This is a genomic window from Streptomyces sp. NPDC045968 (assembly GCF_056430475.1).
The window spans coordinates 244,274-337,195 of the sequence record NZ_JBWKLF010000003.1 but is presented as its reverse complement, the minus strand read 5'-3'; the positions used below and the strand labels follow the sequence as shown (position 1 = coordinate 337,195).

Genomic DNA, 92,922 nt, shown 5'->3' with positions numbered 1-92,922 from the left:
TTCCCCGGCTACCGCTGGTCCTCGGAGGGATGAACAACTACCCCTCCCCCTCCTCCCCCCCGCAGGAGCCACGGGCGGCCCCGGTCCGGGGGACCCCACCGGCCCGGTCCCGCGGGCCGTTCAGGGGGCCGGCCCGCGTCCCGTCGGGGGTGGCGGGAGCCCGCGCTCCGCTCAGGGAGCCGGCGCTCAGAAGTCGTCGGCGCCGTTGCGGAGTTCAGGGGTCCAGTAGCCGGTCGCCCAGACGGCCGGGTCGACGGCGATGCCACCGGCGCCGGGTGCCTTCACGGTGGCCATGCCGTCGCCGCCCTCCAGCCACACGGCGAAGGCGGTCACCGGCTCGTTCTCCTCGTCGACGCCACCGTCGGACAGCTTCACGACGGCGTACGCGGGGGCGCCGGCCGTCAGGACGACCGGGGCGGCCGGCTTGCTCTTGGCGACAGCGGGCACGTCCTCCTTGTGGCTCTCCAGGAACTGGACCTTGGGGAAGCCCTTGATCGTGCAGCTGTGGCCGGAGGTGTTCTTCGCCGTCAGGACGATGTGCGTGTAGGGCGGGCCGTCCTGGCGGGCGGCGCTGATGGCGACGTCCTTGGTGGTGCAGGTCGGCGCGGCTGCGGCGGCGTCACCGGTGGACTGGTCGGCGGTGTCGGTGCCGGAGCCGGTGCTCTGCGCGGGGGTCGTTTCCTTCGCGGTGCCGGCGTTCTTGGCGGTGCCGGTGTCCTGCGAGGAGCCTTCGGCCGCGGCGGCCGGTGCGGAGCTGCTGTCGGCCGGGCCGGCGGACTTCGTTCCGGTGTCCTCGCCGTTGCAGGCGGTGAGGGCGAGGGCGAGTGCGGCCGTGGTCGCGGCGGCGAGCAGGGCGGAGCGGTGACGGGACGTACGCATGAGAGTTCCCCCGGGTCGGGTGGTGTGGTGTCCGACGCGTCCGGTGGTTCGGTCCGACGGTCGACGGTCTGAGTGGTGCAGCGGTCCCGAGCGGCCCCGCTTGCTGCGGTGAGACGCCCCTGACCTGCTGACATCCATGAGTCTGCCGTCCGGCGGTGACGTTTCGCTGTCGTGCCGCTAACGTCCCGCCGATGTCTGCCGGGGAACCTCGCGCACGCCCCCGTCGACCCGCGGCATCACCCGTCGTCGGAGAGCCTGCGTACCGCCTGCTCGTACCGCCTGCCGTGGTCCGGGTCCGCCGTGACCTGCCACAACGCCCCGAGGGCCCGTACCGCACCCTCGCTGAAGCCGGTGTCTTCCGCCTCCCGGGCGGCCCGGTCCAGCAGCCGGATGCCGTCGCTCTTCGCGCCCAGCGCCAGATGGGCCTCGCCGCAGACGGTCGTGAGCAGCACCCGGCGGGCCGCCTCCTCGTGCTCGGGACCGAGATCGAGGGCGGCACGGGCGGAGTCGAGGGCCTCCTGCGGCCGGTCCGCGGCGAGCTGCATCCGGGCGAGGTGTTGCAGGCCGAGCATCTCGGTGTGCGCGTCGGGCTCCTCGCGGGCCAGCTCGATGGCGCGCGCGCACCCCTCCAGTGCCAGGTCGAGATCGCCCTGCTCGGCCTGCACGATGGCCAGGTTGATCAGCGCGGTCGCTTCGCCGAGCCGGTCGTCCGCCTGCCGGGCGAGACCCGGGGAGCGCTCCAGCAGGGCGACGGCCTCGGCGGTCCTGCCCTCCTCGGTCAGGACCCAGCCCAGCAGCGTGGTCACCCGTGACTCGGCGTACGGATCGCCGAGGGCGCGCGCGGCGGCGAGGGCCGTCTCCAGCATCGGGGTCCAGTTGTCCCGTACCCGCCACACCACCTGGGGCCACTGGAGCAGGATGATCCGCCAGGACCGGTCGTCGAGACCTGCGGTACGGGCGGCGGCGGCCGCCAGGGTCAGGTCCTCACGTTCGCCGGCCAGCCAGTTCATCGCCTCCGCCCGGTCGGCGAAGTCGCGTACGGCGGTGGGGCGGTGGAAGTCGTCCGGCAGGACGAAGCAGGACTCGCCGCCGGGTTCGGCCGTGTCGGCGGCGGCGAGCGCGGTCGCGATGTAGTGGTCGAGGACGCCGGTGAGGGCTTCGCGTCCCGACGCCGGGTCCAGACCTCGGGCGTACAGGCGCACGAGGTCGTGCAGGACCCAGCGGCCGGGCGACGTCTCGGTGACGAGATGGGCGGCGCCGAGACGTTCCAGCGCCGTCGCCGCGGTGACCGGGTCGCTCCCGGCGAGCGCGGCGGCCGTGTACGGGTCGAAGTGACCGCCGGGGTGGTGGCCGAGGCGGGCGAAGTGGTGGACGGCCTCGGGGGGCAGTTGCTGCACGGTCAGGCGCAGCGCCGCGGAGACGCCGGTGTCCTCGCCTTCGAGGTAGGTCAGCCGGCTCTGCTCGTCGGCCAGTTCGGCGGCCGTGCCGGCCAGGGTGCGCTGGGGGCGGCCGGACAGCCGGGCCGCCGTGACCCGCAGGGCGAGCGGCAGCCCGCCGCAGAGCTCGGCGAGGCGACGGGCCGCGACCGGTTCGGCGAGCACCCGCTCCTCGCCGAGTACGCCGGCCAGCAGGGCCACGCCGTCCTGCGGATCGAGGATGTCGAGCGGGACGGGCCGGGCCGCGTCCGAGGCGATGATGCCTTCGAGCCGGTGGCGGCTGGTGACCACGGTGACGCAGTCGGTGCCGCCCGGCAGCAGCGGCCTGAGCTGGGCGGAGTCACGGGCGTTGTCGAGTACGACGAGCAGACTGCGCCGGGCGGTCATGGACCGGAAGAGCGCGGCGGCGGCCGGGACGGATTCGGGGACGCGGCGCGGTGCGACGCCGAGCGCGAGGAGGAATTCGCGCAGGATCTCCAGCGGTTCCGGTTCCCCGGTGTCGCTGAAGCCGCGCAGATCGGCGAAGAGCCGTCCGTCGGGGAAGGCCGCGATGTTGCGGTGCGCCCACTGGAGGGCGAGCGCCGTCTTGCCGATGCCCGTCGGCCCGGTGACCAGGCAGATGGGGGACTCGCCCGCCGCTGCCCGGGAGAGCGAGGCCAGCTCCGGGAGCCGCCCGTGGAAGCCGCGGGGTGCGCGGGGCAGCAGGTCGGCCGTGTGGGGCTCGATGCCGGGGTGCGCCGGGACGAGGGCGCGCGCCGGGGTGAGGGGGGCCGGTACGTCGACGGCGATGGCCGCCGGGCGGAGCCGGGCCGGGCCGGGGGCGTCGTCGGCGTGCCGTGCGGCCTCCGGATCACCGCGCAGGATCAGCGCGTACGCGTCGGCGAGTTCCCGTCCCGGGTCGACGCCCAGCTCGTCGGCGAGCAGCCGCCGGGTGCGGTGGAACCAGTCCAGGGCCTCCGACTGCCGTCCCGACCGGTACAGGGCCGTCATCAGCGCCGCCGCCAGGGACTCCCGCATCGGGTGTGCCACGGCCTCCGCCCGCAGCACCGCGGCGGCCCGGTTGTGCTCCCCCAGGCGGGCGTAGGCACCGGCCAGCTGCTCGACGGTGGCCAGCCGTGACTCCTCCAGCGAGTGCGCGGCGGCCTGGAGCGGCGGGCCGGCGAACACCCCCGTGAGCGGCGGGCCCTGCCAGAGCGCGAGGGCTTCCTTGAGCATCAGCACGGTGTCGGTGGCGCTGCGCTGTTCCCGGGCCAGCATGAGCAGTTCCTCGAACCGCTGCGAGTCGAGCAGCGATTCCGGAACCCGCAGCAGATAGGCGTCACCGAGCGTGGTCAGTTCCACCTCGTACGCCTCGGCGTCGGCCCCCATCAGGAGGGCGCGCAGCCGGGACACATGGCCCTGGATGACGGTACGGGCGTGCAGCGGGGGTTCGTCGTCCCACAGCGCGTCCGTCAACTGGGAGATCGACACAGGCGTGTTGGCGCGCAGCAGCAGGGCGGCGAGCAGGCTGCGGCGTTTGGCGGGCCCCAGGGGGAGGGGACCCGAGAGGGTGTCGATGGAGACGGTGCCGAGCAGCCGGAACTCCACGAGTGCCTCTCAGTGCGGGACGGACGCACCCGGGTCGGGGCGCGCGTACGCCCAAGAATATCGGGGCGCCGGAGCGTCCTGATGCCAGGTCGTCCCAGGTGGGACCGGCCGCCCCGCAAGGGCCTCACGGGTAGCGGCGCTCGTCCTCCGACACGACGGCGGTGGGCGGTACGACCATGCGGCGGCGACGCGCGATGCTCGCGTAGGCGAAGACGCCGATGAGGCCGACGATCATCATGATCCAGCCGACCAGGTCGACGTTGACGGTATCCATTTTCCAGTCGGTGGCGAAGGCGAGAATTGCCCCCGCACCGATGAGGATGATGCACCCTCCGAGTCCCATGGGTCTGCCTCCTCGATGGCCCGGAGGTTCCGGACCGGTGTACGGGTCGCGTACCCGCCCCGGCAACGACCATGCGCCGGGCGGCAGTCGGGAAGAAGCAGGGCACCCCCGGCCGCTGGGGCCGGGGGTGCCCGGTGGTCACACCGCCGCGGTCTGCCCGGTGATCGGGCAGGTGCCGGCTGCCGCCGCCCCGAAGGCGGCGGTCCTGGCGGTCGGTGCGGTTCCGCCGATCTGCTGGAGGATTTCGTCCGAGAGGAGGTCCTCCTCGCCCTTGAGGGCGTCGGCGACCTTGAGGTCGGTGTTGAAGACCATCTCGGCGGCGACGTTGTCCTGGACGATGCGTGCCAGGTTGTCCAGGGCCACGAAGATCGGGTCCGAGGGGGTCTCCACGGTCGGCAGGTCGATCAGGTGGGTGTCCACCTTCACCTGGTTCATGGTGCGACGGATGATGATGGACGCCTGGTTCAGCTCAGCCGTGGTCCAGATCGACAGCACCGTGACGTACAGGTCGCTCCACGCCTTTTCGCCGATCAGCGTGCGCCACCGCTTCATCAGTCCTTCGAGGCCGTTGATCTGGGCGGTGGCGGCGAAGGTCATGTTGACGCGGATGGACGGGTAGACGGTCGCGGCGAACCGGTTGAAGGACACCATGTCGAACGTCTGGTTCTTGACGGAGGTGTCGATGAAGGTGATGGCCTCCCGCAGGATCTTTTCGCAGGACGCTTCCAGGTCGAGCGGGAGGTTCGCGGTGCCCAGCTTGGTGAGCGCCGTGTTCAGCGTGGTCCGGTAGGCGTTCAGCGGGGTGATCCAGCCCTTGTCGCCAGGGGCCTTGAAGACGATCATGTCCAGGTCGTGCGGGTCGATGCGCTCCGCGTTGGCGATGTTGGGGACCTGGTCGCTGAGGTAGGGGGCGATCACCGAGTAGACGCCCAGGGGGATGTGGGCGATGGACTTGGCCAGTTCGAAGTACTCCGGAACCGGGTCGACCGTCTCGATCTGCCGGCCGTCGTTGATGAGGGTGAAGCGTCCGCCGGTGGCGTTGTTCTGGACGACGATGACCGGGCTGAGCTGCTTGATCAGCTCCGTCTTCAGGGACGCGTAGTTCGCGCGCATCCCGGTGTTGACGCTGCGTATCGCGTCCCGTGCCGACTTCTCGTCGGTCGCGGTGATTCCCGCGGCCGGTGCGGCCGTCGCGCTGGTGGCCGACTGTGTTGCGGTGAGTAGCGTGGCCGCCCCTACGGCCGATGCGGTACCCAAGAATCCTCTACGTGTTGCCATGCCCCGTCTTTCCTGGTGAGAGTGGTGCTTCCTTTGCTGTGTGGGGGGAGTTCAGGGGTGGGGGGATTCTGGGGGGAGTGGAGAAACTCAGGGGTGGGGGGAGAGAAGTTCCGCGAGGGGGACGCGGTGGAGCCGCGAAGCCCTGGAGGGAGTGCCTAGCTCAGGGACTTCTGCGACGGAACCACGACTCCGTAGAGGTCCTGGACCGTGGCGAGGGCGGCCTCGTGGACCTGCTGCGCGGGGATGCCGTTCGGCTTGCCGTTCAGCGGCAGCGGCCGGGTCGCGGAGGCGTCCGCGACGACGGTCGGCTTGTTGCCGTTGAGGAACGCGCCCTGGGTGGTGAACAGGGTGCACATGTTCGTCATGAACCCGGCGATGATGACGTTCTCGTTCCCGGCCTTCTTGACCTTCTCGGCGAGATCGGTGCCGTGGAAGCCGTTGGGAACGCTCTTCTCGACGACGGGCTCACCCTTGGCCGGCTTGAGCGCCGGGATGATCGCGCCTGCCTCCGACTTCAGGTCGTAGCCCTTGTCGACGATGTGGATGACGGGTGTGCCCGCCGCACGGGCCCGCTTCAGCAGCGCTTCGGCGTTGTTGACGGCCGGCTTCCATCCGTCGAGTTCCATCACACCCTCGGTGTAGGTGTTCTGGTAGTCGACGAGGATGAGCGTCGCGTCGGCGAGCGTGGCCGGGGTCTCGTCGAACTTGTTGAGCTCCCGCAGCGTCGTCGTGTCCTTCGCGACGTTCTTCTCGGCGGCGGGTGCTGACGGCTTGTCCTCGCGCGGTGCGGCCTCGGAACTAGTGCCGCACGCGGTGGCGGTGGCCGCCAGAACGGTGGCGGCACCCAGCGCGACGACGGAACGCAGCAGCTTCATCAGGAGATCTCCTTCTGTGACGGAACGACGACCCCGTACAGGTCGGCAATGGTGGCGAGGGCGCTGTAGTGCACCTGGCAGGCGTCCAGTTCGGTGCCGGCGACCGGCAGCGCGCGGGTGGCACTGGCATCGGCCACGACGGTGGGCTTGTTGCCGCGCAGGAAGGCGCCCTGAGCGGTGAACGCCACGCACATGTGCGTCATGAACCCGGCGATGACGAGGTCGTTCCTGCCCGCCGCGTCGACGTGCTGGTCCAGGTCGGTACCGACGAAGGCGTTCGGGGCCTGCTTGACGACGACGGGCTCGCCGTCGGCCGGCGCGACGCTCGGGTGGATCTGGCCGATCTCGGCGCGGATGTCGTACGGGGTGCCTTCGCCGCCGTCGTTGATGACGTGGATGACCTTCGCGCCCTCCCGGCGGGCCCGGGCCAGCAGGTCGGCGGCGGCGTCGAGCGCGGCCTGCCAGCCGTCCAGCTCCATCACGCCGGTCGTGTACGTGTTCTGGTAGTCGATGAGGACCAGCGTCGAATCCGCGAGCTTCGCGGGGGTGTCGTCGAAGCCGTTGAGCTGGCGCAGGGTTGTCCGAGGCATGGGGGTACCGCCTGAGGGTGTGGTGTCGGGGAGGGCGGCCCGCCGGTGCGGCGGGCTGCACTCAAGACGCTATGGCCCACCCCTGCGTGTCGGCAATGTCATCTAGCATGCAGATACCGACATCGCAGATACCGACACCGCGGCTACCGACACCGCAGTTGACGACCCCGGGGGCCTCGTGAGCACCGTCGAACGACTGATCGTCATCGTCCTCTTCGGAGGCGTCGACCTGCTCGACGTCACCGGACCACCGGAGGTGTTCTCCCTCGCGCGACGCGAGACGGACGAAGCGGCGGGGTACGACGTGGTCCTCGCCGCCGAGACGATGGACCCGGTCACCACGGCCGCCGGGGTCCGCATCCTCCCCGACATCACCTTCGACGAGCTCTCCACGAGGAGCATCGACACCCTCCTCGTGCCCGGCGCGGTGGAGGTCGACAGCCACGGCCGCGTGCACCCGCTCACCGACCCCGCTGTGGTCCGCCGGGTGGAACAGCTGGCCGGGCGGACCCGAAGGGTCACCTCCGTCTGCGTCGGAGCGCACATCCTCGCCGCGGCCGGACTCCTCGACGGCAAGCGCGCCACCACTCACTGGTCGACCGCGCAACAGCTCGCCGCCGACCATCCCATGGTCGAGGTCGACGCCGATCCGATCTTCATCCGCCAGGGGGACGTGTGGACCGGCGCGGGGATCAGCGCCTGCCTCGATCTGTCGCTCGCCCTCATCGCCGACGATCTCGGCGAGGCCATCGCGCTGCGGGTCGCCCGTCAGCTCGTGATGTACCTGAAGCGGCCAAGTGGCCAGAGCCAGTTCAGTGTTCCGCTGGAACAGGTCTCCACGACCCGGCGCATCGAGGACCTCCGCCACTACATCATGCGCAACATCAGCGAACCGCTCACCGTCGCGGACCTCGCGGCCTGCGGCCACATCAGCGACCGGCAGCTCACCCGGATCTTCAAGAGCGAGCTCGGCACGACCCCGCATGCCTACATCGAGTCGGTCCGTGTCGAGATGGCGCGCAACCAGCTCGAATCCACCGACGCCACCCTCGAACGCGTCGCGTCCGCCTGCGGGTTCGGCACCATCGACACCCTGGTCAGGGCCTTCCGCCGCAGGCTCGACACGACACCCACGGAGTACCGGCGCCGGTTCCGGACCAGCCCGGCATGACGGCGCCCCCCTGCCGTCCCGTCGGCAGGGGGGCCACCGGCGGTGTCAGCCCGCCAGGAACGCCGTGAGCGCGTTCGCCAGCAGATACGGGTCGTCGGCGCCGCACAGTTCACGGGCGCTGTGCATCGACAGGATCGCGACACCGACGTCGACGGTCTGGATGCCGTGACGGGCCGCCGTGATCGGTCCGATCGTCGTGCCGCACGGCATCGCGTTGTTGGAGACGAAGGTCTGCCACGGCACGCCGGCCTTCTCGCACGCCGCCGCGAACACGGCCCGGCCGCTGCCGTCGGTCGCGTACCGCATGTTGACGTTGACCTTGAGGATCGGTCCGCCGTTGGCCACCGGGTGGTGCGTCGGGTCGTGGCGCTCCGCGTAGTTGGGGTGCACCGCGTGCCCCGTGTCGGAGGAGAGGCAGACGGTGCCGGCGAAGGCGCGGGCACGGTCTTCGAGGGTGCCGCCGCGGGCGAACACCGAGCGCTCCAGGACGGTGCCGAGCAGCGGGCCGTCGGCGCCGGTGTCGGACTGCGAGCCGTTCTCCTCGTGGTCGAAGGCGGCGAGCACCGGGATGTACGGAATCTCGTCGTCCGGCTGACCGGCGACGGCGGCGAGCGCGGCGGTCGCCGCGTGCACCGAGAGGAGGTTGTCCATCCGGGGGCCGGCCAGCAGCTCACGGTCGCGGCCCAGGTAGGACGGCGGCTCGATGGCGTGCGGCATGAGGTCCCAGCCGGTCACGTCCCCGGCGTCGACGCCCGCCTCCTCGGCGACGAAGCGGATCAGGTCGCCCTCCTCGACGTCGCCCAGTCCCCAGATCGGCTGCATGTGCTTCTGCCGGTCGAGCTTGAGGCCGTCGGTGTTGGCCGACCGGTCCAGGTGGACGGCCAGCTGCGGTACGCGCAGGAGTGCCCGGTCGATGTTGACCAGCCGGTGCGTGCCGTCCCGCAGCGAGATCCGGCCTGCGAGGCCCAGGTCCCGGTCGAGCCAGGTGTTCAGGAGCGTGCCGCCGTAGATCTCGACGGCGACCTGGCGCCAGCCGTACGAACCGGTGTCGGGCAGCGGCTTCACCCGGAGGTTCGGCGAGTCGGTGTGCGCCCCGGCGATCCGGAACGGGGTGTGCGCCTCGGCGCCCTCCGGCACGTACCAGGCGATGATCGCCCCGCCCCGCAGAACGTACTTCCCGCCGGTGGTGGCGTCCCAGGCCGCGGTTTCCTCGACCTGCCGGAAACCGGCCTTCTCCAGCCGCGCCGCGGCGGAAGCCACCGCGTGGTAGGGGGAGGGGCTGGCCATCAGGAAGGCCATCAGGTCGTCGGTGTGCCCGCGGTCGAAGCGGAGGGGAGAACTCATGTTCTTCACTGTAACGACGGTGGGCCGGGACACTTCACGGTTGCCCCGGGGTGGCACATGCCGGACGCGCGGAGAAGGGTGTTACGCCCGGTTCCTTCCGCCGGGAGGCCGCCGGGTCAGAGCTTCGCGGACGGTTCGTCGCCGTTCTGGGCCTGCTGCGCGCGCTCGGAGAACAGCGCCGCGAGGTCCTTGGTGAGCTCCTTGTCGGGTGCTTCCTCGCTCATCGCGTCCGACCCCAAGAACAGCACCGTGGTGCCGACCCGTATCTGGCCGGTGACTCCGAGGCTGCCGCCGTACAGCCTCCTCAGCCGTGCGTCACGCTGCGCGCCGACCTGTCCGAGGTCGGCCTTCTCCTTGCCGGCGTTACGCGTGGTGTTCTTCCACTGGACGCCGTACGCGGCCTCGGCGGCCTTCTCGTTCTTGTACGCGATCATCCAGAACAGGGCCTTGGTCTTCTTCTTCTCGTTCATGAAGGAGACCGTCCCCATGAACGCGGACTCCTCGCACCCCTTGTTGCCCTTGTTCGCGCAGAGGCTGCTCCGCATGAGGTCGTTCATCGGGGAGGTGGACGGCTTCTCGGTGCGTTCCCAGCCCGGCATCGCGTCCTCGTCCGGCAGCACCGAGGCGACCTGTGCCTCGTCCAGGGCGGCCACCTCGTCCTCGGTGTCCCCGCCGCAGCCCGCGAGCAGCAGCAGAGCCGCCGCTGCCACCACCGCCCCACGCGCCGCCCGGTGTATGCCAGTTGCCCGCATCGAACTCACGATCACATCTCCTTCTCGCGCCGGACGCCGATCATAGAGAAGGCCCGCCCCGGGGAGGGGCGGGCCTGATCCGGACGGAAGGCTTAGAACGCGGCCTCGTCCAGCTCCATCAGCGAGTTGTCGACGGTCTCCGCGAGCGCGCGCTCGGCGCCCACGCCCGGCAGGATGTTCGCGGCGAAGAACTTCGCGGCGGCGATCTTGCCCTGGTAGAAGGCGCGGTCCTTCGCGGAAGCGGTCGGCAGCTTCTCGGCGGCCACGGCCGCGCCCTTGAGCAGCAGGTAACCGACGACGACGTCGCCGGAGGCCATCAGCAGGCGGGTGGTGTTGAGGCCCACCTTGTAGATGTTCTTGACGTCCTCGCCGGTCGCGGTGAGGTCGGTGATCATCGTGCCGACGATCGCCTCCAGGTCCACGGCCGCCTTGGCGAGCGAGTCGACCGAGGCGCTGAGCTCCTCGTTGCCCTGGTGCTCGGCGAGGAACTTCTTGATCTCCTCGGAGAGCGTGTTCAGGGAAGCACCCTGGTCGCGGACGATCTTCCGGAAGAAGAAGTCCTGGCCCTGGATCGCCGTCGTGCCCTCGTACAGGGTGTCGATCTTGGCGTCGCGGATGTACTGCTCGACCGGGTACTCCTGGAGGTAACCGGAGCCACCGAAGGTCTGGAGCGACTGCGCGAGCTGCTCGTACGACTTCTCGGAGCCGTAGCCCTTCACGATCGGGAGCAGCAGGTCGTTGAGGCCGTGCAGCGCCTTCGCGTCCTCGCCCGCGGCCTCCGTCTCCTGGATCGCGTCCTGGACGGAGGCGGTGTACAGCACGAGGGAGCGCATGCCCTCCGCGTACGCCTTCTGCGTCATGAGCGAGCGGCGCACGTCGGGGTGGTGCGTGATGGTGACCTTGGGGGCCGTCTTGTCCATGAACTGCGACAGGTCGGTGCCCTGGACGCGCTCCTTGGCGTACTCCAGCGCGTTCAGGTAACCCGTCGACAGGGTGGCGATGGCCTTCGTGCCGACCATCATGCGGGCGAACTCGATGATGCGGAACATCTGGCGGATGCCGTCGTGCTTGTCACCGACCAGCCAGCCCTTGGCGGGGTGCTGGTCGCCGAACGTCATCTCGCACGTGTTGGACGCCTTGAGGCCCATCTTGTGCTCGACGTTCGTCGCGTACACGCCGTTGCGCTCGCCCAGCTCGCCGGTGGTCCAGTCGAAGTGGAACTTCGGGACCATGTAGAGCGACAGGCCCTTGGTGCCGGGGCCCGCGCCCTCGGGGCGCGCCAGCACGTAGTGGAGGATGTTCTCGGACATGTCGTGCTCGCCCGAGGTGATGAAGCGCTTCACACCCTCGATGTGCCAGGAGCCGTCCTCCTGCTCGACGGCCTTCGTGCGGCCGGCGCCGACGTCCGAACCCGCGTCGGGCTCGGTCAGCACCATCGTCGAGCCCCACTGCTTCTCGACGGCGATCTCCGCGATCTTCTTCTGCGCCTCGTTGCCCTCGTCGAAGAGGATGCCGGCGAAGGCCGGGCCGGAGGAGTACATCCAGACGGCCGGGTTCGAGCCGAGCAGCAGCTCCGCGTAGCCCCAGATCAGGGAGCGCGGCGAGGTGGTGCCGCCGATCTCCTCGGGCAGGCCCAGGCGCCAGTACTCGGAGTCCATGAACGCCTGGTACGACTTCTTGAAGGAGGCCGGGACCGGAGCGGTGTTGGTCTCCGGGTCGAAGACCGGCGGGTTGCGGTCGGCGTCCGCGAAGGAGTCGGCGAGCTCGTTCTCCGCGAGGCGGTTGACCTCGTCGAGGATGGTCTTCGCGGTGTCGACGTCCATCTCGGCGAACGCGCCGGTGCCGTACACCTTGTCGCGCCCGAGGACCTCGAAGAGGTTGAACTCGATGTCGCGGAGATTCGACTTGTAGTGCCCCATGGGAAGGCTCCGTAATCAATAGCAGTGGCGCGCAGCGCCCCGGGGAGGGGTGAGGGTCGGGCGACGAGCTGGCGTGGGTATAACAGCTGACCTCTACGATGATGCTACCCGTCAGTAATAAGACGCAACCCCTCAAGGGGTTGATGTGTCCGATTACTCTTTGCGGCATGTACGGCTATGACCAGACCCCGGGCGCGCAGCAGCAGATGGGTGGCGGCTACGGCGAGCAGCCGCTGTATCCCGAACCCTCGCCGCCGTCCCTGGCGGACGCGGTCCGGGCCTTCACCACGGGCTCCCTGTCGGCGGAGGACTTCCAGCAGATCTTCGCGACCTCGAAGGTCTACTGCCCGCGCGGTGACAACCCGGGTTTCCTGGCCCTCCACAACACCCAGCAGCCGGTGATCCCCATGTTCACCACGCTCAAGGAGCTGCGGCTGTACGCGGGCAAGGAGTCCAAGTACTTCGTGATCACCGGGGCCGAGGTGATCGACCTGCTGCCCACCGGGTACGGCTTCGTCCTCGACATGGAGGGCGATCACCGCATGGTCTTCGACGCCAAGGCCGTGGAGCAGATGGTCGACTTCGCGATGCGTCGCATGTATGGCTGATTCCCGCCTGTCCTGAAGGGCTCGTACCGATGCGGTGCGGGCCCTTTCCGCTGTCCGGGCACGGGCGGGAATGCGTCCGCCCTTGCAGGATGTTCACCATTCAACTAAATTGGAATCAGGACAATCCCGGAGGTGGCTTCCCATGCCCGCAGTGACCGTCGAAAACCCGCTGAGCCTGCCCAAGGTCGCGGCCCAGGGCGACGCGGTGGCCCGCCCCGTGCTCGCTGTCACGACCGCGCCCACCGGGTTCGAGGGGGAGGGCTTCCCGGTGCGCCGCGCGTTCGCGGGCATCAGCTACAAGCACCTCGACCCGTTCATCATGATGGACCAGATGGGTGAGGTGGAGTACGCGGCCGGTGAGCCGAAGGGAACTCCCTGGCACCCGCACCGCGGCTTCGAGACCGTGACCTATCTGATCGACGGAACCTTCGTCCACCAGGACAGCAACGGGGGCGGCGGCACCATCGAGAACGGCGACACCCAGTGGATGACGGCAGGCTCCGGGCTGCTGCACATCGAGGCGCCGCCGGAGTCCCTCGTCATGTCCGGCGGCCTCTTCCACGGCCTCCAGCTCTGGGTGAACCTTCCCAAGGCCGACAAGATGATGGCCCCCCGCTACCAGGACATCCGCGGCGGTCAGGTCCAGCTCCTCGCCTCCCCGGACGGCGGCGCGCTGCTCCGCGTCATCGCCGGTGAGCTCGACGGGCACGAGGGCCCCGGGATCACCCACACCCCGATCACGATGATCCACGCCACCGTCCGCCCCGGCGCCGAGGTGACCCTGCCGTGGCGCGAGGACTTCAACGCACTCGCGTACGTGCTGGCCGGGCGCGGTACGGCCGGTGCGGAGCGGAGGCCCGTCCACCAGGGGCAGACGGCCGTTCTCGGCAGCGGTTCCTCGCTGACCTTCCGCGCGGACGAGGTCCAGGACGGCAACACCCCCGACCTGGAGATCGTCCTGCTCGGCGGCCGTCCGATCCGTGAGCCGATGGCGCACTACGGGCCGTTCGTGATGAACAGTCAGGCCGAGCTGAAGCAGGCGTTCGAAGACTTCCAGGCCGGTCGTCTCGGCACGGTTCCGGCGGTCCACGGAATGTGACGCCCTGCCCGCCCACGGACGGCGGGTGACGGGCCGTCACCCGTACGCCCGCGCGGGCGGGCCACCGCGCCCGCACCGTGGTCGGGTGGGAGAGTGCCTACCCAGAAGCCTCTCCTGCCCGACGGTGCGCGCCGGACAGCCGCCTGGTGCGGCGTCATGCTCCTCGTCGCCGGTGTCGCCGCGGTGGCCATCTGGCTGTGCATCGTGTTCAAGACGGCGGTCACGCCGGTCCTGCTCGCACTGCTCGGTACGGCGCTGCTCGGCCCCGTCCACCGCTGGCTGACCGCCCGCGGGGTGAACAGGTCCCTGGCCGCCGGACTGACCTGCGCCGCGCTCGTCGCCGTGGCCGGCGGTGCCGGGTACATCGTCGTCACCGCGCTCATCGACACCGGCGGCCAGATCGTGGACTCGCTCAAGGACGCCGGCCAGTGGGTCATCGACCACTTCGGCGTCGAGGACGGCGCGAACGTGGACGACCTCGCCGACAACGCCAAGAAACTCTTCGAGAAGTTCGGCGCCAGCGCGGCCGGCGGTCTGCTCAGCGGTATCAGTCTGCTCGGCTCCTTCGTGGCGACCGGCGTGCTGGCCCTGCTGCTCACCTTCTTCTTCCTGCGCGACTCCGACCGGGCCGCGCATCTCGCCCACACCATCGCCCCGCGCGGCACCGGCGACCTGGTGGAGGCCATGGGGCGGCGGGCCTTCGAGGCCGTCGAGGGCTTCATGCGGGGCACCACGTTCATCGCGCTGATCGACGCCCTGTGCATCACCGTGGGCCTGCTGATCCTGGACGTCCCGGGGGCGGTGGGCCTGGGGGCGCTGGTCTTCGTGGGGGCCTACATCCCGTATCTCGGGGCTTTCGTCTCCGGCGCGGTGGCCGTCCTGGTCGCGCTCGCCGACCGGGGGATCGTCATCGCGCTCTGGGCCCTCGGGGTGGTGCTGGCGGTGCAGGTGCTGGAGGGCCACGTTCTCCAGCCGGTGATCCAGAGCCGTACGGTCCAGATGCACCCCGCCATGATCATGATCGCCCTGACCGCGGGTGCCGGCGTCGCGGGTGTCCTGGGCATGCTGCTCGCGGTGCCGTTGTGCGCGGCGGCGTTCGGTGTCCTGGGACAGCTGCGGAAGGACTACGGCGCTCCGGAGTCCGATGGTGGCCCGCCATCGGTCCCGTCCGGGGACGGTGGCCCGCCCGGCGAAGCCGGCTCGTCCCGGGCCTGAGGGGCCGGAGCGACCACGCCCGTGGTCACGGATCCGCCCGCTCCTGCGTCTCCAGCAGATCGAACCAGATCGACTTCCCCTCGCCCCGCGGGTCCACGCCCCACGTGTCGGCCAGCATCTCCATCAGGACGAGGCCCCGCCCGCTGGACGCCATCTCCCCGGGCCGGCGCTTGTGCGGAAGCTCGTCGCTGCCGTCGGCGACCTGCACGCGCAGCCGCCGTTCACCGCGCTCCCCGCTCACCTCCGCGACCATCAGCGCGTCGCCGTCCGTGTGGACGAGCACGTTGGTGGCCATCTCGGAGAGCATCAGCACCGCCGAGTCGATCTGCTCAGGGTCGGCCCAGTCGTGCAGCAGCTCGCGCAGCTGCTGCCGCGCCGCCGCGATCCGTTCGGGTTCGGCCTGGGCGATGGTCATGGCGGTGCGGCGCGGGGGCGCCTGCCGGGTCGTGGTGCCCTCGCGGCGGAGCACCAGGAGGGCGATGTCGTCCTCGCGCCGGTCCGCCAGTGGCCCGGTCGTGTAGTGGGACGTCGGGCCGTGCACGGCCTGTACGAGGGCGTCGGCGAGCTTCTCCAGGTCCTCGGCAGGCTCCTCCAGGACCGGCCGGAGCCGGTTCCAGCCGGTCGCCATGTCGTGCCCGCCGGTCTCGATGAGCCCGTCCGTGCAGAGCATGATCGTCTCGCCCGGTTCCAGGACGACCCTCGTCGTCGGATAGTCCGAGTCGGCCTCGATCCCCAGCGGCAGCCCGCCCGCGGTCTGCCGGATCACCGCGGTGCCGTCGACGCTGATCACCACCGGGTCCGGGTGGCCCGCCCGGGCGATGTCCAGGGTGCCGGTCTCCGGATCGGCCTCCGCGTACAGACAGGTCGCGAAGCGCGGCGCGGCACGCTCGTCGCCGCCCCCCTGCTCCTCGGTGAGGCCGGCGAGGAAGCGCGAGGCCCGGGAGAGCACCGCGTCGGGGCGGTGCCCCTCGGAGGCGTAGGCGCGCAGGGCGATCCGGAGCTGGCCCATGAGCCCGGCGGCCCGGACGTCGTGGCCCTGGACGTCGCCGATGACGAGCGCGATACGGCCGCTGGGAAGCGGGATCATGTCGTACCAGTCGCCGCCGACCTGGAGGCCGCCGCCGGTCGGGATGTAGCGCGCCGCCACCGACATCCCGGGGATGTCCGGTCCGAGGGTCGGCATCATCGAGCGCTGGAGGCCCAGCGACAGCTCGCGTTCGGTCTCGGCGGCCCCCGCGCGGTCCAGGGCCTGGGCGAGCATCCGGGCGACCGTCGTCAGCACGGCACGCTCGTCCGGCGAGAAGGACACGGGATGCCGGAACCCGGCCATCCAGGCGCCCATCGTGTGGCCCGAGGCGACCAGCGGCAGGAAGGCCCAGGAGCGGCGCCCGAAGCGGCGGGCGAGCGGCCAGGTGGCGGAGAAGCGCCGACGGTACTCGTCCGGCGACGGCAGATAGATCGCCCGCCCCGTCCGTACGACCTCGGCGGCCGGATAGTCGGTGTCCAGCGGCATGTCGGCGAAGGGGTCCTCGTCGCCCACGTTGTGGCCGTGGTGCCCGATGATCGTCAGCCGCTCGCCCGCGACGCCGAAGACCGCGAGGCCGTCCGGCGAGAACCCCGGCATGGAGAGTGACGCGGCGACCCGCAGGACCTCCTCGGTCGACCCGGCCTCCGCCAGCGCCCGGCCCGCGTCCAGCAGGAACGCCTCACGGGAGCGGCGCCAGTCCCCGGTGATGGCCGTGTGGGCGGCGGTGGAGTCCGGCTGCGGCTCGGCGACCTCCTGGAGCGTGCCCATCAGTACATAGCTCTCGGGGCCTCCCCCGGGGCGCATGACCGGCCTCGACCGGCTGCGGACGATTCGGAGCACCAGACCCCGCTCGTCCACGATCCGCAGCCTGGCCTCGGCCAGGGTGCCCTCCGCGACAGCGAGATTCACGACCCCGTAGATCTCGTTCCAGTCGACCGGGTGGAACCGGGAGCGCACCAGGGACTCCCTGTAGTCGCCGGGCTCGGCGGGCAGGCCGAGAAGCCGGGCCGCCTCCGCGTCGAGCGTGACCGTCCCGGCTTCGTTGTCCCAGCGCCACAGACCGGTCGCGATCGCGGCCAGGACTTCCTCGGTGCGCATTGCCCCACTTTATGAAGATGTGAGCGCAGGTCGCCACCGAGGGAACGGGGCGCTGGACAGCAGCAATGCTGCGGTGCGCGTACGGGCGGTAGCCTGGGGAGGCTCAATCCACCCCGAATCGCTAAGACTGGATGAACGACGATGCATCGGTACAGGTCCCACACCTGCGGCGAGCTCCGCGCCTCTGACGTCGGCACCGACGTCCGGCTGAGCGGCTGGCTGCACAATCGCCGAGACCTGGGTGGCATCCTCTTCATCGATCTGCGCGACCACTACGGTCTGGTGCAGCTCGTCGCCCGCCCCGGCACCCCCGGGAACGACGCCCTGTCGAAGCTGACGAAGGAGACCGTCGTCCGCATCGACGGCAAGGTCTCCGCGCGCGGTGCCGACAACGTCAACCCGGAGCTCCCGACCGGTGACATCGAGATCGAGGTCACCGAGGTGGAGGTCCTGGGCGAGGCCGCCCCGCTGCCCTTCACGATCAACGCCGAGGACGGGGTCAACGAGGAGCGGCGCCTGGAGTACCGCTTCCTCGACCTGCGCCGCGAGCGCATGCACCGCAACATCATGCTGCGCTCGTCCGTCATCGCTTCCATCCGCTCCAAGATGGTGGCCCTCGGCTTCAACGAGATGGCGACCCCGATCCTCGCCGCGACGTCCCCCGAGGGCGCCCGCGACTTCGTGGTCCCCTCCCGGCTGAACCCGGGCAAGTTCTACGCGCTGCCGCAGGCCCCGCAGCAGTTCAAGCAGCTGCTGATGATCTCCGGCTTCGACCGTTACTTCCAGATCGCGCCGTGCTTCCGCGACGAGGACGCCCGTGCGGACCGTTCGCCCGGCGAGTTCTACCAGCTCGACGTCGAGATGTCCTTCGTCGAGCAGGAGGACGTCTTCCAGCCGATCGAGAAGCTCATGACCGAGCTCTTCGAGGAGTACGGCAACGGCCGCCACGTCACCTCGCCGTTCCCGCGCATCCCGTTCCGCGAGTCGATGCTGAAGTACGGCAACGACAAGCCGGACCTGCGGGCCCAGCTGGAGCTCGTCGACATCTCCGACATCTTCGCGGACTCGGAGTTCAAGGCGTTCGCCGGCAAGCACGTCCGCGCGCTGCCGGTCCCGGACACCGCGGGCCAGTCCCGGAAGTTCTTCGACGGCCTCGGCGCGTACGCGGTCGAGCACGGCGCCAAGGGCCTCGCCTGGGTGCGCGTGGGCGAGGACGGCACGCTGGCGGGTCCGATCGCCAAGTTCCTCACCGAAGCGGACATCAAGACGCTCACCGAGCGGCTCTCCCTCGTTCCCGGCCACGCCGTCTTCTTCGGCGCGGGCGAGTTCGACGAGGTCTCCAAGATCATGTCCGTCGTCCGCGTCGAGGCCGCCAAGCGTTCCGGCCACTTCGAGGAGGGCGTCTTCCGCTTCTGCTGGATCGTCGACTTCCCGATGTACGAGAAGGACGAGGAGACCGGGAAGATCGACTTCTCCCACAACCCGTTCTCCATGCCCCAGGGCGGCATGAAGGACCTGGAGGAGAAGGACCCGCTGGACATCCTGGCGTGGCAGTACGACATCGTCTGCAACGGTATCGAGCTGTCCTCCGGCGCCATCCGTAACCACGAGCCCGACGTCATGATCAAGGCGTTCGAGATCGCCGGCTACGAGGCCGAGACCGTCGAGCGCGAGTTCGCGGGCATGCTGCGCGCGTTCCGCCTCGGCGCCCCGCCGCACGGTGGCATCGCCCCGGGCGTCGACCGCATCGTGATGCTGCTCGCCGACGAGCCCAACATCCGCGAGACGATCGCCTTCCCGCTCAACGGCAACGCCCAGGACCTGATGATGGGCGCACCGTCCGAGCTGGACGAGTCCCGTCTGCGCGAGCTGAACATCCAGCTCCGCAAGCCGGTCGCCTCGGCGAAGGACAAGACGGAGAAGTAGCCCGTCGTTTCACGTGAAACAGCCCCCGGTCGTCAGGCCGGGGGCTCTTTCACGTGCGGAACGGGTGTCTGACCCGGCAGGGGTATGACGTGTACGGCCGGATGGCGTGGCTGAGAGCGCGTCAGGGGCGGGCCCGGCGAAGAATGCCACCTGAGACTGCGTCAGCCGACCCACTCAGGAGCCCTCGCCGTGTCCGCTTCCCGCCGTCCGTACGTCCTCCTCACCACCCTCCTCGCCGTACTCCTCCTCCCCCTCGCCGCCTGTACCACGGAAGCGGCCGCACCCCCCGACGCCCGCGGTGCGCCGGGCCCCCAGTCCATGCCCACGGCCGGGCGCACCAAGGCGCCCAGGCCCCCCGCGGAGATCCCGGCGCTCGGCCCGGGGACCCGGGCCGCGATCCCCGCCACCGCGCGGCAGGCGGTCGTGGTCACCGGCGATGCCCGCGACTCCAACCAGTCCACCGTCGTCCTCTACGCCCGCGACGACCCCGCCAAGGGCTGGCGGGCGGAGGCGGGCCCCTGGCCCGCGCACAACGGTATGGAGGGCTGGACGGACTTCCATGTGGCGGGCGACCTCAAGTCGCCGGTCGGAATCTTCACCCTCTCCGACGCGGGCGGGCGGCTCCCCGACCCGGGGACCCGGCTCCCTTACGACGAGCATCCGCGGTTCGCGACGAGCGGTGAGGGGTTCTTCGGAGAGTCGCTCGAAGGGTCCTTCGACTACGTCGTCGCCATCGACTACAACCGCACCCCCGGTGTCACCCCCCTCGACCGGGAGCGTCCGCTCGGCGAGGACCGGGGCGGCGGCATCTGGCTCCATGTGGACCACGGCGGCCCGACCCAGGGCTGCGTCTCGCTTCCCGAGGCCCGGATGAAGGACCTTCTGCGTGCCCTCGACCCCGCTAGGAACCCGGTGGTCGTGATGGGGGACGGGGAGACGCTGCGGCGGTGAGACGCCGGACGGCAGACGAGAGGGCCGGGACCGCGTCACGCGGTCCCGGCCCTCTGTCGTCGTCGGGAGACGGCTACGCCGGCTTCTCCTCCAGGCGCGGGAAGAGCACCGCACCCTTCGTCACCGTCGCACCCGCGCTCAGCCGGCCCCAGGTGCCCGCGTCCTGCACCCGCTGGTCCGCCAGCGCGCCCAGGGACTCCTCGGCGCCCAGGGACTCCCACAGCTTCTGCGAGGTCTCCGGCATCACCGGGTTCAGCAGCACGGCCACACCGCGCAGCGCGTCGGCGGCGGTGTACAGGATCGTCGCGAGGCGGGCCTGACCCTCGGGCGACGTGTCCTTGGCGACCTTCCAGGGCTCCTGCTCCGTGATGTACCCGTTGACCTGCTTCACGAAGTCGAAGATCGCCAGGATGCCGGCCTGGAAGTCGAGGTCGTCACCGATCTTCCGGTCGGCGGTGGCGACGGCCTTCGCCAGGCCCTCCTGCACCGCCTGCTCGGCGTCACCGGCGGCCGTGGCCTCCGGGAGCGCCCCGCCGAAGTACTTGCCGACCATGGCGGCGAGGCGCGAGGCCAGGTTGCCGTAGTCGTTGGCGAGCTCGGAGGTGTAGCGGGCGGCGAAGTCCTCCCAGGAGAACGAGCCGTCGTTGCCGTACGCGATCGCACGCAGGAAGTACCAGCGGTACGCGTCCACGCCGAAGTGCGAGGTCAGGTCCTGCGGCTTGATGCCGGTCAGGTTCGACTTGGACATCTTCTCGCCGCCGACCATCAGCCAGCCGTTGGCGACGACCTTGCCGGGCAGCGGCAGCCCCTGCGCCATCAGCATCGCGGGCCAGATCACCGAGTGGAAGCGCAGGATGTCCTTGCCGATGAGGTGCACGTCGGCGGGGAAGGTGGCCTCGAACTTCTCCTGGTTGGCGCCGTAGCCGACCGCCGTCGCGTAGTTGAGCAGCGCGTCGACCCACACGTAGATCACGTGCTTCTCGTCCCACGGCACCGGGACGCCCCAGTCGAAGGTCGAGCGCGAGATCGACAGGTCCTGGAGGCCCTGCTTGACGAAGTTCAGCACCTCGTTGCGGGCGGACTCGGGCTGGATGAAGCCGGGGTTGGCCGCGTAGAACTCCAGCAGCTTGGGACCGTACTCACTCAGCTTGAAGAAGTAGTTCTCCTCCTTGAGGAGCTCCACCGGCTTCTTGTGCACGGGGCACAGCTTGGTGCCGTCCTCGGCCTCGATGAGGTCGCCGGGGAGCTTGTACTCCTCGCAGCCCACGCAGTACGGGCCTTCGTACCCGCCCTTGTAGATCTGGTCCTTGTCGTACAGGTCCTGCACGAACTCCTGCACACGGTCGGTGTGCCGCTTCTCCGTCGTACGGATGAAGTCGTCGTTCGTGATGTTCAGGTGCTCCCAGAGGGGCTTCCACGCCTCCTCGACGAGCTTGTCGCACCAAGCCTGCGGGGTGACGTTGTTCGCTTCCGCCGTGCGCATGATCTTCTGACCGTGCTCGTCCGTGCCGGTGAGGAACCACACCTTCTCGCCGCGCTGACGGTGCCAGCGCGTGAGCACGTCGCCTGCGACGGTCGTGTAGGCGTGGCCCAGGTGAGGAGCGTCGTTGACGTAGTAAATGGGGGTCGATACGTAGAAGGCCTTCACGCCTTCGCTCGATCCCTGCTTCTCGGTTCCAGTGGCCGCCATGGTCGAAATCCTAACGGCCCTCGGCAGAACCACTTGCACGGATAAGTGCTCACGGGGGGTGGCGGAACGGCGACGGCGGTGCCCGGCCACTGGGGCGGGCACCGCCGTGACGGTGATGGCGCAGGTGGAGCGGGTGCGGATCAGCTGCCGGCGACGTCCTCGCGCGCGGCGGTCCAGGCGGGGAGCGCGGACAGGATCTCCCGGTAGAACGTGGCGTCCGGGACCTCGCGCGGCGCCGGGCCCGCGTGGAAGAACGCGGCGTTCTCGACGTCGAGCCTGCGCAGGAAGTCGAAGCCCTTGGCGTCCTCGTCACCGAAGGCGACGAACTGGAAGAACAGCGGCAGCCGCGCCGCCTCGGCCAGGGCCTGCCTGGCGGCCTGCTTGGCGTCCGGCGGGCCGTCCGTCTGGAAGATCACGAGGGCGGGGCCAGTGGCCTTCGACGTCTCGTAGTGGGCGACGACCTCCTCGACGGCCCGGTGGTAGTTGGTACGTCCCAGGCGGCCGAGCCCCGCGTGCAGCTCGTCGATCCGGCCCTCGTGGGCGGTGAGGTCGACCGTGCCGGTGCCGTCGATGTCGGTCGAGAAGAAGACGACGGGCACGGTGGCGTTCTCGTCCAGGTGCGCGGCGAGGGCCAGGGTGCGGTCGCCCAGGTGCTGGGCGCTGCCGTCCTTGTAGAACGGGCGCATGGACCCGGACCGGTCGAGCACCAGGTACACGGTGGCGCGGAGGCCGGTCAGCCCGTGCGCCTTGAGCCCGGCCTGCGCGGCCTTGTACGAGTCGACGAGCTGGGGCGCGCGGGCCTTGACCCGGGCGAGGGCTACGGCGGGCTTGGCCGCGACGGGCTCGGGCTGGGGCGTGGCCGCCGCAGGCTCGGCGACGGGCTCGGCGACGGGCTCGGGGGCGGACTCTGCGACGGGCTCGGCGACGGGCTCGGGGGCGGACTCTGCGACGGGCTCGGCCACCGGCTCGGGGGCGGACTCTGCGACGGGCTCGGCCACCGGCTCGGCGGCTGCCTCAGGGGTCGGCTCGGCGGCCGGTTCCGGGGCGGGTTCCGCCTCGGCGGCCGGGGCCGCGGTGGGCTCCGGTTCCGGGTCCAGGTCGATGCTGATCGGTTCCGGAGCCGGGGCCGGAGCCGGCTCCGCCTGGGCCTCGGGCTCGCTCGCGGCGGCGGCCGGCTCGGCCGCCACCTCGGGCGCGGCTTCCGCTTCGGCGGCCGGCTCGGGGGTTGCCTCTGGGGCCGGCTCGGCGGCCGGCTTCTCGTCGGGCGCCGAGCCCTGGGCCGGGACCGTGGGGGCGGACGACGAGGTGGCGGCCGCCTTGTCGAAGGCAGCCGCCACCAGGTCCGAGGCCAGTCCGCTCTCCCGCTCGGCGGACCGGGCGGGCGGTGTGGTCGCCGAGGAGGAGGCGGAGGGAGAGGTCGTGGGGGAGGTGGAGGGAGAGGAGGAGGCCGGGGCGGGCACCGACGCCTTCACGGCCGGTGCGGGCTCGGCCGCCGAAGTCGTCTCCGGCTCCGGCTCCGTGGGCTGGGTGCGCTCGGCCTGGGGCGGGACGGTGGCCGTGGCCGACTCGTCCTGCTCCGTGCGGCCGAACACCTTGCGCAGCAAGCTCCGAATGCCCATGGGCCAAGCCTTTCGCATGAGTTGGGTGCGGTATATGTCCGCCCTGCGGAAATTGATCCCTGGCCAGGGCGGATACGTAAGGTTAGCGGCCAGATCCGGCCGTTCGGCGGCACGGCCCGCCCCGGGGACAACTGAGCCTCAACCGAGCCCCAACCGAGGCATTACCGAATTCCGGCCACACGGGGCGAACAGCGGTGGCCCTGACTTCACCCCCCGTTCACCGGGAGTCCCTCGTACCGCGTGAATGCGCACCTACCGTCACGCAGGACACACAGATGGAGGGAACCACGTGCGCAATCTGCTGCCGCTCATCAGCTCGCACCCGGGCGGGCGCTCTGGGCTGACCTGCCGCTACCGCTGCGGTGACGCCTGCTTCCAGGAGATACCGAACACCAGCGACAACGAGTACGCCGGCGATGTCATCGCCGGTGCCCTGTCGCGCCGGTCGATGATGCGCGCCGCCGCCGTGGTGACCGTTGCCGCTGCCGCCGGGACCGCCGCCCTCGCCGGTCCGGCCGCTCCGCAGGCCGGGGCCGCCGCCCTCGCCGGGTCGGGCCGTCCGTCGAAGTACCCGCACAAGCCCGGCGTTTCGGGCGCACGCGGCCTGCGCTTCTCGCCCGTGGCTCCCAACAAGGCCGACAAGGTCACCGTCCCGGACGGTTACGACCAGAACATCGTGATCCGCTGGGGCGAGCCGATTCTGCGCGGCGCCCCCGCCTTCGACCCGGACCGCCAGACGGCCAAGGCGCAGGCGGGCCAGTTCGGTTACAACGTCGACTTCCTCTCGCTGCTCCCGCTCCAGGGTGAGCACGGCCGTCAGGTCCTGGTCGCCAATCATGAGTACACGGACGAGAACCTCATGTTCCGTGGCTACGATCCGGCCAACCCGACCCGTGAGCAGGTCGAGATCGCCTGGGCGGCGCACGGACTCTCCGTCGTCGTGGTCCAGGAGGAGCACCGCACCGGCAAGCTCGGTGCCGTCGGCCGCCACCCGCTGAACCGCCGCCTCACCGCGACCAGCGAGTTCCGTGTCACCGGCCCGGCCGCGGGCAGCCCCCTGCTGCGTACGTCCGCCGACCCGTCCGGCCGCAAGGTCCTGGGCACGCTGAACAACTGCGCGGGCGGCACCACGCCGTGGGGCACCACGCTGCACGGCGAGGAGAACTTCAACCAGTACTTCGCCAACGGTTCGAGCGCCACCGACAAGCGGTACGGCATCGGTTCGAGCACCACCGAGCGCAAGTGGGAGCGGTTCGACAAGCGCTTCGACGTGGCACAGGAGCCCAACGAGCCGCACCGCCACGGCTGGGTCGTCGAACTCGACCCGTTCGACCCGGACTCCACCCCCCGTAAGCGGACCGCGCTGGGCCGCTTCAAGCACGAGGCGGCGCAGCCCCGGCTGACCGCCGACGGACGCCCGGTCGTCTACATGGGAGACGACGAACGCTTCGACTACTTCTACAAGTTCGTCTCCAGCAAGCAGATGAAGAAGGGGAACTCGCGGGCCGCCCGCGAGCACAACCTGACCCTGCTGGACGAGGGCACGCTGTACGTTGCCAAGCTGACCGGTGACTCGCCGGCCGCCGAGGTCGACGGCACCGGAAAGCTGCCGTCCGACGGCGCGTTCGACGGCAGCGGTGTGTGGATTCCGCTGGCGACGGGCACCACCTCGCACGTGCCCGGCATGACGGCCGAAGAGGTGTACGTCTTCACGCGCCTGGCCGGTGACAAGGTCGGCGCCACGAAGATGGACCGCCCCGAGGACGTCGAGCCGTCGCCGCGCACCGGCCGCGTCTACATCGCGCTCACCAACAACACCGACCGCGGCAAGGCCGGCAAGGCCGGGGCGGACGAGGCGAACCCGCGCAACCTCAACAAGCACGGCCAGGTCCTGGAGCTGGCGGAGCACTGGGACGACCCGGCGGGCGACGGTTTCGCGTGGCGGCTCTTCCTCGTCGCGGGCGACCCGAACGACCCCTCGACGTACTTCTCCGGCTTCCCCAAGGAGAAGGTCAGCCCCATCTCCTGCCCGGACAACGTGGCCTTCGACGCCCACGGCAACCTGTGGATCTCCACGGACGGCAACCAGCTCGGCTCCCACGACGGCCTGTTCGGTGTCGCGACGCAGGGCGAGCGGCGCGGTGAGCTGAAGCAGTTCCTCACCGTCCCGACCGGCGCCGAGACCTGTGGCCCGGTCATCCAGGACCGGCGCGTCCTGGTCGCCGTGCAGCACCCGGGCGAGATCGACGGCGCGACCGTCGACAAGCCGGCGAGCAGCTGGCCGGACGGCCCGGGGAAGATGGTCCGCCCGTCCGTCGTCGCGGTGTGGCGCCGGGACGGCGGGGACATCGGCGTCTGACCGACGGTGTGCTGAGCGGGCGCCGTACGGGCGGACGGAAAGTCCGCTTGTACGGCGCCCGCGCGCGTGCGCCGCATTAGAGTCGGTCCCATGGTTTCCGGTGAGGCACCGCAGGCGGCGGGCAGCGTCCGTGTCGACGTCTGGATCTGGTCGGTCCGGCTGACGAAGACCCGGTCGCAGGCTGCGGCGGCCTGCCGGGCAGGACATGTGCGGGTCAACGGCGAGCGGGCCAAGCCCGCACAGGCGCTGCACACCGGCGACGAGGTACGGCTGCGGCACGACGGCCGGGACCGGATCGTGGTCGTCTCGAGGCTCGTGAAGAAGCGGGTCGGCCCTCCGGTGGCGGCCGAGTGCTTCGTCGACAACAGCCCGCCTCCGCCGCCGCGCGAGATCGCCCTCCAGGTCCCGGTCCGCGACCGCGGCGCGGGCCGCCCCACCAAGCGCGACCGTCGCGAGATGGAGCGCCTTCAGGAGCGGGGCCCCGGGCCGGGCCGGTGACCGGTCACTCTGCGTGTTTCACGTGAAACACGCTGCCCGGCCGCGGACGCCCTACGGCTGGGGCGAGGCGATCGCCCTGGCCGCCGCCACTTCCTGCCGCAACGGTGCCAGCACGCTGTCCTCGTCACCCGGCAGCTCGGCCCGCACCTCCACCAGCTCCTCGCTCGACCGCACGCCCTCCGCGAGCTCCCTCAGCTGCTGCTCGATCGCGGCCACCTCACCGGGCAGCGGCGCCGCGGCACCGTGGTTGACCCGGACCCGGGCCGCCGTCGTCGCGTCCACGATCCGTTCGACGGCGACGACCAGCGGCCACCAGGCGGCGGCGCGCGCCCCGACCGGAGGCGGTTCCGTCAGGGCCCGCTGGAACTCGGACCGTACGGCGGACAGGTCGCGGTAGAGCCGGCGCCGGGTCCGTACCCGTTCCGCCTGGTCGGCTTCGAGGCCGTCGAAGGCGCACGCCACATAGTCGGCGATGTCCGTCACCGCGTCCGCCAGCCGGGAGCCGATCCGGGTGTGCCAGCTCTCCGGCCAGAGCAGATAGCCCGCGACGAGCACGATGGCGCAGCCGATCAGACTGTCCAGGAGCCGTGGCTGGACCAGATCGATGCCCTGGTGGTTCAGCAGGTCGGACAGCAGCAGGATGACCGGGGTGATGGCCGCGGTCTGGAAGGCGTATCCCTTCGCCGTGAGCGCCGGGATGAGCGCGGCGAGCACCACCATGACCGGCACGTCCCACCACCCGATGGGCACCTCGGCCAGCACCGGGGCCGCGATGACCAGCCCTGCGGCCGTGCCCACCGCGCGCAGTACGGCCCGGGAGAAGACCGAGCCGAAGTCCGGCTTGAGGACGAAGGTGACGGTCAGCGCGACCCAGTAGGAGCGCTCCACGGCGATCAGCGAGGTGAGCGCCTGCGCCAGCCCGATGCAGAGGGCGAGGCGCAGCCCGTACCGCCAGGACGTCTCGGAGAACAGCACACTGCGGGCCGCCCGCCGGACGCGTACGCCGAGCGCGGCGGGCCGTCCCAGCCGGTCGTCCACGTTGTAGGGATCGGGCTCGGCCTTGTGGACGACGGCCGCCGCATGCCGCAGGGCACTGTCCACCGCGCGCGTGGCGGGGTATTCGGGGTCCGGCAGTTCGAGGACCGGGGCCCCGCTGCGGCTCTGCTCCACGTCGTCCGCCAGGGAGCGCACCGCCGCCGGAATCAGCTCGGGCAGCGGGCGCCGGGTCAAATGGACGGCGGGCGCGGCCTCGACGAGCGGGATGGCGACGTTGAGCTGGGACAGCAGCCGCACCATGGACGCGCTGCGCCCGTGGTAGCGCGTGCGACGGGCGAGGACGAGGTCGTAGGAGGCGTTCAGTGACTGGGTGACGGCTTGGCGCCGCTCCTCGTACGCGGGTGTTCCGGCGGCGGCCAGCAGCTCGGCGACGGTCCGGTAGGTGTCGGCCACGGCGGCCCGTTCGGGGAGCTTTCCGCGCAGCGGCCAGGCCAGCAGCGACAGGACGAGCACCACGAGGCCGCCGAACGTCAGCAGCAAGGGGGCCACCCACCAGGGGTTCGGCATCGGAAGCCCGGCGCCGACCACCGAGTTGAGCAGGAGCAGCAGGCCGGACACCGAGGCAACGGCGCCGATCGTCGACATCATCCCGGAGACCAGGGCGACGACGGTCAGTACGGCGACGGCCGCCCAGCCGGTATCGAAGACCAGGGTGCCGAGCATCACGCCGATCGCGCCGAAGAGCTGCGGTACGGCGATGTTGAGGATGCGCATCCGGTAGGCGTCGGCGGTGTCACCGATGACACCGGACAGCGCGCCCATCGAGACGAGCGCACCATACGTCGGCCGGTCGACGGCGAAGCCGACGGCGAGAGGCGCGGCCAGCGCCACGGAGGCGCGTGCGACGGCGGCCCAGGGGATGGGGGCGGACTGCGGGAGCAGCCCGCTCAGCAGCCAGGGCGGCGGTGCCGCGCGCTTCCGTCCGGCGTCGGCCCCGGCCACTGCGTGCCCCCTCCGTACGTCCCACTGCCGCCCTGCGGCCCTGTGCCGCCGGCCCGTGGCGCTCAGTCAGCTCTCGTAGTTCTCGACCTCCTCGGCCGGCCGGACCTTCGCCGTTGACGGGTCCTCACCGAATTCGCTGAGGGCACGGCGGCGGCGCAGAAGGTCCCAGCACTGGTCGAGCTGGACCTCCACCGTACGCAACCGGGCCTTCTCCTCGGTGGAGAGGCCCATCTTCTCGGTGGAACGGTCGCGCAGGGCCCGTTCCTCGGTAATCAGCTCGTCGATGTTGTCGAAGATGTCCTGGTCGCCCATGACGCCTCTCTCGGGTGCGGGGAGTGTGGTCAGTGCTTGGCCGGGGATGCGGTCAGAGCACGAAGAGGGTCTTGCCGCGCGCACCGCCCGCACGGTTCTCGGCGAGCGCCTGCGGGGCCTTCTCCAGCGGGAGTTCGATGTCGATCGGCACGCTCAGCGCGCCGCTCGCGGCCGCCTTCGCGAGGGTGGCGAGCAGGGTGGCCGTCGGGGCCAGCCGGAAGTCGGCGCACCTGGTCCCGGCGGGGCAGCCCGCGGAACCGGAGGCGCCCCGCGTACTCAGGGCGACGCCGCCCGCGCGTACCAGCGCGGCGTGCGGGGCGAAGGAGTCAGGGTCGGCGGAGGCGAGGTCGACGAGCGCGTCGACACCGTCCGGGCAGACCTCGCGCACCGCCGCTTCGAGTGCCCCGGCCGCGGCCGTCGTGTCGATGGTGAGGGCGGCCCCCAACGCGCCCATCCGGGTCCGCTCGTCGCCGCGTACCGCCGCGAGAACACGCACGTCACGGGCGCCGGCGAGCTGGGTCAGACAGCTGCCCACGCCGCCTGCCGCACCGATGACGAGCAGGCGCCCGCCGGGGCGTACGGCCGCCGCCTCCAGGAGCTGCGCGGCTGCCATCCCGGCCGAGGGGAGCGCCGCGGCGATCCGCAGCGGCAGGTCGTGCGGGGCCGGGACGATCACGGAGTCCTGCGGTACGGACACGTACTCGCAGTACGTTCCCGTACCCGGAGGCGTCGTCGGGACCCGGCCGATGACCGGGTCGCCCACCCGGAAACGGTTGTCGCCGCTGCCGATCATGTCGACCCTGCCCGCGAAGTCCACGCCGATGACCAGGGGGAACACCTGCTGGGCCGGACCGGCCCCGGCGCCGTCGGCGGTCTGCCAGTCGTGCGGGTTGAGCGCCGCGTACTCGATCTTCACCCGCACCTCGCCCGCCGCAGGCTCCGGTTTGGGGATCTCGACGAGGCCGGGTTCCGCGCGGAACGCGCTGACGGCGATGGCTCGCATGCGGAAGACCTCTCAGTCGCCCCCGACATCACGATTCCCACTGTCGCCCGGCCCGTGCGGGAGCGCACGTCGGGCTCCGGCGTGCTCCCGGCCGCGCACGGAACCGGCGGGCAGGGCTACCGGGGCCGGGGCCTCCGGCGCGCCAGCATCACCCGCGCCACCACCGCGCCGGCCGCCAGCACGGCCCCGGTCAGGAGCACGATCCACACCGTCGTCCGCAGCGAGGCGGTCAGCGCGTCGAACACCGCGGCCGCCCCGTCCCGGTCACTGCCCGGCACCTCTTCCAGCACCCGGTCGCGGCCGACCGCCATCAGCACCCGCAGCACGAGCGCGCCGAGCACCAGACCCGCGCCCGCGACCGAGGCGGCGAACAGGGCGCCCCGCAGCCCGCGCCGCACCGCGGCCATGCCCACCACCAGGACGAGCAGCACCAGCGTGCCGATCGCGGGCCAGACGCTGCAGTACCGCAGCCATCCGATGCTGCCGCGCAGCTCGTCCGCGCGGTCCGCCGAGAGCAGGGTGATGTCGGTGTGCTGGACGGGAATCTGGTCCGCGAACGGCACCCCGTCGTCGACCAGCCCCTGCTTGACCTGCTGGATCACCGGTGCCAGGTCGATGGTCACGGCCTCCCCGCTCTCCCCGTCCAGCGCCTCGGTCATCGACGTGTGGGAGGTCCGGTTGGCGAGGTCCCAGGCGTTCTGGAACGCCTCCGTCGTCGTGAACGACTGCACGGCGCCACGCAGCAGCTCCTCGACGGCCCCCTGGAGCGGCCCCACATCCAGCCGCTTCATCGCCTCGTCGGTGATCAGGCCGGCCACGGTGCTCTGTACGGCGGGGTCGGAGGCCAGCGGGGAGAGCGCGGCGACGTACCGGTCGGTGTCGTCGATCTCCAGGTCGACCCAGGCCGCCAGTGCGCTCAGGGGCACCAGAACGGCGAGCAGGACGAGCATGACTGCTGACAGGGCCACGGAGAGATAGGTGCGCACACGCTCAGGGAATCCCGCGCGGGCCCGGGGCGCCCCGGGCCGTACGCCATTCGAGTTGCCGGGCGGCGCGGGCGGGTGTGCTCTGGAGAAACGGGGGCGACGGAAGGAGCTCTCCGCCATGACCACACACGCAGCCATGCCGTCCCGCGGGTCCCACGGGTCCCGCACGCGGACGACGGCCCGGCACCACGGTCCGCTCGCCTGGGCGGTGCCCGTGGCACTGGGTGTGATCTTCGGCTTCTACGCGGCGTTCATCGACCGGGACGGCGGCCCGGTCACCGGTGGCCAGGTCGTGCTCGGGCTGGTCTCCGGGGTGGTCTTCGCCGCGCTCTGCTTCCTGCTGGGGCGCTACCGGAACGCCCTGCCCCGTGAACTGCGGGCGGCGGCGTTCGGTGCCCTGACGGCCTGCGCGATCGGATTCCTGACGAGTCTCACCGATACCAGCGTGCTGCGGTCCGCCGTCATGGGAGCGGTGGTGGGAGCCGGCGTGTTCTGTGTCGCCTTCTACGTCTTCTACACGCGGGAGAACTGAGCCCGGGGAGGCGGTGAGCGCGGCGGACCTGCTCAACCTCCTGGAGGACGCGGCGGACCGCGCCTCGGCGGCGGTGCGCGACGCGGTGGCGATGGGCGCCGCGCCGGCCGAGTCGGGGACCACGCTCACCGCGATGATGTGGACCGCGGTGGTCGACGAGGCGGCGCTGACCCGGTCGGTCATCCTCGCGGACGGCCCGGAAGCGGCCGTCCGGGACCTCGCCGCGCTGGTCGCGTCCGCGGGCGCCCCCGACAACCTGTCCTGCGTCGTCGCCGACGTCGTCGCGCTGTGACAGCGGCGGAGCGGGTACGGGTCGCACACCGCCGGGGGCGGGCACAGACTTGAAGGGGCGGGGTTCTCGGGTGTGCGCACGGCCGACCGGCTCTGGAGGAGTCATGACGGCAACCACACGGACGGATACGCCTGTCGCCATCGAGGGCGACGGCGTGGAACTGCGGATGCGGGACGTCGGGGGAGACATGACCGTCGCCTTCGTCCGGTTCCCGAAGGGCACGGACATGGCACCGGCTCTCAAGGGCCAGCCCGATGACCTGTGCCAGTGCCCCCACTGGGGCTACCTGCTCAAGGGCCGGCTGAAGATGCGGACCAAGGCGGGGGACGAGGTCTACGAGGCGGGTCAGGCGTTCTACTGGGCGCCGGGCCATGCCCCCGAGGCGCTGGAGGACTGCGAGTACGTGGACTTCTCGCCCACGAAGGAGTTCACCGAGGTGATCGACCACGTGAAGGCGCAGTCGGCCTGACGTGCGGAACAGGCTCACGGATACAAGAGGAGGGGGGGGGGGGGGGACACGGGGGGGGCCTCCCCCCCCCCCCCCCTCCCCCCCCCTCCTCCGCCGTCTCCGTCAGTCGCGTACGACCGTCACCGGGCACGCCGCGTGCTGGGTGACGTGGAGGCTGACCGAGCCGAGCAGCGTCGCCTTGAAGCCGCTGTGACCGCGAGCGCCGACGACCAGCAGATTCGCCCCCTTCGACCGTTCCAGGAGCGACTGCGCCGGGTTGCCGATCACGACGATCTTGCTGATCGCGGCCGCCCCCTCCGCGCCGAGGGCCTCCTCCAGCGCCTCGTTGAGCGAGACGGTCGCCAGGGCCTGTGGGTCGAAGTCCTCCGGCAGGCCCGGCATCATCGACGCCCAGCTGGTCGCCGGGTACTCCCAGCTGTTCACGGCCTCGACGGAATCGCCGGTCAGCTCGGCCTGGCGTACGGCCCAGTGCAGTGCCTTGATCGATGCATCGGAGCCGTCCACGCCCACGACGATCCTGCCCATGTCTGCCTCCAGCTCGGTTCAGCCTGATTCAGCTGCTTCAGCGTGACTCGACGTTCGGCCCAACTCTAATCAAACCGGACATCTCGCCATTCGACGGGCCGGGCCGGGTCGTTCGGGCGGCCGGCCGGTCGGTCGTCCAGCCGGTCGTCAGTCCAGCCGGAGGTCGGCGAGCTGCTGCTCGAACGGCACGATCGCGTCCTCGCCGTCGTCCAGTCCGAGCGCCCTCGACGCCCCGGAGACCGTCCGCCCCAGGACCGCCGACGCGAGCTCGCCGCCGGCCCGCCGGATGCGGGACGGCAGGCCCTCGGTGTACTCGTCGCCCGACGAGCCCCAGTCCTCCGACGCCGCGTACACGGACGTCGGCAGGGCCACGGCCCGCAGATAGGCGAAGAGCGGGCGCAGCGCGTGTTCGAGGACCAGCGAGTGCCGGGCCGTACCGCCCGTCGCGGCGATCACGACGGGCTTGCCGGTCAGCGCGGTGGGGTCGATCAGGTCGAAGAACGACTTGAACAGTCCGCTGTACGAGGCGGTGAAGACCGGCGTCACGGCGATCAGGCCGTCCGCCTCCGTCACCGCTTCGATCGCCTCCTTCAGGCCGCGCGGCGGGAAGCCGGTGACCAGGTTGTTCGCGATGTCGACGGCCAGGTCGCGCAGCTCGATGACCTGCACGTCGACCCTGCGGTCCTGGTCGGCCTCCAGCCGCTCACGGGCGGCCCCGGCCAGCCGGTCGGCCAGCAGCCGGGTGGACGAGGGGCTGCTCAGCCCGGCCGAGACGGCGACGATCTTCAGGGGTGCGGTGGCGAACACGGTACTCAGACCTCCTTGGCGGCAGCGGCGGCCGTACGGGCGGCGGTGACCGCCGGGTGGACCGGGGTCTCCGGCACACCGGCCGGCCGCAGCCTGGCGAATTCCTTGCGCAGCACCGGCACGACCTCTTCGCCGAGGATGTCGAGCTGCTCCAGGACCGTCTTCAGCGGCAGTCCCGCGTGGTCCATCAGGAACAGCTGGCGCTGGTAGTCGCCGACGGAGTCACGGAAGGACAGGGTCCGCTCGATGACCTCCTGCGGGGAGCCGACGGTCAGCGGGGTCTGCTCGGTGAAGTCCTCCAGCGAGGGCCCGTGGCCGTAGACCAGTGCGTTGTCGAAGTACGGGCGGAACTCCCGTACCGCGTCCTGCGAGTTCTTCCGCATGAACACCTGGCCGCCGAGGCCCACGATGGCCTGCTCCTCGGTGCCGTGCCCGTAGTGGGCGTAGCGGCTGCGGTAGAGCCTCACCATCTTCTCGGTGTGCTCCATGGGCCAGAAGATGTTGTTGTGGAAGAAGCCGTCGCCGTAGTACGCGGCCTGCTCGGCGATCTCCGGGGAGCGGATGGAGCCGTGCCAGACGAACGGCGGGACGCCGTCCAGCGGGCGCGGGGTCGCGGTGAACGACTGGAGCGGCGTGCGGAACTTGCCCTCCCAGTCGACGACGTCCTCCCGCCACAGCTTGTGCAGCAGGGCGTAGTTCTCGATCGCCATCGGGATGCCCTGGCGGATGTCCTTGCCGAACCAGGGGTAGACCGGTCCGGTGTTGCCCCGGCCCATCATCAGGTCGACGCGGCCGTCCGCGAGGTGCTGGAGGGTGGCGTAGTCCTCGGCGATCTTCACCGGGTCGTTGGTGGTGATCAGCGTGGTGGAGGTGGAGAGGATCAGCCTCTCGGTGCGGGCGGCGATGTAGCCGAGCGTGGTCGTCGGCGAGGACGGGACGAACGGCGGGTTGTGGTGCTCCCCGGTCGCGAACACGTCCAGGCCCACTTCCTCGGCCTTGAGCGCGATCTCGACGGTCGCCTTGATCCGCTCGTGCTCGCTCGGCGTCCGGCCGGTCGTGGGGTCGGTGGTGACGTCTCCGACGGTGAAGATCCCGAACTGCATGACGCCCGCCTCCAGGTGCTCGATGGTTTGTTGAATGTTGAACTACATCAACGCACCCTACAACCCGGCACCCGCGCGACCTATTCCGTACCCCCGGATGAGCCGTGGTCCCCGTCCGGCGCAGCCCTCGCCGGTGACGCCCAGTGCCGGGTGACCGCCCGGCCCGGCGGTCACCCGGCGCCGCCCTACTTCAGCGCGGCCAGACCCTTCTTCAGGTCTTCGCCGTTCATCACCGGCTGGATCTCGATCCGCGCGCCGAGCTCGTCGAGAAGCGGCTCCGCGATGCTGGGCAGCCGGGAACTGTCCTCCATGTCGAAGACGAACGTGGTGCACCGCCCGCCCTCGCTGGGGCCGAAGTAGGCCGCCTCGGGCTTGAGGTCTTCCATCATCTTCTGCACGATCTTCTGCAGCGTGCCGTTCTTGACGGCCTTGTTCGAGACCTGGGTGTCCAGGTGCGCCCTCAGCATGACTCTCATCGCAATTCCGCTCCTTACGCCCACCACGACCGGCGCGGTGTGGTCCGCGCTCGCTGAGACCTGGTGACGTCCCGCTCAGGCTCTCCCCGGGTGATCGGGGCGGCAACATCTCGGCCACCGTCCGTGCCGCTCCCGGGCGCGTGACGGCGCGTTTCCCCGGTCGGCCGCGGCCTTCGCCGGTAGAATCGCCCCATGACCTCCGTACCGTGCCGGAACTGGTGGCGCTCCTCCTAGGAGCGGCCACCTCATCTGCACGGAACCAGGGCCGTTCGACATGGACGGCCCTTTTCGCTGCCCCCGGGCGGCGCGGATCCCCGGTTCGGCGGGCCGTCCTCCACGCATCAGCGCACGCACTCGCGAGGAGAGACCACCCATGACCGTCACCACGTCCGAGACCACGATCACGCCCGCACAGCGCCGCAGCGCGGAGCTGGAGCAGCAGCTCGCGCAGACCCCCGAGCGCTTCCGGGTCCTGACCGGCGACCGGCCCACCGGGGCGCTCCACCTCGGGCACTACTTCGGCACCCTCCACAACCGGGTCCGGCTCCAGGACCTCGGCGTGGAGATCTTCGTGATCGTCGCCGACTACCAGGTGCTCACCGACCGGGACGTCGCCGATCGGCTCACCGAGTACGTGGACGGGCTGCTGCTCGACCACCTGGCGATCGGGATCGACCCCGCCCGCACGACGATCTTCAACCACAGTGCCGTGCCCGCCCTCAACCAGCTCCTGCTGCCGTTCCTGAGCCTGGTCTCCGTCGCCGAGCTGGGCCGCAACCCCACGGTCAAGGACGAGATCGCGCACTCCCGGCAGTCCTCGGTCAGCGGGCTCATGTTCACCTACCCCGTCCACCAGGCCGCCGACATCCTCTTCTGCAAGGGCAACGTGGTGCCGGTGGGTCAGGACCAGCTGCCGCACCTCGAAGTGACCCGGGCCGTCGCCCGGCGCTTCAACGAACGGTACGGACCCGTCTTCCCCGAACCCGACGCACTGCTCTCCGCCGCGCCGCTCCTGCTCGGCACCGACGGCACCAAGATGAGCAAGAGTCGCGCCAACTCGGTCGCGCTCTCCGCCGATGCCGACGAGACGGCGCGGCTCATCAAGGGCGCGAAGACGGACGCCGAGCGTCACATCACGTACGACCCGGAGCGCAGGCCCGGGGTGTCGAGTCTCGTACTGCTCGCCGCGCTCTGCCTCGACCGTGACCCGCACCAGGTCGCCGAGGAGATCGGGGACGGCGGCGCCGCCGTCCTCAAGCGGACGGTGACCGACGCGGTCAACACGCGCCTGGCGCCGATCCGGGCCCGGCGGGCGGAGTACGCGCAGGACATGGCGTACGTACGCTCGGTGCTGCGCGCGGGCAACGAGCGGGCCAACGAGATCGCCGAACGGACCCTGGACGAGGTGCGGGACGTGATGGGCGGCCTGCGGTAGTTCCCGGGAGGCCGCTCACCGGCGGGTCATCGACCGCTGCCCGCGCAGGAGTTCCGCCAGTCCTCGGCGGGTGGCGGCGATCACCACACGGTCCTCGGGGCGCAGTACGTACCCGGGGTGCAGGTCCCAGACCAGGCCCTGCGGCTGTCCCGTCGCACCGGCGGCCGTCAGGTCCGGCCGGCGGTCGGCGGGCGGGGTGGCGTCCAGGGCCAGGACGCGCCAGGCGCCCGCGCGGAACGCCTGCTCGACCGTGCGGCCCTCCAGCTGGGGATGGCCTGCCACCCCCAGCGCGGCGAACAGCATGACCTTCCGCTCGACCGGGATCGCCCCCAGGATCTGGCGGCCCATCATGGCGCCGGCGAACGACGGGGCGGCGAGATGGGAGACGGAGCGGGAGCGGGTCAGGGCCTGGGGGTGGGCGGTACGCAGGGTGCGGTAGACGGCGGTGGCGAACTCGTCGTCGTACAGCCGCAGCGCCACCCGCAGGTCCGGCTTGACCGAGCGTGCGTACAGCGCGGCCTCCAGATTCGTGGTGTCCACGCTGGTCAGAGCCAGAAGCGAACCGGCACGGTGGATCTTCGCCGCTTCCAGGACGCCTTCCTGGGTGACGTCACCGATGACCGTCGGGACGCGCATGCTCCGGGCCAGCGGGATGCCGCGAGCCTCCGGGTCCTCCTCCACGACGACCACGGGGATGTTCAGTTCGCGCAGGCGCACCAGGACGCGCGTACCGATCTTGCCGAGGCCCAGCAGGACGACGTGTCCGGCCAGCCCGCGCGGCGGGCGGCGCAGCGACGACGTGGTGCGCAGTGAGCCGAACGTCTCCAGCACGGCGGCCACCAGCAGCGGCAGCAGCATCAGTCCGGCCAGGCCGGAGAGCAGCTGGATGATCTGGCGGCCCGGCGGGTCGTCGACCGCCGGATCGCCCATCGCGAACAGGTCGAGCAGCGTCAGATAGGCGGCGTGCAGGGGGTGGTAGCCGCTGGTCAGCACCGAGGCGACGGCCAGAGCGACCACGGCCGTCGCGACGCCCGCCGCCGACCAGCGCAGCCGTCGGGAGAAGACCTCGCTCAGGGGCGCGCCCCGCCCGCCCATCCGGGTCGCGGGGCGGGCCGGGTCCGCCTGGCTGATGTTCTCCAGGACGACGGTCCCGCGCCCGGCCGCGGCCGCCACCGAGTCGGCGTCCGGCAGGAGCTGGGGGCCTTCGTCCCCACTGCTGTCGGACCCTTCGGCGCCCGCCGGGTCGTGCGTGGTGGAGGAGAGCAGCGCGAGCGTGCACAGGCCCGGGTCGGCCGCCTCGCCGTGGCGCGGCGGCGGCCGCTCGGCGGCCCGCAAAAGCAGTCCTTCGGCCTGGATGACCTTGCTGCTGCCCGTGAGGACGGTGGCGGCGAGGGCGGGAGCCGCCGTGTCCGCGTCGGAGAGGACCGTGGTGGAGGCGTCGAGGGCGGCCTGGTCGAGTCCGGGCATGGCCAGCACCGCCGCCTGGTCGAGCAGGGTCTCAAGGTGCTGGCCGAGCTTGCGGTTGTAGAGCCGGATGACCAGGCGCAGCCTCGGATTGAGGCGGCGGGCGGTCAGGGCGGCGCGGATGTTGCGTTCGTCGTCGTCGTAGACGAGCGCGAGGGCTGCGGCCCGGTCGATCCCCGCCTCTTCGAGTACGTCGTCGGAGGGCTCCGGCGCCTCCATGATGCGGACCGCCTCGACCCCGGCGTTCGTGTCGCCGTCCGTGGTGCCGGCCGCGCCGCCGTTGCGGTTCATCGCCGCCGACATCCGCCCGAACAGGGCCGCCGCGCGTCCGCGCTGGGTCATCTGCTGCTCGGGGTGCCCGGGCTCACGGCCCGGCGGGAGGAGCAGGGTGACCCGCTCGCCGTAGACGTAACGGAGCTCCACGGCGAGGCGCCTGGCCAGCGTGTCGTCACCACAGACGACCATGTGTCCGCCGGACGGGGCGCGTTGGGGCTGCTGAGGAAGTGGGGGCACGAAACCCAGCATGCCTTGCTCCCTCCGGTCCGCTCCGGAGAGGGGCCGGCTGTCGCGGCGCCGCGAACGGCTCCCCGCGACAGCCGGGCTGTCCCCCGTATCCCCCGTGCGTTCCCCCGTGTGGTGCTGACCAGATGGTGTCAGCCCGGACGCCACCACCGCACTGCCGGAATCCGGCAGTCTTCACGCGTCGCTGATGCCGGGCACTGGCAGCCGCCCGGAGGCGTTGAGGATGCGTTGGAACCGCATCAGGACCGGAAGGTGAAGGGGGAGGGGTACACGTGCCGGAGCCGGAGATTCCCGCAGAGTTTCTGGGGGACTACGCCCGCATAGTGAGGGAAGTCGCGGCCACGGGACGCAGGTTGACCCGCGAGGAGCTGGAGGCCCGCGGGGTCCTCGGCCGCGAGGGCGCCGAGGCCGGACATCAACTGCGCGCCCTGGTGGGCATGCATCTGGCCGAGACCCGCACCGCCTGGCCCCAGGAGGCGGCAACGACGCCCGCGACGGCCGATTCCGTCCTGGCCGCCGTGGAACAGGCGGTCGACGCCTTCGCCGAGGGCTTCGAGCGCGCCCAGCGCCTCACCGTACGGCGCGAGGAAGCGGCGCGACGGGAGTTCATCGACGACCTGCTGTACGGGCGCAGCGACCTGGGCCGCCTCGCCGAGCGGGCCACCCGTTTCGGGCTGAGGCTCTCGCGTGCCCATGCGGTGGCGGTGGCCTCGGGCCCGGACGCGTACACCGAGACGGACGCGGTGCCGCGGCGGGTGGAGGCGGCGCTGCTGGCCCGCTTCGGCAGCCGGAAGATCCTGCTGACGACGAAGGACGGGCGGTTGGTCTGTATCGCCCCCGGCAGCCAGCCGGACGTCCTGCGGTACTTCGCCAAGCAGGCCCACGCGGCCACGGACGGCGGCCAGGTCGCGGTGGGCCGCCCGCACCAGGGGCCGGGCGGCGTCGTCCACTCGTACGACGAAGCGCTCGACGCCCTCGATCTGGCGCGGCGGATGGGACTCGACGAGCCGGTGCTGTACGCGAGTGACCTGCTGGTCTATCCGGTGCTGACCCGCGACCGCGAGGCGATGGCCGACCTGGTGCGCAGTGAGCTGGGCCCGCTCCAGAAGGCCAGGGGCGGCGCGGAACCGCTGCTGAAGACGCTCTCGGTGTACTTCGACGCGGGCTGCGTCTCGGCCGAGACGGCCCGCCGACTGGCGTTGAGCGTGCGCGCCCTGACGTACCGGCTGGAGCGCATCCGCCAGCTGACCGGCTCCGACCCGTCCGACCCGGTGCACCGCTACACCCTCCAGACCGCGGTGATCGGCGCCCGCCTCCTGGACTGGCCGGCCAAGGAACTCTGAGGCCTCGGCCCGGCCCCGCCGCCCGTCGCCGCCCCGGACACACCCGTGCCCGGCCGGAGAACTCCTCGGCCGGGCACGGGTGGTGGTGGATGAGACCCCGGTCAGTCGGTGATCTCGATCTTCTTGGCGTTGCTCGCGGTGGCCGGCGCCTGGGCCGGGACCTCCGGGGTGGCCGCTGTCGTGCGGTTCTTCAGGTTTTCCAGGAGGGCGCCCAAGTCCACGCCCGTCGTGGAGTTGAGCAGTTCGATGCCCTGGGTCACGTTGTCCGTCACCGTGCGGGCGAGCTGGCTGGCGCCGTCCGTGGAGATGACCGTCAGTTTGTCGATCGCGCTCAGCGGCTCGGAGGCCTTCGCCACCACCGTCGGCAGGACCTCGACCAGCATCTGGAGCACCGCCGCGTCCCCGTACCGGGCGAACGCGTCGGCCTTCTTCTGCATGGCCTCGGCCTCGGCCGAGCCCTTGGCCGCGATCGCCGCGGCCTCCGCCTCGCCCTCGATGCGTACCGCATCGGCCAGTGCCGAGCGGTGCAGCTTCTCGCCCTGGCCGGTCAGGCGCGAGCGCTCCGCGTCCGCTTCGGCCTCCTTGACCTGGGCGATGCGGCGGGCCTCCGCCTCCTGCTCGGCCTGGTAGCGGGCCGCGTCGGCGGGCTTACGGACCTTCGTGTCCAGCTCGCGGTCGGTCAGGGCCGCCTGGCGCTCGGCGACCTTCTCCTGCTCCTGGAGCACTTCCTGCTGGCGGGCGGCCTCGGCCAGCGGGCCGGCCGCGTTGGCCTTGGCGGCCGCCGCTTCCGTCTCCGCCTTGATCTCGGCCTGCTTGAGGTAGAACGTCCGCTCCGCGATCGCGATCTCCTCGGCCGCCTTCAGCCGGGCCTGCTCCGACGCACGGCGGGCGATGGCCTCCGCGATGTCGGCCTCCTGCTTGGCGCGCGCCGCCTCGGGCCGACCGAGGTCTTCGAGGTACGAGCCCTCGGTGGTGATGTCCTGGATCTGGAACGCGTCCAGGATCAGGCCCTGCCCGGACAGGCTTGCCTCGGCCTCCTCGGCGACCTGGCTCGCGAACGCGGCACGGTCGCGGATGATGTCCTCGACCGACATCCGGCCCACGATGGCGCGCAGCGCGCCCGACAGCACTTCCTGCGTGAAGCCGACGATGCCGTCCTGCTGCTGGAGGAAACGCTGGGCCGCGGCCCGGATCGCGTCCTCGTTGCCGCCGACCTTGACGATCGCGACGCCTTCCAGGTTCGCCTTCACGCCGCGCAGGGTGACGGCTCCGCGCACGGAGATCGGGATGTGCCGGCTGGACAGGTCCAGGGTGAACTTCTGCTGGACGAACGGCACCACGAAGACGCCGCCACCGACCACGACCTTCTGGCCGCTGTTGTCGATGCTGGTGCGACCCGTGACCGGATCGGTCGACTTCTTGCCGCGTCGGCCGGTGATGATGAACGCCTCGCTGGGCCCGGCCACCTTGTAGCGAGTGATCACTACGAGGCCGAGGAGCACGACGAGTACGACGATGCCGATGACGGCCATCAGAACTGGGCTCATGAGAAAGGTCCCCCCTGCCTCCCGACAAGGCGGACGGCAGATCGTTTTCAGTCAGACAGTGTGTCGAACAGTCAGGTGGTGGTCAGCGCTCCACCGGGCGGACCTGGACCGAGGTGGTCGACAGTGCGGCCTCCACCCAGATCTCGGCGCCGCGTTCGACGGGCACGGGGCTCTTCGCCGAGAACTTGACCGTCTGGCCCGCGAGCCGCAGCAGCACCTCGCCGTAGCCGTCGGCCGGAATGGGCGTGACGACGGACCCGGAGGTGCCGATGAGATCGTCCCCGCGCGGTGTCGCGGTCGTCTGGTCCCGCATGAGAGCCCGGCTGAACCTCCAGGTCAGCCACGCCGCGACGAGGCCGGCGACGACTCCGGTGACGGTGGCCGCGACCGTGCCGACGCCCGTCGCGCCCAGCATGATCGCGCCGCCGAAGCCGAGCATCGAGAGGAATCCCGCGATGACCGGCAGCGAGAGAAGGCCGTCGAACAGGCCGTCCAGTACGCCGCCCAAAAGCCCTTCGAGGATTCCGTCGAAGATCAGGGAGAGGACGAGAAGAACAATTCCCGCAATGCCGAGACCCAGAAAAAAGGTCACGTGATCACTCCCCCGGTTTTCCGACGTCCCCCGACATTTCCGTCGAACTGGCTGGATGATCCCATACGCCGGGGGAACGTGGTACTGCCGGGTTCCGGCAGTCTTTACGCGACTTTGATGCCGGACAGGTGCTCCGCGAGCGTGTCCAGCGACTGGAACGTGGCACCGAACAACGCCACGTGCTTCCACCGCAGCACACCGTCCGGCCCGACCAGGAAGATCGCGCGCCGGACCCCGATTCCGGGCGCGGAAACCCCGTAAGCCCTGGCGATCTCCCGCCCCTCGTCGGCGAGCAGCGGCATCCGCAGCCCGTGTGTCCGGGCGAACGCCTCGTGGCTGTCCACACCCTGTGGACTGATTCCCCAGACCGCGGCGTCCAGCCCCTCGAAGGTCTCGAACCCGGAAGAGTAGGAACAGAGCTGCTTGGTGCAGACAGGGGTGTTGTCGCCCGGATAGAAAGCGAGGACGACGGACCGCCCACGCGCCTCCGAGAGCGTGTGATCGCGCCGCTCGAAAGCGTCGTCGGTGAGAACTCCGCCGGGCAGGGTGAAGTCCTGGACCAGCTCTCCGAGTTGAGGCCCTGATGCCATGATGGCTCCCTTGATCGCCGTACGTGGACGGGTGCGTGCCCCGTACCGTGAACGTATGGCACACCATCCCCCCTCGGCTGCGGTACTCCTCCTGCACGGTGGCCGTGAGGCAGGGACCGGGCCGCCGCCGTTCGGTCCGCTGAACCTCCCCGCGCTCCGGATGCGCCCGTTCCGGCGGGCCGTCTCCAAGGCCGCGCTCCCGGCCGACGTACTGATCCGCGGCGTCCGCTACACCTGCCGGGGCTGGAACGGCACCCGCGAAGACCCCCTCCACGATGCCGAACGCGCCCTCGACGCGCTCCAGCGTGAGGCCGGAGACGTCCCCGTCGTCCTCGTCGGCCACTCCATGGGAGCCCGCGCCTCCCTCCGCGACGCCGGGCATCCCCTGGTACGCGCGGTCGTCGGCCTCGCCCCGTGGTGCCCGGCCGACGACCCTGTCGGCCAACTCGCGGACCGCGATGTCGTCCTGATCCACAGCACCCACGACCGCGTCACGAGCCCCCGCGCCAGCCGGGACCTGGCCGACCGGGCCCGCCGCGAGGGCGCCCGGACCTGCCTGGTCACGGTCGAGGGCAGCGACCACGCGATGCTGCGCCGCGCCGCCCTCTGGCACGAGCTGACGACCGCCCTGGTCACCGGCCTGCTCGGTCAGAACGCTCTGCCGGACGCCGTCTCGGCTGCGCTCCGGCTGCCCCGGGACGGGGACTCCGCGCACGGCACGGTGAGCATCGACGCGCTGCCGCGTCCGTATGTCGTGGCGCGCGCGGGGGCTCGTTCATAACACTCGAACCACACCGTCTTCCCGCCCGCGCGCGGCACCACCCCCCACCCGTGGGCCACCTCCGCGACCAGGAACAGGCCCCGTCCGCCCTCGGCCCACGGGTCCCCGCCACCCATCTCGGGCAGGGCGGGACAGTTGTCGCTCACCTCCACCCGTACGCCCTCCGGCGCCTACGAACCGCATTCTGAAACGATCAGTTAAGGCTCATGCGGCTCGCCGCGCGTGCGGGCCGAGAGGCGGGCCCCGCCGTCGAGTTGACGGTTCGGGGCGTAATGGCTCAAGAACATGTCGACGCCGCCCGTGATCAGACGATCCGTGGCGGCGTCGTCGATGGCGGTCCCGTACGAGCTGAAGACGAGGTGCGGGAAGACGAGCAGGGCGTAGAGCTGCACGATCGCCGTCTCCAGGTCGGGGATGTCCAGCCGGCCCCGCTCGGTGAGCGTGCGCAGGGCGTCGGCGACCGCCGGGTGGTGGCCCTCGGGGCCGTGGCCCTGCCAGGCGCCCCCCAGTTCGGGGAATCGGTGCTGCTCGGCGGCGACCAGGTTGCGCAGGGCCGCCACGTCCGAGTTGCCCCGCACCGCCGCCACCCAGGCGCGGGCCGCGTCGACGAAGGCCGTACGGAGGTCGTCGGCGTCGGCCAGTCCGGCGAGCGCTGCCGTGGGCGCGCCGCCCAGCGGTTCGTCCAGGGCGCCCGTGATGACGGCCGTGAACAGCGCTTCCTTGCTGCCGAAGTGGTTGTAGACCGTCACCTTCGACACGCCCGCCTCGGCGGCGATGACGTCCATGCCCACGCCGAAACCCTCGCGGAGGAACGCGGTGCGGGCGGCTCCCACGATGGCCAGGCGCTTCGCTTCGGCGCGGGGTCCGGCGGGGGGCTGCTTCGCGTTCATGGGAACAGGCTAACAGCGACCTGAACTGTACGGTTGAGTTCAACTGAACTGAACCGTACAGTTGAGTTCATGAGCCGTTCCGAGGTCCATCAGGTCCATCCGCATGCCCATCCGCACTCCGGCCCCGGCGTCGATCCACGGCGCTGGGCCGTCCTGGCGCTGATCTGCGTCGGCCAGTTCATGCTGGTGCTCGACGTGACCGTGGTGAATGTCGCGCTGCCCGGCATGGCGACCGATCTGCGTCTCGACCGCACCACGCTGACCTGGGTCGTCACCGCGTACACCCTCTGCTTCGGCGGTCTGATGCTGCTGGGCGGGCGGCTCGCCGACGCGCTCGGCGCGCGCCGCGTCCTGCTCGCCGGGCTGGCCGTCTTCACTGCCGCGTCCCTGGTCAGCGGGCTCGCCGACAGTGCCGCCCTGCTCATCGGCGGCCGTATCGCGCAGGGGGTGGGGGCGGCGATGCTCTCGCCCGCCGCCCTCTCCCTGGTCACCATCACGTTCCACGGCGAGGAGCGGAACAAGGCGCTCGGCGTCTGGGCCATGATCGGCGGCACCGGCTCGGCGATCGGGGTGCTGCTCGGCGGTGCGCTGACCGCGGGGCCGGGCTGGCCGTGGGTGTTCTACGTCAACGTCCCCGTCGGCCTCGCGCTCCTGGTGGCCGTACCCCTCCTGGTCCCCGCCCGCGCACCGCAGCCCGCCCGGCTCGACGTGCCCGGCGCGCTGCTGGTCACGGCGGGGACGGGGTCGCTGATCTACGGGCTGGTCGAGGCGGGGGACTCCGGCTGGGGCTCGGCGGCGACGCTGGTGCCGATCGCGGCGGCCGTGCTGCTGTACGCGGTGTTCGCGGGTGTCGAACGCACCGCGAGGGCGCCGCTGATGGACCTGCGGATGTTCACGCGGCGGCCGGTGCTGGCGGGGGCGTTCCTGATGCTGGTCGCCACCGCGCTGCTGATCGCGTTCTTCTTCCTCGGCTCGGTGTACCTCCAGCACGGACGCGGCTTCGGGCCGATGAGGACCGGTCTGGTCTTCCTGCCCGTCGCGCTCGCCGTGGGGATCGGCGCGCATCTCGGGTCGCGGCTCGTCGGGCGGATCGGCAGCCGTACGACGGCCGTGGGCGCCATGGTGGTCGCCGCCGCCGGGTGCGTACCGCTCACGGGGCTTTCGGCGGACGGCAGTGTGTACGGCGGGCTGCTCCCCGGGCTCGTCGTGGCCTCGTTCGGGCTGGGTGCGGTGTTCGTGACGGCGACGACGACGGCGCTGGCCATGGTGGACCACCGGGAGGCGGGGCTCGCCTCGGGTGTCGTCAACACCTTCCACGAGGTGGGCGGTTCGATCGGGGTGGCGGTCGTCTCCACGGTCGCGGCGGCGGGGATCGCGGGTGGGAGCGCCGGCATCGGGGCTTTCGGGGACGCGTTCACGGTCTGTGCGGTGGCCGCCGGAGTGAGCGCGGTCCTGGCGCTCGCGCTCGTACCGCAGGGAAAACCCCAGCTGTCGGGGCCGCACGCGCACTGATCGAGCGGTGGCACACCGCCCTGGCCCGTTCGGCAGGCGCGGAGATGCGGGGCCGGGCGGGGCGGACCACGATGAGGGGCCGGGCTGCAGGCGGTGCACCCACCCCGTCTGCCGCCCGGGCACTGACGGACCGCCCGTGCCCGACCCAGGAGGCTCCCTTGCCGCCCGAAGAGCACGCAGACCCGCCGACGCCTTTCGACCCGGCGTTGCCTGCCGCCCTGCTCGGCGGTGCCATGGCGGGCGTGGCCGTGCTCGACACCGAACTGCGCTACCTCTACGTCAACGCGGCACTCGAACGGATCAACGGGGTCTCGGCCGCGGGCCACCTGGGCCGCCCCATCGCCGAGGTGCTGCCGCAGATCGAGGCGCGCGAGGAAGTCCTGCGCAAGGTGCTGGCCGACGGGCGGCCCCGCGAGATCATCTACACGGGCCAGACGTGGGCGGTGTCCGATCTGGAGGAGCGCTACTGGCACGGGGCGTACCACCGGCTGGAGGACGAGCACGGAAAGATCATCGGGCTCGTCGCCATCGTCCTGGACGTCAGTGAGTCCGAGATCCGGCACGAGGAGCTGAAGCGGGCCAGACGCCATCTGGCGCTGCTGGACACGGCGGCGGTCAGCATCGGTACGACGCTCGACATGGACACCACCTGTCAGGAGCTCGCCGACTTCGTCGTGCCCGCGCTGGCGAACGTGGCCGCCGTGGACGTCTTCCCGCCGGACGTGGGGCACGAGGTGCGGCACGCGCCGCCGGGCGTGCTGCGGCTGCGGCGTGCCGCGCTGGCGGCCGTCCCCCCGCTCCACGACGTGGTGGAGCAGTTCAGCCGGCCGGGTGACTACATCGACTACCACGACGACGCGGCCGTACCCCGCTGCCTGGCATCGAACGCCCCGGTGTGCGTGGACTTCAGCAGCGACGACGATTTCAGCTCCTGGGAGGTCGCCCCCGAACGCGCCGCCGCCTACGAGGCCCTCGGCATCCACTCGGCGCTCGTCGTGCCGCTCACGGCGCGCGGGCTTCCGCAGGGTGCCCTCAGTCTCGTACGGGTCGATGGCTCGCCCCCGTTCACGGACGAGGACGTGCTCGTCGCGCGCGAGCTGGCGGGACGCGCCGCCGTGGACCTGGATCACGCCCGCAGGTACGCCCACGAACACTCCATCGCCCGCGAACTCCAGCGCTCCCTGCTCTCCGAACCGCGCGGTCCGCATCCGCACGTCGAGATCGCCAGCCGGTATCTGCCCGCCGAGGAAGGGGTGTTGGTGGGCGGCGACTGGTTCGACGTCATCCCGCTGCGGGACGGGCGGCACCTCAAGGCGATGGGCGATGTGATGGGGCACGGGGTGGAGGCGTCCGTCGCGATGAGCCACTACCGCTCGCTGCTGCGGCTCCTGGCCTACGACGATCTGCCGCCGCACGAGATCCTGGAGCACCTCGACCAGATGGTCGAGCGCTCCGGGATCGACCGGGCCGCGACCTGTCTGATCGCGGTGGTCGACCGTGCCGTCGGGGTCTGCGAGATGGCCAGTGCGGGTCATCTGCCGCCGGTGTTCATCGACCCGGGGTCGACCGGCCGGGTCACGGCGGTATCGGTGGGACCGCCGCTCGGTACGGGGTTCGGCGGCTACCGGTCGACGAAGGTGCCGTGCGGTCCGGGCACGGTGCTGTTCATGTACACCGACGGGCTGGTGGAGCGCAGGGGCGAGGACATCGACGTGTCGGTGGGGCGGCTGTCGGGCCTCGCCCTGCCGGCGAGCGGCAGGCTCGACGACCTGCTGGACGAGGTGCTGGACCGCTTCGGGCAGGACGCGGAGGACGACATCGCGGTCATGGCCTCGCGGACCTCGCGCTGACCGGCGGGCGGGGCCGGTCGCGGGGGCGGTCGGCGGCGCGGGTGCGCGGGCTCGGCGGGCGGTGGTTGTCAGTGGGCGGTGGGAGGATCAGGCCATGGAACCCCTCCTCCTCGCCGATCTCGAAGCCGCCATCAGAAGCAGCTGGGACGCCGACACGACCACCCCCGTTCACCGTCCGCACTGGAATCCGGACAATCCCGCGCGGGACCAGTGCGGAGTCACCGCCATGGTGGTCAACGACCTGCTCGGCGGCGAGCTGATCCGCGGCGAGGTGCGGGTGGACGGCGTCCGGACGGACTACCACTGGTGGAACCGGCTGGGCATGGGCATCGAGATCGACCTCACCCGCGAGCAGTTCGGACCGGAGGAGATCGTGACGGGCGGCACGGTGGTCCCGCGCCCGGCGGAGATCGTGAGGCTCCGCGAGGAGTACGAGCTGCTGCGCGGGCGGGTGCTCGAGCGACTGCGCGGACAGGTGCGCGGGAGGGCGCGGGTCAGGGTGTGACGCCCGGAGCTCGGTCCTCCAGCCCCTCACCCTCCCGTCCTCACCCGCCGCCTCGTGCCCGGACGAGACGAGGGCCCGGACGATCTCCGTCCCGGTGAACCCGGCTCCGCCGGTGACCGGTACTCGGATGAACGCCCCCCCGGACAAGGGTGTAGCCCTTCACGACGGGGGAGGCGTGAAGGGCTACACCAGCATTATGGTCCCAGGTCAGGCGCGTATCCAACTGACCAACTGGTCAGTCGGATACACGTGCCGACCGCGCCGTGTGGCCTCCCGCACGGAAATCTGTGACGGTCGCGACAGATATGAAGTTCTCGCACACGCAGGGTTTCTCGCGCAGGCGCGTCAAACAGGCGGTGCGCCTGGGCGCGAGCGGCGCCGGGACTCCTGCGTGCGGTCGGCGAGGCCCGTCTCATCACGCCCCTGCGGTCCGAGAGCGGTCACCGGCGCTGCTCCCGCTACCAGCTGCGCATAGCCGCCCGGGTCCGTGACCAGCTCGAAGAAGCCCTGCGTCTCCACGAGGAGCTGCGGCGTCCCGAGGCCGGCCGCTGAATATCTGTTTTGGCCGACATAGAAAATTGCACAATGGGCAACAGCAGTTTTATGCCCGCGACCCGAGTGATATGGCGTACAGCCCCGATCCCGGCGAATCGTGCTACGGTTGATCTCAGTTGCAGTTGTGGTTCCCAAAACTTCAAGTGCTCTCGCCGGTTCTACATCGGTGGGCGCGCTTTTGTATTTCCGGTCTTTTCCGGAAGGGGCAATCATTTGCGGCGACGTAGGACTCGCACAGTGCGAGTCCACGGGCACTGCCCCGAAGGAGATATGACATGGCTACTGGCACCGTGAAGTGGTTCAACGCGGAAAAGGGTTTCGGCTTCATCGAGCAGGAGGGTGGCGGCGCTGACGTCTTCGCCCACTACTCGAACATCGCCTCTTCCGGCTTCCGCGAGCTGCAGGAAGGCCAGAAGGTGAACTTCGACGTCACGCAGGGCCAGAAGGGCCCGCAGGCGGAGAACATCACCCCCGCCTAGTCCACATAGGCGTATGGCGCAGCTGGGGCCCGCACCTTGGGGTGCGGGCCCCGGCTTGCTGCTGTTTTCGGGGTGCGAGGGCGTGACGTGACACAGGTCCGCCCGGGCAGTCGGCACCGTACCGGCGGCGAGCCCCCGGCAGGACACGCACCACGTACCACCGCACGTCCCACATCTTGACCGATCCATGACCGACACCGTGAGCGACTCCCCGGCGACGTATTCCGGATGCATGTCGGTCATGTCGAAGCAGTCATTTCGAAGCGCCGGATACGGCTTATTCCCAGCGGCCGGGCTTCATATTCGTATTTCATCGGCACGTTCTTGCGATTCTTGGCGCCGCTCAGGCTGCTGCTGCCCGATAAAGAATCCCTCGATACGCGCCATATCGAGGAAGGTTCTGCATGAACCGCGATCGCACAGCTCGTACGAACGACCGATTCTCCCGGACCCGCTCGGGAGGCGCCCCCTCCGGTAGCCGCACCGCCAACGGATTCCGTGGCGCCGCGTCGAGCCGCCAGGGTGGACCCGGCTCCCAGGGCCGTTCCGGCGGCGGCTCCGGCCGCTCCGGTGGCTACGGCCGCCGTCCCTCAGCGGTGAAGGGCGAGTTCGCCCTCCCCGTGACCATCACCCCGGCCCTCCCCGCGGTGGAGGCCTTCGGTGACCTGGAGATGCCCGCTCCGCTGATGGCGGCGCTCGTCTCCGAGGGCATGTCGGTGCCGTTCCCGATCCAGGCGGCGACCCTGCCGAACTCGCTCGCCGGGCGTGACGTCCTGGGCCGTGGCCGCACCGGCTCCGGCAAGACGCTCGCCTTCGGTCTGGCCCTGCTGGCCCGTACCGAGGGCCGCCGCGCCGACGCCCGCCGTCCGCTGGCCCTGGTCCTCGTCCCCACCCGGGAACTGGCCCAGCAGGTCACCGACGCGCTCACCCCTTACGCCCGGTCGCTGAAGCTGCGCATCGCCACCGTCGTCGGCGGCATGTCGATCGGCCGCCAGGCCAGCGCCCTGCGCGGCGGCGCCGAAGTCGTCGTGGCCACCCCGGGCCGGCTGAAGGACCTCATCGAGCGCGGCGACTGCCGCCTCGACCGCGTCACCATCACCGTCCTCGACGAGGCCGACCAGATGGCCGACATGGGCTTCATGCCCCAGGTCACCGAGCTGCTCGACCAGGTGAACCCCGAGGGCCAGCGGATGCTGTTCTCGGCCACCCTCGACCGCAACGTCGACCTGCTGGTCCGTCGCTACCTGAACGACCCGGTCGTCCACTCGGTCGACCCCGCGGCCGGTGCGGTGACGACGATGGAGCACCACGTGCTCTACGTCCAGGGCGCCGACAAGTACGCCACGACCACCGAGATCGCGGCCCGCGAGGGCCGGGTGATCATGTTCCTGGACACCAAGCACGCCGTGGACAAGCTCACCGACCACCTGCTGGCCAGCGGTGTACGGGCAGCGGCCCTGCACGGCGGCAAGTCGCAGCCGCAGCGCACCCGGACCCTGGACCGGTTCAAGACCGGCCATGTCACGGTGCTCGTCGCCACCAACGTCGCCGCCCGCGGTATCCACGTCGACAACCTCGACCTCGTCGTCAACGTCGACCCGCCGAGCGACCACAAGGACTACCTGCACCGCGGCGGCCGTACCGCCCGTGCCGGTGAGTCCGGCAGCGTCGTCACGCTGGTGCTGCCCAACCAGCGCCGCGAGATGACCCGTCTGATGGTGGACGCCGGGATCACCCCGCAGATCGCCCAGGTGCGTTCCGGTGAGGCCGAGCTGAACCGGATCACCGGGGCGCAGGCCCCGTCGGGTGTCCCGGTCACCATCAGCTCGCCGCCGTCCGAGCGGTCCAAGAGCGGTGGTTTCGCCGGCCGTGGCCGCAGCCGCCGCCCCGCTCAGGGCCGCCGACCGGGCGTGCCCACGCCGGAAGCGCGTGCCGCGGCGTCGCAGCGCCGCTCCAACCGGGCCGCGTAGCCCGTACCGGTAAGTCCCCGTCCGGCTTTCCCCTCCACCTTGTTGAGGCACTATGCGCTGCGTCATCGCCCGCTTCCCCTTCGATCTGTTCAAGAACGAAGTCGAGGATTCGATGAAGGGCATCAAGCCCGAACCCGTCACCGGTGACGCGGTGGTCATCAGCCGCCGGGTCTACCCCGTCAAGCAGGTCGGCGAAGTGATCACCCGGCAGGACCGCCGCGACTTCTCGTCCGCCGAAGTGACCCGGGCGCTGACGCGCCTCGGTTTCACCTGCCGTTCGGCCGAGGTGCCCGCCCCCGCGGTGCCCCTCACCCCGATGGAGAACGCGTCGGCGCTGCTCGGCACGCCGGACCCGGTCTGAACCCGTAGTCCGTAAAACCACCGCACCCCTGTGCCCGTCGTCCGGGCACAGGGGTGCGGTGCGTTCTCCGTAACGGTCGCTCCGCCATGCGGGTGATCACCGGCGTGTCCCTCTCCGGCGGAGGGGGAGGATGGCCCGGCCGACTGGACCGAGCAGGCAGGGAACCGACATGAGCAAGCGCAAGCTGACCGTACTCGGCGCGACGGTACTGGCGTCCGTGCTGCCTGCCGGGTTCGCGTACGCCGACGAGACGCACACCGACGCGCACAACGGTCCGCAGGTGGCGCTGATCGCGACCGGTCAGATCGACGACCCGCTGGAGGACGTCCTGGAGCACGCCACGGTGCTCGGCAGGACGTCCGTCACCGGCTGAGGTAGGTCAGGGTGCCGGTTCGGGCTTCGGCTTCAGGGCCCACTTCATCCGTGGCTCCACCACGAACCGGAACACCCGCCGTACCGGCGAGGTGCACAGGAGCGTGACCATCACCGCGGCGGCCAGCGTCACCGCGACCCTGCCGAGCGGTGTCTCCAGGAACGCGTGGTCGTAGAAGTCCTTGTACGTGGCGGTCCTGATGACGAAGCCGTGCAGCAGATAGCCGTAGATCGTGCCCGCGCCGAGCGCGCTCATCCACAGCTTCCGCCTCGGCACCCAGGCGAGGAAGCACGCGCTGAGCACCACGGCGGCGGTGAACAGCAGGAGCGTCATCGCCGCGCCCGCCCAGACCGGCGAGGCCAGTTCCTCGGCGCTCTGGCGCCGGAAGAACCACCTGGTCGAGATGCGCGGCACGGCCCAGTAGGCGACGAGCAGGGCCATCGCGCAGACCGGCAGGGAGAGAATCCGCGCCATGGGACGGCGCACCAGGTCGAAGTGGTGCGGGCGCAGGCGCAGACCGAGCACGTAGAACGGCAGGAACTGCAGCACGCGCTGGAGCTGGAGGTCGCCGCCGATGCCGTTCATCATCGACGCCATGGCCGCGATGGCCACGGACACGGCCACGGGCTGGCGGATCACCTGCCAGATCGGGGTGGTGAGCCGCCAGATGAACAGGGCGGGCAGGAACCAGAGCAGCCAGTACGGGTCGACGATGGTCAGCGGCTGCGAGGGGTCTCGCACCACGCGCTCGAAGACGGTGTACGCCACCTCGAAGATGACGTACGGCACCAGGAGCTGGGTGACCAGCTTCCACACCCTCTCCGGCCGCAGGTCGAAGCTGCGGGAGAAGTAGCCGGCGATGACGATGAAGACCGGCATGTGGAAGGTGTAGACGAAGGTGTAGAGCGTCTCGACCACGCGTCCGCTGTCGGGCAACGGCTCCCAGGCGTGGCCCATCGCCACCAGGACGATCGCCAGGTATTTCGCGTTGTCGAAGAACGGGTCGCGCCCGCTGCGGGCACCGGCCGCCGCCGCCCCCGCTCCGGCGGGGGCGTGGCTCGGTGTCTGCGAGGTCAAGGAGGTCACGCCGACACCTTAGTGACCGGCGCAAGCGAGGTGCCCGGCGCGTCGGGCCGGGCGGGGCCGCCGACGCTCTCGTGGTGGGTCGTTTTGTGCGTTTTCTTGCTATACGCAAGCGGTGGAGTATGAGGGGACCAGGACGATCTTGCCGACCGTGCGGCGGGCGAGCAGGTCCTCGTGGGCGCGGCGGGCCTCCGCGAGCGGGTAGCTTCCTCCGGCCACCGGCTTGAGGCGACCCTGGGCCACCAGGCCGAAGAGTTCCTTGAGGGGGCCGCTGACCGCGCCCGGCGCCGCGAGTGCGGGCCGCAGCCAGAAGCCGACGACCGCCGCGTTGAGCCGGTTCAGCCGGGCCGGGTCGACTGGGGTGAACCCGGAACGCGCGGCGTTGCCGTAGGTCACCAGCCGGCCGAAGGACGCCAGGGACCCCAGGGCCTGGTCGAAGAGCTCCCCGCCCACCGCGTCCAGGACCACGTCCGCCTTCTCCTCGTGGGGGTACGTGATCACCGCGTCCGCCCCGAGGTCCAGGGCGAGGCGCTCCTTGGCGGGGGTCGAGACCTGGGCGAGCACCCGCCCGGCGCCGAACTCCCTGGCCAGCTGGACGGCGAGACTGCCCACACCGCCGGCCGCCGAGTGGACGGTCACCGTCTCGCCCTCGCGCAGCCGGGCCGCCGAGCGCAGCAGATGCCAGGCGGTCAGCCCCTGCATCATCAGGGCGAGCGCCTCGGCGGCGCCCAGCTCCTCGGGGATCTCCTGGGCGGCGGACTCCTTGGCGACCACCTGCTCCGCGTATCCCCCGGAAACCCGGGCCAGCACCCTGGTGCCGTCGGGGGTGCGGCCCACGACCTCGCTGCCGGGGACGAAGGGCAGCGCGTCGGCGGTCAGATAGGACCCGTCCACCTGATGGGTGTCCGCGAAGTTCACCCCGGCCGCCTCGACGGTCAGGAGCACCTCTCCGGGGCCCGGTACGGGGGCGGCCAGTTCAACGGGTGCGAGGACTTCAGGACCACCGAAGTGGTCGAACTGGATAGCGAGCATGCCGCACGGTACCGCGCGGCTTCCCGGGTCGGGGCCAGGAGAGAATTTCGGCCAGATATACAGAACACCCTCCGAAACCATACGGCCGGTTTGTTAGCGTGTGGGCTCCGCCGCCTGCCCGTGGACACGGGCCGACGGCCCCTGGACCGACCGACCGACCTCAGTCGTCGACCACGCCCGGAGCGTCAGGATGGCCAAGCAGGACCGTGCGGTGCGCACGCGCGAGCAGTTGATCCGTTCGGCCGCCGAGGCCTTCGACCGGAGCGGGTTCGGACTCGCCTCGCTCTCCGACATCAGCGCCCGCGCCGGAGTCAGCAGCGGCGCGCTGCACTTCCACTTCCGCAGCAAAAGGGAGTTGGGGGACGCGGTCGAGGCCGCGGCCGGACAGACGCTGCGCGAGATCATCGCCCCGTGCCCGCCCGGTCACCCCGATCCGCTGCGCCTCCTGGTCGACACCTCCCATCTGCTGGCCCAACGGCTCACGCAGGACGTGGTGTTGAGGGCCGGACTCGGCCTCGGCAACGACGCCACCTGGCAGCAGGACACCAAACTCTGGCTGGAGTGGCGCAGTTGGGTCGCGGCGACGCTGGCCCTGGCCGGTGAGCAGGGAGCCCTGGCGGCCGACGTGCTGCCGGAGGCCGCGGTCTCCGCCGTCACGGCGGCCGTGGTGGGATCGGAGATCCTGGGACGCGCGGACGCGGAGTGGTCCTCGTGCCGGGCGGTCACCCAGTTCTGGTCGCTGATGCTGCCGCGGCTCGCGGTGCGCACGGACGGGGCGGGGCTGCCCGAGCCCGTACAGACGAGGCGGGGCCTGCCGGAGCCCGTAGGGAACGGTCCTGCGACACTGCGCCCATGAGCAACGATCTCCTCTCAGACAAAGTCGTCCTCATCACGGGGGCGAGCAGTGGTATTGGCGCGGCGGCGGCCCGGGTGTTCGCCCAGGAGGGCGCGAAGGTGGTGCTGGCCGCCCGCCGGGAAGAGCGGCTGGCCACGCTGGTGGGCGAGCTGCGGGACAAGGGCGCGGAAGCGGCCTACGTCGTCGCCGACGTCTCCGTGGCGGACGACGTCTCCCGCGCGGTGGACTTCGCGGTGTCGACGTACGGACGCCTGGACTCGGCCTTCAACAACGCGGGTCTCGGCGGCGACCGTACGCCGATGCACCTGATGGGTGACGACATCTACGACACCCTCATGGACACCAACGTACGAAGCGTGTGGAACTGCCTTCGGTACGAGATAGCGGCGATGCTCACCACGGGCGGGGGCACGATCGTCAACAACAGCAGCGTGGCCGGGCTGGTGGCGATACCCGCGGCCGCTCCCTACGTAGCGTCCAAGCACGCCGTGGTCGGTCTGACGCGGGCCGCTGCCGACGAGTACGCCAAGCAGGGCATCAGGGTGAACGCCGTCGCTCCCGGTACGACGCGCAGCGAGATCACCGCCGACTGGTTCGGGCGCAACCCCGGCCTGGAGGAGATGGTCAACTCCCTTACGCCGCAGGGCCGTACGGCGGAGCCCGAGGAGATCGCGGCGGCCGCCGCGTGGCTGCTCAGCGACCGCTGCCCCTTCCTCACGGGCACGGTCATGCCGGTGGACGGCGGTTTCGTCAATCAGTGACCGCGGGTACGGCGTGGGGCCGGCCGGACTCCGCCGGCCGGCCCCGTCCACCGCGCCCTCGTTACCGGACGGGACCGCTCAGCTCGACGTGGAACGCGGGCTGTCCGTCCTGTGTACCGGTGATCCTCACCGCGGTCTGACCGGCGCCGGGGGACGGCAGCCGCTCCGCCTCGACCCAGCAGGGCCGGTCGAACTCGACGTACCGCTCGTAACTGCTGGCGATGCCCGTGGGCTCGAAGGCCGCCGGGGAGAGCAGGGCCTGAGCGGCCTGGTAGCCGGCCTCCATCAGCGCCAGTCCGGGGACGTGGTCGACGGGGTGGTCGAAGAGCAGGAGGTTGTCGGCGTCGTTGCGCAGCTGCCAGCGGTGGGGCTGGTCGGTGGCGGCCAGGACCACGTCCGACGCCGTGAGCCGGCCGACGGTGCGCGGGGCGACAGGAGCGGGAAGCGGCCATTCGTTCCAGCTGCGGGAGAGGTGCTCACCGCGCAGCCGGCGGTAGGCGGCCGGCGAGATCCAGCCGAACTCCGAATTCGCGATGGCCACAGTGGTGTTGGCTTGGGACACGTGCACATCCATGCCGAGTCCGCTGACGTTCTTCCCGCGGCGGGTCGGCTCCGAAACCCTTATCCCGATGTCCAGGGACGAGGGGTGGTCGGAAGGCACCCGGAAACCGGGCCGAACGGTGAAGTTGAAGTCATGGAGCAGTGTCTGATGGCTGAGGGGTACGTCGTACGCCGCGTGGGCGATGACCAGGCCGCTCTGCCGGATGGTCTGGGTGAGCACCCTGGGGTCGTAGGCGTGACCGACCTCCGTGGCGGGCCAGCGGGCGGTGAGCGCGAATTCGCCGGGGGCCAGACATTTCCAGTCGGTGATGAACACGGACGCCTCACGGCGGAGATGCACGATCTCCTTGGGCACCATGGTCAAGTTGTGGTCGATCACAGGAACTTCGGACACGATCCCCCCCGGACGTGGCGCAATAAGATAATGCTCGCACTGATATGATACCGGCTCACCCGTTTGTTTTGAAGTGAGCGCAAACACGAGGTCAAGGGAGCGCGAGTTGGCCAGACAGCAACGGGCGATCCGCACGCGCAGGATCTTCCTGGAAGCGGCAGCCGAGGTCTTTGACGAACACGGTTACGACGCCGCCACCATCGCATCGATCCTGGAACGGGCCGGGCTCACCCGAGGTGCACTGTACTTCCACTTCACGTCGAAGGAAGAGCTTGCGCGAGGAGTTCTCGAAGAGGCGGTGACCGCCGAAGGGCTCATGCCGCAGGCGTTCAAGCTCCAGGAGTGGGTGGACATAGCCCTGCTGCTGGCGTATCGGCTGCCCCGTGAGCCGATGCTCAGCGCCTCGATCCGGCTGTCCGTCGACCCGCGCGCCCGGGGCCTGTTCGGCACGCGCTGGCCCGACTGGATCGCCATGGGCACGGAGATCCTCACCGAGGCCAAGGAGCGTGGGGAGCTGCTCCCGCACGTCGACCCGGAGGCCACCTCACGGCTCTTCGTCGGGGCGTGGACCGGGGTCCAGCTGGTCGCCGAGTCGATGGCCGAGCCGCCGGACCTGGTCTCCGAGATCTCGGCCCTCTTCGAACTCATCCTCCCCAACAACGCCGTCCCCGGCGTGCTGTCGAGGCTGGACACGTCTCCGCACCGCGCCGAACGGCTCCTCAAGGAGAGCAGGGAAGCGGAAGCGGAATCGGAAGTGGAATCGGAAGCGGTCGCGTCCTGACCGATCGCGCGATTGGCTGAAATGGTGCGGATGCCCCCTAAGTGGCAGCCTCGGTATGTTTTTCCGAGTCCGCCTCCGGGTAACGCCGGATCCGCCTCCGCGTAACGAGCGTGTCCGCTTTTTTTGAGCCATTTCCCGGCCCCGGCGCCGCCGCCTCACTCGGTTGCCCGGCACCACTGCGGGACGGCCGAACTGGGCGCAGGGTGGTCGTATGCCCATGTGGTCGCGTCGGCTCGTCCTGTGCGCCGTGTTCATGCCGCTGGCCTTCCTGGTCCTGCGGGATGCCCCGGAACGGTTCGCCGCGCCCGCACCCCTGCCCCTGCCCCAGGCCCCGCCCGGGGCGCCCCAGCCCGACATCGTCCCCCGGTCGTCCTGGCGGGCCGACGAGGGCATGGTCAAGCACGCGGCGACGTACACGAACCGGGTGAGCGCCGCCTTCATCCACCACACGGGGCACCCCAACGACTACGACTGCGCCGAAGCCCCGGAGCTGCTGCGGGGCATCCAGGCGGACCACATCAAAGAGGGCGGGTGGGACGACATCGGGTACAACTTCGTCGTCGACCGCTGCGGGACCATCTACGAGGGCCGGGCCGGCGGCGTCACACGGCCGGTGCGCGGCGCCCACACCAAGGGGTTCAACGCCCACACGGTCGGGATCGCGGCGATCGGCACCTTCGGGGCCGACGTGCCCGTACCCAAGGCGGTCGTGGAGGCGATCGCGCGGGTGATCGCGTGGAAGCTGCGTCCCGGCGTCGATCCGCGCGGCTCGGTACGGCTGGTCTCCACGAACGACGAGAGCCGGTTCCCCAGGGGCCAGGCGGTCAGCCTGCACGTCATCTCGGGGCACCGGGACAGCTATCTCACCGGCTGCCCCGGCGACGCGCTCTATGCCCAGCTGCCCGCCATCCGTGAGGCAGTGGCGGCCCTCCGTGAACGCCGAAGGTGATCTGCCGAGGGTGACTACTGGGGCTTGTGCTGCGGGTGCTTCGTCTCCGCCAGGTACGAGGCGCAGTCGGGGTTCTGGCAGGGGCCCGGCCCCCAGGTGGGCACGAAGATGCCGAGCGTCTTGTGCCGGTGGATCTCCGTGGCTACGGACTGCTTGCAGACCGCACAGACGAACGCGGTCTGCGACGAGGTCTCACGCTCTTTGCTGGACATTCTTCAACGGTAGACCCGCGCGATAAATGTGGAAAGTTTTCCCTTCGCTTTACTGGCGCATTGCCCGGGTTTTCGCAGCTGGGGTGGTCATTTCTCCCGGCGTCGCAGGCTCAGCACCACGGATGCCCCCAGGATGACGACGATGACGGCCAGACTCACCGGCGAAGGTATTTCCGGGATGGCGTCGCTGATCAACTTGTGGGATGCCTGGAGGATGAGCTTGAGGCCGATGAAGGCGAGAATGACCGCCACGCCATGGCTCAGGTAGTGGAAGGTGTCCAGCATTCCCGCCAGCAGAAAGAACAGGGCTCGCAGACCCAGAATGGCGAAGGCGTTGCTGGTGTAGACGATGAAGGCGTCGTCGCTGACCGCGAGGACGGCCGGCACGCTGTCGACGGCGAAGACCAGGTCGGCCGTCTCGACCGCGGCGACGACCGCCAGCAGAGGGGTCGCGATCCTTTTGCCCGCCTCTTTGATGATGAATTTCGTGCCGTGGTACTCGTCGCTGACCGGTATGAACGTGCGCAGCAGTCGCACGGCGATGCTCTTGCCGGGGTCGAAGGTCTCCTCCTTCCCGCTGAGGATCTTGTACGAGCTGTAGAAGAGGACTGCCGCGAAGGCGAAGAGCACGGCGGTGAAACGGCTGACCACGGCTACGCCGAGGCCCAGGAAGATCCCGCGGAAGACCAGAGCGCCGATGACGCCGAAGAAGAGGACGCGGTGCTGGTAGGCGCGGGGCACCTTGAAGTACGCGAAAATCAGCGCGAAGACGAACAGATTGTCGACCGAGAGGCTCTTCTCCAGCAGCCATGCCGTGGTGTATTCGGTTCCTGCGGTCGTTCCGAGTACCAGGAAGACGATCCCGCCGAATATGAGCGCGAGGCTCACCCAGAACCCGCTCCAGAGAGCCGCTTCCTTGAATCCGATGACATGCGCGGAGCGGTGGGCCAGGAGGTCGATCAGCAGCGACACGACGACGATCGTGGCGAATGTCCCCCAGAGCCACACCGGTACGTCGAGCATGCGGGAGACCTCGAAACGACCTCGGAACGACCTCGAAATGACGCGCGCGACGGTCCGCGCAGACGAACGATCCCTTGGCTACGAGTGTGCATCCCCCGCCCATGTGCTGCGAGGCGGGTGGAACGGGCGCAGTCTGGTAGGAGAGGACTTCGGGAGGTGTTCGTCATGCTGAAGACCGCTGTCGGATGGCACGTGGAGCTCGAATTCGAGGAGGACAGCAACCGCACCCGCGCGGCTGCCATGGTGCGGCTCCCGGACGGGACCGAGATGCGCGCGCACGGGTACGCCAGCCGCCACCCCAGTGACTCGGAGCAGCCGAGGGTGGGGGAGGAGATCGCGGGTGGCAGAGCCCTCAACGAACTGGCGATGAAGCTGCTGACCAAGGCGCACGACGAGATCGACGAGGCGTCGGGGCGTACGTCGTACCCGTTGACGTGAGTGTGCCCGGCCGCGAGCGTGCCGGCACCGGGGTGAGCGTCACCGTTCCCCCGTCACCAGGTGCCTGGTGAACCAGTCGCGTGCCAGGTCGGCGGCCGTGTCCAGGGCGCCGCGTTCCTCGAAGAGGTGCGTGGCGCCCGGCACGATCTCCAGCCGGTTCTCGCAGCGCAGTTCGTCCCGCGCCTGCTGGTTGAGGGCGATCACCTGTTCGTCGTGGCCGCCCACGATGAGCAGCGTGGGTGCCCGTACGTCCGCGAGCTGCCCGGCCAGGTCGGGGCGCCCGCCGCGCGAGACCACCGCGCCGACGTCCGCGTCCGGGGCGGCCGCGGCCCGCAGCGCGGCGGCGGCGCCGGTGCTGGCCCCGAAGTAGCCGATCGGCACGTCCACCCGCTCGCGCAGCCAGCCGGTGGCCCGCGTCAGCCGCCGGGCCAGGGTCCCGATGTCGAAGACGTACGCGCGGTCGCCCTCCTCCGCCGGTACGAGCAGGTCGAACAGGAGGGTGCCGAGGCCCGCCCGGTTCAGGGCCGCCGCCACCGCACGGTTACGGGGGCTGTGGCGGCTGCTCCCGGAGCCGTGGGCGAACACCACGACCGCCCCGGTGCCTTCCGGGAGGGCGAGTTCCCCGGCCAGCGCGAGGCCGTCGGCGGCCACCTCGACCTCGGTCGTACGGACGGACCGGGGCGGTACGCCGGGGTGCGTGGCGCGGGCCAGCAGGGCGACGACCTCCTCGTCCGGGGTCTGGGAGAAGTCGCGGTACCACTCGCCGACGGCGGAGAACAGGGCCGGCTCCGACAGACACACCACGTCGTCCGCCCTGGCACGGAGCCGGACGACCGCGCTCGGCGGAGCCACAGGAACCGCGAGCACTACCCGGGCCGCTCCCTGGGCCCGTACGACTTCGCACGCGGCCTCGGCCGTGGCGCCGGTCGCGATCCCGTCGTCGACGACGACCACCGTCCGGCCCGCCAGCGGCACCCGGGGCCGGTCGGCGCGGAACGCCCGCGCCCGGCGGGCGAGTTCCTCCTGCTCGGCGCGCTCGACGAACGCGAGGTCCTCCTCCGTGACCCCGGCCCTGCGGACGATCTCCTCGCTGATGACCCGTACCCCGTCCTCGCCGATCGCGCCGAACCCCAGCTCGGGGTGGTACGGAACGCCGAGTTTGCGGACGACGATCACATCGAGGGGGGCACCGAGCGCCTGCGCCACTTCGAAGGCCACCGGGACTCCGCCGCGCGGCAGGCCCAGGACGACGGGGCGCTCCTTCTCAAGGTGCCGGAGCGCTGCGGCTAGCTGCTGCCCCGCGTCGGTTCGGTCGGTGAAGAGCACGCCGGTTCACCCCCAGACCGGGGAGACGGGAACCACGTACACACCTACTTCGAACCAACCCCATGTGCGCCGGTCCGGCAAGTCGGGGGCGGCGGCCCGTCAGCCCGTCATCCGCCGGCGCAGCCCGTAGACGGCGGCGCCGGCCAGCAGGACCGAGCCGCCGATGAGGACCGAGGGGAGGGGCAGGGTGACGGCGAGCGCGAGACAGCCGGCCAGGCCGAGCAGGGGCACGGGCACGGGCGGGCGCCCCTCGTCGGGGGTGAGGGTGCGGGCGGCGGCGTTGGCGATGGCGTAGTAGACCAGCACGCCGAAGGAGGAGAAGCCGATGGCGTCCCGGACGTCGATCGTCGCGGCGAGCACGGCGACGACGGCGCCGACGGCGAGTTCGGCGTGGTGGGGGACGCCGAAGCGGGGGTGGACGGCGGCCAGCGTACGGGGGAGGTGGTGGTCGCGGGCCATGGCGAGCGTGGTCCGGGAGACGCCGAGGATCAGTGCGAGCAGGGAGCCGAGTGCGGCGACGGCCGCACCCACGCGCACCACGGGGGCCAGGGCCGGGGCGCCCGCCGCGTGCACGGCGTCGGTGAGCGGGGCGGCCGCGTGGGCGAGCCGGTCCGGGCCGAGGACGGCCAGGACGGCCACGGCGACCGCGGCGTAGACGACGAGGGCGATGCCGAGGGCGAGGGGAATGGCCCGGGGGATGGTGCGCCGGGGATCGCGGACCTCTTCGCCGAGCGTCGCGATGCGGGCGTACCCGGCGAAGGCGAAGAACAGCAGACCTGCGGCCTGGAGCACTCCGCCCGCCGTGATGTCGCCGCCCGGGCCCAGGCGGGAGACCTCGGCCGTGCCGCTGGTCAGGAGGGCGGTGACGACGGCGGCCAGGACGGCCAGGACGACGGCGACGACGCCCCGGGTCAGCCAGGCCGCCTTCTGCACGCCGGTGTAGTTCAGGGCGGTCAGCGCCACGACGGCGGCCACGGCCACCGCGTGCGCGTGCCCCGGCCAGGCGTAGGCGCCGACGGTGAGGGCCATGGCGGCGCACGAGGCCGTCTTGCCGACGACGAATCCCCAGCCTGCCAGGTAGCCCCAGAAGTGGCCCAGGCGTTCGCGGCCGTAGACGTAGGTGCCGCCGGACTGCGGATAGCGGGCGGCGAGCCGGGCGGACGACGTCGCGTTGCAGTACGCCACCACGGCGGCGAGGGCCAGGCTGATCAGCAGCCCGGAACCGGCGGCCCCGGCGGCGGGGCCGAGCGCGGAGAAGACACCTGCCCCGATCATGGACCCCAGCCCGATGACCACGGCGTCGCGCACTCCGAGCCGCCGTCGCAGCTCGCCCGTCCCTGCCTGGCTCATGGACCGGTCCCTCCCGCGCGCACGGGCGTACGGCCCGGCTGTCGGCGCACGGTAGCGCAGCGAGGTGACCGGACGGGTGAACGGGACCGGACGGCTCTGTGAGCGGGACCACAGGGGAACGCTTTGCTTTCCCTTTACCCTTGAGCGCGGGGCACACCCTGCCCCGGCCCTCACACGACCGCCGTCCGAACCGAAAAGGAGCTCCGGTCCCGCAATGGGTGAGCCTCCCAGTACGAGCCGTGCCGTTCCCGCCCCGCCGCGTCGCAGGGCGGCGGTGGCACGGTGAGTGAAGTCCTCCTTCTCCTCCTCGCGCTCGCGCTCACGCTGGCATGCGCGGTCTTCGTCGCAGCCGAGTTCTCCCTGACCACGATCGAGCGCGGTGAGCTGGAGCGCGCCGCCCGGGCCGGCGAGCGCGGCGCCGAGAGCGCCCTGAAGGCCGCCAAGCGCCTCACGTTCCAGCTCTCCGGCGCCCAGCTCGGCATCACCGTCACCTCGCTGGTCATCGGCATGCTCGCCGAACCCTCGCTGGCCGTGCTCCTGCGCGGCCCCCTGGAAGCGGTCGGCCTGCCCCCGGGCGCCGTCCCGGCCGTCGCCACGCTGCTCGGCGTCGCGCTCTCCACCGTGGTGCTGATGGTGATCGGGGAGCTCGTACCGAAGAACTGGGCGATCTCCAGCCCGCTGGCCGTCGCCAAGGTCGTGGCCGGCCCGCAGCGCGCGTTCACAGCCTGCTTCGCCCCGCTGATCCGGCACCTGAACAACACCGCGAACCGTGTCGTACGCCGCTTCGGCCTGGAACCCGCCGAGGAGCTGGCCTCCGCCCGTACGCCGGAGGAGCTCGTCGCCCTCGTCCGGCACTCCGCCCGTGAGGGCGCGATCGAGCAGGACTCCGCCGAGCTGTTCGTCCGCACCCTGCACCTCGCCGACCTGACCGCCGAGAACGTCATGACGCCGCGTGTGGACGTCCGGGCCCTCGAAGCCGGGGCCACCGCGGCGGACGCGGCCGAACTGACCCTGGCCACTGGCCTGTCCCGGTTCCCCGTCTACCGCGACAGCCTCGACGAGGTCATCGGGACCGTCCACATCCGCGACGTACTCGCCCTGGACGAGCCGCTGCGCCACCGCACCCCGGTCACCGAGCTGGCCACGGCCCCGCTCCTCGTACCCGACTCGCTGCCCGTGGACACACTCCTGGGCCGGCTGCGGCAGAGCCGCACGATGGCCGTCGTCATCGACGAGTACGGCGGCACGGCGGGCGTCGCGACCGTCGAGGACATCGTCGAGGAGGTCGTCGGCGAGGTCCGCGACGAGCACGACCCGCACGAGCGCCCCGACCTGGCGCCGGGCGGGCCGTCCCCGGACGGGCGCGCGGTCTGGGACGCGGACGGCAGCATCCGGCTCGACCAGCTGGAATCCATCGGCTTCGAGGTGCCGGAAGGCCCGTACGAGACCCTCGCCGGTCTGGTCGCGACCCGTCTGGAACGCATCCCCGTACCCACCGACCGGGTCTCGGTGGAGGGCTGGCACCTGACCGTCCTCCACGTCGAACACCACCGTGCCGACCGGGTGCGCGTCACCGCGCCCGCGCCGGCGCCCGCGTCGCTCGTCGAGGAGGGCTCCCGATGACCTTGCTTCAGCTCGCCATCGGCGTGTTCACCCTCGTCACCAACGCGTTCTTCGTCGGCGCGGAGTTCGCCCTGATCTCCGTACGGCGCAGTCAGATCGAACCCCGGGCCGTCAAGGGCGACGCCCGCGCCCGGAGCACCCTGTGGGGGCTCGAACACCTGTCGGCGGTCATGGCCACCGCGCAGCTCGGCATCACCATCTCCTCCCTGGTGCTGGGCGCCGTGGCCGAACCGGCCATCGCCCACCTCCTGGAACCGCCCTTCGAGACGGTCGGTGTGCCCGAAGCGCTGGTGCACCCCATCGCCTTCGTGATCGCGCTGGCCCTCGCCACGTATCTGCACATGCTGGTCGGCGAGATGATCCCGAAGAACATCGCGCTGGCCGCCCCCGCCGAGACGGCGCTCGCACTGGCCCCGCCGCTGGTGGCGCTGACCCGGGCCCTGCGCCCGGTCGTCTTCGGCATCAACGCCTTCGCCAACGTCCTGCTGCGGCTGCTGAAGGTGGAGCCGAAGGACGAGGTCACGTCCGTCTACACCGACGACGAACTCGTCCGGCTGGTGAAGGACTCCAGCGAGGCCGGACTGCTCGCCCCGGCCGACGGCGAACGCCTGCGCGACGCACTGGAGTTGGGCACCCGTCCCGCCGGCGAGGTGATGGTCCCGCTCAACAGGACCGTCACCGTCGGCCACGACATCACCCCGCAGCGGCTGGAGCGCGCCGCCGCCACCTCGGGCTTCTCCCGGCTCCCGGTCACCGGACCGGGGGACGAGATTCTGGGATACCTGCACATCAAGGACGCCCTCGGCGTCGCCCAGCGGACCCAGCCGCTCCCGAGGAGCGCCTTCCACCCCGTCATCCGCGTCGAGATCGACACCCCGCTCGACGACACCATGACCGCGATGCGGGCCGCCGGCACGCACCTGGCGGCCGTGACCGGCGACAAGGGAACCGTCATCGGCTTCGTCACGATGGAAGACGTCCTGGAAGAGCTCGTCGGCCCCGCCGCTACCGGCCGGGCCTGAGCGGCTTCGTGCGCCTTCGCGGCAACCTTCCGCTCCCCGGCGGCGACTGACGAGTGCCCCCATCCCCCCACGGAGTGGAAACGGACGCATCTCGTGACGGATACACGCAGCACATCCCGGCACCGCAGGCGCAAGCCGGCGCCCGCGGTCGGTATCACCCTGGCGCTGACCGCGGCCGTCGCCATGGCCTACGGCTCCGACTTCGGCCTGTTCGGTGAGGGCGGCCGGCCCAAGGCGTCGGCGGCAACCGCCGTACCGGCCTCGGTCCTTGACGCCGCCGACGGCTTCGCCTCTGTCGAGGCGCTCGGCCAGAACGGTACGTATGGCGGGCGCGGCGGCACGGTCGTCACCGTGAAGACGCTCGCCGACCTGGAGAAGTACGCGACCGCCCCGGAGCCGTACGTGATCGTCGTGGCCGCCACGATCACCATGAACCCGGTCGGCAAGGAGATCAAGGTCGCGTCGGACAAGACGATCGTGGGCGCGGGGACCTCGGGCCACATCGTCGGTGGCGGTTTCCTCCTCGGCCAGGGCGTGCACAACGTCATCATCCGGAACCTGACGATCCGGGATGCGTACCAGGGCGTCTGGAACGACAAGGACCACGACTTCGACGCGATCCAGATGGATGGCGCGCACCATGTGTGGGTCGATCACAACGACCTCCGGCACATGGCCGACGGCCTCATCGACGTCCGTAAGGACAGCACGTACGTCACGGTGTCCTGGAACAGGCTGAGCGACAACAACAAGACGTTCGGCATCGGCTGGACCGAGAACGTCACCTCCGACCTCACGATCCACCACAACTGGTTCCGCGAGACCGAGCAGCGCAACCCGTCCACGGACAACGTCGCGCACGCCCACCTCTACAACAACTACCTCCAGGACGTGGCGGGGACGGACATCACGACGTCCTACGGCAACTACGCGCGCGGCCGTACGAAGATGGTCCTGGAGAACTCCTACTTCGAGGGCCTCGCGAACCCCGTCACCCGGGACAGCACGGCCGTCGTCGTCCAGCGCGGGAACGTCTTCAAGGGGACCAGCGGGCGCAACGAGAGCGGGGGCGGCACGGCGTTCGACCCGAAGACGTACTACGGCTACACCCTCGACCGCGCCGCCGACATCCCGGCGCTGCTCAAGGCGGGCACCGGGCCGCGCGGCACGATCGGCACGGGGAGCACGACGGCCGCGGAGGGTACGGGGAGTGCGGCGGCCGCGACCCTCACCGTCGCCAAGGACGGCAGCGGCCAGTACACGAGCGTGCAGAAGGCCGTCGACGCGGTCCCGGCGGGCAACGGCTCACGGGTGGTGATCTCGGTCGCGCCCGGCACGTACCGGGAGACCGTCAAGGTCCCCGCGAACAAGCCGCACGTCACCCTCCAGGGCTCGGGCACCAGCCGCAAGGACACGGTCATCGTCTACGGGAACGCGGCGGGCACGCCCAGGCCCGACGGCTCGGGTACGTACGGCACGAGCGGCAGCGCTACCGTCGCCGTCGAGGCGGACGACTTCCAGGCCCGCAACCTGTCCATCACCAACAGCTTCGACGAACGCGCGAACCAGGGCCTCAGCGGTCACCAGGCCGTCGCCCTGCGCACCGCGGCCGACAAGGTCCTCCTCGACGGTGTCATCGTCGACGGCGACCAGGACACCCTGCTGCTGGACACCGCGGCCAAGGACAGGCTCGGCCGGGTGTACGTCACCAACTCCTACATAGCCGGGAACGTCGACTTCGTCTTCGGCCGCGCCAGCGCGGTGATCGACCGGTCCGTACTGACCCTGAAGAAGCGCTGGGACGGCACGTCCGCCGGCTACCTCACCGCGCCCAGCACCCCCGCGGACCGCAAGGGCTTCCTGATCACGCGGTCCGTCGTGAACGGCGACGTGACCGCGGGCAGCTACTTCCTGGGCCGTAACTGGCACGCGGGCGGCGACGCGACCCTCGACCCGCAGACCACCGTCCGCGACACCACGCTGAGCGCGGCGGTCAAGGCGACGCCGTGGGCCGACATGGGCGGGTTCCCGTGGAAGGACGACCGGTTCGCCGAGTACAGGAACACCGGTCCCGGCGCGGGCACGGCGAGCGGTGACCGCCCGCAGCTGACCGACAGCCAGGCCGCGGGGCAGGAGACCGCGGACTGGCTGGGCGGCTGGACACCGACGGCGTCCTGACGCTTTCGCGTGGCCGGGGTACGGGGGCGTACCTCTCCGCGTACGCCCCGCGTACCTCTGTACGGGATCAGCCCCGCGTACCTCGGTACGGCCGCCCCCCGTACCTCCGTACGGCCCCGGTCAGTGAAGGGCCGACAGCATCTCCGCGCCGAACGGCGTGATCTCGTCGGTGCGCCCGCGCAGCGTCTTCGCCGCCCACTCGGGGTCGGCGATCAGCGCACGGCCGACGGCGACCATGTCGAACTCGTCGCGCTCCAGGCGCTCCAGCAGCTGCTCGACGCCTGTGACGCCGGAGCCCTTCCCCTGGAACGCGCCGAAGAAGTCACCGTCCAGGCCGACCGAGCCGACGGTGATCGTCGGCCTGCCGCTGATCTTCTTCACCCAGCCTGCGAGGTTCAGGTCGGAGTCGTCGAACTCCGGCAGCCAGTAGCGGCGGGTGGACGCGTGGAAGACGTCGACACCGGCCTCGGCCAGCGGCGTCAGCAGTGCGTCCAGCTCCTCGGGCGTCTCGGCGAGCTTCGCCTCGTACGCGTCCATCTTCCACTGGGACATCCGGAAGAAGAGGGGGAACGCGTCGGACACGGCCGCGCGGCAGGCCGCCACGATCTCGGCCGCGAAGCGGGTCCGCGCGACGAGGTCGCCGCCGTAGGCGTCCGTACGCCGGTTGGTGCCCGACCAGAGGAACTGGTCGATCAAGTAGCCGTGGGCGCCGTGCAGTTCGATGCCGTCGAAACCGGCGCGCTCGGCGGCTGCCGCCGCGTCCGCGAAGGCGCCGACGATGTCGTCGAGGTCCTTCCGCGTCATGGCGCGCCCCTTGGGGTCACCCGCCAGGGATATGCCCGACGGGCTGACCGGCTCCGCGTCCGCCACGGGCGGGGCGCCCTCGGTGCGGGTGACACCGACGTGCCACAGCTGCGGAATGATCGCGCCGCCCGCGCGGTGCACGGAGTCCGCGACGGCCGCCCAGCCCGCGAGCGCGTCCGCACCGTGGAACCGCGGGACGCGGTCGCTGGTGCCCGCCGAGTGGTGGTCGATGTAGGTGCCCTCGGTGATGATCAGCCCCACGTCACCGGCGGCCCGCCGCGCGTAGTAGTCCGCCACGTCCTGGCCGGGGACGCCGTTCGGGGAGAACTGCCGCGTCATGGGGGCCATGGCGATGCGGTTGCGCGAGGTGAGGCCGCGGACCGCGAACGGGCGCGAGAGGATGTCTGCGGCGCGGCCGCCAAGTACGTCTGTCACGTCAGGTCCTGTTCAGTCGCTGGGGTGCCCTGCTGTGGTGTCCTCGGGTGCCAACATCCCGGTACGGCACGGGCATCCCCCCGCGCGGACGATGTGGTCAAGGTCTCCCAGCCGGGGGGTACACGAGGGGCCGACCCCGGAGGACGCCCAAAAGGCCCTCAACGAGGTGCTCGCCCACGGCCTCGTACGCCGGAGCGTGGGCCAGGGTCACGCGGGGGAAGCATCACCCGTCACCCCGCCCACCGGCCCGCCGGACCTGCGCACACACGCGCAAGTGCGCAGGTCAACCGGCTGCGAACGTCGTAGAACGGGCTGCTCAGACGGCGGGCTCGTCCGCCGTGACCGCGGTGCGGCGGTATTCGGCGTTGATCCGTTGCGCTTCCTCGAGCTGGTCCTCAAGGATCACGATGCGACAGGCGGCCTCGATCGGCGTGCCCTGGTCGACGAGTTCCCTGGCGCGGGCCGCGATCCGCAGCTGATACCGGGAGTAGCGCCTGTGGCCGCCCTCGGAACGGAGCGGGGTGATCAGGCGGGCATCTCCGAGAGCACGGAGGAAGCCGGCGTTCGTGCCGAGCATCTCGGCCGCCCGCCCCATGGTGTACGCGGGGTAGTCATCGTCGTCGAGTCTGCCGCCGAGCGCATTATCCGCTGTCATCTGCACCTCTTCTTGGGAACGCGTCGAGGGGCCTTGGTGCCGTACGGCACCAAGGCCCCGAAGGAAATTCAACACCATCTGTCGGCCTCAGTGCTGCGCCGACCTTCTGTTTCCGCAGCCTCGCCCTGAAGGAGGGCGGGAGTGCGGGGATCGCGGTTGCTTGACCGGGGACCACCTTCCGTTCCGGGGCCTTGCGGTACCCGGGCCGAATCCCTCTCGCCCGGGCGATCCTGATGGCGCCTGCATCCTCCGTTCGTTCCCTCTGGATCAACACTTTCTTCCGGTGGCGGCCCCTGATCACCGCGGGCCACCCGGTGCGGTCGTCAGCCCCGTCGCCGTCCTGCGAAAACCCTGGCTTCGACGCTCCACCACCGCACCGCACTGCGTGTACTACTGCCCGGCAGTTCGTCTCTGCCGGGCGCTTGAACCTTGGCTACGAGAGAAACCATAGTCACGCGGTCGCCCAATGTCTACCTTCGCCGACATAGATTTACGCGTGTTCGACGGCGAGGTAATCGGCCTCGAACAGCCGGGGTGCGAAACGGGCGGTACCTGCCCCGTACTGCCCGCCCGGCCCGGCGAATAGACTCGGCTTCCATGTCGAAGACTGACGAACTGCTCGTGGACATCGCCGCCCTGGTGGAGTCCGGGCAAAGCAATCAGATGTCCCTGACCGTGGTCACCGGTGGCACTGTCATCACCGGCCGACTGGCTCCCGAAGCCGTGTGGAGGCGGCGTGTGTCGGAGGTCCTGACGGATTCAGCCCGCCTGGGCGAGTTCTCCGGGATCTTCACCGCCTCCACCGCGAAGGACGACCCGCCCACCCATCTGCACTTCCACGTGGCCCGCATCCTCCAGGGCACCGTCGGAATCCCGGAGACGGGCGGGATGTACCGGGTCTCGATCGAGGACGTCAGCGCCTGGACGGTGGGCGACTTCAGCTACGACTGAGCCGCCGCCGCCGGACGCACGCACCGAAAGAAGGCCCAGGTCACCGACCTGGGCCTTCTTTCGGGACTCAAGGGTTCGGCTACGGAGCCACCCGGTTGCCGCCGAACGTCACGGCGAGGCGGCCGTCCGCCGTGTAGGACCAGGCCAGGGCGCCTGCGTACGAGGCGCACCGGGATCCGTTCGTACCGGACCAGAACTGGTTCGTACCGTCGGCGTCGCCCACCGTCTTGTCGTTGGTGCCGCTGCCGCTGCGGCACGAGACGTTGTTCCGGAACACCGAAGTGCCGCCGTCGAAGGAGAAGTTGCGCTCGGAGTTGTCGATGCTGATGTTGTCCGAGACCGCCATCGTGCCGAGGTTCCTGTTGTACGTGAACCCGTGCTTGCCGTTGTCGTAGGCGATGCTGCGCCGGACGACGTGGTTCACCTTGATGTCCTCGCCGCCCAGCTTGTAGCCGTTGCGGTCACCGCTCGAGTTCTGGCTGCCGTCGCTCAGCGTGCCGTTCTCGTAGGCGAGGGAGTCCTCGATGGTCACCGGGCCGATGGGGCCGGTGTCGGTCTTGGTGTAGAGGTCCCAGCCGTCGTCGATGTTGTTGTGGGCCACGGCGTAGCGGAAGGCGTTGCCGGAGCCGACGGTGAGTTTCGCGGCGAAACCGTCGGCGTCCTCGCCGTCGGAGTCGGCGTTGTCGTGCGACTCCGCGCTGAGCACGAGGTTGTTGGACGGCCACTGTTCGCGCGGGGTGGTGGAGGCGATCCGCGAGAGCTGGAGGCCGGTGTCGCGGTTGAAGCGCGTCACCGTGCGCTCGATGGTGTTGTTGCTGCCACCGACGAAGATGCCGTTGTCACCGGCGTGTTCCACGACGAGGCCGTTGATGTGCCAGTACGAGCCGTTCACGGCGAGTCCGCGGTTGGCGGGGTCCTCGGCCATGGCGGAGAAGTTCAGCACCGGGGCCTCACCCGGGTAGGCGGACAGCACCTTGGGGGCACCGGCGGCGCCGTTGTTGCCGGGCGCGATGGTGACGGTCTGTGCGAGCGGGTACTTCCCGCCGCGCAGGTAGATCTTCCCGCCGGACGAGACGCGGGTGATCGCCGAGGCGAGCGTCGTCGGCGCCGACTCCGTCCCGGCCGCGCTGTCGCTGCCGTTCGGCGCCACGTACAGCGCGGAGCCGGTCGGTGGCGGCGTGGTGCCGGCCGCCTCGACATCGGCGTAGTCGATGTTGGGCAGCCCGTTGGCGGTGGTCGGGCTGAACTGGATCGTGTTGCTGCCCGCCCGCACCGGCACGGTGAGCGTCTTGGTCACCCAGGTCCCCCAGGCCCCGGTGCCCTCGAAGGACACGGACGCGGCCGCCGAGCCGTTGACCGTGACATTCGCGGGCCGCGCGGCGGTGGTCCCGTTGGCGAAGCGCACCTGGACCGTCGCGGTGCCCGCGGCGGTGGCATCCGCGGTGAACTGCGCGGAGGCGCCGACGGCATTGCTGGCATTGCAGAAGCCGCTGCCGGAGTAGCCGGCCCAGTCGGCGTCGATGGTGCCGCTGCAGACGGCCGGCGAGCGCTCGGCCTCGTAACGGACGGCCGCGGCCTGTGCCGCGTTGCCGGACAACGCGACGAGCGTGCCGGCCAGCAGGCCGGCGCATGCGATGACGGGTCTCAGGTGCATCGTTCGTCTCCAGGGGGGGGGTTGGTTCGTCCGATGGGGGGCGGTGAACGCGGCCTTCGATCGAGCGGGTACGGCTCGCAACCGGGCCCGGCCGACCCCTTTCTGCCGCGGCTCCGGGTGTGGGACGGTGGCGACGGGTCGTTCTGATGCGTGAACGGTCCTTGCGATCGGGGCCGCCCAATGGCGGTCCGCAAGCGCTTTCTTCGGACACTAAGTGTGTGTCATGCCCGCGTCAATGTTCTGGTACATGATTTCTATTCATGAGCATGAACATGCAGAGATCGGCCGCGGCCCGTGGAGGCGGCGCGCCCCCGCCGACTACGGCGTGCGGGTGAAGGACCGGCGGTAGGAGCGGGGCGGGACTCCCCGACGCCGTACGAACTGTGCGCGGAGGACGGCCGCGCTGCCGAAGCCGACGAGGCGGGCGATCTCCTCGACAGGGAGGTCCGTGGTCTCCAGGAGCTCCTCGGCGCGGCTGAGCCGGAGGCTGAGCAGCCAGGCGTGCGGGGTGGTGCCGGTCGAGGCGGCGAAGCGACGGGCGAAGGAACGCCGGCTCATGAGGGACCGGCGGGCCAACTCCGCCACCGGGAGCGGCTCGTGGAGATTCTCGCGGGCCCAGGCGAGTACGTCGGCCAGCCTGTCGTCCTGGCAGTCCTCGGGGACCGGAGTGGCCAGGTACTGCGCCTGCCCTCCGTCGCGGTGGGACGGCAGGACCAGGTCCCGCGCGATGGCGTTGGCCGTCGAGGCGCCGTGCTCACGCCGCAGGAGGTGCAGGCACACGTCGAAGCCGGCGGCGGCCCCCGCGCCCGTGGTGATCCGTCCTTCGTCGACGTACAGGGCGTCGGGTTCGACGGTGACGTCCGGGTAGCGGTCGGCCAGCAGGCCGGTGAACCGCCAGTGGGTGGTGGCGCGCCGCCCGTCGAGCAGGCCGGCCGCGGCGAGCGCGAAGGCGCCGACGCAATGTCCCGCGACCAGCGCGCCCCGCTCGTGTGCGGCGGTCAGCGCATCGAGCACGGCGGGCGTCGGCGGCGTACGGAAGTCCGCCCAGGGCAGGGCGATCACCAGGTCGGCGGAGGCCAGCCGGTCCAGACCGTGCTCGACCACGACCGGCAGCCCGACATCGGTACGGACCCGCCCGGGCCGCTCGGTGCAGAGGGCGAAGTCGAAGCGGGGCAGGTCCTGGCCGCGGGCGTCGAACACTTCGGAGACGATGCCGGCCCCGAGCATGCCGACACCGGGTGACGCGTAGGCGGCGACATTCACGAAGGGTGGCATGCGGGGGAGTGTGGCACGATTCCTGCGATCAGTGGCAGCACGGCCACTCGTGAAGGGGCGCTCCACACCGAAGACTTGGGGCCATGACAGACGCACCGGTCGGCCGCAGCGCCACCTACACGATCCTGACCACCGGCTACACCCTCTCCACCGGGCCGGGAGTAGCCGCCACCGTCTCGTACATCAGTGACGGGGAACGCCACGTGATCGTCGACCCGGGCATGGTGGCCGGCCGCGATCGGATACTCGGCCCGCTCGCGGAGTCGGGAATCGGCCCCGACGACATCACCGATGTGGTGCTCAGCCACCACCATCCGGACAACACCATGAACGTCGGCCTCTTCGGCCGGGCTCGCGTCCACGACCACAAGGCGATCTACCAGAACGACCAGTGGACCGACCGCGACGCCGAGGGCTACGAACTGACCCCCTCCCTGCGCCTGATCCGCACCCCCGGACACAGCCGCGAGGACATCACCCTGCTGGCAGGCACGGCCGACGGCGTCGTGGCCTTCGTGGGCGACCTGTGGTGGCGCCCCAACGGCCCGGTCGACGACCCGGTGGCCCCGGACCACGAACTGCTGCTGTCATCCCGCCTCCGGGTGCTCACCGCAGCAGACGTGATCGTTCCCGGCCACGGCCCCGCCTTCCCAGCCGACGACACCGCACCGCGCTAGGAGCTGGCCCTGCGACGCGGGCGGCCCAGGCCCGTCCGCGGCCTCGGGCGAGGCGGCGCGACCGTTCACCCCTGGTGCCGCTCCGGCTCGGACCATCCGCTCACCGGGCCGGTGGGTTGAGCTTGCGGAAGTACGTCCAGCTGGTCTCGTTCGGCTCGCTCCACTTCTCCGGCGCCCGGGCGAACTCCGGCTGGTGGTCGGCGATGTACGCACGGGTGCGCGCGGGAACCTCGGCGTACGAGCCGAGCTTGCGGCCCCGGCAGTGGAAGGTGAGACCGCCGGGCGCTTGGCCACGGGCCATCCACGGGAGCCACGGGGACATCCGGGTCCACGACATGGAGGCCGAAACGCTCGGTGACGGGCCGGACAGGTCGGCGCGATCGGCGAAGAACTGGAAGAGCTCCAGGGCCTTGTAGGTGTCGCCGGCCGAGTGCACGGGGTACTGGGCCACCGGCAGCGGCGAGGGGTAGGCCAGCGGGATCTCCAGGCTGAAGCAGACCTGCCCGCCGAGCTCGGTCGTCGGGATCGGGAAGGGGCGCCACTTCTGGTTGGCCGGGTCGTTCCAGACGTGCACCACCGGCAGGTCCTGCCAGGTCTCCAGGATCTCGCGGGTGACCGGGTCCAGGTAGAAGGCGGCCTCGCGGGTGAGTAGTTGGTAGGCGTCCGGGCCGGCTTCGGCGTCCTGGACCAGGCGGGCGACGTTGAGCCCTTCGAAGCCGAAGACGCGCTGGTAGGGCGCGTCGGGAGCCCAGGAGTACACGTCCCCGGACCACCAGTACGTGACCTCCTCGCCGGCCAGCGATGCCCGCGTGCGGGCGAAGGAGCGGAGCAGCTCAGCGGGTGTCGTCATACGGAGTACTCTGCGCGACGCCCGCCCCGGCCGGGCGGGAAACATCCCGGCCGGGACGGAAGCGGCCGAAAGAAGCCACTCCCGGGCCGACGGGTACGGCGGGTCCCGAAAGGACGGCTGCCGCGCCCCTCGTCTGTTGCGGGATTCCTGGGTTTGTCGCCGGCCCCCTGTGGGTTCGTCATTGATCGGTAACAGAGGCAGCCTGAACGGGCGTTCGTCTGTCTACATGGGTGCACGGCATCGGCGGGGACGGCAAAGGGGCGGGCGGACATGGCAAGGCATAAGGGAAAGGGATGGAACGGCCGGCTCTTCGCGGCGGCGCTCGGGGTGACGATGCTGGCCGCCGCGACCTCGGTGTGGAGCGCTCAGGCCGACCCCGTCGGAGGGCGGCAGCCGCAAGCGCGCGTCGCCCCGCCCGTGGCCAAGGTGGCGGCGGACATCGCGCACGCCTCGGACCGTGGCGCCCGTGGCGTCAACATCACCATCGACGACGGACCGGACCCGGCCTGGACGCCACAGGTGCTCCAACTGCTCAAGGAGAACGGCGTGAAGGCGACGTTCTGCATGGTGGGGACGCAGGCCCGGGCGTACCCGGACCTGGTCAAGGCGGTCGTGGCAGACGGGCACCGGCTGTGCAACCACACGGTCTCGCACGACACCACCATGGACACCAAGTCCGAGGCGTACCAGTCCCAGCAGATCCTGGATGCCGAACGCATGATCATCAAGGCGTCCGGAGGTGTCCGGTCGCAGTATTACCGGGCCCCGGGCGGTGCGTTCACCCCGTACAGCCGACAGCTCGCCGCGTCCCGGGGGATGCGGCCGCTGGGCTGGAACGTCGACACCAAGGACTTCGAGCATCCCGGCGCGGACACCATGGTCGCCACCGTCAAGAGCGAGATCTCCAACGGGCCCACGATCCTCTTCCATGACGCGGGAGGAGATCGCTCCCAGACCGTGGCCGCTCTGCGCGAGGTGCTGCCCTGGCTGAAGCAGCAGGGGTACTCCTTCGGCTTCCCCGTGCGATGAGCGAAGCTCACCTTCCCGGCCTCCCGTACGCGCCGTACGAGGCCGGGCGGTAGGTGGTCGCATCGACCGGCGTGCCGACGGGCGTTGGCCGGCAAGGGCGGGTCGGAGCGGGTCAGGGCGGGCCAGAGCCGATCAGAGCCGGAACAGCACTCCGCGCCAGGTCCAGCCGGCGTCGAGGACCGCCTGGCGCAGGGGGTCCTTCATCTCCCGGGTCTCGAAGCGGAACGTCTCGACCCTGCGCTCGCGCCCGTTGGGCCCCAACTCCTTCCCCCACACCCGGTACACCGCGTTCGCCGGCCCGCGGGAGCGCTGCCCGCCGCCGTGCTCGGTCAGCGAGCCCTCCCACTGCTCGTCGACGGCCCGCACCTCGCGCTTCGTCGCGTCGAAACGCATCCGGGTCCGAAGTCTCACGCGCAGGGCGGGGAGTTGGCACTCGGCCACCAGGTCGCCCTCCTTCGAGGTTCCGTTGCGTACGGTGTACGGGACGCCCGGCCCGTTGAGCGCCAGCAACGCCGACCGGACCTCCGGGGGCGTACGCGGTGCGATACCCTCGTCGGGGTGCCGGGTACCGAAGTAGTTGTCCAGAAGGCCCACCGCTGCACTCCCGTTCCCGTGTCCGTGCGAACCGTGCGCACGAAGTCCTGCAAGTCCCCGAGGACCTCTTCGCACCGGGCCGCTGTGGCGGTCAGGGCCATCCGGACCACCGAGCGCCTGCGCAGGTCCGGTTCGTGGTCCCTGCTTCTTCAGGAACGTACATGCCGAACAGGCGGGCCACCGCTTCCGCCGCATAGCCGGAAACGTTGCCCGCAAGACGCGGCCCTACGCGGCTCGTAGTTCCTCCGTCGCGTTCCTGGACAGGCTGACCCGTACGAGGGCGGCTGCCAGCCGGGCTAGGTCCTCCGGCGGTACCCGCTTCGCCAGGCCGTCGGGGCTGTGCGGAAGCCCGAGCACGGCGGCGGTGGCGAGGGAGCGTTCGTCGAAGAACGGGCGCAGCTCCGGCCAGACGGCCTGGACCTCCCGGCAGAAGATGTCGGCGCCCACCGGTCCGATGCGGGGCACCTCCTGCAACAGGGCACGCAGTTCACCGGTGTCGCCGCCGGCCTGCTCGCGGAGCTCTCGCAGGTCGCCGTGGAAGCGGTCGAGCAGCAGCTCCGCGCCGTCGCCCAGTGCGGTCGCGGTGCTCTCGTCGTAGCGGACGTAGTGCCCGCGCCCGAGGGCGTCCACGCGTTCCTGCCAGCTGGAGTCCGCCATGGACCTGGGCGTCCGAAGTCCTGCGGCGAACAGTTCGTGGGCGGCTGCGGCGGCCGTACCGGCCCTGATGCGAATCGAGCACAGGACCGTGAGGACCAGCAGTTGGTACAGCGGGGACGGCTTGTCCCGCAGAGTGATGCCGGCTTCGTCGGCGTAGGTCCGTCCGTGCTCGCGCAGCAGCCGGGTGATCACATCGGCGGTTGTCATCGTCGTACTCCTCCTCCCACCACCCGAGGAAGCGCTCAGATCCTGCCGTGAACCCGCAGCGCCGCTCTCCCTCGTTACTCCTTCTCGCTACTTCCTTGGACTCCCTTCCGAGCGTAGACCCGCGGATGCCCGTCACGCAGGCCACCGGCACCTGCGGCGGATCGCTCCCCGCCGCGTGAACGCGCGGTTCTCCTTACGCTGGGAACAGAGGTGAGGAGGGCCGAGGGGTGTCTGCCGTCACCGTGCACAGAGCGGTCCTGGCCGACGGGCTGACCGTCCCGTACGCCGAGGCGGGGTACCGGGCGGGAGCACCGATCGTCCTGGTCCACGGCTATGTGGACTCGTGGTGGACGTTCGAGCCGCTGCTACGGAGCCTGCCGTCCTCGTTGCACGGATACGCCCCCACACAGCGAGGCCACGCGGACGCCGACAAGCCTCCGGACGGCTACCTTCCCGAGAACCTGGCCGAGGACCTCGTGGCCTTCATGGACAGCGTCGGGACGGATCGGGCCGTGCTCGTCGGGGGTTCCAGTGGAGGGGTGCAGGCCCGCATCGTCGCCGGCCGCTACCCCGATCGGGTGGCGGGGCTCGTGCTCCTCGGCGTGCCCGCCGTCCTCGCCGACAAGCCGGCTGCCGTCGAGCTGTGGAAGGTCGTACAAGGGCTGGAGGACCCGGTGGACCGTGCCTTCGCGGAGCGCTTCGCGCGGGGCATGACCTCCAAGCCTGTCGGTCGCGGCTTCCTGGCGACCGTCGTCGAGGAGAACCTGAAGGCACCCGCGCGCGTGTGGCGGGAGACGATGCGCGGTCTGCTGGAAACCGATCTGCGGGCGACGCTGGCCGGGATCCTGGTGCCCACGCTGGTCGTCTGGGGCGACCAGGACCCCCTTCTCACGCGCGAGGACCAACAGACGATCCTCGACGCCGTTCCCGGCGCCCGGCTGATCGTCTACGAGGGAACGGGGCACGCCTTGTACTGGGAGCGCCCTGAGCGGGTGGCGCGGGACATCGCCGACTTCGCGGCGGGCCTCGCCCACTAGGACCTGTCGTCACATGTCAGGCCCGCATGAGGACGAAGTGGCCCGCATGATCCGCGAACCCGAGCCCACCGACCGCCGCCAGTTCCGGGAGGTCTACCTGCTGGCGCGCAAGGGGCGCGGCGCGTCGTCAGGGCCGGCCGATGCAGAGGGGTGATCCGGCGAGATCGGCCGTGGTGGCTGGGCCCGTTTCACCTTCCGGTAGGTTTCCGCCGACGTGACGGCAACCGAACCGTGGCGTATCGACAGGGGTGGGAGAAGGCGATGGTCTCTTCGCAGATACTGATCGGCGGCGACGGTGCCGAGACCGTTCTCGATGACAGTGGTCTCCGGTTGGTCGACAGCCGCACCCGAACGGAGATTCCTCTCACGGTGGTCCAGGAAGCCCGTACCGACGGCGGACGCCACATCGAGATCGTGCTCAGCGACGGTGCCGTGCACCGTGTGGACGCCGGTAACCCGACGGCCGCCACCACCTTCGTCGCCACCTTGACCGCCGCACTCCCCGAACAGCGAGACCCCGCCGGTAGCGCCCGCGTCACGGTCACTCCGCTGGCGTCACCAGAGGAACCGGAGGAGCCGGAACGCCGCCCGAAGTACCGGCAGCTGGTGATCCTGATCGCTCTCCTCGCCGTCTACGTCGGCTACGTGATCTGGGTGGGCGTCGCTCTGGGGGCAAAGGTGATCGCCCCCATCGTCGCGACCGTCCCCGTCGCCTTCGGTGTGGGCCTCCTGCTTGTCGGGGTCCAGAGGACGCTGATCCACTTCGCCCTCAAGCGGCGCGGGGTCACCGTGCCCGCCACTTTGGACTTCAGGACCACGGACGGGGCGGCCTGGTACAAGTTCACGGATGCCGACGGCGTCGAGCGGAGTGCGCGGGGCAAGTACAGCGGACCGGTGGCCCGCGTCTCCTACGACCCGGAGGCCCCCGACGGGTATTCCGCCGAGATATCAGGAGCGAGGCACCTGCTCCGGGCCGGGGTCTGGATCCTCGGTTCGCTGCCGCCGCTGGGCGGCGGTATCGCCCTGGCCCTGACTCCGTTTCTGATCGACTGAGGGTTACGGACTCCTGGCCACGCGCGGGTGAAGGCGCGGTGCTGCGGAGGCTGTGCAGTGCTCGGGCCGACCAGGTCCGCAACCGAGCCCGGCGGGGCAGCCGCGGAGGCCGCCCGCCGGTCTTCGACCGTGAGGCATACAAGCACCGCAACGTCGTGGAACGGTGCTTCAACCGCCTGAAGCAGTGGCGTGGGATTGCCACCCGCTACGACAAGACCAGCGAGTCCTACGAAGCAGCCGTCACGCTCGCATCACGGTGGCCCGATAGCCGCTCGGGTCGGCGGCCAGCTCAGGTGCGTGGGCCCGCGCCATGCAGCAGGGTGTCGATGATGCGGGCGGCGAGGGTGTCGGTGTCGACGCCGGTGTCCTCCGGGCTTCCACGCAGGGACTCCCCGAGGAGCGAGTAGTAGACCCGCCGTACCCAGTGGAGGTCGGCTGCCTCGTCGATGAGCTTGTCCGCCTGGGCCCGTTCCAGCACTGTGATGCAACGTCGGCCGATGTCCTCGTGGAGGACGGCCGCTTCGCTGTCGGGATCGGCCGGCAGTTCCAGGGCGAATGCCCAGGCGCCCTTCACCTCGAGCACATTGGCCGTGATCCGGTGCAACGCCACCAGGGGCGGGGCGGTGTCCGGCCGACCGTCCTCCACGGCTTGGACGAGCTGGCGGGCGGCCGACGAAGCCAGGGCGTCGATCAGTGCCTGCCGATGCGCGAACCGCCGGTGGATCGTTGTCCTGGCCACCCCCGCCGCAGTCGCGATCTGCTCCATCGACGCGCCGGGGTCCATGGAGAGCACGCGTTCGGCTGCCTCCAGAATCGCGCGCACACTGCGCTCCGCGTCCGCCCGCAACGGCCGTGCCGCTGGTTCACTCATGGCGCCTCCCGCTCATCTGCTTGACCTTCTAAACGATACACCGCTGGGCCATCTGCGCCTTAAATGCATCAAGCCTGTTGCGGTTAGATGCAAAGTGCGTACTCTTCAGTCGTAGTTCATCGTCGAGTGAAGGAGATTTCCCGTGCACAGTGCAGCGCTCATCACCGGTGCCTCATCCGGACTCGGGGCGGAGTTCGCCGCACAGCTCGCCGCCCGCGGACACGATCTGATCCTGGTGGCGCGTTCCGAGGGCAGGCTCACCGCCCTCGCCGAGCGCCTCGCCGCGGAGCACGGCATCCGCGCCCACGTCCTGGTCCAGGACCTCTCCGAGCCCGATGCGGCCCGGCAGATCGCCGACCGTCTCGCCGCCCGCGGCCTGAGCGTCGACCTGCTGGTCAACAACGCCGGATTCGGCACGTGCGGTCGCTTCGAGGACATCGCCGCGGACCGTGACCACGACCAGCTGATGGTCAACGTCGTCGCGCTCGTCGACCTCACCCACGCATTGCTCCCCGGCATGCTGGAGCGCGGCACGGGCGCAGTCGTGAACGTCGCTTCCACCGCGGGCTTCCAGCCCTCCCCGTACTTCGCCGTCTACAGCGCGGCCAAGGGCTTCGTGCTGAACTTCGGCCTCGCCCTGCGCCAGGAGTACCGCGGGCGCGGCATTCGCGTACTCACTCTGTGCCCCGGCCCGGTCGACACCCCGTTCTTCGAGGCCATCGGCACCCGCAAGGCGGCCGTCAACGGCTCGATGACCACACCGGAGCCGGTTGTACGCGCCGCTCTGCGCGCACTCGACCGCGACCGCGGCTACGTCACCCCCGGACTCGGCAATGCCCTGGCCGCGCATCTGCTGCCGCGCCGGCCGCGCACTCTGGTCGCCGCCATCGCCGAGCGTGTCACCCGTAAGGTCCTCAGCCCCGCGGGCACCGTCCCACAGCCGAAGGAGTACGCGGCATGAGTTCCTCCACCGTTCCGGCCGCAGGTGCCGCCGCCGCGATGCTGCTCGTCGGCACCTCGACGGCCGTCTCCGCGACGATTGCCGACTACCCCGTCCTCAGTGGTCAGGCCCTGCGCTACGCGCTTGCCGCGGCGATCCTCCTCGCCGTGGTACGCCACCGCCGTTTACCTCGCGCCGGCCTGACCCCCCGTGACTTCCTGCTCCTTCTGGCGCTGGCCGTCACCGGCCTGGCGGGCTTCAACATCTTCCTGGTCGAAGCCACCCGGCACGCGAGCCCCGCCATGATCGGCACTGTGGTCGGAGCGATCCCCATCGTCCTCGCACTCGTCGGGCCGTTGACGGAACGCCGCCGGCCGGCCGCGCGCACCGTCGGCGCCGCGGCTGTCGTGACCCTGGGCGCCGCCGTCGCCGCAGGGCTCGGCGGCGGCAGCCTGCACGGTGTGCTGCTGTCTCTGGGAGCGCTCGTCGGAGAGGTCGCCTTCTCGCTGCTCGCTCTTCCCCTGCTGCCCAAACTCGGCCCCATGAGAGTCGCCGCCTATCCCGCGGCGCTTGCCGTGCCCATGCTGCTGGCCGCGAGCATCGCCCTGGACGGTACGAGCTCTCTTCGCCTGCCCACCTCCACCGAAGCGGCCGCCTTCGGCTACCTCGGTGTACTCGTCACAGCCACTGCCTTCTTCCTCTGGTACGACGCGCTGCGCCGACTGGGCGCCGCACGCGCCGGACTCTTCGCCGGACTCGTCCCGGTGGGTGCACTGGTCACCACAGTCGCACTCGGGCTTGGCGAGGCGGGCCTTGCAGATGTTGCCGGCGCCCTGCTCGTCGCCGCAGGTGTCCTGATCGGCCTGCGGCAACCCGCGCCGACCGGCGTTGCCGGGCGGGCCGGCCGTCCTGTCCGGCGCGTTAGTGGCGCAGGCTGAGTAACCAGGTGCTCGGCACTGAAACCCGTCGGCGTCGCACGGTGAGGTGTCCATTGCAAGCGGGCTCAGGAGCAGGGACGTCGAGTACGGCGGGAACGCCCGTGTGAGATCTCAGCGAAGAAGCCCCCAGCCGCCGGCCTGGGGCTTCTTCATGGAGCGCGTGACGAGAATCGAACTCGCGCTCTGAGCTCAGCAATCCCCGGCGCTTTCCCGCTCCACTGGACCTGCTGCCCTTGCTGGACCTGCTGGACCTGCTGGACGGGACGCTACGCAGGCCGAACCGTCAGGCTGACGACCCACTGTCGACGACCAGGTCGGTGCCGACCACCGCGCCGGCCATGGGCGAGGCGAGGTAGAGCACCGCGGCCGCCACTTCTTCGGCCTCCGCGACCCGGCCGAGGGGGTTCTCCGACTTCACCCGCTCGGTCCGGTCGGCCTCGGTCTCGCCGGGCCGTAGCGACATGGGAGCGGCGGAGGCGCCCGGACTGACCGCGTTGATGCGAATGCCCTGGTGGATGTGGTCGAGAGCGGCGGCGCGGGTCAGCGCGGAGACCGCTGCCTTGGAGGTGATGTACGCGGCGGCGTTCGGGATACGCAGGTGTGCCCCGAGGTTGGAGGAGATATTGACGATGACCCCGCCGCCGTTCTCCTTCATGTGTGCGATCTCGTGCTTCATGGCCAGCCAGACGCCGGTGACATTGGTCCGCAGCACCGCGTCCCAGTCCTCCTCGCTCACCTCTCCGGCAGGGACCGTGCCGCGGAGTATCCCGGCGTTGTTGACCGCGATGTCGAGCCCGCCGAAGCGAGTGACACTCTCGTGTACGAGGTCCCGGAGCCGGTCCGAGTCGGTGACGTCGACGGTGATGGCGGCAGCCGTGCCGCCGGCCGCCTCGATGAGGCCGACCGTCTCCTCCAGGGAGGACGCGGTGCGGCCCGCGGCGATCACGGATGCGCCCTCGGCGGCGAAGGCGAGCGCGATCGCGCGGCCGAGACCGGAGCCTGCGCCCGTGACGAGCACGGTTTTGCCAGTGAAGCCGTTCATTTCACAACTCCTGTGCTTGATGGATTACTTGGTTCGGTGGTTCAGGAGGGCGACGACGGCAAGGGCGGCCCCCGTCGCGGCCAGGGACCAGGCGTCGCTGCCGAGCGTGAGCAGGACGGCGAACAGGACGGTCGGGCCGAGTTCCATCGCGCTGTTCAGCACACCGCCCGCGAGCCCGGTCTGCTGCTGCGGTACGCCTTCGGTGGCGAGCACGGCGGCTCCCCCGAAGGAGGCCGCGGTGCCGGCCGACAGCAGCACGAGGCCCGGCAGCAGCCCGTACGCGTACGGGGTGTGCGCATCGAGCCCGGCGAAGGCGAGGAAGGCGAGCCCGGCCGCGCCGGTGCCCAGCCCGGCGGTCGTGATGGCTCGGGCCCCGTACCGGCGAATGAGTGGCCCTGCCGTCCGGCCCGAGGCGATCAGCGCAATGGCGAACGGCACGAAGGCGGCCGAGGTCTGCAACGGTGACCAGTCGCGTGTCTGCTGGAGGTGGAGCGAGAGGACCACGAAGGTCATCGCGGTACCGCAGGCGCTCAGTGCGATGGCCGTGAGAGCGAGCGCTCGCCGCTGGTCGAGCAGGAAGCGCGTCGGCAGCAGCGGGTCGCGGACGCGACGCTCGGCGCACAGGAACGCGGCAAGTAGTGCGGTCCCGCCGAGTAGCGGTACGAGCACGCCGGCCGACGACCAGGGGTGGGTGTCGGTGACGACGAGTCCGTAACTGGCGAGGGTGATCCCGGCGGTGGCGAGCAGAGCACCCGGCAGGTCGAGGGTCCTGCCCCGGTTCGGAGCGGTGTGCGGCAGTAGCCGGGACGTGAGAGCGAGGGCGGCGACCGCGACCACGAGTGGTACGGCGAAGGTCCAACGCCACGAAAGCCACGACAGGATGACGCCGGACAGCAGATTGCCGGCGGTCGCGCCGAGTACGGAGAGTCCGCCCCAGGTAGCCATTGCCCTGCCGTACGCGGTGGGGGAGGGGAAGACGATGCGCAGCACCGACATGGCGGCGGGCGCGACAAGGGCCGCACCGGCGCCCTGTACGAGGCGGGCCGCGAGCAGCGCCCCGATGCCGGGAGCGAACGGGGCAGCGGCCGAGGCGGCGGCGAAGAGGAGGAGGCCGACGGCGAGGGTACGCCGCCCGCCGTAGCGGTCGGCGAGGCGCCCACCGAAGAGCAGCAGTCCGGCGAAGGTCAGTCCGTATGAGGCACTGAGCAGGATCAAGTCGGGCCGTTGTAGGCCGAATTCCTGCCCGATGAGAGGCAGCGGCACAGCGATCGCGGCGAGCGTGAAGATCAGCGTGATCTGCACGCTCCCGAGAAGGGCGAAGGCGTATCGGTGCTGCACGTCGACGACATGGGTGGCTCCCCCGGCGGTCATACCCCTCCTCATATTTGATCGATCGGTCCATTATTTGGGCATGGGAGAGAGGGCTCGGTGGTTCCGGCGCGTGTGATTCAGTCCAGCAGGGTCAGCGCCTGCTCGGCCGCATCCCGCACCCGGGCGGGATCGCTGGACGCCTTGCCGACGACCCGTACGCCCTGGAGCAGGACGAGCAGCATGCGGGCCAGCGTGCGCGGATCACGATCCTCCGGCAGCTCGCCCTGGGCTCGCGCTCGCACGAGCGCGGACTGCAGCAGCGTCTCGAAGTGCTCCCAACTGATCTCGACCCGTCGGGTCGCCGCAGGGTCGTGCGGGGCCAGTTCGGCCGCCGTGTTGGTGATGAGACAGCCATTCAGCCGACGCTCTGGAGAGGCGGCCTCCGAGGCGAACCGGCGTACCACCGCCCGCACCCCGGGCAGTGCCGGCCCCGGCTGGGACAGCTCGGCGAGGAGGAGGGGATCATGCCCCTCGGAATACCGGTCCAGGGCCTTCAGGTACAGCTCGTGCTTATTGCCGAAGGTGGCGTAGATGCTGGCACGACCGATGCCGAGGTGCTCGACGAGGTCGGCGATCGACGTCGCTTCGTATCCGCGCTGCCAGAACAGCTCAAGGGCCGACTGCAGCGCGGCGTCCGGATCGAATTCCTTGGTCCTGGCCACGTCGGAGACCATAGGCCAATACAGAACGACCGGTCAATAATGTTTCCCTGCAGACGAGTTGCTGAGGGCGACCTGCTTCCCGCCCGTTCCAGGCATGCACGTACGCCCTGCCGGAACCGGGTCACGCAAGCGACGCAGCCCGGCGGGCCTGGGCGGCAAAGAAGCCCCGGGCCGTTGGCCTGGAGCTTTCATGTGGAGCGGGTGACGAGAGTCGAACTCGCGCTCTGAGCTTGGGAATCAACGGTTCTTGAACAGTCGTGTTGGCGCCGACCTGCATGCTTGTCCGGAGTGGTTACCGGGCGCTGTACGTGACCGCTGCTGTCCGCTCCGCTGGGCACAGCTGGGGCACAGGTGGCGACAGTGCAACAGAACCTGCCGAGGTGCGTGCTCCGGGCGGGCTGGAGGCTCAGAGAGGGATGATGCGGACCTGGCTGCCGCAGAGCTTGGCCATGTCGTCGCTGTCGGACGTCAGCAGGGCGACCGGTTTCGGCTGGCGGAGCGCGACCTCGGCGACCGTGGCGTCGATGGCGTACTTGTGTCCGTGCAGCCCGGCGCCTTTGAGGAGCTCCGCTGCCGTTTTGGCAGCTTGCTCCGTGACCGGCTCCACCTTGATCCGGGACAGGGTCCAGTTCAGGCGGGACATGTTGGTGCGGGAGTGGCTGACTTCCACGATGGTGTTCGCCCCGATCACGAGGTCGGCTCCCATGTCGTGGAAGACCTTCAACATCGCGAGGAACTTGCGATCCTGCGCGATCCAGGCGGAGAGCCCTTCCGAGTCCAGGACAACGGTCTCGATGCGCTCGCTCACGCGGCGTCCGCGCCCTTGGAGGAGCCGGCGGCGCCAAAGATCTTCGCGTGGGCCTCGGCGAGCTCCTCGTCGCTGAAGCCTCCGTGCTCTTCCTCGTGCCGGCGAAGGTCGTCGCCCAGAAGCTGGTGCCGGATCTGGCGGGCCACGGCTTCCGCTACATAGCCGGAGACGTTGTCCGTGAGCTTGCGAAGCTCCGCCACCTGATCACTGGGGAGCGTGACGGTGATGCGAGTCGTTGAGGACATACGGCAAGCATATCGGAGTATGCGGGATGTCGCTGTGCGGTGCTTCAGCTCCTGCTCGCGGGGGTAAGCGTCGGTTTTCTGGTGGGTAAGCGAAAGGGTTTCATAGCTACTTCGAAGTCACGACTCCGGCCACCTGGCAGGAGGAAATGTGTATCGGTCCTGAGCCGACGCAGCGCGACGGCCCTTGGCGAGGGGGCAGGCGCAACCCCCTGGCAGCTCGAATTTCAGCACTGACCTCGTGCTCACTCCACCACCGGTAACCTCTCGGCAGCGTTCAGTGTCGAGGAGGGGGTGGGTCGTGACTGAGCAAGCATTCGGGATCGACAAGATTCAGCTGGTCAAACTGCTGCGGCGGGTGGCCGAGGGCGAAGCACAGCTACCGGAGTTCCAGCGCGGCTGGGTGTGGCCGGAACACAACATCATCGGCCTGCTCGCCTCGATCTCTCGTGGATACCCGGTCGGCACCCTCATGTTGTTGCAGACCGGTGGTGACGTCCGTTTCAAGCGTCGCCCGGTTGAGGGCGCCACTCCGCCCCCGGGCACCGAACCGGACACCCTGATTCTCGACGGCCAGCAGCGGATGACCTCGCTCTTCCAGTCGCTCATGCTCGGCAAGCCGGTCGAGACGCAGAACCAGCGTAAGCAGCGGATCACCGGCTGGTTCTACGTCGACATGGTCAAGGCTCTCGACCCTCACGCGGACCGTGAAGACGCCATCCGCCTTCTGCCGGCGGACCGCGTGGTCCGCAGCTTCCGTGGCGATCTCATCGAGGACTACTCGACCCCGGAGAAGGAATACGCGGCCCGGCTCTTCCCACTCTCCCAGCTCTTTTGCAACCGCGATTGGAGCTACGGTTACGAGGACTACTGGAAGGATCAGGGGCAGGACGGCCGCAAGTGGTGGCGGGACTTCGAGGAGGCATTCGTCCGCCCCTTCGAGCTCTACCAGGTGCCGGTAATCGAACTAGGGAAGCAGACCGAGAGGCAGGCTGTCTGCCAGGTCTTCGAAAAGGTCAACACCGGCGGCGTCACCCTCACAGTCTTCGAGCTACTCACCGCCACATATGCCGCCGAAGAGTTCGACCTGCGCGACCACTGGAACAATGTGGTCCGGGCCGCGTGGAAGGCGCCGGAGTACCGCGTCCTCAAAGAGGTTGCCAACACCGACTTCCTGCAGGCCGTCACCCTCATGGCAACGGCCGCCCGGCGCGCCGATGCCGCTACCGTCGGGATTGACGAAGAGCGTCTGCCACGAATCGGCTGCAAGCGCAAGGACATGCTGGAACTGGGTCTGGACGAGTACCGCCGCTACGCACCACTGGTCGTCAAAGGCTTCAAGGACGCGGCCAAGTTCCTCCGCCAGCAGTATCTCTTCGACACCAAGTTCCTCCCCTACGGAACCCAGCTGATCCCTCTCGCCGCGATCCTCAGCACGCTCGGCGAACAGGCCGAACCGGCCGGTGCACAGCAGAAGTTGGCCCGTTGGTACTGGTGCGGTGTGTTCGGCGAGCTGTACGGCGGCTCGACGGAGACAAGGTTCAGCCACGACCTCCCCGAAACCGTGGGCTGGGTGCGTGGCACCGGGGCCGAACCTCGCACCATCCGCGACGCCCGGTTCAGTGAGAGCCGCCTGCTGACATTGCGCACCCGCAACAGCGCCGCCTACAAGGGGATCTACGCACTTCTGATGAAGGAAGGCGCCGTCGACTGGCGGACTGGCGAGAAGACCGAGATCACCGAGTACTTCGCGGAGGCCGTGGACATCCACCACATCTTCCCGCAGGCGTGGTGTGAGCGGGAGAACATCGCCCGGGGCACTTACAACTCAATCGTCAACAAGACCCCGCTGACCGGACGCACCAACCGCATCATCGGCGGGACAGCGCCCTCTGCTTACCTCCCCAGGCTCGCGAAGAACGCCGAGGTGGACGCAGACACCGTGGCCAACCACATTTGTACCCATCTGGTTGATCCCGCGCTGCTCGCCAAGGATGACTTTGCTGGCTTTTTCGAAGCACGGCAGCATGCTCTGGTCGAGGCCATTGAGACGGCCACTGGCAAGGCGGTCGTCGCTGAAGACGGATATCCCGCAACCGGTGTGGTGGACGAGGGCGACGAAGACGAAGACTGAATATCCGCCGGGGCCCGTGGCGGCCCCTCTGCCCAGCCTGTCGACTACTCGTCGATCGGGCTCCTTGCCTTCAGTCGCAGCCGACGCACGGACGGAGCCGGCCACGGACAAGAGGCAAGAGACCGAAGTCCGGTAAGCGCGTGGCGTGCTGCCGAAGTTCCTGCGGAAGGACCTTTAGCGGCACATGAGCCGGTACGCCGAGAAGGGGCGGACGGCCTGCTGTTCGTCGGGGTGAGTGGCAAGCCGTTCCGTCCGTCCGTCCGCCGTCGGGCGCAAGTGGCGCAAGGTACGGATCACGCTCGGCCTGCCGGAGAACTTCCGTTTCTACGACCTCCGGCACACCGGGCACACCCTTTCGACGCGGTCGGGGGCCACGCTCAAGGACACGATGGTGCGCGCCGGCCAGTCCACGGAGAAGGCGGCCCTGATCTATCAGCACTCCGACCACGGGCGGCAAAAGGGGCCTGGACCGGATGGTGCGAGCTGTTCGCGAGAAGGCGCGCGAGGAGCGCGAGAAGGGGTCAGGTGGTGCGGAGGTGGCGCAAGGCGCTTAGGGGGGTCTAGGCAGCGACGAACCCCCAGGCCGATGACCTGGGGGTTCGTGGAAGAGCGGGTGACGAGAATCGAACTCGCGCTCTGAGCTTGGGAAGCTCATGTTCTACCATTAAACTACACCCGCGAAGCGCGCCGATGATCGGCAGTGCATCGTCGCACACTGTACCTCATGGCAGGCCCCCGGCGTAGGCGCCGCGGGGTCTGCGGGGCGTTGGGGTGGGGTGTGGTGGTGTCGACGCGGGTGTGGTGGGCGGGAGTTGAAGGCGTAGCGTGGGGGGTCGGAGTGCCGCCTGGAGTGGCGTCCTGTTCATCCCCTAATGTGGCTTTCTCGTCCAAGGCTTGGTTGGGGAAGGGGCTTGATGGAGTCGATGGAGCGCACCGTCGTCCGTTGTGCCGAAGGGCACGTTTTTGCTACCTCGTCGTTCCCGATGCAGCAGCTCGGGCCCGGCCGGATCGGTCCCGGGCGGCTCATTCGCTGTCCGCGCTGTGCCCGGTTGAGGCAGGCGGTTCCCGTGGTGTTCGAGCAGCGGTAGGGCGCTCGGCCGGGGTAGCGGGCGCGGTCGAGGGGCCCGGAAGGAAATGGCAGGCAGGCGCGCGAGGGCGGTCCGGTTGGGGCGGGCTCGCGCGTTCTGCGTATCCTCGGGACGTGCTTCTCTCAGACAAGGACATCCGGGCCGAGATCGACGCCGGACGGGTACGCATTGACCCGTTCGACGCGTCGATGGTGCAGCCCTCGAGCATCGATGTGCGGCTCGACCGCTACTTCCGGGTGTTCGAGAACCACCGCTATCCGCATATCGACCCTGCCGTCGAGCAGGCAGACCTGACCCGCATGGTCGAACCGGAGGGCGACGAGGCGTTCATCCTCCACCCCGGTGAGTTCGTGCTCGCCTCGACGTACGAGGTCATCTCGCTGCCCGACGATCTCGCGTCGCGGCTGGAGGGGAAGAGCTCGCTCGGGCGGCTGGGGCTGGTGACGCACTCGACGGCCGGGTTCATCGACCCCGGGTTCTCCGGGCACGTGACCCTGGAGCTGTCGAACGTCGCGACGCTGCCGATCAAGCTCTGGCCGGGGATGAAGATCGGGCAGCTGTGCATGTTCAAGCTCAGCTCGCCCTCCGAGTTCCCGTACGGTTCCGAGCGGTACGGCTCGCGGTACCAGGGGCAGCGCGGGCCGACGGCCTCGCGTTCGTTCATGAACTTCCATCGGACGCAGGTGTGATGCCGGATGAGCGGTGACGTGCGGGAAAATCTGACGTACGAAGGCTTCGGAACCGCTGTGCGCGAGCTCGCGCAGGCCGTGGCCGACGACGGGTACGAGCCGGACGTGGTGCTCAGCATCGCGCGCGGCGGGGTCTTCGTCGCGGGCGGACTGGCGTACGCGCTGGACTGCAAGAACATCCACCTGGTCAACGTGGAGTTCTACACGGGTGTGGGGACCACTTTGGAAATGCCCGTCATGCTGGCGCCGGTCCCCAACGCGATCGACTTCTCGCGCAAGAAGGTCCTCATCGCCGACGACGTGGCCGACACCGGCAAGACGCTGAAGCTGGTGCGGGACTTCTGTATCGATCACGTGGCCGAGGTGCGCAGCGCGGTCATCTACGAGAAGTCCCACTCGCTCGTGAAGTGCGAGTACGTGTGGAAGAAGACCGATCAGTGGATCAACTTCCCGTGGAGCGTGGAGAAGCCCGTCGTGCGTCGTGAGGGACAGGTCCTCGACTCGTAGGGCGGGGCAAGGACCTGCCCCTCACGACGACGGGTGAGGGCGGGCGAGTGCGGTGACGAAGGATCGCGAAGGGCCCCCGGCGTGTGCCGGGGGCCCTTCGCGTGTCCGTACGGGTTGCTCAGATCGTGCCGAGCTTGATGATCGAGAGCAGGGCGATCAGCTGGATCGCGGATGCGCCCAGCGCCTTGGGCCACGGCAGGTCGTGCGACTTGCTCACCATGGACGTGAACAGCGCGCCGGCGGCCAGCCAGGTCATCCAGCCGAGCACCTGGACCAGGGAGTTCTCGCCGCCCAGGAAGACCGCGAACAGCAGGCGGGGGGCGTCCGTGATCGACATGATCAGCATGGAGAAGCCCACGGTCGGCTGCCAGGAGCCGTTGCCGCCGAGCTGGCGGGCCAGGGTGTGGGTGACCGCGCCGAGGACCAGCCCGCCGATCACGAAACCGATGCCGGTGACGACGACGTACGGGACGGCGGTGGAGATCGTCGCGTTGATCGCCTCGTCGCGGGCCTGGTCGAAGCCGAAGAGCGCGAGCAGGCCGTAGAGGAACGTGATGACGAGCGCGGGGCCCCAGACCGGGTAGTCGCGCATCTGCCAGAACGTCGGGCCCGGTCGCATCACGATGCCCTTGAGCAGGTCCTTCCAGGGCAGGCGCGGGCCTGCGGGCTGGGCGGGAGCCTGGCCGGCGCGGTAGGTGTTGCCGTCGCCGTACGGGTCCTCGTTGATGCTGAACGCCTGCGTGTGACCCGGGGTGTTGGCGTACGGGTCGTGCGGCGGGGCCTGCTGATACGGGTCGCCGAAGTACTCGGGCTCCCCGTGTCTGCCGTCGTTCCGCCCGCCGGCGCGAGGCCCGGCCTGGTGCCCGCCTGCGCGAGGGCCGCCGTGGTGCCCGCCGCCGTTGTACGGAGCTCCGGTGCCTCCTGCCGGCGGCCACGACTGCCCGCCGTACGGCGGCGGTGGTGCCTGCGTGCCGTACGGCTGCTGCTGCGGGTGTTGTTGCGGTGTGCGGTTGTCCCGGCCGCGTCCGATCCTGAATCCAGCCACGAATCGAACGTACCTGGTCCGCGTGTGTGTGGTGGGTGAGCCGGGGGAACCCGCCCGCCTTTGCGGCCGAGCTGTGACATCCCCTAGGGGGCGTACTCAGGGCACTCGGCGCGCTCAGGACACTCAGCGCAGGAACAGCGCCGTGCTGAAGGTGAGGCGCGGGCGGTCCGGCGTCGTCGACGGGTACAGGGCGATCAGGTCCGTCCTCTCGCCGCGGTAGGTGCGGACCACGGTCTCGGGTTTCCTGTCGCCGTCGAAGTCCGCGTACCGGAGCAGAGACGTCTCCGTGGGGCCCGAGCCGGTGCGGATCGGAGCCGTCGGGATGCCGTGCGCCGGGGCCTTGACGCGGTACGTGCCGCCGGGGCGGGCCGGGCCGTTCGCGGAGCCGAGCAGCAGGGTGGCCGTGGCGGGGGCGCCCGGCCGGAGGGGCTTGGCGGAGTGGGCGAGGTCGTCGTAGCCGTCGCCGTTCGTGTCGGCGCGGGGCTCGGGAGCGGTGAGGTACGGGCCGCCGCCCGGGAGCGACGCGGCCGCGCGCGGGGCCGCGCCGCGGGTGAACGGGCCGCGGAGGTAACTGATCCGGCCCGCGCCCGCCGTGACGGCGAGGTCGGTCCGGTCGTCGCCGTCGAAGTCGCCGCAGACCGGGTGGTCGGGCCACTCGTTGCCGAACCGGGCTCCGTCGGGGATGCGGAGGGTGACGGCCTTGCCGGTGAGGCCCTCGGGGGAGCCGAAGAGGATCTGGAGCGGTACCGGCGGGCGGCCGACGCCGTTGTACGGCGGGTCCGTGGCCACCACGAGGTCGGTGAAGCCGTCGGCGTCGAGGTCGCAGGCCGCCTCGGCGTCGAACGCGACCGGGAGCGTGTCGCCGACCTTGGCCGCGTGGGTCCTCGCGCTCAGCAGCTGACGTGCCGCAGGGTCGAGGCCTCCGTCGGCGGAGCCGTAGACGACGCCGATGCCGACGTCGTCGCCGTGACTGTCCTCCGGGGCCTTCACCAGGTCGTCGATGACGAGATCGCGGTGGCCGTCGCCGTTGAAGTCGTCCCCGGTACGGCTGCCCTTGCCGCGCGGGACCGGCACACGGGGGACGTCGGCCTGGCCGGCGAGCGCCTCGGGAGGGGTGTCGCCGTTCTTGCCCGAGGCGGCGGTGGACGCGGACGAGGGGGCGTTGGCCGATGAGGGGCCGCCGCAGGCCGTCAGGAGGAGCAGGCAGGTGAGCGCCGCGGTGGCGGTCGCGGTGGACCTGGCGGTGGCTCTTGCCGTGGCTCTCGCCGGGGCCGGTGTGATGGGTGTCCGCACGGGAGGTCCCTCATCCGTCGTGGTGCGCAGTGGTGCGTCGTGATGCGTGGAGATCCTGCCCGGGCCGGTGGGTCCGGTGGGGCGGGGCGGGCCGACGCGTTCGAAGGTGTTCGGCCCACATGATGCTCCAGATGTTCCGGCGCGTACATGCCCCACATCACACACAGAAGCGGGGGGGGGGGGGGTGGGGGGGGGGGGGGTGGGGGTGGTTGGGGGGGGGGGGGGGGGGGGGGGGGGTGGGTTTGGCTTTTTTTTTTTCCTTTTTCTTTCCCCTTCCTCTCTCCTCTCC

At 70.5% G+C, this 92,922-nt stretch carries 86 protein-coding genes, 1 tRNA gene and 3 pseudogenes; 42 read left to right on the top strand and 48 right to left on the bottom strand.

From position 1 onward, the window contains the following. Positions 1 to 186: 186 nt before the first annotated feature. From AC07FA_RS10985 to AC07FA_RS10960, 6 genes are all read right to left on the bottom strand, one after another. The gene (locus AC07FA_RS10985; RefSeq protein ID WP_479074659.1) at positions 187 to 879 is read right to left on the bottom strand and encodes a DUF4232 domain-containing protein; all 693 of its coding nucleotides are present in this window, start codon (positions 877 to 879) and stop codon (positions 187 to 189) included. A gap of 236 nt (positions 880 to 1,115) precedes the next feature. Continuing rightward, positions 1,116 to 3,902, bottom strand: coding sequence for an AfsR/SARP family transcriptional regulator (locus AC07FA_RS10980; RefSeq protein WP_479074657.1), 2,787 nt, complete (start codon positions 3,900 to 3,902; stop codon positions 1,116 to 1,118). A gap of 124 nt (positions 3,903 to 4,026) precedes the next feature. After that, on the bottom strand, positions 4,027 to 4,245 hold the full coding sequence (locus tag AC07FA_RS10975; protein ID WP_479074656.1) for a DUF6458 family protein: 219 nt from the start codon (positions 4,243 to 4,245) through the stop codon (positions 4,027 to 4,029). 138 nt (positions 4,246 to 4,383) lie between these two features. Continuing rightward, entirely contained in the window at positions 4,384 to 5,502 is a 1,119-nt protein-coding gene (locus AC07FA_RS10970; protein WP_479074655.1) for a hypothetical protein, read from the bottom strand. A 176-nt stretch (positions 5,503 to 5,678) separates the two neighbouring features. After that, complete coding sequence (locus tag AC07FA_RS10965; RefSeq protein ID WP_479074654.1) at positions 5,679 to 6,398, bottom strand: cysteine hydrolase family protein; 720 nt, start codon at positions 6,396 to 6,398, stop codon at positions 5,679 to 5,681. Further along, positions 6,398 to 6,988, bottom strand: coding sequence for a cysteine hydrolase family protein (locus AC07FA_RS10960; protein ID WP_479074652.1), 591 nt, complete (start codon positions 6,986 to 6,988; stop codon positions 6,398 to 6,400). Before AC07FA_RS10960 ends, AC07FA_RS10965 begins: the two co-directional genes overlap by 1 nt. A gap of 178 nt (positions 6,989 to 7,166) precedes the next feature. Here AC07FA_RS10960 and AC07FA_RS10955 point away from each other — a divergent pair, with 178 nt between their 5' ends. Then, positions 7,167 to 8,159, top strand: a complete 993-nt coding sequence (locus AC07FA_RS10955) for a GlxA family transcriptional regulator (RefSeq protein WP_479074651.1) — start codon at positions 7,167 to 7,169, stop codon at positions 8,157 to 8,159. 45 nt (positions 8,160 to 8,204) lie between these two features. Here the strand turns inward: AC07FA_RS10955 and AC07FA_RS10950 are convergent, their stop codons facing one another. From AC07FA_RS10950 to AC07FA_RS10940, 3 genes are all read right to left on the bottom strand, one after another. After that, a complete protein-coding gene (locus tag AC07FA_RS10950; RefSeq protein WP_479074650.1) occupies positions 8,205 to 9,503 on the bottom strand; it encodes a M18 family aminopeptidase in 1,299 nt (432 codons plus the stop codon). A gap of 116 nt (positions 9,504 to 9,619) precedes the next feature. Further along, positions 9,620 to 10,264 (bottom strand): hypothetical protein, encoded by a 645-nt coding sequence (locus AC07FA_RS10945; protein ID WP_479074648.1) that lies wholly within the window; start codon positions 10,262 to 10,264, stop codon positions 9,620 to 9,622. An 83-nt stretch (positions 10,265 to 10,347) separates the two neighbouring features. After that, positions 10,348 to 12,174 carry an acyl-CoA dehydrogenase gene (locus AC07FA_RS10940; RefSeq protein WP_479074647.1) on the bottom strand — a complete coding sequence of 609 codons (1,827 nt, stop codon included), beginning with the start codon at positions 12,172 to 12,174 and terminating at the stop codon, positions 10,348 to 10,350. Positions 12,175 to 12,341: 167 nt separating this feature from the next. Here AC07FA_RS10940 and AC07FA_RS10935 point away from each other — a divergent pair, with 167 nt between their 5' ends. The 3 genes from AC07FA_RS10935 to AC07FA_RS10925 all read left to right on the top strand — a co-directional run bounded on the left by AC07FA_RS10935 (position 12,342) and on the right by AC07FA_RS10925 (position 15,096). Then, positions 12,342 to 12,782: an SseB family protein gene (locus AC07FA_RS10935; RefSeq protein ID WP_382726114.1), complete on the top strand. Its 441-nt coding sequence runs from the start codon at positions 12,342 to 12,344 to the stop codon at positions 12,780 to 12,782. A gap of 142 nt (positions 12,783 to 12,924) precedes the next feature. Next, positions 12,925 to 13,881: a pirin family protein gene (locus tag AC07FA_RS10930; protein ID WP_479074646.1), complete on the top strand. Its 957-nt coding sequence runs from the start codon at positions 12,925 to 12,927 to the stop codon at positions 13,879 to 13,881. A gap of 93 nt (positions 13,882 to 13,974) precedes the next feature. Further along, positions 13,975 to 15,096, top strand: a complete 1,122-nt coding sequence (locus AC07FA_RS10925) for an AI-2E family transporter (RefSeq protein ID WP_479074644.1) — start codon at positions 13,975 to 13,977, stop codon at positions 15,094 to 15,096. 25 nt (positions 15,097 to 15,121) lie between these two features. Here AC07FA_RS10925 and AC07FA_RS10920 read toward each other — a convergent pair whose 3' ends face one another. Continuing rightward, positions 15,122 to 17,221: an ATP-binding SpoIIE family protein phosphatase gene (locus AC07FA_RS10920; protein WP_479074643.1), complete on the bottom strand. Its 2,100-nt coding sequence runs from the start codon at positions 17,219 to 17,221 to the stop codon at positions 15,122 to 15,124. A 141-nt stretch (positions 17,222 to 17,362) separates the two neighbouring features. Between AC07FA_RS10920 and aspS the strand changes: the two genes are divergently transcribed. Further along, complete coding sequence (gene aspS, locus AC07FA_RS10915) at positions 17,363 to 19,147, top strand: aspartate--tRNA ligase (RefSeq protein ID WP_479074641.1); 1,785 nt, start codon at positions 17,363 to 17,365, stop codon at positions 19,145 to 19,147. 189 nt (positions 19,148 to 19,336) lie between these two features. Then, positions 19,337 to 20,098: a L,D-transpeptidase family protein gene (locus tag AC07FA_RS10910; RefSeq protein WP_479074640.1), complete on the top strand. Its 762-nt coding sequence runs from the start codon at positions 19,337 to 19,339 to the stop codon at positions 20,096 to 20,098. 73 nt (positions 20,099 to 20,171) lie between these two features. Here AC07FA_RS10910 and metG read toward each other — a convergent pair whose 3' ends face one another. Then, entirely contained in the window at positions 20,172 to 21,788 is a 1,617-nt protein-coding gene (gene metG / locus AC07FA_RS10905) for a methionine--tRNA ligase (RefSeq protein ID WP_479074639.1), read from the bottom strand. A 140-nt stretch (positions 21,789 to 21,928) separates the two neighbouring features. Further along, positions 21,929 to 23,407, bottom strand: a complete 1,479-nt coding sequence (locus AC07FA_RS10900) for a VWA domain-containing protein (protein WP_479074637.1) — start codon at positions 23,405 to 23,407, stop codon at positions 21,929 to 21,931. 289 nt (positions 23,408 to 23,696) lie between these two features. Here AC07FA_RS10900 and AC07FA_RS10895 point away from each other — a divergent pair, with 289 nt between their 5' ends. Both AC07FA_RS10895 and AC07FA_RS10890 read left to right on the top strand, forming a co-directional pair. Further along, a complete protein-coding gene (locus AC07FA_RS10895) occupies positions 23,697 to 25,766 on the top strand; it encodes a PhoX family protein (RefSeq protein WP_479074635.1) in 2,070 nt (689 codons plus the stop codon). A gap of 90 nt (positions 25,767 to 25,856) precedes the next feature. Continuing rightward, complete coding sequence (locus AC07FA_RS10890; RefSeq protein WP_479074633.1) at positions 25,857 to 26,264, top strand: RNA-binding S4 domain-containing protein; 408 nt, start codon at positions 25,857 to 25,859, stop codon at positions 26,262 to 26,264. A gap of 51 nt (positions 26,265 to 26,315) precedes the next feature. On the opposite strand, the gene AC07FA_RS10885 is transcribed toward AC07FA_RS10890, so the two are convergent. The 4 genes from AC07FA_RS10885 to AC07FA_RS10870 all read right to left on the bottom strand — a co-directional run bounded on the left by AC07FA_RS10885 (position 26,316) and on the right by AC07FA_RS10870 (position 30,527). Then, complete coding sequence (locus AC07FA_RS10885; protein ID WP_479074632.1) at positions 26,316 to 28,262, bottom strand: FUSC family protein; 1,947 nt, start codon at positions 28,260 to 28,262, stop codon at positions 26,316 to 26,318. 66 nt (positions 28,263 to 28,328) lie between these two features. Then, complete coding sequence (locus tag AC07FA_RS10880; protein WP_479074630.1) at positions 28,329 to 28,574, bottom strand: DUF2630 family protein; 246 nt, start codon at positions 28,572 to 28,574, stop codon at positions 28,329 to 28,331. Between the two features lie 52 nt (positions 28,575 to 28,626). Next, positions 28,627 to 29,577: an NADP-dependent oxidoreductase gene (locus AC07FA_RS10875; protein ID WP_479074629.1), complete on the bottom strand. Its 951-nt coding sequence runs from the start codon at positions 29,575 to 29,577 to the stop codon at positions 28,627 to 28,629. A gap of 116 nt (positions 29,578 to 29,693) precedes the next feature. Further along, on the bottom strand, positions 29,694 to 30,527 hold the full coding sequence (locus AC07FA_RS10870) for a hypothetical protein (protein ID WP_479075167.1): 834 nt from the start codon (positions 30,525 to 30,527) through the stop codon (positions 29,694 to 29,696). A gap of 154 nt (positions 30,528 to 30,681) precedes the next feature. Between AC07FA_RS10870 and AC07FA_RS10865 the strand changes: the two genes are divergently transcribed. From AC07FA_RS10865 to AC07FA_RS10855, 3 genes and pseudogenes are all read left to right on the top strand, one after another. Then, the gene (locus AC07FA_RS10865) at positions 30,682 to 31,095 is read left to right on the top strand and encodes a hypothetical protein (RefSeq protein WP_479074627.1); all 414 of its coding nucleotides are present in this window, start codon (positions 30,682 to 30,684) and stop codon (positions 31,093 to 31,095) included. A gap of 10 nt (positions 31,096 to 31,105) precedes the next feature. Beyond that, positions 31,106 to 31,387, top strand: a pseudogene (locus AC07FA_RS10860) (hypothetical protein); the annotation flags it as partial. A 103-nt stretch (positions 31,388 to 31,490) separates the two neighbouring features. Next, positions 31,491 to 31,856 (top strand): cupin domain-containing protein, encoded by a 366-nt coding sequence (locus tag AC07FA_RS10855; protein WP_479074625.1) that lies wholly within the window; start codon positions 31,491 to 31,493, stop codon positions 31,854 to 31,856. 102 nt (positions 31,857 to 31,958) lie between these two features. On the opposite strand, the gene AC07FA_RS10850 is transcribed toward AC07FA_RS10855, so the two are convergent. The 4 genes from AC07FA_RS10850 to AC07FA_RS10835 all read right to left on the bottom strand — a co-directional run bounded on the left by AC07FA_RS10850 (position 31,959) and on the right by AC07FA_RS10835 (position 34,767). After that, positions 31,959 to 32,381: a universal stress protein gene (locus tag AC07FA_RS10850; RefSeq protein WP_479074624.1), complete on the bottom strand. Its 423-nt coding sequence runs from the start codon at positions 32,379 to 32,381 to the stop codon at positions 31,959 to 31,961. A 147-nt stretch (positions 32,382 to 32,528) separates the two neighbouring features. Beyond that, positions 32,529 to 33,188 carry an FMN reductase gene (locus tag AC07FA_RS10845; RefSeq protein ID WP_479074623.1) on the bottom strand — a complete coding sequence of 220 codons (660 nt, stop codon included), beginning with the start codon at positions 33,186 to 33,188 and terminating at the stop codon, positions 32,529 to 32,531. A gap of 5 nt (positions 33,189 to 33,193) precedes the next feature. Continuing rightward, positions 33,194 to 34,291 (bottom strand): LLM class flavin-dependent oxidoreductase, encoded by a 1,098-nt coding sequence (locus tag AC07FA_RS10840; RefSeq protein WP_479074622.1) that lies wholly within the window; start codon positions 34,289 to 34,291, stop codon positions 33,194 to 33,196. Between the two features lie 185 nt (positions 34,292 to 34,476). Continuing rightward, on the bottom strand, positions 34,477 to 34,767 hold the full coding sequence (locus AC07FA_RS10835) for a hypothetical protein (protein ID WP_479074621.1): 291 nt from the start codon (positions 34,765 to 34,767) through the stop codon (positions 34,477 to 34,479). A gap of 373 nt (positions 34,768 to 35,140) precedes the next feature. Here AC07FA_RS10835 and trpS point away from each other — a divergent pair, with 373 nt between their 5' ends. After that, on the top strand, positions 35,141 to 36,202 hold the full coding sequence (gene trpS / locus AC07FA_RS10830; RefSeq protein ID WP_479074620.1) for a tryptophan--tRNA ligase: 1,062 nt from the start codon (positions 35,141 to 35,143) through the stop codon (positions 36,200 to 36,202). A 15-nt stretch (positions 36,203 to 36,217) separates the two neighbouring features. On the opposite strand, the gene AC07FA_RS10825 is transcribed toward trpS, so the two are convergent. After that, positions 36,218 to 38,191, bottom strand: a complete 1,974-nt coding sequence (locus tag AC07FA_RS10825) for an NAD-binding protein (RefSeq protein ID WP_479074619.1) — start codon at positions 38,189 to 38,191, stop codon at positions 36,218 to 36,220. A 269-nt stretch (positions 38,192 to 38,460) separates the two neighbouring features. Between AC07FA_RS10825 and AC07FA_RS10820 the strand changes: the two genes are divergently transcribed. Further along, positions 38,461 to 39,531, top strand: coding sequence for a PucR family transcriptional regulator (locus AC07FA_RS10820; RefSeq protein WP_479074618.1), 1,071 nt, complete (start codon positions 38,461 to 38,463; stop codon positions 39,529 to 39,531). Between the two features lie 101 nt (positions 39,532 to 39,632). Here the strand turns inward: AC07FA_RS10820 and AC07FA_RS10815 are convergent, their stop codons facing one another. From AC07FA_RS10815 to AC07FA_RS10805, 3 genes are all read right to left on the bottom strand, one after another. Continuing rightward, a complete protein-coding gene (locus tag AC07FA_RS10815) occupies positions 39,633 to 41,078 on the bottom strand; it encodes a flotillin family protein (RefSeq protein WP_479074616.1) in 1,446 nt (481 codons plus the stop codon). Between the two features lie 82 nt (positions 41,079 to 41,160). Continuing rightward, positions 41,161 to 41,670: a hypothetical protein gene (locus tag AC07FA_RS10810; protein WP_479074615.1), complete on the bottom strand. Its 510-nt coding sequence runs from the start codon at positions 41,668 to 41,670 to the stop codon at positions 41,161 to 41,163. 104 nt (positions 41,671 to 41,774) lie between these two features. After that, the gene (locus tag AC07FA_RS10805) at positions 41,775 to 42,260 is read right to left on the bottom strand and encodes a peroxiredoxin (protein ID WP_479074613.1); all 486 of its coding nucleotides are present in this window, start codon (positions 42,258 to 42,260) and stop codon (positions 41,775 to 41,777) included. Between the two features lie 55 nt (positions 42,261 to 42,315). Between AC07FA_RS10805 and AC07FA_RS10800 the strand changes: the two genes are divergently transcribed. Further along, positions 42,316 to 43,041 (top strand): alpha/beta hydrolase, encoded by a 726-nt coding sequence (locus tag AC07FA_RS10800; protein WP_479074612.1) that lies wholly within the window; start codon positions 42,316 to 42,318, stop codon positions 43,039 to 43,041. Positions 43,042 to 43,238: 197 nt separating this feature from the next. On the opposite strand, the gene AC07FA_RS10795 is transcribed toward AC07FA_RS10800, so the two are convergent. Next, entirely contained in the window at positions 43,239 to 43,931 is a 693-nt protein-coding gene (locus AC07FA_RS10795; protein ID WP_479074611.1) for a TetR/AcrR family transcriptional regulator, read from the bottom strand. A 69-nt stretch (positions 43,932 to 44,000) separates the two neighbouring features. Here AC07FA_RS10795 and AC07FA_RS10790 point away from each other — a divergent pair, with 69 nt between their 5' ends. From AC07FA_RS10790 to AC07FA_RS10755, 8 genes and pseudogenes are all read left to right on the top strand, one after another. Further along, on the top strand, positions 44,001 to 45,443 hold the full coding sequence (locus AC07FA_RS10790) for an MFS transporter (RefSeq protein WP_479074610.1): 1,443 nt from the start codon (positions 44,001 to 44,003) through the stop codon (positions 45,441 to 45,443). Between the two features lie 158 nt (positions 45,444 to 45,601). Continuing rightward, positions 45,602 to 47,293 (top strand): SpoIIE family protein phosphatase, encoded by a 1,692-nt coding sequence (locus AC07FA_RS10785; protein ID WP_479074609.1) that lies wholly within the window; start codon positions 45,602 to 45,604, stop codon positions 47,291 to 47,293. A 94-nt stretch (positions 47,294 to 47,387) separates the two neighbouring features. Continuing rightward, on the top strand, positions 47,388 to 47,798 hold the full coding sequence (locus AC07FA_RS10780; protein WP_479074607.1) for a YunG family protein: 411 nt from the start codon (positions 47,388 to 47,390) through the stop codon (positions 47,796 to 47,798). Between the two features lie 372 nt (positions 47,799 to 48,170). Next, positions 48,171 to 48,350, top strand: a pseudogene (locus tag AC07FA_RS10775) (MerR family transcriptional regulator); the annotation flags it as partial. A 278-nt stretch (positions 48,351 to 48,628) separates the two neighbouring features. Further along, positions 48,629 to 48,832 (top strand): cold-shock protein, encoded by a 204-nt coding sequence (locus AC07FA_RS10770; RefSeq protein WP_151476148.1) that lies wholly within the window; start codon positions 48,629 to 48,631, stop codon positions 48,830 to 48,832. 404 nt (positions 48,833 to 49,236) lie between these two features. Then, entirely contained in the window at positions 49,237 to 50,802 is a 1,566-nt protein-coding gene (locus tag AC07FA_RS10765; protein ID WP_479074605.1) for a DEAD/DEAH box helicase, read from the top strand. A gap of 52 nt (positions 50,803 to 50,854) precedes the next feature. Further along, a complete protein-coding gene (locus AC07FA_RS10760; RefSeq protein WP_382726236.1) occupies positions 50,855 to 51,163 on the top strand; it encodes an SCO5918 family protein in 309 nt (102 codons plus the stop codon). A 169-nt stretch (positions 51,164 to 51,332) separates the two neighbouring features. After that, positions 51,333 to 51,536 carry a hypothetical protein gene (locus AC07FA_RS10755; RefSeq protein WP_479074604.1) on the top strand — a complete coding sequence of 68 codons (204 nt, stop codon included), beginning with the start codon at positions 51,333 to 51,335 and terminating at the stop codon, positions 51,534 to 51,536. Between the two features lie 6 nt (positions 51,537 to 51,542). On the opposite strand, the gene AC07FA_RS10750 is transcribed toward AC07FA_RS10755, so the two are convergent. After that, the gene (locus AC07FA_RS10750) at positions 51,543 to 52,622 is read right to left on the bottom strand and encodes an acyltransferase family protein (RefSeq protein WP_479074602.1); all 1,080 of its coding nucleotides are present in this window, start codon (positions 52,620 to 52,622) and stop codon (positions 51,543 to 51,545) included. 99 nt (positions 52,623 to 52,721) lie between these two features. Next, on the bottom strand, positions 52,722 to 53,651 hold the full coding sequence (locus AC07FA_RS10745; RefSeq protein ID WP_479074601.1) for a quinone oxidoreductase family protein: 930 nt from the start codon (positions 53,649 to 53,651) through the stop codon (positions 52,722 to 52,724). A 190-nt stretch (positions 53,652 to 53,841) separates the two neighbouring features. Here AC07FA_RS10745 and AC07FA_RS10740 point away from each other — a divergent pair, with 190 nt between their 5' ends. Both AC07FA_RS10740 and AC07FA_RS10735 read left to right on the top strand, forming a co-directional pair. After that, positions 53,842 to 54,507, top strand: a complete 666-nt coding sequence (locus tag AC07FA_RS10740; RefSeq protein ID WP_479074600.1) for a ScbR family autoregulator-binding transcription factor — start codon at positions 53,842 to 53,844, stop codon at positions 54,505 to 54,507. After that, positions 54,504 to 55,268 carry a glucose 1-dehydrogenase gene (locus AC07FA_RS10735; protein WP_479074599.1) on the top strand — a complete coding sequence of 255 codons (765 nt, stop codon included), beginning with the start codon at positions 54,504 to 54,506 and terminating at the stop codon, positions 55,266 to 55,268. The genes AC07FA_RS10740 and AC07FA_RS10735 overlap by 4 nt, the downstream gene beginning before the upstream one ends. Before the next feature lie 61 nt (positions 55,269 to 55,329). Here AC07FA_RS10735 and AC07FA_RS10730 read toward each other — a convergent pair whose 3' ends face one another. Further along, positions 55,330 to 56,223, bottom strand: a complete 894-nt coding sequence (locus tag AC07FA_RS10730) for a ScbA/BarX family gamma-butyrolactone biosynthesis protein (RefSeq protein ID WP_479074597.1) — start codon at positions 56,221 to 56,223, stop codon at positions 55,330 to 55,332. Between the two features lie 106 nt (positions 56,224 to 56,329). Between AC07FA_RS10730 and AC07FA_RS10725 the strand changes: the two genes are divergently transcribed. Together AC07FA_RS10725 and AC07FA_RS10720 are read left to right on the top strand one after the other, a co-directional pair. Further along, positions 56,330 to 57,004, top strand: coding sequence for a ScbR family autoregulator-binding transcription factor (locus tag AC07FA_RS10725; RefSeq protein WP_479074596.1), 675 nt, complete (start codon positions 56,330 to 56,332; stop codon positions 57,002 to 57,004). A 217-nt stretch (positions 57,005 to 57,221) separates the two neighbouring features. Then, complete coding sequence (locus AC07FA_RS10720; RefSeq protein WP_479075166.1) at positions 57,222 to 57,953, top strand: peptidoglycan recognition protein family protein; 732 nt, start codon at positions 57,222 to 57,224, stop codon at positions 57,951 to 57,953. A gap of 14 nt (positions 57,954 to 57,967) precedes the next feature. On the opposite strand, the gene AC07FA_RS10715 is transcribed toward AC07FA_RS10720, so the two are convergent. Then, positions 57,968 to 58,165 carry a hypothetical protein gene (locus tag AC07FA_RS10715; protein ID WP_479074595.1) on the bottom strand — a complete coding sequence of 66 codons (198 nt, stop codon included), beginning with the start codon at positions 58,163 to 58,165 and terminating at the stop codon, positions 57,968 to 57,970. 87 nt (positions 58,166 to 58,252) lie between these two features. Further along, positions 58,253 to 59,188, bottom strand: coding sequence for a TerC family protein (locus tag AC07FA_RS10710; protein WP_479074593.1), 936 nt, complete (start codon positions 59,186 to 59,188; stop codon positions 58,253 to 58,255). 165 nt (positions 59,189 to 59,353) lie between these two features. Here AC07FA_RS10710 and AC07FA_RS10705 point away from each other — a divergent pair, with 165 nt between their 5' ends. Further along, complete coding sequence (locus AC07FA_RS10705) at positions 59,354 to 59,626, top strand: DUF1876 domain-containing protein (protein ID WP_479074591.1); 273 nt, start codon at positions 59,354 to 59,356, stop codon at positions 59,624 to 59,626. A gap of 39 nt (positions 59,627 to 59,665) precedes the next feature. Here the strand turns inward: AC07FA_RS10705 and AC07FA_RS10700 are convergent, their stop codons facing one another. Both AC07FA_RS10700 and AC07FA_RS10695 read right to left on the bottom strand, forming a co-directional pair. Beyond that, the gene (locus tag AC07FA_RS10700; RefSeq protein WP_479074590.1) at positions 59,666 to 60,952 is read right to left on the bottom strand and encodes a phosphoribosyltransferase family protein; all 1,287 of its coding nucleotides are present in this window, start codon (positions 60,950 to 60,952) and stop codon (positions 59,666 to 59,668) included. 99 nt (positions 60,953 to 61,051) lie between these two features. Beyond that, positions 61,052 to 62,302 carry an APC family permease gene (locus AC07FA_RS10695; RefSeq protein ID WP_479074588.1) on the bottom strand — a complete coding sequence of 417 codons (1,251 nt, stop codon included), beginning with the start codon at positions 62,300 to 62,302 and terminating at the stop codon, positions 61,052 to 61,054. 282 nt (positions 62,303 to 62,584) lie between these two features. Between AC07FA_RS10695 and AC07FA_RS10690 the strand changes: the two genes are divergently transcribed. The 3 genes from AC07FA_RS10690 (at position 62,585) to AC07FA_RS10680 (ending at position 67,125) form a co-directional block, all read left to right on the top strand. Continuing rightward, complete coding sequence (locus AC07FA_RS10690) at positions 62,585 to 63,925, top strand: hemolysin family protein (protein ID WP_479074587.1); 1,341 nt, start codon at positions 62,585 to 62,587, stop codon at positions 63,923 to 63,925. Continuing rightward, positions 63,922 to 64,947 carry a hemolysin family protein gene (locus tag AC07FA_RS10685; RefSeq protein WP_479074586.1) on the top strand — a complete coding sequence of 342 codons (1,026 nt, stop codon included), beginning with the start codon at positions 63,922 to 63,924 and terminating at the stop codon, positions 64,945 to 64,947. Before AC07FA_RS10690 ends, AC07FA_RS10685 begins: the two co-directional genes overlap by 4 nt. Positions 64,948 to 65,040: 93 nt before the next feature. Then, positions 65,041 to 67,125 (top strand): pectinesterase family protein, encoded by a 2,085-nt coding sequence (locus tag AC07FA_RS10680; protein ID WP_479074584.1) that lies wholly within the window; start codon positions 65,041 to 65,043, stop codon positions 67,123 to 67,125. A gap of 120 nt (positions 67,126 to 67,245) precedes the next feature. On the opposite strand, the gene AC07FA_RS10675 is transcribed toward AC07FA_RS10680, so the two are convergent. Further along, positions 67,246 to 68,364, bottom strand: a complete 1,119-nt coding sequence (locus AC07FA_RS10675; protein WP_479074583.1) for an NADH:flavin oxidoreductase — start codon at positions 68,362 to 68,364, stop codon at positions 67,246 to 67,248. A gap of 316 nt (positions 68,365 to 68,680) precedes the next feature. After that, entirely contained in the window at positions 68,681 to 69,019 is a 339-nt protein-coding gene (locus tag AC07FA_RS10670; protein WP_479074581.1) for a MerR family transcriptional regulator, read from the bottom strand. Between the two features lie 597 nt (positions 69,020 to 69,616). On the opposite strand from AC07FA_RS10670, the gene AC07FA_RS10665 reads away from it, so the two are divergent. After that, the gene (locus AC07FA_RS10665) at positions 69,617 to 69,970 is read left to right on the top strand and encodes a hypothetical protein (protein WP_479074580.1); all 354 of its coding nucleotides are present in this window, start codon (positions 69,617 to 69,619) and stop codon (positions 69,968 to 69,970) included. 79 nt (positions 69,971 to 70,049) lie between these two features. Here the strand turns inward: AC07FA_RS10665 and AC07FA_RS10660 are convergent, their stop codons facing one another. Together AC07FA_RS10660 and AC07FA_RS10655 are read right to left on the bottom strand one after the other, a co-directional pair. Then, the gene (locus AC07FA_RS10660) at positions 70,050 to 71,624 is read right to left on the bottom strand and encodes a carbohydrate-binding protein (protein ID WP_479074579.1); all 1,575 of its coding nucleotides are present in this window, start codon (positions 71,622 to 71,624) and stop codon (positions 70,050 to 70,052) included. A 318-nt stretch (positions 71,625 to 71,942) separates the two neighbouring features. Continuing rightward, complete coding sequence (locus AC07FA_RS10655; protein ID WP_479074578.1) at positions 71,943 to 72,899, bottom strand: GlxA family transcriptional regulator; 957 nt, start codon at positions 72,897 to 72,899, stop codon at positions 71,943 to 71,945. 83 nt (positions 72,900 to 72,982) lie between these two features. On the opposite strand from AC07FA_RS10655, the gene AC07FA_RS10650 reads away from it, so the two are divergent. After that, positions 72,983 to 73,576, top strand: a complete 594-nt coding sequence (locus tag AC07FA_RS10650) for an MBL fold metallo-hydrolase (RefSeq protein ID WP_479074576.1) — start codon at positions 72,983 to 72,985, stop codon at positions 73,574 to 73,576. Between the two features lie 100 nt (positions 73,577 to 73,676). Here AC07FA_RS10650 and AC07FA_RS10645 read toward each other — a convergent pair whose 3' ends face one another. Continuing rightward, on the bottom strand, positions 73,677 to 74,426 hold the full coding sequence (locus AC07FA_RS10645; RefSeq protein WP_479074575.1) for a DUF1838 family protein: 750 nt from the start codon (positions 74,424 to 74,426) through the stop codon (positions 73,677 to 73,679). A 270-nt stretch (positions 74,427 to 74,696) separates the two neighbouring features. Here AC07FA_RS10645 and AC07FA_RS10640 point away from each other — a divergent pair, with 270 nt between their 5' ends. Then, positions 74,697 to 75,455, top strand: coding sequence for a polysaccharide deacetylase family protein (locus tag AC07FA_RS10640; RefSeq protein ID WP_479074573.1), 759 nt, complete (start codon positions 74,697 to 74,699; stop codon positions 75,453 to 75,455). 132 nt (positions 75,456 to 75,587) lie between these two features. On the opposite strand, the gene AC07FA_RS10635 is transcribed toward AC07FA_RS10640, so the two are convergent. Together AC07FA_RS10635 and AC07FA_RS10630 are read right to left on the bottom strand one after the other, a co-directional pair. Then, positions 75,588 to 76,049: a hypothetical protein gene (locus AC07FA_RS10635; RefSeq protein ID WP_479074572.1), complete on the bottom strand. Its 462-nt coding sequence runs from the start codon at positions 76,047 to 76,049 to the stop codon at positions 75,588 to 75,590. A gap of 225 nt (positions 76,050 to 76,274) precedes the next feature. Next, positions 76,275 to 76,913, bottom strand: a complete 639-nt coding sequence (locus AC07FA_RS10630) for an endonuclease (RefSeq protein ID WP_479074571.1) — start codon at positions 76,911 to 76,913, stop codon at positions 76,275 to 76,277. Positions 76,914 to 77,140: 227 nt separating this feature from the next. Here AC07FA_RS10630 and AC07FA_RS10625 point away from each other — a divergent pair, with 227 nt between their 5' ends. The 3 genes from AC07FA_RS10625 to AC07FA_RS10615 all read left to right on the top strand — a co-directional run bounded on the left by AC07FA_RS10625 (position 77,141) and on the right by AC07FA_RS10615 (position 79,003). Then, complete coding sequence (locus AC07FA_RS10625) at positions 77,141 to 77,950, top strand: alpha/beta fold hydrolase (protein WP_479074570.1); 810 nt, start codon at positions 77,141 to 77,143, stop codon at positions 77,948 to 77,950. 13 nt (positions 77,951 to 77,963) lie between these two features. After that, on the top strand, positions 77,964 to 78,104 hold the full coding sequence (locus AC07FA_RS10620) for a hypothetical protein (protein WP_479075194.1): 141 nt from the start codon (positions 77,964 to 77,966) through the stop codon (positions 78,102 to 78,104). 107 nt (positions 78,105 to 78,211) lie between these two features. Beyond that, positions 78,212 to 79,003 carry a DUF3592 domain-containing protein gene (locus tag AC07FA_RS10615; protein ID WP_479074568.1) on the top strand — a complete coding sequence of 264 codons (792 nt, stop codon included), beginning with the start codon at positions 78,212 to 78,214 and terminating at the stop codon, positions 79,001 to 79,003. A 289-nt stretch (positions 79,004 to 79,292) separates the two neighbouring features. On the opposite strand, the gene AC07FA_RS10610 is transcribed toward AC07FA_RS10615, so the two are convergent. Next, a complete protein-coding gene (locus AC07FA_RS10610; protein ID WP_479074567.1) occupies positions 79,293 to 79,874 on the bottom strand; it encodes a TetR/AcrR family transcriptional regulator in 582 nt (193 codons plus the stop codon). A 142-nt stretch (positions 79,875 to 80,016) separates the two neighbouring features. On the opposite strand from AC07FA_RS10610, the gene AC07FA_RS10605 reads away from it, so the two are divergent. Together AC07FA_RS10605 and AC07FA_RS10600 are read left to right on the top strand one after the other, a co-directional pair. Further along, the gene (locus AC07FA_RS10605; RefSeq protein WP_479074566.1) at positions 80,017 to 80,835 is read left to right on the top strand and encodes an SDR family NAD(P)-dependent oxidoreductase; all 819 of its coding nucleotides are present in this window, start codon (positions 80,017 to 80,019) and stop codon (positions 80,833 to 80,835) included. After that, positions 80,832 to 81,752, top strand: a complete 921-nt coding sequence (locus tag AC07FA_RS10600; protein ID WP_479074565.1) for a DMT family transporter — start codon at positions 80,832 to 80,834, stop codon at positions 81,750 to 81,752. Before AC07FA_RS10605 ends, AC07FA_RS10600 begins: the two co-directional genes overlap by 4 nt. A gap of 283 nt (positions 81,753 to 82,035) precedes the next feature. On the opposite strand, the gene AC07FA_RS10595 is transcribed toward AC07FA_RS10600, so the two are convergent. From AC07FA_RS10595 to AC07FA_RS10575, 5 genes are all read right to left on the bottom strand, one after another. Further along, complete coding sequence (locus tag AC07FA_RS10595) at positions 82,036 to 82,794, bottom strand: SDR family NAD(P)-dependent oxidoreductase (protein ID WP_479074563.1); 759 nt, start codon at positions 82,792 to 82,794, stop codon at positions 82,036 to 82,038. Positions 82,795 to 82,818: 24 nt separating this feature from the next. Continuing rightward, positions 82,819 to 84,165: an MFS transporter gene (locus AC07FA_RS10590; protein ID WP_479074562.1), complete on the bottom strand. Its 1,347-nt coding sequence runs from the start codon at positions 84,163 to 84,165 to the stop codon at positions 82,819 to 82,821. A gap of 77 nt (positions 84,166 to 84,242) precedes the next feature. Then, positions 84,243 to 84,827 carry a TetR/AcrR family transcriptional regulator gene (locus AC07FA_RS10585; RefSeq protein WP_479074560.1) on the bottom strand — a complete coding sequence of 195 codons (585 nt, stop codon included), beginning with the start codon at positions 84,825 to 84,827 and terminating at the stop codon, positions 84,243 to 84,245. A 406-nt stretch (positions 84,828 to 85,233) separates the two neighbouring features. After that, the gene (locus AC07FA_RS10580) at positions 85,234 to 85,635 is read right to left on the bottom strand and encodes a PIN domain-containing protein (protein WP_479074559.1); all 402 of its coding nucleotides are present in this window, start codon (positions 85,633 to 85,635) and stop codon (positions 85,234 to 85,236) included. Beyond that, positions 85,632 to 85,880 (bottom strand): type II toxin-antitoxin system CcdA family antitoxin, encoded by a 249-nt coding sequence (locus AC07FA_RS10575; RefSeq protein ID WP_479074557.1) that lies wholly within the window; start codon positions 85,878 to 85,880, stop codon positions 85,632 to 85,634. Before AC07FA_RS10575 ends, AC07FA_RS10580 begins: the two co-directional genes overlap by 4 nt. Before the next feature lie 298 nt (positions 85,881 to 86,178). Between AC07FA_RS10575 and AC07FA_RS10570 the strand changes: the two genes are divergently transcribed. Beyond that, on the top strand, positions 86,179 to 88,011 hold the full coding sequence (locus tag AC07FA_RS10570) for a GmrSD restriction endonuclease domain-containing protein (RefSeq protein WP_479074555.1): 1,833 nt from the start codon (positions 86,179 to 86,181) through the stop codon (positions 88,009 to 88,011). A gap of 145 nt (positions 88,012 to 88,156) precedes the next feature. Then, a pseudogene (locus tag AC07FA_RS10565) lies at positions 88,157 to 88,565 on the top strand (tyrosine-type recombinase/integrase); the annotation flags it as partial. A gap of 54 nt (positions 88,566 to 88,619) precedes the next feature. Here AC07FA_RS10565 and AC07FA_RS10560 read toward each other — a convergent pair. Next, a tRNA-Gly gene (locus AC07FA_RS10560) sits at positions 88,620 to 88,690 on the bottom strand. Between the two features lie 522 nt (positions 88,691 to 89,212). On the opposite strand from AC07FA_RS10560, the gene dcd reads away from it, so the two are divergent. Together dcd and AC07FA_RS10550 are read left to right on the top strand one after the other, a co-directional pair. Then, on the top strand, positions 89,213 to 89,788 hold the full coding sequence (dcd, locus tag AC07FA_RS10555; RefSeq protein ID WP_453525755.1) for a dCTP deaminase: 576 nt from the start codon (positions 89,213 to 89,215) through the stop codon (positions 89,786 to 89,788). A 6-nt stretch (positions 89,789 to 89,794) separates the two neighbouring features. Further along, a complete protein-coding gene (locus AC07FA_RS10550; RefSeq protein ID WP_479074553.1) occupies positions 89,795 to 90,295 on the top strand; it encodes a phosphoribosyltransferase in 501 nt (166 codons plus the stop codon). A 118-nt stretch (positions 90,296 to 90,413) separates the two neighbouring features. On the opposite strand, the gene AC07FA_RS10545 is transcribed toward AC07FA_RS10550, so the two are convergent. Both AC07FA_RS10545 and AC07FA_RS10540 read right to left on the bottom strand, forming a co-directional pair. Beyond that, positions 90,414 to 91,340 carry a Yip1 family protein gene (locus tag AC07FA_RS10545; protein WP_479074551.1) on the bottom strand — a complete coding sequence of 309 codons (927 nt, stop codon included), beginning with the start codon at positions 91,338 to 91,340 and terminating at the stop codon, positions 90,414 to 90,416. Positions 91,341 to 91,463: 123 nt separating this feature from the next. Next, a complete protein-coding gene (locus tag AC07FA_RS10540) occupies positions 91,464 to 92,633 on the bottom strand; it encodes an FG-GAP repeat domain-containing protein (protein ID WP_479074550.1) in 1,170 nt (389 codons plus the stop codon). Between the last annotated feature and the right edge of the window lie 289 nt (positions 92,634 to 92,922).

What these genes read in the sequence shown, in the direction of transcription:
- AC07FA_RS10740 (WP_479074600.1), top strand. Translation starts at nt 53,842, where the DNA reads ATGGCCAAGCAGGACCGTGCGGTGCGCACGCGCGAGCAGTTGATCCGT.
- AC07FA_RS10630 (WP_479074571.1), bottom strand. Translation starts at nt 76,913, where the DNA reads ATGACAACCGCCGATGTGATCACCCGGCTGCTGCGCGAGCACGGACGG.
- AC07FA_RS10745 (WP_479074601.1), bottom strand. Translation starts at nt 53,651, where the DNA reads ATGCTCGCTATCCAGTTCGACCACTTCGGTGGTCCTGAAGTCCTCGCA.
- AC07FA_RS10940 (WP_479074647.1), bottom strand. Translation starts at nt 12,174, where the DNA reads ATGGGGCACTACAAGTCGAATCTCCGCGACATCGAGTTCAACCTCTTC.
- AC07FA_RS10890 (WP_479074633.1), top strand. Translation starts at nt 25,857, where the DNA reads ATGGTTTCCGGTGAGGCACCGCAGGCGGCGGGCAGCGTCCGTGTCGAC.
- AC07FA_RS10825 (WP_479074619.1), bottom strand. Translation starts at nt 38,191, where the DNA reads ATGCTGGGTTTCGTGCCCCCACTTCCTCAGCAGCCCCAACGCGCCCCG.
- AC07FA_RS10855 (WP_479074625.1), top strand. Translation starts at nt 31,491, where the DNA reads ATGACGGCAACCACACGGACGGATACGCCTGTCGCCATCGAGGGCGAC.
- AC07FA_RS10595 (WP_479074563.1), bottom strand. Translation starts at nt 82,794, where the DNA reads ATGAACGGCTTCACTGGCAAAACCGTGCTCGTCACGGGCGCAGGCTCC.
- AC07FA_RS10575 (WP_479074557.1), bottom strand. Translation starts at nt 85,880, where the DNA reads ATGTCCTCAACGACTCGCATCACCGTCACGCTCCCCAGTGATCAGGTG.
- AC07FA_RS10865 (WP_479074627.1), top strand. Translation starts at nt 30,682, where the DNA reads ATGACCACACACGCAGCCATGCCGTCCCGCGGGTCCCACGGGTCCCGC.
- AC07FA_RS10790 (WP_479074610.1), top strand. Translation starts at nt 44,001, where the DNA reads ATGAGCCGTTCCGAGGTCCATCAGGTCCATCCGCATGCCCATCCGCAC.
- AC07FA_RS10835 (WP_479074621.1), bottom strand. Translation starts at nt 34,767, where the DNA reads ATGAGAGTCATGCTGAGGGCGCACCTGGACACCCAGGTCTCGAACAAG.
- AC07FA_RS10950 (WP_479074650.1), bottom strand. Translation starts at nt 9,503, where the DNA reads ATGAGTTCTCCCCTCCGCTTCGACCGCGGGCACACCGACGACCTGATG.
- AC07FA_RS10975 (WP_479074656.1), bottom strand. Translation starts at nt 4,245, where the DNA reads ATGGGACTCGGAGGGTGCATCATCCTCATCGGTGCGGGGGCAATTCTC.
- AC07FA_RS10930 (WP_479074646.1), top strand. Translation starts at nt 12,925, where the DNA reads ATGCCCGCAGTGACCGTCGAAAACCCGCTGAGCCTGCCCAAGGTCGCG.
- AC07FA_RS10660 (WP_479074579.1), bottom strand. Translation starts at nt 71,624, where the DNA reads ATGCACCTGAGACCCGTCATCGCATGCGCCGGCCTGCTGGCCGGCACG.
- AC07FA_RS10870 (WP_479075167.1), bottom strand. Translation starts at nt 30,527, where the DNA reads ATGCTCGTCCTGCTCGCCGTTCTGGTGCCCCTGAGCGCACTGGCGGCC.
- trpS (WP_479074620.1), top strand. Translation starts at nt 35,141, where the DNA reads ATGACCGTCACCACGTCCGAGACCACGATCACGCCCGCACAGCGCCGC.
- AC07FA_RS10640 (WP_479074573.1), top strand. Translation starts at nt 74,697, where the DNA reads ATGGCAAGGCATAAGGGAAAGGGATGGAACGGCCGGCTCTTCGCGGCG.
- AC07FA_RS10670 (WP_479074581.1), bottom strand. Translation starts at nt 69,019, where the DNA reads ATGACAGCGGATAATGCGCTCGGCGGCAGACTCGACGACGATGACTAC.
- AC07FA_RS10815 (WP_479074616.1), bottom strand. Translation starts at nt 41,078, where the DNA reads ATGAGCCCAGTTCTGATGGCCGTCATCGGCATCGTCGTACTCGTCGTG.
- AC07FA_RS10655 (WP_479074578.1), bottom strand. Translation starts at nt 72,899, where the DNA reads ATGCCACCCTTCGTGAATGTCGCCGCCTACGCGTCACCCGGTGTCGGC.
- AC07FA_RS10765 (WP_479074605.1), top strand. Translation starts at nt 49,237, where the DNA reads ATGAACCGCGATCGCACAGCTCGTACGAACGACCGATTCTCCCGGACC.
- AC07FA_RS10795 (WP_479074611.1), bottom strand. Translation starts at nt 43,931, where the DNA reads ATGAACGCGAAGCAGCCCCCCGCCGGACCCCGCGCCGAAGCGAAGCGC.
- AC07FA_RS10900 (WP_479074637.1), bottom strand. Translation starts at nt 23,407, where the DNA reads ATGGGCATTCGGAGCTTGCTGCGCAAGGTGTTCGGCCGCACGGAGCAG.
- AC07FA_RS10840 (WP_479074622.1), bottom strand. Translation starts at nt 34,291, where the DNA reads ATGCAGTTCGGGATCTTCACCGTCGGAGACGTCACCACCGACCCCACG.
- AC07FA_RS10875 (WP_479074629.1), bottom strand. Translation starts at nt 29,577, where the DNA reads ATGCGAGCCATCGCCGTCAGCGCGTTCCGCGCGGAACCCGGCCTCGTC.
- AC07FA_RS10965 (WP_479074654.1), bottom strand. Translation starts at nt 6,398, where the DNA reads ATGAAGCTGCTGCGTTCCGTCGTCGCGCTGGGTGCCGCCACCGTTCTG.
- AC07FA_RS10720 (WP_479075166.1), top strand. Translation starts at nt 57,222, where the DNA reads ATGTGGTCGCGTCGGCTCGTCCTGTGCGCCGTGTTCATGCCGCTGGCC.
- AC07FA_RS10615 (WP_479074568.1), top strand. Translation starts at nt 78,212, where the DNA reads ATGGTCTCTTCGCAGATACTGATCGGCGGCGACGGTGCCGAGACCGTT.
- AC07FA_RS10800 (WP_479074612.1), top strand. Translation starts at nt 42,316, where the DNA reads ATGGCACACCATCCCCCCTCGGCTGCGGTACTCCTCCTGCACGGTGGC.
- AC07FA_RS10770 (WP_151476148.1), top strand. Translation starts at nt 48,629, where the DNA reads ATGGCTACTGGCACCGTGAAGTGGTTCAACGCGGAAAAGGGTTTCGGC.
- AC07FA_RS10620 (WP_479075194.1), top strand. Translation starts at nt 77,964, where the DNA reads ATGTCAGGCCCGCATGAGGACGAAGTGGCCCGCATGATCCGCGAACCC.
- AC07FA_RS10850 (WP_479074624.1), bottom strand. Translation starts at nt 32,381, where the DNA reads ATGGGCAGGATCGTCGTGGGCGTGGACGGCTCCGATGCATCGATCAAG.
- AC07FA_RS10960 (WP_479074652.1), bottom strand. Translation starts at nt 6,988, where the DNA reads ATGCCTCGGACAACCCTGCGCCAGCTCAACGGCTTCGACGACACCCCC.
- AC07FA_RS10985 (WP_479074659.1), bottom strand. Translation starts at nt 879, where the DNA reads ATGCGTACGTCCCGTCACCGCTCCGCCCTGCTCGCCGCCGCGACCACG.
- AC07FA_RS10715 (WP_479074595.1), bottom strand. Translation starts at nt 58,165, where the DNA reads ATGTCCAGCAAAGAGCGTGAGACCTCGTCGCAGACCGCGTTCGTCTGT.
- AC07FA_RS10760 (WP_382726236.1), top strand. Translation starts at nt 50,855, where the DNA reads ATGCGCTGCGTCATCGCCCGCTTCCCCTTCGATCTGTTCAAGAACGAA.
- AC07FA_RS10665 (WP_479074580.1), top strand. Translation starts at nt 69,617, where the DNA reads ATGTCGAAGACTGACGAACTGCTCGTGGACATCGCCGCCCTGGTGGAG.
- AC07FA_RS10935 (WP_382726114.1), top strand. Translation starts at nt 12,342, where the DNA reads ATGTACGGCTATGACCAGACCCCGGGCGCGCAGCAGCAGATGGGTGGC.
- AC07FA_RS10705 (WP_479074591.1), top strand. Translation starts at nt 59,354, where the DNA reads ATGCTGAAGACCGCTGTCGGATGGCACGTGGAGCTCGAATTCGAGGAG.
- AC07FA_RS10685 (WP_479074586.1), top strand. Translation starts at nt 63,922, where the DNA reads ATGACCTTGCTTCAGCTCGCCATCGGCGTGTTCACCCTCGTCACCAAC.
- AC07FA_RS10735 (WP_479074599.1), top strand. Translation starts at nt 54,504, where the DNA reads ATGAGCAACGATCTCCTCTCAGACAAAGTCGTCCTCATCACGGGGGCG.
- aspS (WP_479074641.1), top strand. Translation starts at nt 17,363, where the DNA reads ATGCATCGGTACAGGTCCCACACCTGCGGCGAGCTCCGCGCCTCTGAC.
- AC07FA_RS10590 (WP_479074562.1), bottom strand. Translation starts at nt 84,165, where the DNA reads ATGACCGCCGGGGGAGCCACCCATGTCGTCGACGTGCAGCACCGATAC.
- AC07FA_RS10600 (WP_479074565.1), top strand. Translation starts at nt 80,832, where the DNA reads ATGAGTTCCTCCACCGTTCCGGCCGCAGGTGCCGCCGCCGCGATGCTG.
- AC07FA_RS10805 (WP_479074613.1), bottom strand. Translation starts at nt 42,260, where the DNA reads ATGGCATCAGGGCCTCAACTCGGAGAGCTGGTCCAGGACTTCACCCTG.
- AC07FA_RS10780 (WP_479074607.1), top strand. Translation starts at nt 47,388, where the DNA reads ATGGAACCCCTCCTCCTCGCCGATCTCGAAGCCGCCATCAGAAGCAGC.
- metG (WP_479074639.1), bottom strand. Translation starts at nt 21,788, where the DNA reads ATGGCGGCCACTGGAACCGAGAAGCAGGGATCGAGCGAAGGCGTGAAG.
- AC07FA_RS10880 (WP_479074630.1), bottom strand. Translation starts at nt 28,574, where the DNA reads ATGGGCGACCAGGACATCTTCGACAACATCGACGAGCTGATTACCGAG.
- AC07FA_RS10645 (WP_479074575.1), bottom strand. Translation starts at nt 74,426, where the DNA reads ATGACGACACCCGCTGAGCTGCTCCGCTCCTTCGCCCGCACGCGGGCA.
- AC07FA_RS10695 (WP_479074588.1), bottom strand. Translation starts at nt 62,302, where the DNA reads ATGAGCCAGGCAGGGACGGGCGAGCTGCGACGGCGGCTCGGAGTGCGC.
- AC07FA_RS10550 (WP_479074553.1), top strand. Translation starts at nt 89,795, where the DNA reads ATGAGCGGTGACGTGCGGGAAAATCTGACGTACGAAGGCTTCGGAACC.
- AC07FA_RS10920 (WP_479074643.1), bottom strand. Translation starts at nt 17,221, where the DNA reads ATGCGCACCGAGGAAGTCCTGGCCGCGATCGCGACCGGTCTGTGGCGC.
- AC07FA_RS10650 (WP_479074576.1), top strand. Translation starts at nt 72,983, where the DNA reads ATGACAGACGCACCGGTCGGCCGCAGCGCCACCTACACGATCCTGACC.
- AC07FA_RS10710 (WP_479074593.1), bottom strand. Translation starts at nt 59,188, where the DNA reads ATGCTCGACGTACCGGTGTGGCTCTGGGGGACATTCGCCACGATCGTC.
- AC07FA_RS10610 (WP_479074567.1), bottom strand. Translation starts at nt 79,874, where the DNA reads ATGAGTGAACCAGCGGCACGGCCGTTGCGGGCGGACGCGGAGCGCAGT.
- AC07FA_RS10755 (WP_479074604.1), top strand. Translation starts at nt 51,333, where the DNA reads ATGAGCAAGCGCAAGCTGACCGTACTCGGCGCGACGGTACTGGCGTCC.